At 46.8% G+C, this 115,343-nt stretch carries 104 protein-coding genes and 5 pseudogenes (2 of these 109 running past the window's edge); 37 read left to right on the top strand and 72 right to left on the bottom strand.

The features are described 5' to 3' along the window. The 8 genes from ON05_RS31855 to topA all read left to right on the top strand — a co-directional run. Positions 1 to 1,623, top strand: partial view of a M23 family metallopeptidase gene (locus ON05_RS31855; RefSeq protein WP_010474851.1) — the 3' portion only. It extends 747 nt beyond the left edge of the window; only the last 1,623 of its 2,370 coding nucleotides appear in the window; the start codon falls outside the window, past its left edge; it ends in the stop codon at positions 1,621 to 1,623. Positions 1,624 to 1,641: 18 nt separating this feature from the next. Continuing rightward, on the top strand, positions 1,642 to 2,268 hold the full coding sequence (locus ON05_RS31850; RefSeq protein ID WP_262562501.1) for a hypothetical protein: 627 nt from the start codon (positions 1,642 to 1,644) through the stop codon (positions 2,266 to 2,268). Between the two features lie 10 nt (positions 2,269 to 2,278). Next, positions 2,279 to 2,893, top strand: a complete 615-nt coding sequence (locus tag ON05_RS31845) for a hypothetical protein (RefSeq protein WP_010474847.1) — start codon at positions 2,279 to 2,281, stop codon at positions 2,891 to 2,893. Further along, complete coding sequence (locus ON05_RS31840; RefSeq protein WP_010474845.1) at positions 2,890 to 4,656, top strand: type IV secretory system conjugative DNA transfer family protein; 1,767 nt, start codon at positions 2,890 to 2,892, stop codon at positions 4,654 to 4,656. Before ON05_RS31845 ends, ON05_RS31840 begins: the two co-directional genes overlap by 4 nt. A 13-nt stretch (positions 4,657 to 4,669) precedes the next feature. After that, positions 4,670 to 5,092 (top strand): hypothetical protein, encoded by a 423-nt coding sequence (locus ON05_RS31835; protein WP_139025838.1) that lies wholly within the window; start codon positions 4,670 to 4,672, stop codon positions 5,090 to 5,092. 47 nt (positions 5,093 to 5,139) lie between these two features. After that, on the top strand, positions 5,140 to 6,324 hold the full coding sequence (locus tag ON05_RS31830) for a hypothetical protein (RefSeq protein WP_010474841.1): 1,185 nt from the start codon (positions 5,140 to 5,142) through the stop codon (positions 6,322 to 6,324). Positions 6,325 to 6,392: 68 nt separating this feature from the next. Continuing rightward, positions 6,393 to 6,725, top strand: coding sequence for a hypothetical protein (locus ON05_RS31825; protein ID WP_010474839.1), 333 nt, complete (start codon positions 6,393 to 6,395; stop codon positions 6,723 to 6,725). Between the two features lie 70 nt (positions 6,726 to 6,795). Beyond that, the gene (gene topA, locus ON05_RS31820) at positions 6,796 to 8,916 is read left to right on the top strand and encodes a type I DNA topoisomerase (RefSeq protein ID WP_010474837.1); all 2,121 of its coding nucleotides are present in this window, start codon (positions 6,796 to 6,798) and stop codon (positions 8,914 to 8,916) included. A gap of 14 nt (positions 8,917 to 8,930) precedes the next feature. Here the strand turns inward: topA and ON05_RS31815 are convergent, their stop codons facing one another. From ON05_RS31815 to ON05_RS31790, 6 genes are all read right to left on the bottom strand, one after another. Continuing rightward, the gene (locus ON05_RS31815; protein WP_029315269.1) at positions 8,931 to 9,596 is read right to left on the bottom strand and encodes a M48 family metallopeptidase; all 666 of its coding nucleotides are present in this window, start codon (positions 9,594 to 9,596) and stop codon (positions 8,931 to 8,933) included. Between the two features lie 312 nt (positions 9,597 to 9,908). Further along, on the bottom strand, positions 9,909 to 11,186 hold the full coding sequence (gene iscB, locus ON05_RS31810) for an RNA-guided endonuclease IscB (protein ID WP_010474832.1): 1,278 nt from the start codon (positions 11,184 to 11,186) through the stop codon (positions 9,909 to 9,911). Positions 11,187 to 11,462: 276 nt separating this feature from the next. After that, positions 11,463 to 12,458 carry a hypothetical protein gene (locus ON05_RS31805; protein WP_010474830.1) on the bottom strand — a complete coding sequence of 332 codons (996 nt, stop codon included), beginning with the start codon at positions 12,456 to 12,458 and terminating at the stop codon, positions 11,463 to 11,465. Further along, a complete protein-coding gene (locus ON05_RS31800; RefSeq protein ID WP_010474828.1) occupies positions 12,458 to 12,919 on the bottom strand; it encodes a hypothetical protein in 462 nt (153 codons plus the stop codon). Before ON05_RS31800 ends, ON05_RS31805 begins: the two co-directional genes overlap by 1 nt. A gap of 15 nt (positions 12,920 to 12,934) precedes the next feature. After that, positions 12,935 to 14,932: a MobF family relaxase gene (gene mobF, locus ON05_RS31795; protein WP_071826364.1), complete on the bottom strand. Its 1,998-nt coding sequence runs from the start codon at positions 14,930 to 14,932 to the stop codon at positions 12,935 to 12,937. A gap of 174 nt (positions 14,933 to 15,106) precedes the next feature. Next, positions 15,107 to 16,309, bottom strand: a complete 1,203-nt coding sequence (locus ON05_RS31790; protein ID WP_010474824.1) for an RNA-guided endonuclease TnpB family protein — start codon at positions 16,307 to 16,309, stop codon at positions 15,107 to 15,109. A gap of 61 nt (positions 16,310 to 16,370) precedes the next feature. Here ON05_RS31790 and tnpA point away from each other — a divergent pair, with 61 nt between their 5' ends. The 6 genes from tnpA (at position 16,371) to ON05_RS31760 (ending at position 21,296) form a co-directional block, all read left to right on the top strand. After that, positions 16,371 to 16,727 carry an IS200/IS605 family transposase gene (gene tnpA, locus ON05_RS31785; protein WP_050857485.1) on the top strand — a complete coding sequence of 119 codons (357 nt, stop codon included), beginning with the start codon at positions 16,371 to 16,373 and terminating at the stop codon, positions 16,725 to 16,727. A 426-nt stretch (positions 16,728 to 17,153) separates the two neighbouring features. Beyond that, positions 17,154 to 18,251 carry a ParM/StbA family protein gene (locus tag ON05_RS31780; RefSeq protein WP_029315267.1) on the top strand — a complete coding sequence of 366 codons (1,098 nt, stop codon included), beginning with the start codon at positions 17,154 to 17,156 and terminating at the stop codon, positions 18,249 to 18,251. Then, positions 18,244 to 18,621: a hypothetical protein gene (locus ON05_RS31775; protein ID WP_010474821.1), complete on the top strand. Its 378-nt coding sequence runs from the start codon at positions 18,244 to 18,246 to the stop codon at positions 18,619 to 18,621. Before ON05_RS31780 ends, ON05_RS31775 begins: the two co-directional genes overlap by 8 nt. A 44-nt stretch (positions 18,622 to 18,665) precedes the next feature. Further along, positions 18,666 to 19,406, top strand: coding sequence for a hypothetical protein (locus tag ON05_RS31770; protein WP_010474820.1), 741 nt, complete (start codon positions 18,666 to 18,668; stop codon positions 19,404 to 19,406). Between the two features lie 5 nt (positions 19,407 to 19,411). Then, on the top strand, positions 19,412 to 19,852 hold the full coding sequence (locus ON05_RS31765) for a hypothetical protein (protein WP_010474819.1): 441 nt from the start codon (positions 19,412 to 19,414) through the stop codon (positions 19,850 to 19,852). A 310-nt stretch (positions 19,853 to 20,162) separates the two neighbouring features. Beyond that, on the top strand, positions 20,163 to 21,296 hold the full coding sequence (locus ON05_RS31760) for an RRXRR domain-containing protein (RefSeq protein WP_010474818.1): 1,134 nt from the start codon (positions 20,163 to 20,165) through the stop codon (positions 21,294 to 21,296). 908 nt (positions 21,297 to 22,204) lie between these two features. On the opposite strand, the gene ON05_RS31755 is transcribed toward ON05_RS31760, so the two are convergent. The 3 genes from ON05_RS31755 to ON05_RS31745 all read right to left on the bottom strand — a co-directional run bounded on the left by ON05_RS31755 (position 22,205) and on the right by ON05_RS31745 (position 26,254). Continuing rightward, a complete protein-coding gene (locus ON05_RS31755) occupies positions 22,205 to 22,597 on the bottom strand; it encodes a hypothetical protein (protein WP_010474813.1) in 393 nt (130 codons plus the stop codon). Positions 22,598 to 22,797: 200 nt separating this feature from the next. Further along, positions 22,798 to 25,242: a M10 family metallopeptidase C-terminal domain-containing protein gene (locus tag ON05_RS31750; RefSeq protein ID WP_010474811.1), complete on the bottom strand. Its 2,445-nt coding sequence runs from the start codon at positions 25,240 to 25,242 to the stop codon at positions 22,798 to 22,800. 352 nt (positions 25,243 to 25,594) lie between these two features. Beyond that, positions 25,595 to 26,254: a hypothetical protein gene (locus tag ON05_RS31745; protein WP_010474809.1), complete on the bottom strand. Its 660-nt coding sequence runs from the start codon at positions 26,252 to 26,254 to the stop codon at positions 25,595 to 25,597. A gap of 281 nt (positions 26,255 to 26,535) precedes the next feature. On the opposite strand from ON05_RS31745, the gene ON05_RS31740 reads away from it, so the two are divergent. Then, on the top strand, positions 26,536 to 27,876 hold the full coding sequence (locus tag ON05_RS31740) for an AAA-like domain-containing protein (protein ID WP_010474808.1): 1,341 nt from the start codon (positions 26,536 to 26,538) through the stop codon (positions 27,874 to 27,876). A gap of 80 nt (positions 27,877 to 27,956) precedes the next feature. Then, entirely contained in the window at positions 27,957 to 32,012 is a 4,056-nt protein-coding gene (locus ON05_RS31735; RefSeq protein WP_262562500.1) for an AAA-like domain-containing protein, read from the top strand. Positions 32,013 to 32,050: 38 nt separating this feature from the next. On the opposite strand, the gene ON05_RS31730 is transcribed toward ON05_RS31735, so the two are convergent. The 25 genes from ON05_RS31730 to ON05_RS31610 form a co-directional block, all read right to left on the bottom strand. Further along, positions 32,051 to 33,937 carry a protelomerase family protein gene (locus ON05_RS31730; RefSeq protein ID WP_010474803.1) on the bottom strand — a complete coding sequence of 629 codons (1,887 nt, stop codon included), beginning with the start codon at positions 33,935 to 33,937 and terminating at the stop codon, positions 32,051 to 32,053. A gap of 59 nt (positions 33,938 to 33,996) precedes the next feature. Beyond that, positions 33,997 to 34,242, bottom strand: coding sequence for a hypothetical protein (locus tag ON05_RS31725; RefSeq protein WP_010474801.1), 246 nt, complete (start codon positions 34,240 to 34,242; stop codon positions 33,997 to 33,999). 12 nt (positions 34,243 to 34,254) lie between these two features. Continuing rightward, the gene (locus tag ON05_RS31720; RefSeq protein ID WP_010474799.1) at positions 34,255 to 35,571 is read right to left on the bottom strand and encodes a serine/threonine-protein kinase; all 1,317 of its coding nucleotides are present in this window, start codon (positions 35,569 to 35,571) and stop codon (positions 34,255 to 34,257) included. Positions 35,572 to 35,586: 15 nt separating this feature from the next. After that, on the bottom strand, positions 35,587 to 35,757 hold the full coding sequence (locus ON05_RS31715; protein WP_236618989.1) for a hypothetical protein: 171 nt from the start codon (positions 35,755 to 35,757) through the stop codon (positions 35,587 to 35,589). A gap of 135 nt (positions 35,758 to 35,892) precedes the next feature. Next, on the bottom strand, positions 35,893 to 36,258 hold the full coding sequence (locus ON05_RS31710; protein ID WP_010474795.1) for a type II toxin-antitoxin system VapC family toxin: 366 nt from the start codon (positions 36,256 to 36,258) through the stop codon (positions 35,893 to 35,895). Beyond that, positions 36,236 to 36,490, bottom strand: coding sequence for a hypothetical protein (locus ON05_RS31705; protein WP_010474793.1), 255 nt, complete (start codon positions 36,488 to 36,490; stop codon positions 36,236 to 36,238). Before ON05_RS31705 ends, ON05_RS31710 begins: the two co-directional genes overlap by 23 nt. Before the next feature lie 478 nt (positions 36,491 to 36,968). Further along, a complete protein-coding gene (locus ON05_RS31700; RefSeq protein WP_050857488.1) occupies positions 36,969 to 38,093 on the bottom strand; it encodes an RRXRR domain-containing protein in 1,125 nt (374 codons plus the stop codon). Between the two features lie 343 nt (positions 38,094 to 38,436). After that, positions 38,437 to 39,051, bottom strand: a complete 615-nt coding sequence (locus ON05_RS31695) for a hypothetical protein (RefSeq protein WP_010474789.1) — start codon at positions 39,049 to 39,051, stop codon at positions 38,437 to 38,439. Between the two features lie 95 nt (positions 39,052 to 39,146). After that, complete coding sequence (locus tag ON05_RS31690; protein ID WP_139025832.1) at positions 39,147 to 39,857, bottom strand: DUF5895 domain-containing protein; 711 nt, start codon at positions 39,855 to 39,857, stop codon at positions 39,147 to 39,149. A 275-nt stretch (positions 39,858 to 40,132) separates the two neighbouring features. After that, positions 40,133 to 42,166 (bottom strand): DNA sulfur modification protein DndB, encoded by a 2,034-nt coding sequence (locus ON05_RS31685; RefSeq protein ID WP_010474785.1) that lies wholly within the window; start codon positions 42,164 to 42,166, stop codon positions 40,133 to 40,135. Between the two features lie 69 nt (positions 42,167 to 42,235). Continuing rightward, positions 42,236 to 42,586, bottom strand: a complete 351-nt coding sequence (locus ON05_RS31680; RefSeq protein WP_010474783.1) for a hypothetical protein — start codon at positions 42,584 to 42,586, stop codon at positions 42,236 to 42,238. 46 nt (positions 42,587 to 42,632) lie between these two features. Then, complete coding sequence (locus ON05_RS31675) at positions 42,633 to 42,992, bottom strand: hypothetical protein (protein WP_010474782.1); 360 nt, start codon at positions 42,990 to 42,992, stop codon at positions 42,633 to 42,635. Then, positions 42,989 to 43,225: a hypothetical protein gene (locus ON05_RS31670; protein WP_010474781.1), complete on the bottom strand. Its 237-nt coding sequence runs from the start codon at positions 43,223 to 43,225 to the stop codon at positions 42,989 to 42,991. Before ON05_RS31670 ends, ON05_RS31675 begins: the two co-directional genes overlap by 4 nt. Positions 43,226 to 43,293: 68 nt before the next feature. Continuing rightward, entirely contained in the window at positions 43,294 to 44,019 is a 726-nt protein-coding gene (radC, locus tag ON05_RS31665) for a DNA repair protein RadC (protein WP_029315263.1), read from the bottom strand. Between the two features lie 185 nt (positions 44,020 to 44,204). Next, positions 44,205 to 45,482, bottom strand: coding sequence for an RNA-guided endonuclease IscB (gene iscB, locus ON05_RS31660; RefSeq protein WP_010474779.1), 1,278 nt, complete (start codon positions 45,480 to 45,482; stop codon positions 44,205 to 44,207). Between the two features lie 255 nt (positions 45,483 to 45,737). Further along, positions 45,738 to 46,037 (bottom strand): hypothetical protein, encoded by a 300-nt coding sequence (locus ON05_RS31655; protein ID WP_010474778.1) that lies wholly within the window; start codon positions 46,035 to 46,037, stop codon positions 45,738 to 45,740. Positions 46,038 to 46,268: 231 nt separating this feature from the next. Next, positions 46,269 to 46,556, bottom strand: coding sequence for a hypothetical protein (locus tag ON05_RS31650; protein ID WP_010474777.1), 288 nt, complete (start codon positions 46,554 to 46,556; stop codon positions 46,269 to 46,271). Positions 46,557 to 46,849: 293 nt separating this feature from the next. Continuing rightward, entirely contained in the window at positions 46,850 to 47,236 is a 387-nt protein-coding gene (locus ON05_RS31645; protein WP_139025830.1) for a hypothetical protein, read from the bottom strand. A 362-nt stretch (positions 47,237 to 47,598) separates the two neighbouring features. Next, positions 47,599 to 48,381, bottom strand: a complete 783-nt coding sequence (locus ON05_RS31640) for an ATP-grasp domain-containing protein (RefSeq protein WP_010474775.1) — start codon at positions 48,379 to 48,381, stop codon at positions 47,599 to 47,601. Positions 48,382 to 48,582: 201 nt separating this feature from the next. Beyond that, positions 48,583 to 48,750, bottom strand: coding sequence for a hypothetical protein (locus ON05_RS31635; protein ID WP_175307230.1), 168 nt, complete (start codon positions 48,748 to 48,750; stop codon positions 48,583 to 48,585). A gap of 164 nt (positions 48,751 to 48,914) precedes the next feature. Beyond that, positions 48,915 to 49,139 (bottom strand): hypothetical protein, encoded by a 225-nt coding sequence (locus ON05_RS31630; RefSeq protein ID WP_010474773.1) that lies wholly within the window; start codon positions 49,137 to 49,139, stop codon positions 48,915 to 48,917. A 65-nt stretch (positions 49,140 to 49,204) separates the two neighbouring features. Next, positions 49,205 to 50,242: a DUF932 domain-containing protein gene (locus tag ON05_RS31625; RefSeq protein WP_010474771.1), complete on the bottom strand. Its 1,038-nt coding sequence runs from the start codon at positions 50,240 to 50,242 to the stop codon at positions 49,205 to 49,207. A gap of 506 nt (positions 50,243 to 50,748) precedes the next feature. Beyond that, positions 50,749 to 51,138 carry a DUF6876 family protein gene (locus tag ON05_RS31620; protein WP_010474768.1) on the bottom strand — a complete coding sequence of 130 codons (390 nt, stop codon included), beginning with the start codon at positions 51,136 to 51,138 and terminating at the stop codon, positions 50,749 to 50,751. 58 nt (positions 51,139 to 51,196) lie between these two features. Continuing rightward, positions 51,197 to 51,376: a hypothetical protein gene (locus ON05_RS31615; protein ID WP_029315262.1), complete on the bottom strand. Its 180-nt coding sequence runs from the start codon at positions 51,374 to 51,376 to the stop codon at positions 51,197 to 51,199. A 746-nt stretch (positions 51,377 to 52,122) separates the two neighbouring features. Then, positions 52,123 to 53,004 carry an Rpn family recombination-promoting nuclease/putative transposase gene (locus ON05_RS31610; RefSeq protein WP_029315261.1) on the bottom strand — a complete coding sequence of 294 codons (882 nt, stop codon included), beginning with the start codon at positions 53,002 to 53,004 and terminating at the stop codon, positions 52,123 to 52,125. Between the two features lie 121 nt (positions 53,005 to 53,125). Here ON05_RS31610 and ON05_RS31605 point away from each other — a divergent pair, with 121 nt between their 5' ends. Next, complete coding sequence (locus ON05_RS31605; protein WP_010474764.1) at positions 53,126 to 53,368, top strand: DUF6429 family protein; 243 nt, start codon at positions 53,126 to 53,128, stop codon at positions 53,366 to 53,368. A gap of 285 nt (positions 53,369 to 53,653) precedes the next feature. On the opposite strand, the gene ON05_RS31600 is transcribed toward ON05_RS31605, so the two are convergent. The 5 genes and pseudogenes from ON05_RS31600 to ON05_RS38235 all read right to left on the bottom strand — a co-directional run. After that, entirely contained in the window at positions 53,654 to 54,529 is an 876-nt protein-coding gene (locus ON05_RS31600; RefSeq protein WP_010474762.1) for a metal ABC transporter permease, read from the bottom strand. Continuing rightward, on the bottom strand, positions 54,526 to 55,308 hold the full coding sequence (locus ON05_RS31595) for a metal ABC transporter ATP-binding protein (RefSeq protein WP_010474760.1): 783 nt from the start codon (positions 55,306 to 55,308) through the stop codon (positions 54,526 to 54,528). The genes ON05_RS31600 and ON05_RS31595 overlap by 4 nt, the downstream gene beginning before the upstream one ends. Positions 55,309 to 55,348: 40 nt before the next feature. Further along, positions 55,349 to 55,876, bottom strand: a pseudogene (locus ON05_RS31590) (metal ABC transporter solute-binding protein, Zn/Mn family); the annotation flags it as partial. A gap of 1 nt (position 55,877) precedes the next feature. Further along, a complete protein-coding gene (locus ON05_RS31585; protein WP_039780525.1) occupies positions 55,878 to 57,209 on the bottom strand; it encodes an IS4 family transposase in 1,332 nt (443 codons plus the stop codon). Between the two features lie 155 nt (positions 57,210 to 57,364). Beyond that, positions 57,365 to 57,829, bottom strand: a pseudogene (locus ON05_RS38235) (metal ABC transporter solute-binding protein, Zn/Mn family); the annotation flags it as partial. A gap of 281 nt (positions 57,830 to 58,110) precedes the next feature. On the opposite strand from ON05_RS38235, the gene ON05_RS31575 reads away from it, so the two are divergent. The 3 genes from ON05_RS31575 to ON05_RS31565 all read left to right on the top strand — a co-directional run bounded on the left by ON05_RS31575 (position 58,111) and on the right by ON05_RS31565 (position 60,888). Then, the gene (locus tag ON05_RS31575; protein ID WP_010474751.1) at positions 58,111 to 59,193 is read left to right on the top strand and encodes a photosystem I reaction center subunit IX; all 1,083 of its coding nucleotides are present in this window, start codon (positions 58,111 to 58,113) and stop codon (positions 59,191 to 59,193) included. A gap of 396 nt (positions 59,194 to 59,589) precedes the next feature. Continuing rightward, positions 59,590 to 60,432, top strand: coding sequence for a hypothetical protein (locus ON05_RS31570; RefSeq protein ID WP_010474748.1), 843 nt, complete (start codon positions 59,590 to 59,592; stop codon positions 60,430 to 60,432). 9 nt (positions 60,433 to 60,441) lie between these two features. Continuing rightward, positions 60,442 to 60,888, top strand: a complete 447-nt coding sequence (locus ON05_RS31565; RefSeq protein WP_010474746.1) for a carboxypeptidase-like regulatory domain-containing protein — start codon at positions 60,442 to 60,444, stop codon at positions 60,886 to 60,888. 81 nt (positions 60,889 to 60,969) lie between these two features. Here the strand turns inward: ON05_RS31565 and ON05_RS31560 are convergent, their stop codons facing one another. Next, positions 60,970 to 61,761, bottom strand: coding sequence for a tetratricopeptide repeat protein (locus tag ON05_RS31560; RefSeq protein ID WP_010474745.1), 792 nt, complete (start codon positions 61,759 to 61,761; stop codon positions 60,970 to 60,972). Between the two features lie 245 nt (positions 61,762 to 62,006). On the opposite strand from ON05_RS31560, the gene ON05_RS31555 reads away from it, so the two are divergent. The 16 genes and pseudogenes from ON05_RS31555 to ON05_RS31480 all read left to right on the top strand — a co-directional run bounded on the left by ON05_RS31555 (position 62,007) and on the right by ON05_RS31480 (position 79,004). Next, positions 62,007 to 62,807 (top strand): tetratricopeptide repeat protein, encoded by an 801-nt coding sequence (locus ON05_RS31555; protein WP_010474744.1) that lies wholly within the window; start codon positions 62,007 to 62,009, stop codon positions 62,805 to 62,807. Positions 62,808 to 63,066: 259 nt separating this feature from the next. Continuing rightward, a complete protein-coding gene (locus tag ON05_RS31550; protein WP_010474743.1) occupies positions 63,067 to 64,785 on the top strand; it encodes an efflux RND transporter periplasmic adaptor subunit in 1,719 nt (572 codons plus the stop codon). 62 nt (positions 64,786 to 64,847) lie between these two features. Continuing rightward, positions 64,848 to 67,997: an efflux RND transporter permease subunit gene (locus ON05_RS31545; RefSeq protein WP_010474742.1), complete on the top strand. Its 3,150-nt coding sequence runs from the start codon at positions 64,848 to 64,850 to the stop codon at positions 67,995 to 67,997. A gap of 34 nt (positions 67,998 to 68,031) precedes the next feature. Then, positions 68,032 to 68,358, top strand: coding sequence for a DUF190 domain-containing protein (locus tag ON05_RS31540; RefSeq protein WP_039780521.1), 327 nt, complete (start codon positions 68,032 to 68,034; stop codon positions 68,356 to 68,358). Positions 68,359 to 68,398: 40 nt separating this feature from the next. Beyond that, the gene (locus ON05_RS31535; RefSeq protein ID WP_010474740.1) at positions 68,399 to 68,950 is read left to right on the top strand and encodes a hypothetical protein; all 552 of its coding nucleotides are present in this window, start codon (positions 68,399 to 68,401) and stop codon (positions 68,948 to 68,950) included. Positions 68,951 to 69,077: 127 nt separating this feature from the next. Then, the gene (locus ON05_RS31530) at positions 69,078 to 69,278 is read left to right on the top strand and encodes a hypothetical protein (protein WP_139025826.1); all 201 of its coding nucleotides are present in this window, start codon (positions 69,078 to 69,080) and stop codon (positions 69,276 to 69,278) included. Between the two features lie 230 nt (positions 69,279 to 69,508). Further along, positions 69,509 to 69,988, top strand: coding sequence for a hypothetical protein (locus tag ON05_RS31525; protein ID WP_139025824.1), 480 nt, complete (start codon positions 69,509 to 69,511; stop codon positions 69,986 to 69,988). Positions 69,989 to 70,060: 72 nt separating this feature from the next. Beyond that, positions 70,061 to 70,765, top strand: coding sequence for a two-component system response regulator RppA (gene rppA, locus ON05_RS31520; protein ID WP_010474737.1), 705 nt, complete (start codon positions 70,061 to 70,063; stop codon positions 70,763 to 70,765). Beyond that, complete coding sequence (gene rppB, locus ON05_RS31515; protein ID WP_010474735.1) at positions 70,752 to 72,098, top strand: two-component system sensor histidine kinase RppB; 1,347 nt, start codon at positions 70,752 to 70,754, stop codon at positions 72,096 to 72,098. Before rppA (ON05_RS31520) ends, rppB (ON05_RS31515) begins: the two co-directional genes overlap by 14 nt. Before the next feature lie 101 nt (positions 72,099 to 72,199). Beyond that, positions 72,200 to 72,424 carry a hypothetical protein gene (locus ON05_RS31510; protein WP_010474732.1) on the top strand — a complete coding sequence of 75 codons (225 nt, stop codon included), beginning with the start codon at positions 72,200 to 72,202 and terminating at the stop codon, positions 72,422 to 72,424. Then, positions 72,414 to 72,860: a type II toxin-antitoxin system VapC family toxin gene (locus tag ON05_RS31505; RefSeq protein ID WP_010474731.1), complete on the top strand. Its 447-nt coding sequence runs from the start codon at positions 72,414 to 72,416 to the stop codon at positions 72,858 to 72,860. The genes ON05_RS31510 and ON05_RS31505 overlap by 11 nt, the downstream gene beginning before the upstream one ends. Before the next feature lie 172 nt (positions 72,861 to 73,032). Further along, on the top strand, positions 73,033 to 73,440 hold the full coding sequence (locus ON05_RS31500) for a helix-turn-helix transcriptional regulator (protein ID WP_010474729.1): 408 nt from the start codon (positions 73,033 to 73,035) through the stop codon (positions 73,438 to 73,440). A 149-nt stretch (positions 73,441 to 73,589) separates the two neighbouring features. Continuing rightward, complete coding sequence (locus ON05_RS31495; protein WP_010474727.1) at positions 73,590 to 75,500, top strand: heavy metal translocating P-type ATPase; 1,911 nt, start codon at positions 73,590 to 73,592, stop codon at positions 75,498 to 75,500. A 645-nt stretch (positions 75,501 to 76,145) separates the two neighbouring features. Beyond that, positions 76,146 to 76,667: a DUF411 domain-containing protein gene (locus ON05_RS31490; protein WP_010474725.1), complete on the top strand. Its 522-nt coding sequence runs from the start codon at positions 76,146 to 76,148 to the stop codon at positions 76,665 to 76,667. Between the two features lie 132 nt (positions 76,668 to 76,799). After that, positions 76,800 to 78,276: pseudogene (locus tag ON05_RS31485) on the top strand (multicopper oxidase family protein). 92 nt (positions 78,277 to 78,368) lie between these two features. Next, entirely contained in the window at positions 78,369 to 79,004 is a 636-nt protein-coding gene (locus tag ON05_RS31480) for a TVP38/TMEM64 family protein (protein ID WP_236618981.1), read from the top strand. A gap of 8 nt (positions 79,005 to 79,012) precedes the next feature. Here ON05_RS31480 and ON05_RS31475 read toward each other — a convergent pair whose 3' ends face one another. The 9 genes from ON05_RS31475 to ON05_RS31435 all read right to left on the bottom strand — a co-directional run bounded on the left by ON05_RS31475 (position 79,013) and on the right by ON05_RS31435 (position 87,373). After that, positions 79,013 to 79,297 (bottom strand): PepSY domain-containing protein, encoded by a 285-nt coding sequence (locus ON05_RS31475; RefSeq protein WP_010474389.1) that lies wholly within the window; start codon positions 79,295 to 79,297, stop codon positions 79,013 to 79,015. Between the two features lie 446 nt (positions 79,298 to 79,743). Further along, positions 79,744 to 80,910: a copper resistance protein B gene (locus ON05_RS31470; protein ID WP_262562499.1), complete on the bottom strand. Its 1,167-nt coding sequence runs from the start codon at positions 80,908 to 80,910 to the stop codon at positions 79,744 to 79,746. A gap of 120 nt (positions 80,911 to 81,030) precedes the next feature. After that, entirely contained in the window at positions 81,031 to 81,420 is a 390-nt protein-coding gene (locus ON05_RS31465; protein ID WP_010476387.1) for a hypothetical protein, read from the bottom strand. Beyond that, positions 81,417 to 83,354 carry a copper resistance system multicopper oxidase gene (locus tag ON05_RS31460; RefSeq protein ID WP_010476388.1) on the bottom strand — a complete coding sequence of 646 codons (1,938 nt, stop codon included), beginning with the start codon at positions 83,352 to 83,354 and terminating at the stop codon, positions 81,417 to 81,419. Before ON05_RS31460 ends, ON05_RS31465 begins: the two co-directional genes overlap by 4 nt. A gap of 176 nt (positions 83,355 to 83,530) precedes the next feature. Further along, positions 83,531 to 84,007, bottom strand: coding sequence for a DUF2808 domain-containing protein (locus ON05_RS31455; protein ID WP_010476389.1), 477 nt, complete (start codon positions 84,005 to 84,007; stop codon positions 83,531 to 83,533). A gap of 476 nt (positions 84,008 to 84,483) precedes the next feature. Beyond that, the gene (rppB, locus tag ON05_RS31450; RefSeq protein WP_010476390.1) at positions 84,484 to 85,845 is read right to left on the bottom strand and encodes a two-component system sensor histidine kinase RppB; all 1,362 of its coding nucleotides are present in this window, start codon (positions 85,843 to 85,845) and stop codon (positions 84,484 to 84,486) included. Continuing rightward, positions 85,838 to 86,536: a two-component system response regulator RppA gene (gene rppA, locus ON05_RS31445; RefSeq protein WP_010476391.1), complete on the bottom strand. Its 699-nt coding sequence runs from the start codon at positions 86,534 to 86,536 to the stop codon at positions 85,838 to 85,840. The genes rppB (ON05_RS31450) and rppA (ON05_RS31445) overlap by 8 nt, the downstream gene beginning before the upstream one ends. Before the next feature lie 4 nt (positions 86,537 to 86,540). Continuing rightward, complete coding sequence (locus ON05_RS31440; RefSeq protein ID WP_010476392.1) at positions 86,541 to 86,957, bottom strand: heavy metal-responsive transcriptional regulator; 417 nt, start codon at positions 86,955 to 86,957, stop codon at positions 86,541 to 86,543. Between the two features lie 146 nt (positions 86,958 to 87,103). Then, positions 87,104 to 87,373, bottom strand: a complete 270-nt coding sequence (locus ON05_RS31435) for a thioredoxin family protein (RefSeq protein ID WP_010476394.1) — start codon at positions 87,371 to 87,373, stop codon at positions 87,104 to 87,106. A gap of 144 nt (positions 87,374 to 87,517) precedes the next feature. On the opposite strand from ON05_RS31435, the gene ON05_RS31430 reads away from it, so the two are divergent. After that, positions 87,518 to 87,775, top strand: coding sequence for a type II toxin-antitoxin system HicB family antitoxin (locus tag ON05_RS31430; protein ID WP_010476396.1), 258 nt, complete (start codon positions 87,518 to 87,520; stop codon positions 87,773 to 87,775). Between the two features lie 58 nt (positions 87,776 to 87,833). Here the strand turns inward: ON05_RS31430 and ON05_RS31425 are convergent, their stop codons facing one another. The 23 genes and pseudogenes from ON05_RS31425 to ON05_RS31315 form a co-directional block, all read right to left on the bottom strand. Next, positions 87,834 to 89,273, bottom strand: a complete 1,440-nt coding sequence (locus ON05_RS31425) for a multicopper oxidase family protein (RefSeq protein WP_236619038.1) — start codon at positions 89,271 to 89,273, stop codon at positions 87,834 to 87,836. Positions 89,274 to 89,325: 52 nt separating this feature from the next. Then, a pseudogene (locus tag ON05_RS31420) lies at positions 89,326 to 89,816 on the bottom strand (phosphoketolase); the annotation flags it as partial. Between the two features lie 38 nt (positions 89,817 to 89,854). Beyond that, entirely contained in the window at positions 89,855 to 90,895 is a 1,041-nt protein-coding gene (locus tag ON05_RS31415; protein ID WP_010476400.1) for a class I fructose-bisphosphate aldolase, read from the bottom strand. Positions 90,896 to 90,924: 29 nt separating this feature from the next. Further along, entirely contained in the window at positions 90,925 to 92,133 is a 1,209-nt protein-coding gene (locus ON05_RS31410) for an acetate/propionate family kinase (protein WP_029315379.1), read from the bottom strand. Positions 92,134 to 92,139: 6 nt separating this feature from the next. After that, the gene (locus ON05_RS31405) at positions 92,140 to 92,778 is read right to left on the bottom strand and encodes a histidine phosphatase family protein (RefSeq protein ID WP_010476403.1); all 639 of its coding nucleotides are present in this window, start codon (positions 92,776 to 92,778) and stop codon (positions 92,140 to 92,142) included. Between the two features lie 76 nt (positions 92,779 to 92,854). Continuing rightward, positions 92,855 to 95,281 carry a phosphoketolase gene (locus ON05_RS31400; protein WP_039781025.1) on the bottom strand — a complete coding sequence of 809 codons (2,427 nt, stop codon included), beginning with the start codon at positions 95,279 to 95,281 and terminating at the stop codon, positions 92,855 to 92,857. A 223-nt stretch (positions 95,282 to 95,504) separates the two neighbouring features. Then, a complete protein-coding gene (locus ON05_RS31395) occupies positions 95,505 to 96,764 on the bottom strand; it encodes an MFS transporter (protein WP_010476405.1) in 1,260 nt (419 codons plus the stop codon). Beyond that, entirely contained in the window at positions 96,745 to 98,835 is a 2,091-nt protein-coding gene (gene glgX / locus ON05_RS31390) for a glycogen debranching protein GlgX (protein ID WP_010476406.1), read from the bottom strand. Before glgX ends, ON05_RS31395 begins: the two co-directional genes overlap by 20 nt. A gap of 30 nt (positions 98,836 to 98,865) precedes the next feature. After that, complete coding sequence (locus ON05_RS31385; RefSeq protein WP_010476407.1) at positions 98,866 to 99,966, bottom strand: saccharopine dehydrogenase family protein; 1,101 nt, start codon at positions 99,964 to 99,966, stop codon at positions 98,866 to 98,868. Positions 99,967 to 100,279: 313 nt separating this feature from the next. After that, positions 100,280 to 100,474 (bottom strand): heavy-metal-associated domain-containing protein, encoded by a 195-nt coding sequence (locus ON05_RS31380; RefSeq protein ID WP_010476408.1) that lies wholly within the window; start codon positions 100,472 to 100,474, stop codon positions 100,280 to 100,282. A 5-nt stretch (positions 100,475 to 100,479) separates the two neighbouring features. Beyond that, positions 100,480 to 101,339, bottom strand: a pseudogene (locus ON05_RS31375) (polyphosphate kinase 2 family protein). A gap of 60 nt (positions 101,340 to 101,399) precedes the next feature. Further along, complete coding sequence (locus tag ON05_RS31370) at positions 101,400 to 103,418, bottom strand: heavy metal translocating P-type ATPase (protein WP_029315382.1); 2,019 nt, start codon at positions 103,416 to 103,418, stop codon at positions 101,400 to 101,402. Between the two features lie 469 nt (positions 103,419 to 103,887). Then, on the bottom strand, positions 103,888 to 104,265 hold the full coding sequence (locus ON05_RS31365; RefSeq protein ID WP_010476414.1) for a DUF5676 family membrane protein: 378 nt from the start codon (positions 104,263 to 104,265) through the stop codon (positions 103,888 to 103,890). Positions 104,266 to 104,316: 51 nt separating this feature from the next. Next, complete coding sequence (glgP, locus tag ON05_RS31360; RefSeq protein WP_010476415.1) at positions 104,317 to 106,182, bottom strand: alpha-glucan family phosphorylase; 1,866 nt, start codon at positions 106,180 to 106,182, stop codon at positions 104,317 to 104,319. 9 nt (positions 106,183 to 106,191) lie between these two features. Continuing rightward, on the bottom strand, positions 106,192 to 106,878 hold the full coding sequence (locus tag ON05_RS31355) for a class I SAM-dependent methyltransferase (RefSeq protein ID WP_010476416.1): 687 nt from the start codon (positions 106,876 to 106,878) through the stop codon (positions 106,192 to 106,194). Between the two features lie 84 nt (positions 106,879 to 106,962). Next, the gene (locus ON05_RS31350; RefSeq protein WP_010476417.1) at positions 106,963 to 108,195 is read right to left on the bottom strand and encodes an FAD-dependent oxidoreductase; all 1,233 of its coding nucleotides are present in this window, start codon (positions 108,193 to 108,195) and stop codon (positions 106,963 to 106,965) included. A 48-nt stretch (positions 108,196 to 108,243) separates the two neighbouring features. Continuing rightward, positions 108,244 to 109,782 carry an NAD(P)/FAD-dependent oxidoreductase gene (locus ON05_RS31345; RefSeq protein ID WP_010476418.1) on the bottom strand — a complete coding sequence of 513 codons (1,539 nt, stop codon included), beginning with the start codon at positions 109,780 to 109,782 and terminating at the stop codon, positions 108,244 to 108,246. Between the two features lie 114 nt (positions 109,783 to 109,896). Next, positions 109,897 to 110,562, bottom strand: coding sequence for an isoprenylcysteine carboxylmethyltransferase family protein (locus ON05_RS31340; RefSeq protein WP_010476419.1), 666 nt, complete (start codon positions 110,560 to 110,562; stop codon positions 109,897 to 109,899). Further along, positions 110,559 to 110,819 carry a DUF2933 domain-containing protein gene (locus ON05_RS31335; protein ID WP_010476420.1) on the bottom strand — a complete coding sequence of 87 codons (261 nt, stop codon included), beginning with the start codon at positions 110,817 to 110,819 and terminating at the stop codon, positions 110,559 to 110,561. The genes ON05_RS31340 and ON05_RS31335 overlap by 4 nt, the downstream gene beginning before the upstream one ends. Before the next feature lie 194 nt (positions 110,820 to 111,013). Then, entirely contained in the window at positions 111,014 to 112,342 is a 1,329-nt protein-coding gene (locus ON05_RS31330) for an ISNCY family transposase (RefSeq protein WP_010476421.1), read from the bottom strand. 40 nt (positions 112,343 to 112,382) lie between these two features. Beyond that, positions 112,383 to 112,850 carry a cupredoxin domain-containing protein gene (locus ON05_RS31325; protein WP_010476423.1) on the bottom strand — a complete coding sequence of 156 codons (468 nt, stop codon included), beginning with the start codon at positions 112,848 to 112,850 and terminating at the stop codon, positions 112,383 to 112,385. Between the two features lie 131 nt (positions 112,851 to 112,981). Further along, positions 112,982 to 115,237, bottom strand: coding sequence for a heavy metal translocating P-type ATPase (locus ON05_RS31320; protein WP_010476425.1), 2,256 nt, complete (start codon positions 115,235 to 115,237; stop codon positions 112,982 to 112,984). Positions 115,238 to 115,319: 82 nt separating this feature from the next. Then, positions 115,320 to 115,343 carry the end of a heavy-metal-associated domain-containing protein gene (locus ON05_RS31315; RefSeq protein ID WP_050857505.1) on the bottom strand. Its footprint extends 195 nt past the window's final position, so the window shows 24 of its 219 coding nt (coding positions 196-219); the start codon falls outside the window, past its right edge; the stop codon is at positions 115,320 to 115,322.

Below are 115,343 nucleotides of genomic sequence, written 5' to 3'. Positions count from 1 at the left end.
GTTCCGCTAAATCAATTTCCCGGCTACCAGAGATTTACGATTGCAGAAGCAGGTTTGGGGAATGTGCCGTTAAACAAACTTCCCGTTCCCCTAGGAAATCTCAGTCTAGCCCCCATAGGCATTGTGGACGTGGTTTGGGGGCCGCAAGAGTCTCAATCAACCCATAAACCGATCACAGGTAGTAATGTGGTTGGGTTTAAAGTGCCCTGCAAACAACGAAACTGTGCCTATCTAGAGCTACGTGATCCCGCAGGTAAGAAAGGCCCGTTGCATGGTGCCCGGTGGATCAAAGGGGGTAAGCCCGAGAAAGGAGGGCAAATGGTTCCGGGGGGTTCAGGGGCTGTAGGTAAAGCACTCGGGGGCAAAGAACCTACAGGAAGGATGCCGTTTGGGGGACAGTCCAAGATAAAATTGGTGATTTCTGATACGGATGAGGCTACAGGCACCTCTGAGCTGAGTATCTATCTCGGTGGATATTGTTACGGTGCTGCGGGTTGTGCCCCCTACATTTTTGGACCCATTAAATTTGCAACCATTCATGAAGGCGACCCTTTACTGGTTGGTTTTGACCCAGCTTCTGGCAAAGCGAAAGCACCGGAACCTAATGTGAAGATCCCGGACCAGATCAAGGATCAAATTCAGCAATTGGATGAGCAGTTTGGTTCAAGCTCAGACACCGGCGAGTCTGGTGATCAGTGCTTGAAGAAAATTTCTGATAAGCTTCCCCCAGAAAAGCTCGGTAATACTTCCAGTCTTCCTCACATCCTCAAAGAAGCAGAAAAGGCTAAGCTAACACCATCACAGACTGCCTACGTAGTTGCCAGTGCATTTCAAGATGGTTCATTGGTGGAAGTGAATGAGTGGGGGAATCTGATTGCTTCTAACACCTATGGTGATTATTACCCTAGAGGCTTAGCAAGCCTAACGGGAGAACCCGCCTATCAAAAGCTATCCAAGCTTATTGGTGTTGATTTGGTTAGAGATCCAGGCAAAGCAGATGATCCTGAAGTTTCGGCCAAGGTATTAGTACTGGGGATGAAGCATGGAGCCTTTACTGGCAAACGCCTTGATAGCTACATCAATCAATCACAAGTCGATTATGTGGGTGCTCGACAGATCCTGGGTGGAAATGATGATGCACAAGATATCGCCAATCATGCCAGTCAGTACCAGGAAATTATGAAAAAATGTGCAGCTTTTGGAGGTAGTTGTGCTGGGGAAGGCACCAAAATGATCAAGCCTTCACAAGGGCCAATTACTAGCACGTTTGGTGGGAGAATCCACCCTATATCAGGGGTCTATTCTACCCATGCCGGTGTTGATATTGGTTCACCCTTTGGGAGTCCAGTTTTATCCGCTGACTGCGGAAAGGTTGTCAGGGCTCAATGGGAGGGAGGATATGGCAACAGCGTTGTTGTTGAACATAAAGGTAAGCGATTTACTCGGTATGGCCATTTATCGAAAATCAATGTTCCAGTGGGAAGCCCAGTTAATCGGGGGCAGAAAGTTGGCCAAGTTGGGAGTACTGGCAACTCAACTGGTCCTCATCTTCATTTTGAGGTGATACCAGGAAGTCCAGATAACTACCGAGATGATCCACGCAAGTACGCCGCACTCTATTAAGGAGGATGTTCGATGAATATGCATAAACGACTGCTGAAAGAGATGAGGCGGAAGTGGTTTGTTTCTTTGGGGCTGTCAGCGATTCTGTTGTCACTGATCGCTATCATCGCTCTACCCAATTTATCTTCATCACAGTTGCCCGATACTGATTTGGTTAAGGCTAAACTGACAACTCAAATCGACCCCAAGCTGCCAAAAGCAACATACCCTTGTCTTCCCGAAGAAGCAGCAAAACTCGATCTCTTAGGCGAGGTTTACTACGGAGCAAAGACCTATTACTTAGTCCGAGCAAATTTCGATAATAACAATGCTTACTGGGAGCCCTTAATTGCAGTTTCAAATCGAACTTGCAATTCCTTGAATGCCAATCCTGAGCAGCAGGCGGTTTCCCTAGAAACACTTATTGATGAAAATCTGGCGATAGAACTGTCCAAGCAACGTTACCAAAAAGTGATTTCTGAAATTGGAGGAAAGCATAAATTGGAAGCGGAGTTAGCAAGGCAATCGAGGGAAAATCCTAAACTCTTAATACCAAGAGCGTTCTACAAGGCCCTTGAACAGCTTGACATCAAAATCCCTAGAAACTTGCAACCGACCAGTAAGCTAACGCCAGATCAGTTTGCCTTGGGGCTAAATATGCATTAGGGGGCAAGTCATGCAGATCATCCGAGCTTTTAAGAGACAGAAATTATTAGCAATGGGTTTGGGTTTATTCCTCCTGGGCACCAGCTTGGTTGTCCTGAGCAGAACCTCTAATAGGCCCGTTAAAGCTGAGCTGAATCAATTTACAGGTCTCAACCAAATTGAGAAAGCGTTAAAGCAGCAAACATCGGTGCCTCCAGCCCTGCCCCGGAAGATTCCAGACGTACAACGGTCTTCTGTTTCAATACTTCTTTCTGAAGAGAAAGAATATAAGGTTTCCCTAGATGTTCATCCAGACTGCCAGGGGGCGACGGTGTGTAGCTTTGGCAGGTTAGAGGGAAAAGTCTTAACGGGTCAAACTGTTCAGGAGGAATATGGAAATCCGAAAGATCGTTCATGGCAACCTCTTGCTCAATCTCCACTACCTGAAAAAACCGTAACCCTGGCTAATGGCAATCAAGGACTATTTATTCCATGGGTCTGTGGAGCCCATTGCTCTACTTCTAAAATCGTCTGGGATCAGGACAGATACCGCTATGCGATCGGTCTCCGGGGAGGGATGATTCCTGATGATCAAGAATTGGATTTCTTGGTTGCTATGGCCAACTCTGCCATTGAGAACAAATGAAGCATTTCACCGCCCAAGCCGTCGAAAACCCTAAGTCTCCACCTAAGGTGGATGTGGATTCTTATCTATGGTCTCCCCCCGCATTAGGGATTTATGCGTGCTTGGGACTGTTAGTCGCGACAAACTTTAAAGGTCAAAAGCGCAAGGGTGTATTGGCGAGGGGGCAACTTGCAACAGATACCCACAAAGCTGCTGCCCGCAAAGAAGCTATGAAGCTGATCAAGCGGAGGCGGCATAACGAGGTGGCGTTGTATATCCAAACCCCTGAAGGACTGAGATACCGGAAGAAGGGGAAGAAGACGGTTATTAGTATTCCAGAAGATCCACAAACCTTATACTTCCCGAACATGGAAGCTGGTACAGCCGCGATCGGGGCAACGGGTTCGGGAAAGTCCTACTCGTTGATTAACCGACTGATTAAAGCAGCATTTGACCAGCATTTCCCAGTCATTTACTTCGACTTGAAGTATACGGATAAAGAGTCGCCAACCTCGCAATTAATTGGCATAGCAAAAAAACGAGGTTATAAAGTCAATGTTTTCGCTCCCAGCTTGCCTGAGTCATGCATTGTTAATCCAGTCGATTTATTGGCTAATGAGCTGGATGCTGAAATAGCACGTCAATTTGCCTTGGTCTTGCATAGGAATTTCACACCGGCAAAGTCTAGCGAAGGCAATCCATTTTTTCCCCAAGCAGCCCAAAAGCTCATTCAGGGGTTGATGATGCTGGCCAAAATGAGTCAGTATCCAGACCTAATGATGTGCAGGAGCATTCTCAAAACACCAAATCTGGCAGATCTCATTGAACAGGCTGATATTCCAGAGATGGTCAAAGTGGTATTTGATACCATGATTTCCTCAAAGGATTCTCCTGAGACATTCGCCAGTATTGTGTCTACGGTGTCCAATACCTTGGGCAACCTAATGACTCCTAATGTACTACCTGCAATATGTGGCAAAACAAACATGCCACTTGACTTAGAGGGTCGGCAGCTCTTGATATTTGGAGTTAATGGACAGTGTGTGGATGTTGTGTTGCCTATTATTGCAACGGTATTGCACTTAGTTGTCAATCGTAATGTTACTCGTCCTCGCCAGACTCCATTGATATTGGGGTTGGATGAAATACCATCTATCTTCTTACCCGCCCTGGATGATTGGTTGAACCAACGGCGCTCAGCAGGTCTTTGCACAATTTTGGGCTTTCAAAGTATGGAGATGCTAGAAAAGCTTTATACGAAGCCGGGGGCAAGCCGTATTCTTGGTGGCTGCACGACTCAAGCTATTTTCCAGCTCAATGAGTCAGAATCTGCTAAGCTATTCGCAGAACTTCCAGGTAGTGAAGACGCATTATTTCGGCAAAGATCTAGAAGTAGCGGTAGAAAAAGTCGGTCTACAACCAATGCTGAACAGCGCCAAACGACTAAGTTAGTTGAACCAAATGAAATTGCCACTTTCCCTCGTGGAAAAGCACTGATCTTCAGTCGTGGCAATAGTGATGGTAAAAATGTTCGTGTTCCCCTGGTGGAAAACATCGTCATTCCTCAGAGGGATATTGATGAGGTAAACGCAAGCGTAAAACAATGGCCAAAGATTCGGCAAGAGCTGATAGAAAGATCAGCTTTTTCAATGCCAACAAATCAAGATTTTCGGAATCGAGATCAAGAGGTATACGAGCTTCTAAAAGCTCGATTGACGCCAGAGCAGGAGGCTGCATTAGAGAAGCAGCGTCTTAAGGATGCTGAAGAGTTTAGAAACCTATAACGGAGATAAAGCAATGAATAAATTATTAGAAAGCGATCTGGATATGGCTCGTAAGATTCTTCCAACAGCCATATATAATCAATTCGCTCAAGATTACCCCGACCAAGTGATTAGTGCGGCTGAGTTTGCTTCGGTAACTCCGCTACCTGATGGATATAAAGCCGAAATCCTTGAAGTATATGGAGGACTGTCAGCGGAGCCAGCAATAGTTTTTCATGATGATGAACTGGTGGATGGTGATTTCTCCATCTTCGAGATCACCAATGATGTCATTGGTATTGATGTGGATGGCACGCCTCGATATAGCGAAATTCAAGGTGAGATTCTGTTGAATACCCTCGGTGGATTAGTTTTGCCCACTGAAATTGCGGCGGCTGAAGGTGTGCTCAACATGATGATCAAGGATCTAGTGCTCCCTGAATTGCCTGAAGAATAAGCTTCCCAAAGTATTGCCACATTTAGCTAAAGATTGAGGTTAACACCATGCCAGAACAAGGAATAGATCTGCCAGACAATGGCCAAGAAGGACAACAGACACAATTAAGCGTAGCTCAAGGTGCAGCAGAATCTGCCCAAGACGTATTACGTTCGATTGGCCAAGCTATTGCACAAATTAGAAAAGCTGCTAAAGCCAAAGGACTTCCAGACAATACTCCCGTCACAATTAAAGTAGGTAGGGTCAACGTCTACAAATCAGAAACGCTATCTGCCAAAGATGGGAAGTACAATCTCAAACCTGAACACCGAGATACTTTTCAAAAAGCCTTTTCAGACCCTCAGAAGGTTAAAGGTAGTGTCAAGGTGTATGTAGGAGATATGTCTGATCCTGCTGCCCACATAAGCAAGGGCAAAGTAAACGATGATTTAGGGGTTTTTCAATCAGAGAAGCAGAAGCAATCTACTTCTCAAGAGGCTGCATCTAGCTCAACTAAGTCGAAAAAATCACTGGATCAAGCCATTGATACCTTAACGGAAGCAACGAAAAAAGCTGCTAAGCAGTCTGAGCAAGTGAAGCAGCAAACAGGTAGCTCTTCCCAGGCAAAGCAATCTGGGGAGAAAAAGCAATCTTTATCAGCTTCTGTTGAAGAGCTGAAAGGTATGGTTGCTGCTCAACAGGCGGCTATCGCTAAATTAGAGCAACGGATAGCTGCACTAGAGCAGAATAAAGATACCCAGCAAGCGGTTGCGACGAAACGCTCAAGCTCTGTTGGTCAATGGCTGAAAACCATAAAAGATAAAGTAGTCTCAGCTTATAAGTCCGTCACTCAGAAATGGTCCCAGAGAGTCAAAGATAAAAGTCAGCAAATAAAGTCTCAGACACAAAAAGTTACTAAGGGGGCCGTGAACAAAGTAACCAATGCTGCGCTCAAGGCCGTAGATCCTGGTGTTCGATTGGCAATAAAAAATGCGGGCACTCCACAGGATGACGGTTCTAGGGTTCTTGAAACTAAAGACTACAATCTCAAGATGGCTAAAGATGGACAGGTAACGATGTCCCGTAAAGAGTCTGGTGAGCCCATTCCTTCAGAGCAATTAACGGCAAAGGAGCAGGGCCTTCTGGATAAAGTCGGACAAAAAGGCCGTGATAAGTACGCGGACAAGCAGACTCAGACTCCTCAACAGAAACCCCCAGTTGCAAAACAAAGACCAGTTGCCGTAAAAAGGTAGGTGATGTCGCTTGGATAATCTCAATGGGGTTTTTCAGTAAAACGTCAGGAATATTAGGGTCATATTCAATGATGGCCCTAATACTCTCACCCATTGGCTTGTTATCGATGGCGCTGTTTGGTATGTATATTGTTTTTACAAGTGATTTTGGTGTATCTCAGACCTGGCAAGACTATGTACTTAAAGAGTCAAATCAAGGAAACTATTTAGTTGCACTACAGGCATTAAATGTGTATGTTGCTGCTCATCCATACTGCAAAGAGGCTGTGGAGCTAAGAGCCGATATACTCATTCATTTAGGCAAAACTGATTCTATGGTTTCAGAACTACAAACAAAAATACCTGAGACATCTGAGTCTTCTGATTGTAATGATCATGAATTGATATTAGGAAAATCTTAATTTTATTCAGGTCAACAACATATCTTGCAACTTCCTTTGAAATTTACAAGTCGGTTCAAGGTTAAATACTGTGGGAAATTTACTCATTGTTGAATCTCCTGGAAAAATCAAAAAGCTCAAATCGATTCTTGGTCCTAATTGGGATGTTAAGGCATCTGTAGGGCACATTCGTCAGTTAGCGGATGATGGGGAAGGATCTTTGGGCTTTGATATTGAAGGGAATCAGATTTTATGCCGGTATGTTCCACGAGATGCGAATGCCCAAAAAACTATTTCTGGATTGAGAAAAGCGTCACGTCAGGCAGATCAAGTCTATATAGCATCCGATCCAGATCGTGAAGGAGAAACGATTGGTTGGCATATCGCTCAGGTTTTAAATTTAAAAAATCCTCAACGGGTGGTCTATCAAGAAATTACGCCTACAGCAGTAAACAATGCTATTTCAACTCCACGTCCATTGGATATGGATTTAGTTCAAGCCGGTAGGTGTCGAGACTGCTTGGATAAGCTGGTCGGGTATCGTGGTTCCCCCCTGGTCTGGCGCTTAAACAATGGTGCTAAGTCAGTGGGGCGGGTGCAATCAGCGACCCTCCACTTGGTCTGCCAACAAGAGCGCGAGATTCAAGCCTTTGTCCCCGAGGATTACTGGTCGGTGTTTGTGGATTATGCCGAAGGATTCAGGGCTTACTACCACGGAAGCACCCAGGCCAATGATCAGGACTATACCAACATCGAGGACTCCGGTTCAGAGGCCAAAACCGAAGAATCCACGCGAGTCCTTTCCCAGGCTGGCGCTGATTCACTGGTTGCGATCGCGCAGAATAACTCTCACCAAGTTACCTCGATTGAAGGCAGGGTTGCCCCCAAGAAGCCACCCGCACCGTTTACCACCTCAGCTCTGCAACAAGCCGCAGGTTCACGCCTCAAGTTCAGTCCAGAGCAGACGATGCAGGTTGCCCAAAAGCTATACGAGGCTGGATTAATCACCTACATGCGAACCGATTCTGTCGCGCTATCCCCGGACTACTGTTCAGTGGCCAGAAGATGGCTGGAGCAGAACGATGCAGACAATATTCCCAAGAAGGTAGCCAAGCAGAAGGTCAGTAAGCAAGCCCAGGAAGGGCATGAAGCTATTCGACCCACAGATATATTCAAGCCCTCCGCAGAATTGAAGCAGTCCCTACCCGATGACCAGTTCAAGTTATATGTGCTGATTTGGAAGCGGGCGCTTGCCTCCCAGTGCAAGCCCGCCCAAATTAGAAAAACGATTGTCCTTAGCCAATCTGGGGATATCCAGTGGAAGGCCAAGGGCAACCTTGTTGAATTTGCGGGTTACTCAAAATATTGGAAGGATATCAAGGCTGATAGGGAGCTGCCTGCACTGACGGAACAACAAGCACTCACTCTAGCCCAGGCCAATTCTGAGCAAAAGCAGACTCAACCGCCTCCCCGATACAGGGAACCTAAGCTAGTGGAAATTATGGAGAAGAAAGGGATTGGCAGACCCTCTACTTACGATTCCACGATCAAGACCATTAAGACCCGTGGCTATGTTGAGCTGATAAAGGGTAGGCTCCAACCCACTTCTATGGGCCTGGAGGTGGATCAGTTCATGGGTGGGGCACTGCCTGAATTGTTGGAGGCTGAATTCACGGCCCAGATGGAGAGTTCCTTGGATGCGATCGCGGGAGGGAATCAGGAATGGCAAGCTTATTTAATCGGCTGGAATCGGAGCTACTTCGCCCCGGCACTCGCCAAGGCCATGCAGGGCTTACCGGAACTTACAGGTAGAACATTAGAGAAGTCAAAAACCTCATGTCCCAAATGTAAACAACTTCTGTCTAAGGTGCTTAGTAGGAAGGTCAAAAAAGGGCATTTTCTTAAGTGTGAGAACGGTTGCGCGGCTGATGATGGCCGGGGGTTAGTTATGTTCTGGTCAGACAGAGACGGTCAGTGGCAATTGCCCAAGGCTAAATCTGATATGCCTCAAGAGCCAGCAGAATTAACTGAATATCCTTGTCCTGTGTGCCAGAAGAAGCTGGAAATATACAAGTATCAAAAAGATGGCCAGCAAAAACAAATGCTCCGATGCTCAGATCCAAAGGCAAGGTCAAAGCCAAAGCACAAAAACGCTGCCTATTTCTTTAGTAAGGGGAAATGGTGGAGTCCAAAGTATGGTGAATTAGAATAACAGATAGAGTTTAACTAGCTGCCATCTGAATAAGCCTCAATTAGCTTCTCCATTGTTTCTGCCTGCTTTGATTTCCCAATTTGCCGATAATAAGATGATGATCTTTTCAGATCTGCGATCGCGGATCTGAAATCATTAATTTCTGCATATGCAACAGACCTACGCCAATAAGCATCACCTTTGTCTGGATTACGACTAATAGACTTGGTGTGGTCACGAATGCATTCTTGGACCATTTTGAGGGCACAGTAAGCGTCACCACGTCTGGCGTAGGGCCAAAATGCATTCGGATTTAGCTTTATTGCCTCTGTTAAATGAAAAATAGCCTTCCTGTTCAATGTTTCGCTTGGTGATCCGGCGTTAAGATTTCCAGAATATTGATGAACAATAAATAGGCTTAGCCTCATTAAGCCTTTCATTCCTGGCTCAGGATTAAGCTGAAGTCCTCGCTTGAGTAGTTTAATTGCAGTATCTGAATCACCATCTGCTAGCGCTTCCTGTGCTCGGACGTAATACTGAACTGCACTTGGTTTACTTTGTGCCAACAACAGTGTCGATTGCCTGGATGTTTTGGGGTAATTTTGAGCGACACCTTTTGATGGACAGATGATATACCAACCCACTATTCCAAGGGAAAAGAGCCACCGAATATCTTTGAAAAGAGGTTTTTGGATCATCATTAACAACACCCAGTTAGCTAAGGAAATGGTAGCGCAGGGTAGTATAGATACCCAAACTACAACTTTGGTCCCTTGGATGATGGCCTTTGCTGCGGTTCTGTCTGGCCAGGGATAGATCTTTCCAACTTAGAGGGAACTCCTTTTACAATATCCATGCCTAACTTGATATCCTCCTTCACCAGAACCTCCAGGAAGTCCCTTCCTTTAGCGAGGGGCGTGAGCGATGCGGTAGGGAGGGTAGAGATAGGAACGATAATTAAAGGGGTTTTTCGTTCCGAGACGCTTCGCGAACGAGACCCCAAATCAACGAATCTAGAAAGCATAGTTGTAACCATCCTTTTTATGAATATGCGTGCAATGCTTGTGATTGATTCCTGCTACTCGTCCATCTTTTGTCGAGATATCGAAGTTGCCAGACTTCCGGCATAAAACACGCCCCATATAAGAGCCAATCTTTTTACCTTGCGTGACAAAAGCCTTGACGATATCACCAGTCTGGAAGCCGTAGTGAATCTTCTTCTTCGACCGATGACGGATTGGGAATCCGTATTTGTCTGTGCCACACATTTGACGTGTGCCATGACCAGAACATTGAATCAACAACGGCTGACAGGTGCAGAACTCAAGCTCGGGGATGTCTTTCCCCGTTGCCGCTGCATCAATCCAATGCGCCTTGGGTAAGCCCTGTTGCTTGCGGTTGAATTTGGTCTGACCACCCGTCCCAACTGAAACAGGAAGGCCCATCTCTTTCAGCGCTTTGAACAGTTTCCAGCGTGTCGCGTTGACGGCTGCGGCATCCTTAAGAGGTGCTTTCGCTTGGGCCTTGATACGCTTAAGCAGATCAGGTTTGCCCGATAGAAAGTCTTCGATAGAACGATTAGACTTCTTTTGATTGCAGGACACACAGGCAATTGTGAGATTAGAGACGCGGTTACTCCCACCTTTAGAGCGGGAAACAATATGCTCTACTTCTAAAGGAGTGTCTTCTTGACCGCAGTAGGCACATTGCCGTCCCCATTTTTCGAGGAGATATTCTCGTGTCTCGTATTGATAAAGAGTGCCTTGCTGGTACTGAGTACCTGATATCTCAGGATTTTGTATTACTTGGGTATCAAACCTTACCAGTTCTTGGGTGATGGATTGGATTGGGCAAAGCTTGATAAGCCGATTTACCCAAGTCATGGTGGTCAATACCCGGTGCATTAAGGAGGGAGCTAGCCAGCCTTTTGGTCGAGTTCGATTGAGAAATCTGGGCTGACGATATCGGGTTTTTCGTCCTCGTCGTCCTCTGCGGAGTGAGCGGCGAGAATCCAGACTGTTCTTGATAGATTGGCCTCTATGAGTTAGTTCCGCACCCCAGAGAACTCTATTGCCTTGGAGAATCGCTAACCCTGTTGCTCTAGAACCTGGGTCAATCTTGAGTTGGCAAGGTTCAACTGGTCCCGTAACTTCCTTCTTGAGAATAATAGTGAATGGATACCGTCGATAGACTGCCGCCTTCGTTGCATTCAAAAGTGAACGTGCCACCCCTGGCGTACAAGGATTGAGTTGTCTATGGTTGGTATCAATAACAAAAACATAGTTGGACATTGTTGCGTCCCTTCTACTTTCGTGTGATGTTTGCCTCGGCAATGTTTTTAAGGTTTGTCGTGCTGGAGACACTGAATTAATCCTCATACTTCTGTTTAATCTCCAACCTCAGAGCCACAAACTGGCAAGCATTTATGGGTGAGTTGGCCTTAAAAACGTAGTCAGTTAAGACTTAGCCATGGTCAGCTATAGAATTTGCAAGCCTCTTCCGTTAGAGAGGGGTCGCTAGCTCATAGAGGTTGCTGACCCTGTTGCCAGTAGTTAAGAATGCCACCATCATAATTTAAGTCTTTTTGATGGTAGCCGTTGTTGTGGTTTGTTCTGACCAGGAATCGGTCTTTGCAACTTACTATTTACTCGTTGGACAATATCCATGCCTCGCTGGATATCCTCTTTATTTAATTTATTCACCTGAATGATATTGTCTTTGACTCTCAATATTTCACCTCTGTTGGGAGCTGAAAGCGAGACAGTATTGCCCTGTTGTTGAAAGGTGAAAGATTTACTCTTAAATTCCAAAGCGTTCCCTTTTTGTACTCCCAGTTTCAAGCCAGTTAGTAACCCTCTAGCTGCATCAGCAATTATCAGAGCTGTCTTCTCGTCTTTCGTGGGCTCTGGGGGCTTAAATTGCTTCAACGTCTCCTGATCCGACAAATCAGTAACCGTCGTTTTCTTGGCTTCATTAGCAAATGCATAGATAGCCTCTAACACTGAAGCCTTGGGTGGGTACTGCTTACTGTCAAGGCATAGAACCATATGCTTATCAATTCCCAGCCGTTCACGCATCAAAGGCATATTTCGGTTGGTATTAAATTTTTTACCGGGATTAGAGTTCTTATGTTTGCCTTGGATGACGTTTAGCTTACTTGGGAGAGAATTCGGGTTAACCGTCACGTCGATCGCAATGGTCTGCTCTTGTCCTTTGAGGTCTTTGACCTTAACGAGTAAATCAGTCGCTAGACACTGATCGAGTAACACATCCTTCAAAGTCTGCTTAAACTGTGGATCTCGGGAGAGAGCTGTCTTTTGTCCTTTAATTCCGTGTAAGGTTTGATCGATAAAATTGAGTGCATCGGGGTAGGGCTTTAACTCTTTTCGCTGAGAAAAGTTGAAGGTTGCCTCCTTCAGTTTGTGGTCGTGGTATTTCCCAAATAGTTTGATAACATCTTCAACCGAAGCGGCAATACTACCTTGAATTTGATAGTCCTTTGCAACTCCCTTGATCCAGTTCTCCGCCTTCGTTCCCTGGCCAACTTTCTGATGATCGGCCATTAGTCATAAACCAAGCTAATGATCGAGCATTCTGGATGTGGGTCGTTGTTTACTCTCCAATCACACGTTTCCTCCAGCATTTCGTTGGAATCATGAAGTAAGTCTGGACCCAGTAACACAATCCAGTGATGGGTTACTCCCATCGACTGGCGAAGCTGCTGATAGGAGGGTTGCTGGTATGTCTCTAGGAGCTGCTTTGCAGTTTCTGGACTGGTCGTGGGGCTAATCGCTACCGGGCCTGGTCCCCCATCTGTCTCTGCATAGTTGCAGATCATGGCAATGCCAATTGATGCCAATATATCGTCAGCACTAGAACTGGTAGTCTCTAGCAGCCCTAATGGTTTAAGCAGTGCCTGCAAGTCCTCTGATGAGTGTTGGATAGGTTTTAAGGTCACATAGTCGCGGGTCCATTGGGCAAGATCGGGGTCGAGTTGAATATTCATGTTGGTGACTGTAGGCATAAGTTCCTCCAGATTTTAAAGTTTGATAGGGTTAATTTGACGAGTGGATTTTGGCGATGGAGGCTGTTGCTCCCCGCGTTTGCGAGATAGGGATTTCTCCACTTTTTGCTTCAGCTTTTGGAAAACCTTTAGATCCTTAGTCGTTAAATGGTTGCTTTCTACTGTCTCTCCACGTATTGACAGGATTTGTCCACGCCCATCGTTAGCTTCAACAGTGATCTGCTGCCCCTGAAGTTTGTAGATATGGGATTGCGCGTTAAGGGTGTGTCCCCCTCTAACTTGTTGACCAACACCGACCTCCAGGAACATAGTACGAATTGACTTCGCTGCTTCTAATCCCTGTTGATGAGAGAGCTGCTTGCTGCACTTTGCGATCGCAAGTTGCATCTTTCGATAAGGCCGTTTCTGGATAATCCTTTGATAAAGTTTCTGATTGAGTTGTTCCGGTAGTTTCACCTCCCGAATTTGTCTTTGGTGGGACACTTTGATGACGGCCTTAGAAATCCGCACTGCGTAGAGTTTCAGGCTTGTTCTGTAAAGAGATTGCTCCAGTTGTGACAAACCCTTGGCAACTTGGCCAGATTGAAGCTGAAGCATCTGATTCAAGGTTTTGAGCTTGCCAAGTTCAACATGTGCAATCACAGCACGATGGACTTTCCTCTTGCTTATTACCCGAGCTAATTTCCAGGATTGAAGGTGGACAGTTGTTCGGTTAAGTTGGCCATGGAGCTGATAAGCTGCGTTTCGGTACTGGCCTGATCTGTAAGTTGTCCCGATACGGTTTCTAAGGTTTTCTGTAATTGTTCTAATAGCTCTTGTAGCTCGTTGGACCCTTCTGACTCCAGCTTTTCGGTTAATTGCTTGAGAAAGTCGATCAGCAATTGTTCTAAGCTCTGCTGAAAGAGAGTTTGATTCTGCTCGAACTGGTCTAACCGCTGGTTGAGTAGTTCGTGAATATCTTGAAGAGTCAGCTCTTGGGCTTCCGTAGGCATTGATGTTCTCTCCTGATTGTTGAAGAATTTGATTGACGTGGGCCTCGATGGTGAAGTAGGAAAATTCCCCAAAATGCTGATTAATAGTGTCTTGGATTAATTGCTCTTGGGTTACTTCCTCTTGGTTGGGTAACTCTAGATTCAGATCTGAAACTTGGGCTAACCTATGTGGCTGGGGAACGAGCCGAGGTAACTCAATGAGAGCAGCCCTTTGCTCCCATTCCTGATTAAGATCTTCTTCAGGTATGATTTGCTTTCCTGTTCGAGTTCTGAGGTTGCCTACATGCCTCTGTTTCCAGCTAGGGCCTTGTGCAGTTTCCAAAATTTGCACTCTTCGCTGAGAAAAGTGGAGAATCTGCGATCGCGTGTATCCAATCACATCAAAGGTGCCATTGCCATGCGGCTTGATGGAGAACCCCAAATTTCTCAGATTCCAGGCCAGCTCATTTTGGTAAATGGTCCCCAATAGTTTCCGGTGGTGCTTGCAGAAAGCATCATTTTTGAGGGAATAGTACCGACCATTCGGAGCCTGTGTGGTGTTAGCAATTAGGCAGTGGTGGTGATACTCGGGGTCTAGGGCACGGCTGGTATGGTGCTCAAACACTGCAATGATGAGATTACCTGTGGTAACAGTTCGACTAATGCCGTTTGTCATGATTCGGCATTGGCTGTAATTACGCTCAAGTACTCCAAGCGTAGTATCAACGGCATTATTGACCGCCAACTGTACGTCAGCGCGTTTATCCAACAAGGCTAAAAAACTAACGCTTTTAGGTGCAGATAGGGTGCCATCTACAAAGGCTCGACTCATGCATCCCTTCGGAGGGGTGTACTGACGAAAGCGGATGCCATTGGGGAACTTACCATACGCTATTTTGCGAAAGTCGTTTTCAAGAACTTCTCCTTTCAATCCCAACTTGACAGCGCCCAGGCCCACCCATCGATTTTGACGAGGGGATATATCTTCGGCGTAGTAGTAACTTGCAGCCAGTTCAGGGCTGACATTAACAGCGGATAGCATCGACGAATGGTATTTATCCAGCTAATCTTATTTGCCCTCTGCAAAAAAATTACACTCGTTCCAATCGGAAACGAAAGCGCGATCGCAAAGTGTGGCAAGCAGATTCAATCAAAAAGCTGGTCTTTAGTTTAGCGCATTTTGACATCCTCCCCGGCCTAAAGGCACGAGGATTCTCTAGCTAGCAAACAGCACAAGCTGTTCATCTACTAGATGGGTGGACAGCTCATCGCAGACAGCCGATACATCGGTCTTACACCCACTCCCTGTCCATTTAGTGTCGTGGGTATGCCCTACCCCGACATTCTTTATGTTTGTGGCAGCATTGCCATCTCTGTCCTGAAGAGTTCCGCAACTAAGGCAGATAATCTCTCTAACAGATAGATCTAACTTGCCCCACTTATAGCTGCAATCTGAGCAATACTGGCTAGTTGGCTCCCAACGACTGATGACACGAACCTCACGGCTGTTCATTTGGGACTTGGCCTCACACATCGTCCGAAACTCAGACCAACCCGCTTCGCTAATCGCACGAGACAGGCGACGATTCTTGATCATCCCTTTGACGTTCAAGTCTTCTAGAGCAATCACTTGGTTTTCGTTAATTAGCCTAGAAGACAACTTATGCAAAAAGTCTTTGCGAGTGTCCCTGAGTTTTGCTTTGAGCTTAGCCACTTTCAATCGGGCCAAATCTCTTCGCTTAGACCCTTTTAATCGTTTAGATAATCGTCGTTGAAACCGTCTGATTTTACGGTTGAGTTTTTGATAGCTGGGGCTATCAATCTTTTCCCCAGTACTCAAAACAGCAAAGGTTTTGATGCCCAAGTCTACGCCAACGGCATCATTGGGAGCAGGTGAACTCTGCACCTCAGCTTCAACCACAAAGCTAAGAAAATAGCGATTCCTGCGGTCTTTGATAATTGTGACGGAGCTAGGTTCACTCGGTAGAGGTCTTGACCATTTCGTCTTTAAGTGGCCGATCTTTGTCAAATAGACCTTGCCATTTTTGATGGAGAATCCACCCTTACGGAATCGGGCAGATTGGCGGTTATCTTTTTTCTTAAACCGAGGGAAACCTATGGCTGCCCCTTTGCGTTTGCCCTTTTGGGAATCAAAATAGTTTTTGATAGCAACGCCTAAATCGGCAATAGATTGCTGCAGAGGAATGTTAGATACTTCCTTAAGCCATGACCTCTGTTCAGTACGCTTAGCCTGAGTGATGCAACTCTTTTGAAGGTCTGAGTTTTTGGGAAACTCCTGAGATTGCTTCACTAATGCCAAAGCATCATTCCAAACAACGCGACAACAACCAAATAGCTGAGCCAATTTGGTCTGCTGGTTTTGTGTTGGATAGACTCTATACCGATAGCGTAGCTTCATGACTCTATTATAGTACATTTGTACTTAGTAGCTAAGAACGGAAAGACACAGTGTTTCTGACCTGAAAATTCATCTGATTTGTGTGACTAAATTCAGGAAGAAGGTTTTTGAGGCTAAAGGACTAGATGTGATTGAGGATGCCTTTAGATCCGTCGCTCAAAAAATGAATTTTCAGGTTTTAGAGTTCAAAGGTAAGGCCGATCATGTTCATGCATTGATTGAGTATCCGCCTAAGCTATCTGTGTCTCTAATAGTGAATTCACTCAAGGAAGTTTCTAGTCGCCGATATGGCCAAGCTGGATTACAGAAGCCCCAGCAACAGAGTTTATGGAGTCCAAGCTATTTTGTCTGCTCAGTGGGTGGGGCACCTTCAGAAGTATTGAAGCAATATATCCAAAATCAAGAAAAGTCGTCTTAGAAGAACGGGGATTGTATCCCAGATCTTTGGTCAAAATAAATTTGCGTACTGTGTGGGTCATGATTTTAGATATGTAATTATGATTAAAAAAAGGTGTGACTTACATAGCCGCTTCACTGAAAATCGTTGGTTTTTCCTTTATTCATCCTCATTACAAACATATAGATTCCTTGTATTTTCCTAGTTCTATCCTGATATTTCCAATATCTAAATGTAAAGGAAAGATAAGCCTAATCAGACCTTGAGTATTCCTTGAAGTTACCTGTGTTCATACTTCAAAGGTCCATAGAATATCCTTCCCCTAGAATTATCCTGATATTTGCCAACTCAAAAAAATTCAACTATGATTTCAGTGTTGTTGGCCAACGTTTGGTTCAGCGGCTGGCAGCAAACCTTCGACTACTACAAATACAAAAGATTAGAATCGTGGCAGATATTACTATCGCCTTCGATCCTGGTTCATCACTGGGCAAAGTTTATTACACGCTCAGTGAGTTTAAACCAGGACTCCTATTGATGGAGCCAGAAGTCGCCAAAGTTTCCAAGCAACGATTGACCAGCTTAGGGCAGTTCAGTCATGCTGAACCGCAAAATTCAGCATGGGTTGAGTACCAAGATGATTGTCGAGCGGTTGGATTTCTCGCACGGCAATTTTCATTTCACACAGACCTTAGATTGTCTGAGCCTAAGTTTGTGCAATCGTTGTATAAAGTATTGGCAATTATTGGAATTCTGGCTCAGCGCAAGAAACTACCAAACGGTTCAGCAGTCCGTTTGGGACTCCTGTTGCCCTGGTCCGAGTACGAGCATCGAGCATTGTTTGAACGCTCACTGCTTGAGGCCATCCAAGACTTTAAGTTTAGGGGGCAACAACTTAGCTTTGAGCTTGAGAGTTTAGACTGCAAGCCAGAAGGGTTTGGCTTGTTTTTCCGGGGTCGGCAGTCAGGCTTCAGTCTCAAGCAACGCCAGGTTTGTGTGATTATGATTGGTTTTAGAAATGTCTCTATCTTGCTGATGGATCGGGGGGTATTGATCAAGGGGATCACTAACGACTTGGGGTTTATAAAAATTGTCCAAGCTGTAAAACCCTTCTTGCCGGGACAAGCTGACCAAGATATTGCGGCAACTATCTATGAGGCTGGGTCCAAGGTCAGTCTAAAGGCACTAAAGGAGTTGATTTCAATCCAAGACAGGGACTTGAAACAGCAAACACTCAACCAAGTTCAAAGGGCAGCATTGGATGCCAGATCTGAGTATTGGGCTGCCATGGAAGACCTATTGCAGCGGGAAATTCCATCCTCTGTTGACGAAGTTATTTTTGCTGGTGGGACTGCATTCTATTTTCAACGAGAGCTTAACTCCCTATTTAGTAAGGCTGAGACAAGCTGGTGTGAGCAAATTATTACGGATATCGAGAAACACCACGGAGATTGGGTAAAGCAGAATGCGTTTAGTATCCGATTAGCTGATCCCAAAGCCTTTTTCTATATCTTGTACAGTGCAAAGGTTCCCGTAAATGCCTAGTTATGATTTTCAGTCACGTATTCAAGTGAGCAGTGACTCGCCTTACGCCACTACGCTCAAATACCTCAAATCAAGTCAAACCGTCTGGCCTGATAGTAAGCGCATGTTGCTAGTTCCGACTTTTGCCTACTGGCATCCCTTTGCTCTACAAGCCCTTGGTAATGATCCAGCCCAGGTCCGCCAAGCAGCACTGAATTCTATCCGAGAGCTAGAGAGTCACTGTTACTATCTTCGCCAAACCTTTGGTATTGAAAACGCGGCCAATGTTACACCTTCTTCCCAAAGCACTGATACTTCCCCTCGTGATCAACCGATGTCCAGTCTAATGTCCGGTGTTGATGATGATTTGATCGGCAGCGCTCTTCTTTGATCATTCAACATCAACTACTCAACTACTATCCAAGAGGAAACACTATGGCTTGTACAAGAGATGATTTAGCAACAATTTACGGATTAGAGCCCGATCAAGTCGATGCCTTGCTCGATGTGATTGGATTCTCGGCTAAAAAAAAGAAATTAACCGATGAAGATGAGGAACAGTTCAAAAAAGTAAACTCCTACTTTACAGATGGTCGGGTGGAGACCTATGAGCAGGCTAAGGAACTCTACCAAAAGGAGAAACAGCAGGAGCAGCCGCAAGAACAGCCACCCGTTGAGCCAATCCTCATGCCTGACATGTTGAAAGAGGCTCAAGCGATCGCATCGGTCACCCTGTCCGCTGCCGTTGAGATCCTGCAAGCTTGTGGGTTGACAGAGCAACCGGCTTACAGTCCTGAAGAAGCGGCAAAATTTTATGAAGGCGTTAGACTTGTTCTGACTGAAGACAAGACTCTTGCTGATGTAGCGATTCACTTCAATACCAATCAGAATCCTTTGTATCCTGTCGCATCCAATGTAAGGCAGACTGGAGACCAGTTAGTCTTTAATCTTGTTGACCATGCAGCTCAAGGTTCTGCAAGTAACCTCGTGCCCTTGTTAACACAGCGACTGGCGACTCATCTAGGTTCTGATCAACATACTCAAGAACTTGAAGCTTTAACCGTAGAATTACAGCAACACTTGGGAAATGGGTCAGCCCCTTTGAAGGGGGCCGAACCTTTGCCACTCCAACCGCAGCAGCAGAATGCATTGCCAGAAGCCTCCGAGAATGGATAGATCGGGTGATTGAAGAGACGCTAGCACTGGAGCGTAACACGATTGACGTTCGTGTGGCGGACAAAGCCCGGTTGCAGGCAAAAAAATTACTGGATGCCAGTCAGGAATGGATCAACGTCCAGCAGGAGCGGCAACGGCTCAGGGACACTCAAATCCGTAAATTCAAAGAGTTTTTTGATTGGTGTTCCAGAGAATGCACTCGGGTAGCTGGTTCATGGGGGTTTTATGTAGTGTCTTTAGCGACTGTGTTGGGAGCGGGTTGGATTTTAGGTCTGAATACACCCCAAATTTCAGTTTGTGGAAGTTCAGGAGATCTGTGCTACCGATTACGCTTTAGATCGCCTAAGCTAACCATCAATGACTTACCCCGTTCTCAGTGTGAGGCATTTGATCAAGGTCTTTTGTGCGAGGTGCAGCCCAATAAAGAACTGGATGAAAAAGAGTAACCAGAGATAAATGATGAAATTACTTGGTATGAGCTAAGTCATGACCCCTCCCTGCCCTTGAGGGTTGAGGAAGGGGCTTGATCGGTCTCAGCCGATCACTAAAGCATGACTAGACCATGAGCTGAATACAGGTACGTAGGTCCGGGCGTTTCCCAAACTCGGACACTCTACAAGCCTTCTGAGAAAAGGCGTAGCGTAAAGGCTAGAAAATCCTGGATTCAGTGGTCGTAGGGACACACAACTCATTAGAGGATTATCTCCAACAATGATTTTAAGAATACCAGTCATATCACCAGAAGGTGAGCCGCTAATGCCCACCAAACCTAGCCGTGCTCGTCGCATGGTCAGAGATGGCAAAGCTGTCGGTAAATGGAATGATGCTGGCATCTATTACATTCAGCTCACAGCAGATCCATCAGGCACCCAAACCCAACCTATTCATTTAGGCTGTGACCCTGGCACGTCTTATTCAGGTATCGCTGTTCAATCTGCTCATTTCACCCTATATACCGCTCACCTAGTTTTACCTTTCCAGCGGATTAAAGAACGCTTGGGAGCTACCGTCATCAAAAATGGCAAAGTCATCAAAAATGTTCGAGGCAAGGCATTACAGCGTCGAGTTAGGCGAGGACGACGCATCAACCGCAAGATAGCGTTTCACCTTAGAGCACATCGACAGAAACGGTTTAGCAATCGTCGTCAATCCAAGCTCCCCCCTTCTATCAAAGCGTCCAGGCTAATGGAGATTCGGGTAATCACCGAACTCTCTAAGATTTTTCCTATCACTTCGATTATCTATGAAGTCGTTAAGGCGGATGTAGATAGAACATCAGGTCGCATGGGTGCAAGGTCAGGCAAGGGATTCTCACCAGTGATGGTTGCACAATACTGGGCAATGGAGCAATTAGAAGTCATTGCTCCTGTTATCAAGCGTCATGGTTGGCAAAAAGATGGCAACGGCACCAGCCAGATCCGTAAACACTTGAGCCTAATTAAATGCACAGACAAGAAAGCTCAGATGCCAGAGGCTCATGCCGTCGATGGTATTGCCTTGGCTGCTAGTCAGTTTGTTAGGTACAAGATTGTCCAGACTACTGACGAGCATGGTTATGAATGGCGCGGCTCTGTAGAGACTACCCCTTCAGAGTTTCGGATCATTACCCGGCCTGCCTATTTTAGAAGAGCGTTGCACTTCGATAATCCCGGCAAAGGTGGTGTTCGTAAGCGCAAGGGTGGAACTGTTACCCCTTTTGGATTTCGAGCGGGGGATAAGGTGCAGGTTGCCACTAAAGGTCAGGTTATTACAGGCTGGGTTGGAGGCTTCACTGATACCAGTAAATCTAAAAAGGTCTCGGTCTATGACGTCAATTGGAAACGTCTAGGGCAGTACGGCTTAAAACAAATATCAATGATTCGGAGATCGAACAAGCTATGCGTTATCTAAATGATTACCAGTCTTCGGGGGATCGATCCCCTCAGCCTAGCCACTCTCCCTCCCCGACCTGCAAAGTGTAGGAAGGGGATTCCCGCGTTGTCAGTTGATAAGGAATGCATTACCAGTGCAATCCTGGATGCTACAAGTACCAGCATTCAGTTCCGGTCTGATAACACGGCTGATTGTTCAAGCTATTAAGTTTTGAAGCTAGAAAGATTATTGAAAAAATTGTTGGCGGGTAAATCAATGCAAACTAATAAGTCGCCTGATGACATCCCTAAAATAAATGATGTGTTCTTGTGTAAAAGCCATTTGGATTTGTCAGTATTCCTAGCAAAACCTAGATGCGGTAAGTCAATATTAGTTGCTTCTTGGTTGAAGAATAAAATAGCTGAAACTGAAAATGGTAAAGAAGACTTCAGAAATAGATGAAGGTAAATCTTCCTTTCCATCTCTAAATCATCCCTTGAAAGGCAACTAAACCCTGCTCCAAGGGATGATTCAGAGTTGCGATCTCATTCAAGATGCCATCTGATAAGAAGAGAGAACGATTAAACCTAAAAAAACGATAATTTACCGAATCGAACATATTGAATTAGCAGCAAATTTTCCAATGATCAAAGATAGAGTTTTGCAATATATGCCTTTCACTTTTTCAACAACAATTAGCATTTTTGCTGAACGTACCATGCATGGCTAAGTCGGGTAACAACAATTTATGGATAAAGCTGCGATAGGACATTATCAGCAGGCTCCTAAGGAGGTCACTTTTTTAAGGCATATAAGCCTGAGGTACATTGCTTCTGACAATCGATAAATCACTCTCAAAGCACGAAGCCGATCAGACTATGGGTCAGATTGTTCAGAAACAATGCACCTCCATCCTCGATATTAATTTAAGTCGAAAGTGTTACTGATTAGTCTCTACACACCACATCGTGAAGCATTCCTGTCCCTTTAATAATTCTGAATGTTCTCAAATACATTTTGTGAGGTGGTTCAGTTCCTTCTTTCCATATCCAAGCATTCTGTTCTGGACGGGTATGCCAATTATATGCAGCAGCATACTTATAACCTTTAACCTCGCAAAATTTATTTGCAGCCTCTTCTGTAGCAGCATTGCTACAGCGATCTGGAAATCTTTTTGAGTTGACGCAACGGTCTACTCTGTATATGGATCCATCAGTGGACTTCAAAGTTGGTTCTTTAAATGTTTGAGTTCCTGCCAATGCTGTATCTATTGAAACTAATGATAAAAAGGTGCTAAATACTAGACTATATACATGCAATAAATTTGGTTTTGTAGTCATCACTGTTAATTCTCCTAGTATTGAACTTCAATGATTTTTTGTTGAAAATTTTCAGGAGAGACATAATATGTCTTTCGAGCGAACATCGTGAGAAGAACCAAAATATTTCAGTTATCACACTTAATGGTTCAAAATATGGATTCTCACAACATGGATTCTATAGCGATTCCCTTTCGAGGGAATCTGTTAAATCAGAAACTTTAAGCAAAGACGAAAATACTGTTGCTTGCTAATGTTGGGGCATCAGTTAATGTGGCAAGGAGTATTTTTTCAATACTGCCTGTGCCATCAGGGTCAAAGTATAGATTCCCCTCAGCAGAGTTGTAGATGAAGCGATCGCTGGATCGAGTGGCAGATGAACCTATAGAAAACATACTTTCATCAAGAAGACCGGAGGCTAGAAAATCGCTATCGAATCCTTGAGCGATAAATTGTATTTGATCGCCTTCTGATATTGAGAAATCTTGAATGGTGTCACCAATTTCGCTAAGTGAATAAAAGCGAAATTGGTCATTGCCAGTACCGCCAGTTAGTATATCTGAGCCTTTACCACCAACCAATAGATCACTGTCTATCCCTCCATTTAGGATGTCGTTGCCGTCATCGCCGTAGAGAAAATCCTGACCTGCTTCGCCGTTTACGGTATCGTTGCCAAGCTGTCCATATAAGGAGTCATTGCCTTCTCCACCCAAAAGGTGATCTTCTCCAGAGCTACCGTATAGTGAATCATTGCCACCTAGCCCTAATAAGGTATCGTTACCGCTACCGCTGGATAAAAAATTATCTATCGAATTGCCAGTAAGGCTGTTATCAAGATGATTGCCATAGCCAGAAATAGCAACTCCCTGCAGGGTCAGATTCTCAATATTCTGGCTGAGGGAGTAGTCGGTATAGGAGTAAATATGATCCTGGCCTTCCTCTGCAAGTTCTACAACCACATCATTTTCATCATGAACTATATATGTGTCATTGCCTAAATCACCATACATCCTGTCATCACCAGAGCCACCATTGAGAGTGTCATCTCCAGCCAACCCTTTCAGCGTATCTTGGCCCGCTAATCCACTCAAAAAGTTGGATTGTGAGTTACCAGTCAGGTGATTATGACTAGCATTGCCAAACCCCTTGATCGCGCTGGTTCCCTTCAAGTGAAGGTTTTCGATATGGTCAGTTAGACCAAAGCTATTCAAATATGACTCAACGGTGTCTATGCCACCATTTGCAAATTCACTGGTTTGGTCACCATAGTTATCAACCATGTACAGATCATCACCAATTCCACCAATTAAATGGTCTGCACCAGCACCCCCATCTAGTGTGTCATCACCAGACCACCCGAATAGGTCATCATTGCCAAAGCCTCCATCAAGTAAATCATTACCAGACTCACCTTGGAGAGTATCATTCCCTAGCCACCCAATCAGGGTGTCATCTCCCAGGGCTCCGCTTAACTGATTGGCGAAACTGTTGCCGTCAATGCGATTATTTAGGCTGTTTCCAAATCCATTAAGATTACCTTCAGCATAAGCAAATGATAGGTTCTCGACATTTTCACCTAACGCATAACTAATGGATGAATAAACTTTATCAATCCCTTCTATTGAAGATTCACGAACGGTATCTTTATCATTGTCAACGTAATAGGTGTCGTCTCCTGACCCTCCATTCATGAAATCTATTCCGAGACCACCGTCTAATACATCATTGCCTGATGCTCCATGAAGTCGATCGTTTCCTTTCAAGCCATTTAATAGATCATCCCCAGCACTTCCATAAAGGTAGTTGCCTGAAGTATTGCCAAAGATGGTGTCGTTGCCATATCCTCCGCTAGCATTCTCAATTTCTACACCATAAGCAATCGCAAGATTGTTAAACGCACTTACATCACTATCATTAGCTCTGGGACCAATTGAGCTAAACGTTCCTTCCGTCAAATTGATGGTGGCATCAAGGGTGTGAAAAGCAGCGCTAATCATATCAGTTCCATCGGTATCCCAAATAGTTTCAGTAAAGGCTTTTTTGGGGTCCCATGAATACACGTTCCCTTCAGAACGAGTGTCAGTATTAGTGCCATATAAGTACTGAATAGCCTGAATGTCATAGAGCATGGGTGTAGTGGGTCCGACATCAGTTCCTGGATTTTGACGATAACCTACTGCCATGATTGAGTACTGAGTACTATCTTCACTTTCAGGAAGATATGGTGGAGGACTACAAACTTTACCTGTGGATGGATCACAATCGCCGTTATAGTTCCCTGGGTGCTTTAAACCTAAAGCATGACCGATTTCATGGATTACAACATCAATGCGACCAGCATTCAATGCGTCTAAGCCTATATTGAAAAAACCTGTGTCACCATTTGTTCCACCATTACTAACACCTCCAGCTCGTGTGGCAATGGCAATTTGCCCTGTTCCTGCATGATCTTCAATGAACTCAATATTTGCTATTTCGCTCCATGCTGCAAAGCCATTACGTACTAGCTCTTGATGCTGTTCATTTATAAGAGGATTTAAGCCTACACCAACTTGATTGATAAAGCTATAAGATATTACAGCCCCTTCTCCAATATTTTCACCATATTTCAACAAATCCAGTAGACTGTCGATGAAATTAATATTGCTTTTTTCTACAACACCCATAATTTAATTCTCCACAGAAACTTGCTTAAATTTGATGTATTCCTTCAAATCCTTTATTTTTTCCATCCAATCCAATACCTTATGGTTTAGCTGCACAAAAAATTACTGAGAGTGTCAATGCTCGTCAACAAGCTGGTTAAAAAATTTGTCAGCCTATCTTCCAGCCATCTAAGACAGCAGCCCCTTTAAAGAAACTCAAGAATGTTTCTGGGTAGCAGCCTTGGTTCTACTTGGCTTGAGGGAAGTGTATTTAAGGAAGAGAAAGAAAATGCTGACTTGGACTAGTCAAACTCTGTCGCTTTAATGCTACTTGCGTTAAACCGTTTGATCTTGAGATTTTGGTATCGTCTACTTATTTGTCCTGTAATGCTGGTTGTGCCTGATGGCTGGAGACCTTTAAGGTGTTACGTAAAATCTCTCTAACCTTGTTATTGACGGTAGCTTCAATGCGAGGAGCTTGTGCTGTTAGCTGCTGTTTGAGTTGTTTTTTTACCCGCTTCGCTTTGCGGCGACAGATAAAGCCACAACGGTTAATTTTCAGACGATACCCTGTCAATCGAAAATTGAAATGGCGATCTGGTTGCAGATAAAGGGTAAGATTTGTCGATTTATCACGCAAAATTTTGGTAGGTGTCTTGACTTTGCCGTGCAAAGTCACAGCGAGCTGACGGTTTCGGAGGTTAAATTGGGTAGTTGCTTTATCCCATCTAACAGGTGCGCCTGCACTAAGTCGATGGGCTTCGCTGAGAGCATAGGTTTGCAAAAAGTCTCGATGCCGTTCGATTTGATCGAGTAGTCTGCTTAAGTTGAAAGGGATTTGTGCCCTGGTTTGATTCTTATCATGGACAGTCCTTAAGCTAGAGTTATTTTCACTAGTTCCTATCCTTGTCGAAGCATCAAAGGCTTCGGTAAGTTTTTTGGGGAGCTGTTCAGTTGCTGCGACTGGACTAAACGCACAAACTGGAATTAGAAGTCCTACAGTTAATGATGCGGCTGCAGTATACCATTTCATTTCTATTCTCCTTGAGTGACCCAATTTTTTATCACATCGATTGAATTGATAAGTCCAATCATTCAGGAGACAAACTAAATTCTCAATGGGGAAGAAATAGGATATCTAATCCTGATAGTATCTTCGCTAATAAGGCATCAACTACTATAAAAATCAGGTTTTGTCAGGATGAGTAGCAAAACTCATTGAAGCTAATCAGCAATAATCAGGAAATTTGAAAACCGATTGAACTTCTAGCGATACCATGTGATTAATTGAAGTGTTGTCAATCGGTCCTAGTGATGAGCATCAACCTGACTCAAGATATGGTTGTCAAGGTTGCTGATACACTTGTTTTTCAAAGTACAGGTATGCATCTGAGGGATGTTGAGATCAAGGTTCTTATTGGCTCTTGGGAAGGATTGACCTATGTGGAGATTGCTGAGCGCTTTGGGTATTCGGCTGACTATCTCAACAAGGATGTGGGCAATAAGCTTTGGCGCAAACTCAGAAAGGCATTGAATGAGCCAGTCTCAAAGAATAATTTTCAGGAGCCGATGAAGCGATGGCTGGAGAAGCATCAGCCCAGTGAGCCACCCCCCGATTCCCGCAGACAATCTGACTCTGTCATATCTGAAGTGTATATAGAGCGTCCTCCAATTGAGACAAGATGTTTTGAGGCGATTCAGCAGCCTGGGGCATTAGTACGGATTAAGGCTCCTCAAAAGATGGGTAAAACTTGGTTGATGAACCAGGTGTTGGGATGTGCTAGTGAGGCAGGCTATCAAACGGTAACTATTGATCTAAAACTGGCTGATTGTAATATCTTCTGTGATTTGGAAACATTCCTTCAGTGGTTTTGCGCGAATACGGCAGATAGTCTAGACCTTGAGGATCAATTTGAGAAATATTGGCGGAGCAGTTTAGGGGCCAGTCTAAGCTGTACTCGCTACTTCCAAAAATATCTTCTAGTAAAAATTGAAGAGCCACTTATTTTAGCCTTTGATAATTTTGATGTGCTCTTTGAGCGAGAGTCCATTTTCAAAGATTTTTGCTCACTATTGCGGGGGTGGCACGAACAAGCAAAGCTTAGTAACACTACTGGCCAGTGCTGGAAGCAGTTACATCTTATTGTGGTTAATTCCACGCAATCTTATCCTACGCTAGATATTAATTACTCGCCTTTTAATGTAGGGAAGCCAATCGTCCTACCCACATTTACCTTGTCTCAGGTTAAAGAGCTTGCCCAGAGCTTTCACATTAATGAGGATCAACTTGATGAGCGGGGATATTCTCCCCTAATGGAAATGGTGGGGGGACATCCTGACCTCATACAGCAGGCACTATCAAACTTACATGACTATCCTCTTACGTTGATGGAGGTATTGGCCGATTCTGCGACTGAAGGGGGAATCTATGGTAATTATCTGCGTTGTTTGCTGTCCAACTTGCAGAATGATCCAACACTGAAGACTGCTTTCTGCAGGGTGCTTGAGGCTGAAGACGGCATTCAACTGGGTACAAAACAGGCGTTTCAGCTTCACAGCATGGGGTTGGTCAGTTGGCAGGGTAATGCCTGTGTGATCAGTTGCCAGCTCTTTCGGGATTACTTTCGAAAACATTTGGATTGTACAGGGTTGTAGCGATGGTGGAGCACTTTATCTTTTCAGGGAGTTTGCCGGAGTCAGCCCAAAGTTATGTGACACGGGAAGCGGACCATAACTTGTATGAGAAGCTATCTGCTGGTCAGTTTTGCTATGTTCTCAATGCAAGGCAGTCCGGCAAATCCAGTCTGAGAGTGAGGACGATGTCAAGGCTCCAAGAAGTAGGATTTGCCTGTGTAGCAATTGATCTAACGCTTATTGGTAGTCAGTTAAACTTTGAACAGTGGTATGTCTCACTCATAGATATCATTGCTTTAGAGCTAGATTTAGATCTGGATGTTGTGGATTGGTGGGAAGCGCAACACATACTCTCTCCCTTGAACCGATTTCAGCGTTTTATTGAGACCGAGATGCTGAAAGCTGTGCAGCAGCCTACGGTGATTTTTATCGATGAAATCGACTATGTGCTGAGTCTGCCGTTTCCTACAGATGACTTCTTTGCATTTGTCCGGGCTTGCTACAACCAGCGGGCTGATAACCCTATCTACCAACATCTCACGTTCTGCTTTTTGGGGGTCGCTTCACCCAATGATTTAATTGCAGATAAGCAGCGAACTCCATTTAATATTGGGCAGTCAATTACCCTAAAGGGGTTTCAGATCCACGAGGCAGGCCCACTGGTGGCAGGGCTAAAGGGTAAGGTAAATGATCCAGAAGAGGTGGTAGCTGATGTCTTGTATTGGACGGGGGGGCAACCGTTTCTAACACAAAAGCTGTGTCATCTGGTGCTAGAACGGGAGGAACGGAAACCCGTTGTGGCGAATCTGGTGCAAACTTCTATCTTGGAGAATTGGGAAGCACAAGATGAACCTGTACATTTGCGAACCATTCGTGATCGGATGCTTCATGATGAACGCATTGCAGGCCAACTACTGGGATTGTATCAGCAGATTTTGCAGCAGAGGCAAATTTCGAGTGATGAAAATAGCCCTGGGCAGTTAGAACTGCGGCTTACTGGCTTGGTGGTGAAGGAACAGGAGTTGCTGAAGCCACTAAATCCAATCTATGCCACGATATTTGACCAAGAATGGATTGATCAGGCTGCTGCCGAGCTGAGGCCTGCTTTTTATGCTGAGGCGTTTCGAGAGTGGCGCGATGCAGATATAGACAAAAGCGATGCGTTTCTATTGCGAGGGCAGGCGCTGCGAGAAGCTGAAGCTTGGGCAAAGAGTCGGTACATCAGCGATCTTGATCGGAACTTTCTGGATGCTAGTCAAGCTTTGGAGCGTCAGGATACTGAAAGACGTTTGCAGGTCGAACAAGAAGAAAAGGCTATTCTTACGACGGCTCGCAAAAGGGCTACTAAACAACTCTTCACAACTACTGTGGTTTCAGTGGTTGTCGTACTCGGAACAGTTGTCTTGGCATGGAACCAAGGAAAACGAGCAAATCGGGCAGGGATCAGGGCAAAACAATTTGAGCAAGAGGTACAAGAGGCTCAAGATAAAATTGAAATAAAAGATCAACGATTAATAAGGATCAATAAAGACCTTACGAAGCGCAAAAATCAGATTAAGATTGCAAGGAATAAACTTGGTGAATCCCAACGTAGGGTCACTGCTGCTCGCCAAAAAGAAAGACAAGCTTTACAAAAGTTTCATCGGGCGCGACAAAGAGTTGGACAGGTTGAAGAGCGATTTAGACAGGTCAGCCAATCTAAACATGAATTAGAACAAGAAAAGTATCAAGCACAGTACTACTTAGAAGCTGCTCAAATTCAACTTTTGCGCACTCAGTCAGAGCGTCGAAAAGCAGAAGTTGACTTGGAGGATGCCCAATTAAGAACTCGTATTGCCTTACAAGGGTCTGAGCTTGAGCGTCAAAATACCGCAGTGTTAAGACAGTTCCGATTAGATGAGTCTGGAGCGTTGCTAAATGCACTACTAATGGGTCAAGAATTACAATTCTTAGTTCAGCAAAAAACAGCCTCATATGATGTCCAATTAGTCAATCACAAACTGACCCTAGAACAATATCCTGCACTGAGACCTATAGGAACCCTCTTAGAGATATTATTCAACATTCGAGAGCGTCTCTTTGATCCTCACCAAGGAAAGGTCATGAGCATGAGTTGGAGTTCTGATGGACAAATTTTGGCTACAGGAGGAGAGGATGGATCAGTTAAGTTATGGACACGAGTTGGTGAGCCAATCAAATTGATTGAGGCTCATGAAGGCAAGGTATTAAGTATAAGTTGGAGTTCTGATGGACAAATTTTGGCTACAGGAGGAGAGGACGGATCAGTTAAGTTGTGGACTCGATCAGGCATAGCAATTCGAACAATTAAGGCTTTTCAACATCATGTTGTATGTATGGATTGGAGCAATGATAATCAAATCCTCGCTACATGTGGTAGTGATGGAATGAGCGTGGATGCATTTGATACTGCTATTAAGTTGTGGACTCGATCAGGCACACTAATAAGAAAAATAAAGGCTAAACAAGGCACTATTGAAAGCATTAGCTGGAGCAGGGATGGCAAGATTTTAGCTACAGGAGGTTATCAAGGGATTATTAGTCCATTTGACGGGACGATGAATCTGTGGACTCGATCAGGTGAAATGATTACCTCAATAACTAAGCCTGGTGAAGGCAGGATAATGAGTGTGAGTTGGAGTAGAAATGGCCAGATTTTGGCCTTAGCCTCAAGTGGAAGTGAAGGTATGGTGGAGTTGCGAAACAGAAAGGGAGAGCTGATCACTTCGTTACGAGCTCATCCAATAGGAGTTTTTAATGTAAGTTGGATCGGAGACGGCCAAACTCTTGTCACTAGTGGACGTGATGGAACTGTGAAACGGTGGAATCGTGCACTCAAACCTACTACGATATTCGAAGATAAAAAGAGTATATTCAAAATTGTCAGTTGGAGTAATGATGGCAAAACATTAGCTTTGTTCACAAAAAAGTCATCTAAAAACAGTTCAAAAGAATTTTTGAGGCTTTTAATGCCAAGGAAAGAATTAGTTACTTCAGTTGGTCCTTCTGAAGGCAATAAAGGGCCTGGGCGAAGTATATTGAGTATGAGTTGGAGTAGAGATAGCAAAACATTAGCCACAACAGGAGATAGCGGAAGTGTTGATCTGTGGACTGAGGATGGCAAGTGGCTTAACGCTTTTCAGGTTAAAAGTGGGGGGAGTATCTTAAGAGTAAGTTTGAGTAAGGATGGCCAAATTCTTGCTACGTCGGGATTTGATGGGAATTTAAAGTTGTGGACTCGGGATGGTAAGCAAATCATATCAGCGAAAGCTCATAAAGGCAGAATATTAGACATTAGGTGGAGTAACAACGGCCAAACTTTAGCTTCAAGTGGTGATGATGGAATTGTTCATCTGTGGACTCGTAGTGGTGAGAAAATAATCTCATGGCAGACAGATCAAGGCCAGGTAAATAGCATATGCTGGGATAGTGATGGACAAATTCTGGCAACGGGTGGAGACGACGGAACCATAAAGCTTTGGACTAAGCATGGTAAGCTGATCGCTTCCATACAATCCCGTCAAAGTAGTGTACTGAGTATGGAATGGCGTCAGGATGGCCAAGTATTAGCGACGGGTGGAGACGATGGAAAAGTTAATCTTTGGACACGCGCGTTAGATCCGGTTGCAACAATTGTGGCTCACCAAGGAGGAATCCGGTTTGTCAGTTGGAGAAGTGATGGCGAAATATTTGCAACAGTCGGAACAGGTGAGAATTTTAAATTGTGGACTCAAGATGGTAGGCAAATTTCAGAAATCAAATCCAATATTGGCGATATAACAGGGATAAGTTGGATTAATGGTGGTAAAACCCTTATCACTGGCACAGCTTTAGGCTATATGGAGATGTTTTCTTTTGAAGATTTAGAAACATTGCTAGCTAGGGGTTGCGATTGGCTCAACAGCTATCTAATCACCACACCACGAGAACTTCAAAAGCTGAAGGTCTGTCAAACTCCTACTCGTCGCCTTGAGGCTGCACCTTTTCTAGTAGACTACAGTGAATCACTTGCTAAAGATGGTCGTATTGAAGAGGCGATACAAGGTTTTCAAGATGCCCAAACATGGGATCCTCGCCTCAACTTTGATACTAAAGCCAGAGCTAAAAAACTTGCTAAAGAAGCTAAACAGCAAAAATAACCCATTGATTTTTTCCAAAAGGTGACACGTTCCTATCCTCACTCCCAGGCAATAACATCATCGATCATAATCCCTGCATGTCCATGGGGTAGATTATGGTACTTTCCTAGATTGTGCTTCTCATGATGGGCATCAATATCTTTTTTCCTCTTCTTGCAAACCCTCTGAATGACGCTCTGAGACGAACTCGTAAGTCTTTTAAGTGAAGAAATTCCTATTCGCCACATCTCTTCTTGAGGTCGGTTGGCAGTGTCATTGAAAGCCATAATTGCATCGATAGCACGGTGAATCTTGGCATCTGCCTCTTCTGGATCTAAGCGGCCTCTCCCTCTCTTCTTCGCCGGGGCTGGAGGTTGTGAAAGAGGAATAGTCTGTCCAACAACGTTGGGTTGCTGCTGCACCGATTGCTGTTGCTGCTGAAGCATAAGCTGGCATAACTGAGTAAGCGTATCGGTGATGATATCCAGCTTTTGATCGGTGGTGGTAGCTGAAGGGGTTGGTGTGCCGTTGTTTGGTGCTACGAGTGATTCAGGTGCTTGAAGTGTCATATCTGGATTGTCTAAAAATAATAAGGCGAAGTGCTTTCGCTGTTCATAGGTGACGCCTTCCTTGACATTTTGCGATCGCAAAGCTGTCTTACCATCCACGAGTGGTAAGTTGCACGATCTCACTGCGTCTTGAATCTCGTTGCGATAAGTTCCGAAGAAATCGGGGTAATCTTCAAACTTGGCAATCTCTTTCAGTACGAGGTCACGAATCTCTTCAGGAGTCTCCAGGGCTTTGAGTGACTTGATGAACGCTTTAACACCCTTTTCAAGAAGCTGGGTTTGTTTGAGTTTCTGTTCTGCCTCGGAAATAAACGCCGACATTTGCTCAGGGCGTGTCCCCTCTATGCCATACGCTTCCAGAATTTTCATCAAGCGTTGCCGGTCTTTCTTGTATACCCGAATTGAGCTAGCAGATGGTTGACTCATGACTGGATTAGGTACAGGTGTGTCTTCTATTTTAGGTGCAAGTTCATCCTCGCCTTGGAAATTCTCTAGAAAACTCACGTCTGGGTCACTCAGACGAATACCTTGCCGTGAATCTATTTGACCTTGTTGAGTTCCGATCTGGTAATCAAAATAATGTCGCTTTTCTGCGAGGGCTTTTTTATCCTCTAGGTCATTGGTTCCCAGGATAATGGTGTGGCCTTGGATTGCTGCCATGAAGTCAATATCCAGGATTTGTGGGGGTGCGTACCAAAGAGTAGCTATCCGGGCGTAAACAGTGCGGGAAAGATGGTTGTAGATATTTCCTTCTACACGCTCGTGATCAAGAAGATCCCAGAAGGTGCGATCGCAGGCCGTAACCACATCGGCTTCATACTGAGCATTGATCTGCCGGTTATTCATTCCCGTTGTATCCACCAACTTACGGACCTTGGAGATTATGTCTAATACCTGTTGAGCGGGAGCAAGGGTGGGTAGCTCAAAAGAAAGAGGTTCCTTTTGCTTGGCTTTGGTTGCTCCAGTGAGCCAAATACTAACCGGAGATTGATAGGCAAATGTAGCTGTTTTCAGTAGCTCGGCGCAACGTCGCCCCGTAACTGCGGTCAGGCCAGCTAGGCTATCAGCCCATTGACGGCTATTTAGGAGTTGGGTCGCTCTGTGGACAATGGTGTCAGGGTCTTTAATCAACGGGTCGCCATAGACAATGGGTGTAGGAGCTGCTTGAAGGTTAATCTCAATCCACTGATTCTCAGTAAATTGCATGTAATCAAAAATGATGTGGTCTGGTGATAATTGATCCTTAAGTGCCCTCCGAACCTCTGTCATTGGGTTCTTTTGTTGATTCAAGGTGGTTAGTCCGTGACCTGACCACTGTTTCCTCATCCAAACTACCCATTGCGAGGCTGTTTCCCGGTCTTCTTCAGTATCTTTCAAGTTAGATATTGCAGGGAAAAAGGTCGATTGGTAGATTGATTTTAGCCACGCTCTCATAATTAGGAAGGAGACTGAGATTGGTCGTTCTCGTCTAAAATTTTGCTGACAACAAAGTAGGAAACAGCGCTAAGGATCAATGCAGCTATCAGCCAGCCGAAATCCCTTTGAGGGGCGGACCAGTCTGGCATTCCTAAAGCATTCAAAATTGAAAATACAACTGGGATTGATAAGCCCGTGCTGATTGCCAGGGCAAAAGGGATGGTGACGAAGATGGTTGTGAGTTTAAGCCCAGTCTGTTTAGACATATTGATCAATACCTACAACAGAGCGATTAAAAGATGTGGGCCAATGAGTACGAAAATCATCAGCAAGCCAGAAGTGACTAATCGGGAAGTGTCTAATCGCTCTCCCCTTGAGAAAGAAATATACGTGAAACCTAGTGAGAATATACCGCTTGCTAGAACAACAAATTTTACTGCACCGAGCATAAAGGGGATAGGCTCTACAATCATTGCTGGATAACCAGCAGCAATCATTTTTGACTTTACTAATTCTTCAATACTTTTAGAATCTCCTTCAAATTCAAAGGGGTTGACTTCGGGCTTTGGCTCATCGTTTTCGATGATGATGGGGGGCTGATCCTCTGTGGTGATAATAGTGGGAAGCTTTTCGATGTTAGAAGTAATCACTGGTGTTACTTGCCAGATTCCCACCCCAAGAGCGGCTACAGCGGCTACTCTCAAGGCAACTTTACGGGTAGTGCGTACCAGTTGATGGCGGCGAAGCGTTTGTATTTGATGGGCACGAGCTTCATTTTTTTCCCGTTTCCGAATGCGATCGCAAACATCAGCCACATCATTCCGCGCTTCCTTGGCAGTCGTATAGCGCTTACTGGTTGCTCGATGGATTAACTTATTTAAAACTTCAGCAAACTCGGGTGAGGTTTGATAGGTCTCTTGCCAGCACCACTGATCCTCAGCGATGCTATACAAATCCGTGGGCTCTTGGCCAGTTAGTAAGAATAAGCAGGTAGCACCGAGGGCGTATAAATCAGAGGCATAAGTAGCGTGACCGATCATCTGCTCGGGGGCACTATAGGAGACACTCCCGATTAAGGTATGGGATGTTTTAGCTAATATTGTTTCCGATACCGCCTTAGCAGCGCCAAAATCGACTAAACAAATTTTGCTGTCAATTTGTCGTCGGATCAGATTTGCTGGTTTGATATCCCGGTGAATTAAATTTTTGCTGTGGATGAAATCGAGGGTTTCGAGGCAATCAAGCAATAGGTCAATGACTTCAGTTTCAGAATACCTATCTCGGCCCCTGGCTTCTTCCAGCAAGTTTTGACCAGGAATATACTGCTGGACGATATGGTGCTGGCCACCCTCCTCAAAATACTCAATAAACGTAGGGATTCGATCATGATGTCCGACAGCTTTTAAGCGATCGCATTCCTTTATGAAGTAGGTTAGTGATGACTCTAGGTCATTTTGGGCGATTGGCCTTAGTTGTTTGATGACTAGTCGTTTCTGGTTACTGTCTTCAGCTAGGAATGTTACACCAAATCCTCCTTGTGCTAGAGATCGAATAATGGTGTAATCCTTAATAGTTTGCTGTATAGCTTCCTTCATTCCCTTTCCTTTCAGCTATTCCGTAGCTTCGGTCTCTTCTCTGTCTATATAAGTGAGCCCTAGCTTTGTAGCGGTCTGTTTCCAAAGTGCGATAGTTTCTGGATCATCGGTTGGGTGGTTGATATCGCAGGCATAACCTAAACCTCTAAGCATGTCATGCTGATGAGCCTCCCATGCGCTTTTCATGCCTATATTTTTAGGTTCCATAGAGCACCTTTCAAGGCTAGATGAAGATTCTAGTTATCTAAACAGTAGAGCACTTATATCTAAAAATCAAGAAATTTAGATACAAGTGTTAATAGATGGAATCACAGTCTTTACTCACGAATACTCAAGTCCTAGCGTGGCTACAACATTCAAATTCTTCAGTTGTTGATCATTGGTAATCAATGTTGCTTTCATTGCCATAGCACTGGCGACAATTATTGCATCAGGGGTTTTCAGTCGGTGTTGGCGGCGAAGTGTAATTGTCTTCTGAGCTATTTCAGTATCTAGAGGGATGCGCTGCAAAGCGGCTAAGTGACTGCGAATGAGCTGTTCTTCAGCTTTGTCCAGTTGGGGAAATGATAAGAGTTCTATCTCTGTAATTACTGAATATCCCAACGATCCATTTGGGATTGGTTCTGTTAAACGATTATTGAAAAGCAAGATGAAGATATTCGTATCAATCAGGTACTCGATTTTCATCCCATTCGTCTCTAATTTGTTTCTGCCAACCGACAGCATCTAGATGAGCAAAGGATTTGATCTTGCCCGCAAGCTGATTCAGTTGATGGTTAGTTCCTTCTGGCTCGTCCATATGCTGCTGAGGGTTTAAGACCACAGTCACTTGATGCTTGCCTAACTCGATATCGTCAGGGAGTTGAATCGTTAGCTGGCGATCTTCATCGATATCAACTTCGATTTGGAGGGTCTTCATAACATAGCCTTTGAATAGCCTTTGCAACTATTTCCATTCTATATAAGTGGAGGGATAGGTTTGAGAACTCATGTCTCTAGCTGATTCCCTCTATTAGCAGCAAAGCTGTAGTCGAATATCTCGACTTAGATCAGTGATCTGGGTGGACATAAATTTCTTGCTTAGCTTCCCTGATGATTTTTTTTGAATCATCAGGATATGATTTCTAGAAATGGTTGAATACGCTTCGACTATCTTCCCATCAGGTAACCTGACAGTTCCAATGAAGCGTTCAAGGTGCTTGTGCGGCGAATAGGTAGACGCTTTCATACTTCAATCTTGCTAAGAGTTAATTGTGGATTGGCAGCAGGTATTTGGCTGCATGGATCACCTACAGCTATTTCAACTGAATCGCGGGAATCCCCGGCCTCCGCGTAGCAGGACGGGGAGGGTTAGCGGCCAACATAAAGGGTTCGATGCTCTTTATGTTGGCAATCTTCTAGGATACGCATAGTTTGTTAGACCTCCGAATCATTGATATTTGTTTGAGTCCGTATTGCCCTAGACGCTTCCAGTTCACGTCATAAACAGAGACTTTCTTCGACTTTTCGGTATCTGTGAAACCACCAACCCAGCCCGTTAAAATCTGGCCTTTAGTGGCAACCTGTACCTTGTCGCCAGCTCGGTAGCCAAATGGGGTAACCGTTCCACCCTTACGCTTCCGAATGCCTCCTGTGCTTGGATTGTCGAAGTGCAGTGCCCGTCTGAAATACCCAGGTCGAGTGATGACCTTGAACGGTGCTGGGGTTACTTCTACAGCCCCCGTCCAGTCCATCGCATCAATGTGAGTCGCTTGATATCGCGTGAACTGGCTGGCTGCTAGCGCAATGCCATCGACAGCATGGGCCTCTGGCGTCTGCGCTTTCTTGTCTTTAATCTTAATCAGGCCCAAATGTTTCCGAACCTGAGAGGTGCCATTACCGTCAGACTGCCAGCCGTAGCGCCTAACAACTGGAGCGATAGACTCTAGCTGTTTCATAGCCCAGTATTGAGCTGCCATGACCGGAGAGAAACCTTTACCAGAACGCGCACCCTTGCGGCCACTGGTCAAATCTACATCAGCTTTGACCACTTCGTAGGCAATGCTAGTGAGCGGGAAGATTTTAGCCAGCTCTGAAATGACTCTAATTTCCATGTGCCGGGATGCTTTGATGGATGGCGCTAGTTTTGGCTGGCGGCGATTGTTGAACCGCTTTTGACGGTGTGCCCTGAACTGAAACAAAACACTGCGGTTGATGCGCCTGCCTCGCCTAACCCGACGTTGCAGCGCTCTACCCCTGACGTTTTTGATGGCTTTGCCACCTTTGATGACGGCTGCACCTAAGCGCTCTTTGACCCGCTGAAACGGTAAAACAAGGTGGGCGGTATAGAGCGTGAACTTAGCTGACTGCACAGCAATCCCTGTATAGGATTTGCCAGGGTCACAGCCTAAATGAATCGGCTGCCTCTGTTTGTCAGACGGCGGTTTGGTGAGCTGAATGTAATAAAGTCCAGCATCGTTCCACTTGCCCACAGCTACACCATCACGCACCATGCGCCTAGCACGACTAGGCTTAGTCGGCATGAGTGGTTTACCTTCTGCTGATATAACGGGTACTCTTAATTGCAATTTGAGATAATCCTCTTGCGAGTTGTATGTCCCTAAGACCACTAAATTCAGCATCTCTGGGCTTTACCCCACGCCTTTTCTCAGAAGGCTTGTAGAGGTTCGAGTTAGGGAAACGCCCGAACGTACGTGACTGCATTTAGCTCATGGTCTAGTCATGACTTAGTGCTCGGCTGAGACCGATCAAGCCCCTTCCTCAGTCCCGAAGGGCAGGGAGGGGTTCATGACTCACTGGTTGAAATAGCTGTTGAGACTGTCACTCGCTGGCCACCTCTAGGATTTATGGTGACCAGCTCGCTAATTAACGAGAGTGTGTTGTTAATGCCTCAATGAGTTCCGGTTTGCGGCATTGGCTCACCGGCAAATTTAGGTGGACTTTCCGCTTAGTTGCCAGCTTTCTCAGAGCATTCGTATCAAGGTCTTCAAGCAAGTCAGTGGCCGCTACTATAGGGGCTTGCTCTTCCTGCGGCTCTTCAGTGTCTTCCAGAGGTGGATCATACTCCTCTACTTGATTGTCCGTTTCTTGAGTTAAAGACTCTTGAGTCTCTGACTCTTTACTTTCTGAAGGCTTTTCCTTAAACACTGGGAACTGGGGAATGTCAGCTTTGGTGAATAAGGCTTTTGTTGCACCAGCCAACCAGACCGCTCGTTCTGAAGTTTGAGGGTGGTTGTGCTGAAAGCTCCTAAAGCCTGCTTGCCCGAGTAAACTCACGAGATGCCATAGGGCTTTAATAATCTCGACCAGGACCATGAGGGCAAAAGTACCTAGTTTGTCAGTTAGCCCAAGGAAGACTTGGCGATAGAACAAGAAAGCTTTCTCCGATCTGATTTCAAGCCGTGCTGTTGAAAGTGGATTGTAGTTGTCTAGGTCGGTTGCTTGTTCGTTCTCTAGAGATGGTTTTGGAAGGTTAATCATGGGTTATGTCCTTAAAAGCGTGGATGCTCCTTGAAGTGGTCGGAGCGTGGTCAGAGGACTCGTCCAGAAGCTATAGCTGGACGAGTCTCAATGGTTCAATCTACGTTTACGAAATCAGCATAGGTGTCGAAGTCTTGGAGTAATTTATCCTTGACTTCTGAATAGCCCAGGAAAAATCCTTTCCAATTTTCAGCGGTGGGTTTTCCGAATTTCTCTACGGTACAAACGTAGGACTGCTGTTCTCTGCCTTTCAGCACCGGCTGTAGTTGAACCGGAAAGACGCATAGAGCAAAGAAGCGATCGCCTCGTTTTCGACCATAGGCTGATTCCATGGCTTGTCTGAATTCGGAATAGGATTGACCAAAGGAACCAGACAATGAGCCTTTAGTCGTAAATTGCAGTGGCTCGGTATGAAGAAGTTTTTTGTCCTTTGAGATGAGGTAGATGAGGTATCTACTTTTTAACAGGATGGAGGCTTTTTGAGCGTTATAGGTATTTGTGTCAAATACACCTAAGAATGTTTTCTCACTCCGACTGAACATCAATAATGGGGTGCGTCGGACAACCACGATTCGGGCGCTTAGTGATCGGTATCCTGGTATGGTATCCGCGCCTAGACTAGCTGTGTAGGGCAACCAATCTGGATTAGGCTTAAAGTTGACGGCCTGGGCGTTGTCTTCGGCCAGAAAGAAGCCTGAATCGTTCGCCTCTTTATGGTGAATGACTTGAAGATACGGAGTAAAGGTTTTACCAGCTCCAAATTCCTCTCCGCTGAATTCATCAGTGGGGTTTGGTTGGGTCATCATTGGCGTTCCTCTAATTGGGAGAGTAAAAAATTAGAACGTTTCCCGGCCTGTTGAAGGGTTGACCGGGAAAACCCTGAACCCTCTACTAGTCTTTCGAGGTGCGGTGCAATCCCTATGGACGCGGCATAAAGCGGCATTTCATAAGCCTGCTGCATTCGTCGCAGTTCTATTCAGTTGTGGCAGTAATGGGGATGAGCAGGGATGGCCTGCCCATCAACCTGTACCTAATATAGTAAGACTTGTATCTAAGGTCAAGTATTTTAGATATGAATTACTTACTTACCACCTTTCTGTATTGATTCGAGTAGAAAGATCCCTCGCACTTTCAGGAACTGTGTTCGAGCGTTGAACCAGGCAGATTTAAGTGTTGGATCGTCGGCCTGGATGGGCTTTTCCTCAAGGAAGGTCTCCAGCACGCTCAGAATATCTGCTTTTGCACCTAGCTGATTTTCAATATCAGCTTTGGTATATCCATGGAAGTGCTGTGAAAGCCAATCTTTCATGGAGGCTTGGATCACTTCCTCGCAAGGAACACCACGTTGGAGCAAGTATTGAGCGAATTCGCCAGCAGTAGTTTGATTCTTATGAATCCTGCCTCCGAAGATAATTAGGTTCTCCCAATCGGGATTAGTTTTTGTCCAGTTCACCTGGCCAAGGGCTAGAGACTGAATTGATTCTCTCCAGTTTTTAAGGTGAATGCAAGTAGCTCCTGCCCGTGCGATCGCGATCAGGGCAATCGCATGGCAACAGATGAAGTCCTGGCGGATTTCAGACGATGTAGTCGATTTTTTGATTAGGCTTGACCATTCAGTGATTTCTTCAGTAATGAGTTTGAAGAAGGCACAAATGAGCTTAGCCTTTTGTTTCGGTGTGCCAGTTAGTCTTTCAGAGAGAATGTGCGAGGCTTCCTCAATGGCATTGAAGGTAAAGACTTTGAGGGATTTCTTTGAGCAACTAGTTTTTTCCGTGTCTGTGTACTGCCTGAAGATAGGAACACCGACCATGACTAACCGGGCAATCTCAGCAGATTCGGATTTATGGTTGTAAAGGCTGGTGATCGACTTGTTGGGCTTACTCGCGTAAAAATTTAGATCGTGGAAAATTTGCTGGGCTCGGTCTAAATCCGAGTGGAGAAAAACAACACAGCTTATCGATTCTTCACCGATCTCTGGGTTCTCTTCTAGTGCAAGTTTTAGTCCGTGGATGCGATGCTGGCCATCTGCAATCAGAAACCTAGATGACATCGGCACATTCAACATGCCGAGTTCGCCCTGTACCGGGTCAAATTGGAAGGCTTTAGCATCCTTTTTTTCAAGCTCGACCGTAACAACAACGCTGGATAGGGTGTAATCACCAGCCAGAACGTAGGCAGATAGTTTTCTAGCTCGGGATGAATTGAGTTGGCGTTGAGCCCTCATTTCGGCGGGCATTGTCTCCGTCTCCAAGACGAAAAACTTGGGAAGCAGCTTGATCGGAATCATTGTTGTGTAATAGGGCTGGCCACTTTGAATTCCAGATACAGCGGGGAATTGGTAACAGGGGGTTGTTTCTTTTTTTGAGGAGGCTTTTTCCTTTGCGGATGGAGTCGTTTTGGTTTGAGATGATGTAGCCATATTTTGGGGCTCCTCTGCTTGAGTAAAATTAGCGATTGCTTGAATATTTGAAATGCAGCGGTCTTGCCGATCCATGCTTTGAGATTCAGGCAAGGCTTTTGCTGGCGCTTGAGAAAGATGGCCTGTTCGAGAATTTGTAAAAATTAGATGACCATAACGTGCGCCATCCAGCCACTTAGAGCTATCTCCGCTAAAAACTAGGCTATTGAGACTTTCAATGGCCCAAAGCCAGTTCATGCCGAAGATATGAAACCGAGCAGGATACTGAAGGCACATCTGTTTTAGCTCCGCCAGCATCTGATCCTTGATTTTTCGCTCTGACCCGGAATTCTTCATTCGCATCACCGGCACCAGGCCGCCGATACCGACAACTGGGGCATGATCTAAGTAGTGATGGAGATAGGACTGATCACTACCCCATTCCCAAGCAGGCAGGATATTTAAGGACAGATCCTTAACTTTCAGCCAATTCTGATAGCTCTGCTCTGGGTTTCCGATCACGTCGGGTGCTACAACAAAATCAAAGGGGCGGCTGAACGCGGCTGCTAAGTACTGCTCGATATTGATCAGTGACTTAGACTTAAACGCTCGATATGCGCCTGAATCTAGAGCTATGGGACCAGGCCAATTAGCAACGTGCTTCAAGTCTACGGGATCGACTAAGAGTGGGAGTTGCGTACCTGCGGCCTCAACCATGGACAACTCCTTTTTCCCGGAGATGCCTGATGTGTAGAATTTCATGGGTTAGTTTTGATGAAAGCTTTATTAGCGCTTGCGTCTGTTGTGATCGATGAGAGCGCTAAGAACGCGGGTGTTATCTGCGATCTCTTGAGAGTGGGTTAGATCAATTGCTCCGTCCTTTGGATGGCGAAAGAATGCTTCAACCATCTGGCCAATTGCCCGATCATCTGTTCGATCACCATTGCCAGTATTGGGTTCTAGGATCATTGTATGGATCCAGTACCGGCAATCTGATGTTCGAGTTATTTCAACGCATCCACCTGGGAAGAAAACTAGGAAGGTTGCATGTTCGCGCTGTTGGGGATTTCCTTTGAGTTCAATACCTTGAGCGTTTGTACCGAAGTTTTTAATTTTTAAATGAGATCCAGTTCTCATTCAATTCCTCCTGTTCAGTGTTGTAGTTGGTGAACGGATAGAAAACTCAAAATTCAGCCTCAGTTCGGTTTTCTATATGCTGGCTTTTTTTGATTGGTGCAATAGGTAGGCTTCCAATTTCTGCATGGGTACAGTCTGGGTGAAGTAGCAGGTAGGTAGCACCTATGCTTGCTGCCCATCGCACGATTTGCTGAAGGCGAGGGGAATACAGCTTGAAATCTTCTACCCAAGTTTCTGGATCTTCACCGATAAAGACGAAAAAACCAGCATCCACCAGACCAGTGCGGAACACTTGGGGATTGCCAACCTCCGGTTTTGTAGCCTTGAGGAGTTTACAGAAATCTTCTGAGGGAATTTGATCGGTATTGACTAGGGCAAAACTCCCTAGTGATGGATGAGTATTCATTGACGTTCTTCCTTGCTTATTTCAGGAATCTCAAATCCTTGACTAATCCGATCAAGGATTTGCTGAGTGCTTCTTATTCCCAGTCCGTTGGGGATTTGAAGGCTAGGGTTCTTTGAGAGCGGTTGGAGAATATAGGCCACACCTTCAAATCGTTTGCCGCAAGCGACTGCGGCATCTACGCGGATGGTGGTGAATTGTTCGTCTGGCCAAACGTAGCTGAGTTGAAAGTCCATTTTGCAGTTCCAAGAGGTTGATTATCTTATGTAAAAATCGAATATTTTACATAAGAAAACGATTGAGATTATTCGGTGACATCCTCCCAAAGGGATGTGGTTTGGCGAAGGCTGGTAAACGAACCGTTCCCAATGACTAAATGATCGAGGATTGGAATACCCATAATTTTGGCTGCATCTAGGAGCTGCCGAGTTAGGGTAATATCGTCTTGACTGGGGTCTGCCATGCCACTGGGGTGATTGTGAGCAATGATGGCTCGTGAAGCACCTCTGCGAATGATTTCCCCAAATATTTCACGGGGATGCGCTAGGGTTTCGGTTGCTGTGCCAACGGAAACGATGTGTGTTCCAAGCAGACGATGTTTTACGTCGAGCAGGAGTACTGCAAATTTTTCCTTGATCTGCCCCATGAGGTGTTCTGATAAGGCTTCAACAGCTACCGATGGATCATCGATGATGGTTCCTAGGTTAGGGCTCGGATGATGAACTCTTCTCCCTAATTCGATGGCAGCTAGTATTGTGGCAGCTTTAGCTTGGCCAATGCCATGAATTTGAGTTAGCTCTTCCGGGGTGATTTGTCTGAGACGTTTTAGGGGGTCTTGATCTTGATTTAATTCTTTGAGTAACGACTGACCTAGACCCATCGCCGAAAGTTTCCCTGGTCCCTGTCCCGTTCCCAACAAGATGGTGAGGAGTTCAGCACTGCTGAGCTGATTAGCACCATTATTCATCAGCCGTTCTCTTGGCCTATCTTCAACGGGGAGATCACGGATGTGAAGGATTGCGTTAGCCATCGTTGCGTACCCTCCGCTTGTAGGCTTGTCTTTCGCGCTTCCAGGACCGTCTTGATTGCCTTTTGTTTCTATGTTTACGCCATTCACCAGAACCTCCGAGAAGCCCCTTCATATAGTGAGTGATGCGATCGAGAGGGTAGGTATAGATTTGTTGATTTGGGGTCTCGAACCCCAAATCAACAAATCTAGAAAGCATAATTGTAACCATCCTTTTTATGAATATGAGTGCAATACTTGTGACTGATTCCGGTTACTCGTCCATCTTTTGTCGAGATATCGAAGTTGCCAGACTTTCGGCATAAAACACGCCCCATATAAGAGCCAATCTTTTTACCTTGCGTAACAACAGCCTTGACGATATCACCAGTCTGGAAGCCGTAGTGAATCCTCTTCTTCGACCGATAACGGATTGGGAACCCGTATTTGTCTGTGCCACACATTTGACGTGTGCCATGACCAGAACATTGAATCAACAACGGCTGACTAGTGCAGAACTCAAGCTCGGGTATATCTTTCCCTGTTGCCGCTGCATCAATCCAATGCGCCTTGGGTAAGTCCTGTTGCTTGCGGTTAAACTTGGTCTGACCACCTGTCCCAACTGAAACAGGAAGGCCCATCTCTTTCAGCGCATTGAATAGTTTCCATCGTGTCGCGTTAACGGCTGCGGCATCCTTAAGCGGTGCTTTCGCCTGGGCCTTGATCCGCTTAAGCAGATCAGGTTTGCCCGATAGAAAGTCTTCGATAGAACGATTAGACTTCTTTTGATTGCAGGGCACACAGGCAATTGTGAGATTAGAGACGCGGTTACTCCCACCTTTGGAGCGGGAAACAATATGCTCTACTTCTAAAGGAGTGTCTTCTTGACCGCAGTAGACACATTGCCGTCCCCATTTTTCGAGGAGATATTCTCGTGTCTCGTATTGATAAAGAGTGCCTTGCTGGTACTGAGTACCTGATATCTCAGGATTTTGTATTACTTGGGTATCAAACCTTACTAGTTCTTGGGCGATGGATTGGATTGGGCAAAGCTTGATTAGCCGATTTACCCAAGTCATGGTGGTCAATATCCGGTGCATTAAGGAGGGAGCTAGCCAGCCTTTTGGTCGAGTTCGATTGAGAAATCTGGGCTGACGATATCGGGTTTTTCGTCCTCGTCGGCCCCTACGAAGTGAGCGGCGAGACTCCAAACTGTTCTTGATAGATTGGCCTCTATGGGTTAGTTCCGCACCCCAGAGAACTCTATTGCCTTGGAGAATCGCTAACCCTGTTGCTCTAGAACCTGGGTCAATCTTGAGTTGGCAAGGCTCAACTAGTCCCGTAACTTCCTTCTTTAGAATAATAGTGAATGGATACCGTCGATAGATTGCCGCCTTCCTTGCATTCAAGAGTGAACGTGCCACACCTGGCGTAGAAGGATTGAGTTGTCTATGGTTGGTATCAATGACAAAAACATAGTTGGACATTGTTGCGTCCCTTCTACTTTCGTGTGATGTTTGCCTCGGCAATGTTTTTGAGGTTTGTCGTGCTGGAGACACTGAATTAATCCTCATACTTCTGTTTAATCTCCAACCTCAGAGCCACAAACTGGCAAGCATTCATGGGTGAGTTGGCCTTAAAAACGTAGTCAGTTAAGACTTAGCCATGGTCAGCTATAGAATTTGTAAGTCCCTACCTAAAAGAAGGGGTCGCTAGTTCATAGAGGTTGCTGACCATCGCCTTTAATAGACATGCTGGATTTCTTGCTCATGGGGTTCTTGCTCCAGCGAGACAATACCGACAGCAGGATATTCCAATGCATCTCGGCAGAGTGGAATAGGACTGTTGCAATATCCTGGATGGATATTGCCGGATTGATCAACGATCCAGCAATCGCCAATTTCACATTGAGATGAACAATAATGGCTAGGGATAGCATAGAAGTAGCGATCTTCACGATCCCAATGTATGGATTCAGGTTTGACCTTGAATACGAACCCAGGTTGGAGACCATGCTGTAATCGCTGGAGGTTAAATTTCATGATGCCTCCAATGCTTTCTTGAACTGTTGTCGTCGTTTTTTGAGCTGCCTTAGTCTGGCGGTAGCTTTTTTGGACTTATTGTTTCGGGTTTTCCCTCTGCGTGGAGATTCCCAAGATTTCATTCTCATCGCAACTCCCCAATAAATTGCCTTGACTCTGCATTTCCGGCTTGTCACGGGCTGCTGTAGGGTGCAGGCTGCATTAAGACTGGGGCATATGCCCCAAAAATCCCTAGAACAAGTTAAGCTGCACTGGCTCACCTGGCAACGGTTGTAGTGCTTCATCTAAGCTGGTAACTCGAACCCGATTGGGTATGCTGAACACAGCAGATAAAACTTCATATGCTAGGTCGGCATCACCACCGCAGTAGTGATCTAGAGTCCAACCGTAGCAATCCACTATTGCCATCTCATTCAAATGCTGGTCACCCAATGTAGCGATCAGGTATTGTCGCTGAGCAGCCACAAGCTGCACTTCAGGAATACTGGCAATTGCTAGGGATAAAGAAATAGTAGTCATATAAATGACTCCTTAGAAACAACAGCCCCAACGGGACTTTCCTTGATGTCAAAAGCTGTTGTTTTTGGTGTGGGTGAACCCCTTACTGATCCTTCGGGGAGCTGTGCAATCCCTATAGAAGCGGCTGGGAGCGGCAATCTATAAGCGTTCTGCATTCGTCGCTGTTCTATTCAGTTTTTTAAGTGGTGGGTGGAACAGGAGAACCTGTCTCTTAACCTGTACCTAATATAGCAATACTCACACCTAAAGTCAAGTATTTTAGGTGTGAGTTGTGGACAATTTAAGTCAAATGCTCAGGCCATTAGCTTGCAGACTGTTGCTGGTCTTTGCTTTACAGATTGATAACCTCTTTGCTTGAGAAAGCTTTGATACCAATCAGTCTCGAATCGTGGATCACGATTATAGGTATAGATATGCCGTACACCTTGATGAGCAAGAAAGCTCTCGCAATTTTGCCAGAGCTGATTCAAAAGCATGTCACTGTCGAGTGGAATATCGAATTTTTCATCAAAAAACGCTTCCCAAAGGACTGCAACTTTCTCTCCCCACCATAATTGGGCAGAACCGAAATTTTTAAGGATTACTGGAATTTCTTGAATCTCAATGACTTCTCCAGGATGACCTTCATTCATCCCGATTGAAATATTTGGTTGGGGCCAAGGCTTTACAGCATTTAGCATTCTGTACTTTGTGATTTGCAGGTTCTCGGTCTCTTCCAGCAGCTTGAAGTGATCTGGTTTTAGTGAGACTTCTGAAATTTCATACCCGAGGACAAACCCAATGAAGTTATCAGTTCTCAGGTTGCCAATATAGCAGGCATTCTCTATGTCATTGCATTCTAAGATGCAAGGGTGATTGTTGAGGTACTTGAACCGCTGGTGTAAAAGAAACAAGATGTTGAGGTTGTCTTTAATCGGTTCTTCCATGTCGGTATGGATTGAGGTGAATGTGCAATCTCGTGGGATTCGGTTATTAAGGAAGCCTTTTAATTGTCAATCTGGTTCTGCGATCTCAAATAGTATTTTTGATGTTTTTGCGAGAGCTAACCAATTTGAGCCAGTATATTGATAAAACGCTCAAGAGTCCAAGTTTTGCGCTCTGAGACCTGACCATCTCCTAGCTCAATTATGCGCTCCTTTCCTTCAACGGTTTTGGCGACATCAACTGAGTAAAATGGAGCATCAATCCGTTGAGTGACGGTTTCAACAATGGCAGGTACTTCAGGGATGGGCGAATAAGCTGTGCCATTGACCACAAAAAATCTCAATTCTGATTGGGGTTGAAAACACTCTACTTTGCGAACAGAAACACCTCCTTCTATCTCTCCCCGATACTGTTCGATCAGTCCGATAATTTTAACCGCTTGTTCTGGGGTATTGGCTATTGACCCTTGACCATCAGTGTTGGATTTCACAAAGTCTTTGATGAAATAAGCGTCCCATTTCAAGTTTGATATTTGCTCCAGATAGTTTGAGTCCCTTTCAAGAAATACTGTTTCAGGGGTGAGATCAGCACAGGCTGAATACCACTGATTGAGATGATGGCAATGAGCATAATCTGCGGCTGAAGTAAGTGGAATCCCCCCTTTTTTGCGGATAAAGTCGGTAAATTCTTGATAAGCGATGATATTAAACATCCAGCCGCGATACAAAACCATTTCACCTGACTCAATGCGTGGTAAAGGTTTGAAATCACCAAAGCTCAAATTATCATAGGCAAATAGAGAAACAGGTATTCCTAATTGTTGGATGGCAATGCATTCGTCTGTATAAGGCTGATCCGGTTCTTTCGGTTCAAGCGGGTTGCAAGGGTACAGTATTCTCATAGTTATGTATGGTGTTTCTAAAACTTTCCAGCAAGAAATTTAGACTAGATATTACCTATAGTGTTAAGTGGATTAGATTCGTACCTATTCAAGATTGACAGTCTACTCACTTAACTCACTTTTCTCGCTCAAAATTTTGGGAGTGCGATCGCGAGTCCAGATCCCCCCAATTGCATCCCCGAATTGCAATTTCATCCTCCCTTATTCATCGATAACTTCATAGACTTCAATATCGCGGGAGTGAATAAAGATTTGGTGTTGACCATTGGCAATGAACAGTTCACTAGACTTATGGTCACCATCAATAGAGACCTCCAGATTAGAGAGACGAAGCGCGTCATAGATAGCATCTAAGAGGGTTTCAGGCATTTTTCCATCAATCCTTGTAGAGAATTATCAGCTTAGACAAAGAACGGCAGAATCGAATTGTTTGGGTCAAAACGAACATCGGGCGGTGTTTGCGAGTAAACGATTGCGTGAGACAAGACACTAGCCAGGTGTCCACTGACGTAACTAGGTCAAAACATTCATTTCTATCCTGGTCTCCACTCCAACTTTTTGAAGTCCTCGACAACGCTGTGAATTTCCGCTTGTACCTGATCAATAGGGGTACTGGGTCGAATGCCAACAGCATTACCACCGTTGGCATTGAAGAACACGCAAGTCTTACACATCCAAACCGAAACAACAGGCATACTCTTGACCGTGAAATCCATTCCCCTGAGTTCATCAGGAGTGAAATCATTAACCGTCTGCATAGAATTCTCCTTAGTGAAAACCAGCTCACCCCAGCTTGTCTGGCCAGGGTGATTGCAATGAGCGCTTACTGAGCGGTAGCGAGTTCTCTCCAATTATGGGGAGAGAGGTTAAGGATTTTAGAGCCCATCGCTTCGAGTTCAGAGGCTCTAGCGTAGGAGTGAACCTGCTTCGCCGTCGCCGTGAACGCATTCATCAGGCCATACTGGGTCAAATCCTCCTCCATGAGGATATTTTCAAGGGCATTTTTTTGCTCATCGAGGGTCAGTCCAAAGTGCTGCCGCGCATTCTCCAAGAGCACATCCGCCGAGACCTCCACGGACTGCTGCGTAGCGCGTCTCATTTGCTCCAGCGTCGTTTGAAACGCCGCCTCATCCCTGGCCTCATTGAAGTGTTCCAAAAAGCGCTCAACCTTCTCAGCCGCGACATCAGGATCGAGGATTTCCCCCAGCTCATGACGCTGACCCGAATGGCGGATCGAGAAGCGCATTCCCCGCTCCATTCGCGTCATCCCATTCGTACAGACTAGGCGGAAATTCGCTTGAAACGTATTGAGTCCCCCCAATCCCGTCTCAGAATTGCAAATCGTCACCCCTGAGCGAATCACGTCTCCTTTTCGGATCTCACCTTCCAGCTTCGGGAACGCCAGCTTCAGGAACAGCCGATTCTCCGTCAGCCCTGTACTCAAGACCTCCAGGTCATCGTCTAACTCTCGTAGCTTCAGTAGCAACGGCAACAGCAAATGCTCATGATCCACGATGCCATAGCCACCCCCCAAGAACGCCCGAGCCGTCCCCTCCATTGTTCGGAGGACATGAGTGCGTTGTCCTTGACGTTGTAGCCAGTAATTGACATTGGTCGCCAGCAAATCAGGTGCATTGTGCAACATCTGTAGATAGTACTTACGATGAATCTTCATCGAAGCCCCCATCTGCCGGTGAGCCATATCATTCACCAATAGATCCAGGCCCAATTTAGGAACGAGCAAGCGATCGCCCTGTGGAGTCATCTGAATCTGTTGAGACTCCACCGCAAAATCCTGCTTCAACTGAGCCTGTTCCTGAATCTCATTCGCCAACGCATCCAAAGATAAACCTTGAAGCATAATCAAAACTCCCATTCAAGAAAAGAGCGACCCCGGACTGGATAACTCGCCGGGGCCATAGAAAAAAGAACATCAACAATAAAAGAAACAAGATCAGGCATATCCCGGAGAAACAGACCTCCATAGACCGAAGTGGCGAGGTATGAGGTTCACCGGGACATCAGCCCGATCTCAGCCCCTGGCCAATCCTCGTGAATAACTCCCAGATAGAAGTGGCGGAGTATGAAGCCAGCGAGAATTAACCAGCGGCAAAAAGATTTGAATAACCGATCATCATTCAGGTCAGATCGGTAAGACCTTGAACCCTCTACTAATCCTTCGAGGAGCGGTGCAATCCTTATCGGTACGGCTGGAAGCGGTAACTCATAAGCGGTCTGCATTCGTCGCTTGTTCTATTCAGTTTTAGAAGTAATGGGTGGAGCAGGAACGGCTTGCCTCTCAACCTGTACTTAATATAGCAAGACTTGCACCTAAAGTCAAGTATTTTAGGTATGAATTACAGGTATTTAAAGACAGTTCAGCTCAATGTTCAGAAGGTAAGAGTAACACCCCACCTTATAAAGCTTGATTTCTGGCAGAACGAAATTGGTATTAGGGATGTTCTGTGTAATCACAGGTTCACAAGTTTCGGGGCTATCTTCGTAGCAAGCCAAAGCTGCGCTGTGGTCTTCTTTTACCGTCAACATCCATAACTGGAACTCTAGGAGCATAGGATTAGCGCGGATGACTTTTCCTGGTTGGTAGCTAGCGATCGCATCGATGAGCCAGTAGCATTCCCCACCCATAGCCAGTGCTTTAACGCCATCGGTATAGAGAAGGCCAAAGGGGTGTTTGTAATGTTGTGTAGTGCAATAGTAATGATCAAGATCAGCAAGCAGTTCAGAAGCAGTTAGCATAAATTTTCCTCTGAAATTTGTAGCGAGAGGGTTGAAGCAGTTAAGTAAGGTGCTTCGTTTAAAGTTTCTGGAACTTGTTGAGAGCGTTTTGGGCGAGATGATGGATGTGTAGTTGTCGTTTATTGAGGTTAGTGATCGCGTTTTCGGCATCGTCAAGAGCTTGGTTTGCATCCTGGATCGCGAGATTGATCGCGCTGATTAAATTGCCCTTGGCCAGTTCATAATCGAAAGGAGTCATGGTGAGCCCTCCAAGGTGTAATTATTGGCCTGGTCTTGAATGATCAAGCTGGATGTTTTCTTGAGGGATGAGTTGATCAAGAAAAGGAGTCGTCCTTGGTGCGGCGAGACGTTGAGCCTGGAGCGCACGATCCGCAATTTCATGCATAAGCTGAATCAGATTAGGGGTTTTGTGGAGGAACCCCCAAAAGTGACGATTCTGCAATGAATTGGGTTGTTGATCCGGTCCTAAAGCTTATCAAGGTATAAAATCCCAAGCATGAAAACCCACGCTCGTGCAGTTTTCGCCTCTAATGATGTCTCCTAAATCGATTAATAGACAGTAGTGTCTACTAACTCGGATTTAACGATTTAATAGACAGTGTTTTTGGGGTGATTTTAGCTGTCTCCTAACTCTTGAGTTAGGAGACAATTGAATAATATGAAGAAGCTTTAAGCCTAGTATTTGCAACGGTTCTACTGAACTTGATATCCCTTGCTCGAAAACGCTTGATGTATGTTTTCTGGACATACCGACTTCAGAATCGTCACTTTTGGGGGTTCTTCCACAAACCCCCAGATTAGGCAGGGAGAGCTGTTTACGTTGAGATCGCAAGATAGTGCCGCAGTAGAGGAGATCGGCCAGCTCCCGTTCAATGTTCATATCCTCCGTGAATCATTCCGTTAACCAATCGCGGGAGCGATACGGGGTAATGTCCGTCCCTCAGTTAGTATTCACCCAAGTTTGCTTTGAGAAGCAGTCCCTTGTTACTCAGATCGATGGTCCTGCAACCAGTTCACCAAATCAGAGGATTCTGTAAAGTCGAGCAAGGCTTCACCTAATGCTTCGAGTTGGTCGAGAGGTAGGGATTGGATTTGCGATCGCAACTCTGGAGAAACGTCACCAATGCGTCGGTTAAGAAGGCGGAGGACAAGTGACTGTTCACCTTCAAGTTTCCCTTTGAGGATGCCAGTCTGTTCCCCTTCCTGGCGACCTTCATCCAAGGCTTCCTGGTACACCTTCGTTTGCTTGAGTTCACTTAAGCCCAACATGTTCTCTATCTCTTCCCGACTTAGTTGAGGAAACTTATAGACCACAATCGTTTCAATCATCTCTATTATCGCCGCAAACCTAGGATTTGTCTGTGTCTGGGCTTGAGCCTTTGAAAGCAAAGCTTGAGCCTGGGTGACGGTATCTACTGAATCAACCACAATCAACCGCATCAGACCTACCCCCAGAGAGTCAATTGATTCATCCAGGTCTGTTAGATAAATTCGATGTACCTGATCACTGTTTAAATTGGCTCGCAAGGTATAGGGATGAGCAGGCTCGATGCTGTGCTTGGGATAGATAACGACAGCTTGCCAGTCCACTGTCTCGGGATAAAGTTTCAGATACAGATAAATTTCAGAAAAGAACCGTTGATAGAAGAGAGAGTCACGTTGAAACTGAAATTCCACAAACCAGACTGTCTGATCTGAAGCGTCTGGGGTAGGCAACAGAACGCCATCGATGCGAAAGGAGACTTGTTTGATTTCAACCGACTTAAATTCATAGCCTTGAGCGACTTCAGGGGATTGACCTAACAGCTCAAATAAGATGCCAGGGTCTGTCTGAAAGATGCGGTAGAAAATGGAGTCTGTTTTCAAAGGGTTCAAACGCTCTGCTTAGTTCCAAACATTCTACTGGGTGGAAGTGATGCCAGAAGACCGACAGTTTTGAGGGTATAGAATAACACCATTGATAGCTAACGATGTTAGTCAAATAGTTATGCAGCCCGACTATGACAAAATTGATGATGCCGTTCTCGCTTTGCTAGCCCTGAACATCCATGATGAAACTGAACAGGGGGCTCGCAGTTGGAAAGGGCACGATTGGGAGGCTCTTAATCGGTTGCACCACAAAGGGTGGATCAGTGACCCTGTCACCAAGGCCAAATCTGTAATTCTGACACCTGAAGGACTAGCGAGAAGCCGAGAGCTATTCAAACAGCTATTTACAAAAGAGACCTGATCATAAAGCCCATCCTTGAACTGACTTTCCCGTTATCTCCTACAACCCTTTATAATCAGTACTTCTGGGCGATGAGACGGGAATTGTTTTCAAGGTATTTTAGCAATGGTAGATTACAAATGAGAATGCTGTATAGAACAATAAGGGTGTCAAAAAGTGTTGGTTAAGTGAGAACTCGATTTTAGCCTATGCTTACCCCACTATGTATTCTAAGCCCTTACCACATAAGCTTTTGAAGATTTGCTGGGAAAATTCAGGTATTATATCAGCGATTTATCGAGAATTTTAAGGCTGATATTTTCTCTTTAAATGCTGTGCTAGAACGCCATATTTGGGGGAGAGAAACATTGTCACTATAAATACCAGTGTTAAGAGCGTGACAATACTACCCCCCGTAGAAATATCCAAGTGATAACTGAGATAGGTGCCCATTACACAAGAGAAAATGCTACTGATCACTGAAATTATCAGCATATGGTCAAAGCGATCGCTCAACAAATAAGCTATTGAGCCCGGTGTCACTAACATTGAGATGACTAAGATAATGCCTGCCGTCTGCAGAGCGGTGACAATCGTTAGGGCTAGCACAGAAAGTAGGGTGTAGTATATGGCCTGGGTATTCAGACCAATGGCTTTAGCGTGGTTCGGATCGAAACAAAACAGCATCAGATCTTTACGCCGCAGGAGAATGACTACCAGCGTAATGGTCCCTGCAATCAAGGTTTGGATAATATCCTGTTGAGAAATTCCCAAGACATTGCCAAACAGGATATGAAATAGATCAATATTGCTGGGAATTTTGGTGACTAGTACGAGGCCGAAGGCAAAAAATCCAGTGAAGATCACCCCAATTACCGCATCTTCTTTCAGCCGGGTATTGGACTTGACATAACCGATGGCAACCGTAGCCCCAAACCCGAATACAAACGCACCAATGGCAAAGGGGATATTCAGGGCGTAAGCTACGACAACTCCAGGTACAACTGCATGAGAAATAGCGTCTCCCATCAGTGACCACCCTTTCAGGGTGATGTAGCAAGAGAGTACCGCACAAACTAGTCCCACAAAGGCACTCACCCAGATCGCTTGCACCAAAAATCCATATTGCAAGGGTTCTACGATCCAATCCCACAGAGGAATAGATGCAATCAAAGCATTCATGCTTCTACCTCAGATTGCAGAGGCATTGGGTTAAGGCTTCTGATGGGTAAACCGCCAAAGGTTAGGGCTAGATTTTCTTCGGTGAAGGTTTCGGCTGTCGTCCCTGACGCGAGAATCGTCTGATTGAGAAGGATGGTGCGATCGCAAAAGGTGGAGACAGAGGCCAGATCGTGGGTAGAAATCAAAATAGTATGGTTTTCTTGACGCAACTGGAGCATCAGATCAATGATGCGCTTTTCCGTCTTGACATCTACTCCTGTAAATGGCTCATCTAATAACATGACCTTGCTTTCTTGGGCCAATGCCCGTGCCAGAAATGCCCGCTTTTTCTGGCCACCCGATAGTTCTCCAATCTGACGATGGCGAAAATCAACCATACCAACTCGCTCTAGACTGGACATCACTAGCCGTCGATCCTTGGCAGAGGGAATTCGCAGCAAATTCATATAGCCGTAGCGTCCCATCATCACTACATCAAAAACGCTCACTGGAAAATTCCAGTCCACCTCATCGGCTTGCGGGACATAGGCCATTAACTGCCGCTTTTGGGCTTTTTGGACAGGCAAACCTTGTACCCGAATTTGGCCCTGAGTAGGACGCAAAAAACCCATAATTGATTTGAACAGGGTTGATTTACCGCAGCCGTTGGGTCCGACCAAGCCCGTAATTGTTCCAGGTTCTACGTTGCACGTCGCATTATACAGAGCTAAGCGGGCATTATTGTAGGTCACGCTCAGATTATCCACTGTAATGCCGAAGGATTGAGTTGTAGAATTCATCGTTTTGAATATTGATAGTTAGCAAATGTCTAGGGAACGTTTAATTTTTGCGACCCGCAAGCAAGCCATTCGAAATCGTTCGGGCGTCATATTCCAATAAATCTAAGAAAGTGGGGACTGGTCCCTCTTCCGTCGATAGAGAATCGACGTAGAGGTTACCCCCAAAGCGCGCTCCAGTAGTTTTTGCGACTTGCTTTTGCCCTTCATCGCTCACGGTACTTTCGCAAAAAATCGTGGGTACATCATTCGCTTTGACCTGTTTAATCACACTCTGGACCTGCTTGGGTGTGAACTGTTGCTCAGCATTAATCGGCCACATATAAATTTCTTTCATGTTGTAGTCTCGGGCCAGATAGGAAAATGCCCCTTCACAACTCACCAAATAGCGTTGGTTGGTAGAGACTTGCTCTAGATCCGCTTTCAGTTCTTTATCAATCGTCTTGAGCTTCTCGCTATAGGCTTCAGCATTGGCGTTGTAAGTCTCCGCATTCTCTGGATCAAGTTCCACAAAGGCTTTGCGAATATTCTCGACATACACCAGGGCATTGCGGGGTGACATCCAAGCATGGCTACGGTGTACACATAAGTCGATTTTGAGCTATTTCCCATGCAAAGAACATCATCTCAAACCGTTTCAGGCCATGGGTTAGCGTTGCTGTACCTGGAGGTCTTTGAGACTGATACCCCTTCCATCCACCCAGGCGGGCAACAATCCAAGTTGCCCAGGCCAAGGAGTTAATCGGATAAGGATTTTGTAGCTTTGTAGTTTTACCTTGGACTGTGGGGGCAATTTGTTTCAGGTATTGCTGCTGTTCATCGGTAAAAGTGATAGATGCAGGCCATTGTGGCTCGTCTCGTCCTTCCACCATTTGCAATGTCGCAACCGCAACAGATAAGGCTAAGACGGTGAGGCGCTGAATTGCTTCACCCGATTCGAGTTGCGTCGATTCAAGATCTAAACCAGTCTTTTTTAGTTGGGCAAAAAGCCGCTCAATTCTCCACCTGAATTTGTACCATTCCAGGATTTGTAGCGCTTGCTCAAGGGATTCCACCGTGTGAGTGGTCAATAAGCGCCAATGAATCGGTTTCTGACCTTTGGGCGTTGTCTGTTCTACCGCTTCGATGGCATACAGTTGAATACTCGGTGGATAGTCCCATTCCTTTAAATGCTCAGGTCGTTGAATTTTGACTGGAGCACAGCGGATCAGTAGCTTTGCATCTCTCGCCATCCGCTGAGTACGGGATTCGTACTCAATCGTAATCGTGGTAAATCCAATCCCCCACTGTGATTTGAGATATCCATAGAGTGATTTGGATTGACCTAGCAGACGACGGTCTTGACGAACCCTGACTAGGAGATGATTGAATGCATCAGGCACCGTTGCCCACTCTTCATACAAGTCCGATTCTCGGTCACCGATATGAGTGACCAGGCTAGCCCCTCCTGTCTTCAGACAGTGTTGACTTCGCTCAGCAGATGCTAACCATTTGAAGGATTCTTTCTCCTCAATCGGCAGGTTTTGATATCCTCCTCTATCTTTGACTGTTGGACGATTCGGGTCCCGAGTCCACAGTTGAAGTGCACTCAATCCTAACGGGAAACCAGTCCCTGCATCTAAGGCGAGGGTCGGGTGAATAAAAAAGCCCACATCGCGATCATTGCCGACGACACCCAATTCTTCGAGCTTTAAGCGTCCTGAATGAGATTGTAAGTTGACCTCACTTGTATCACTGACGGCTAAAACGTGTCGTCCTTTGACCTGTTGCTGGCAGTGGTCACAGAGGCTTTTGACCAACTCAGACATGGACACGTTTTCATTCTCTAAGAAGCGATAGAAGCCCACTTGCTCTGCGCGACCTTGGCTGATTTGACGGATGCTTACGCTCTGATGGTGATGAATGGCATCGAATAATGAAGCCCCCTTTTGAGTAAACGAAGGTCTCCAAAGGTAGTTCCATTAATCAGTTCTTCGTGCACCAGAATAGGATTTTCCATATCTTTGAGGATGCTCTATACGGCTTCACTACAGTCTAATTCAGACTTGTGTGTACACCGTAGCCAAGCATGGGGATTGGGTTTATCGGTATAGGGACCTTCCGCAATCGGAATTGGTTCAATCCCCTCTGTCAGCAGCACAGAGGGGACATCTTGAACATTACCCAGAAACTTCTCAAACCAGCGTTCCAGATTCATACCGTTGTAGAGAATCAAGTCCGCATTTTGGGCTTTGGTCAAGTCGCTAGGCGTGGGTTCATAGCCGTGAATCTCAGCACCAATGCGGGTGATGGATTCCACGTTCAACTTATCTCCTGCGACGTTGCGGGCCATATCAGCCAGAATCGTGAATGTGGTGAGTACCGTCTTTTTCCCCTCAGCATTTGCAGGCCGATTCTCATTGTCTGCCGTCTGCTCTTGAGGATTGGTTGGAGGTCCGTCAACGGTTGTGCAGCCAGCAAATGCAACCCCAATCGCCAGAATAGAGGCAAACACAATACTTCTTCGGAGAGGAATCTCGGTCATACAGAGGAAGGCTTTTTCATAATCATTTCATATTTACTTTTATCTCAGTTAGAAGCGAATTCCAGTTTGCTTTATATATCTATACATTCTGGAAGCAGTATTTCGGGGATTTTTCAATCTCTAGAGCCCCAAATTTGGTCATGCAGGACACCTTAATGGGTGACAAAGTATTGCTTTTTGCAACGATTGATTTAAATATGAAAGCAATGTGAATTAAAAATGAAAGCAATATGAAATAACTTTGCCCGCTTTATCACATTGCAGGTTTGATTATGAGCAACATGACTCAAGTTTCTTTCTCCTCCTCAGAGGGTTCTCAATGGCTCAACTTCTCGAATTGGATTACGAGTTCTAAGAACCGCATTTATATTGGCTGGTTTGGCATCTTGATGATTCCCTCAGCTTTAGTCGCACTAACCTGTTTTTTGCTGGCTATTGTGGCTGCTCCTTCAGTGGATATGGATGGCATTCGAGCGCCAATTGAAGGGGCACTACTCAGTGGCAATAATGTCGTCACTGCCGCAGTAGTTCCTACCTCTGCTGCGATTGGATTGCATCTCTATCCTTTATGGGAAGCTAGTTCTGTAGATGAGTGGCTGTATAACGGGGGACCCTATCAATTGATCGTTCTCCACACCTTGATTGCAATTTGGTGTTATCTAGGACGAATGTGGGAGTTCAGCTATAGGCTGGGTATGCGTTCCTGGAATCAAGTGGCTTTCTCCGCTCCTGCTGCTGCGGCAACGGCTGTTCTACTGGTCTATCCCGTTGGTCAAGGGAGCTTTTCAGAAGGATTACCCCTAGGAATCGCCGGAACGTTTCATTTCATGATCACGTTCCAAGCAGATCACAATATATTGATGCATCCTTTTCATATGCTGGGCGTTGCAGGCGTCTTCGGAGGAGCTGTGCTCAGTAGTTTGCATGGTTCTCTGGTCACATCGAGCTTAATTCGCGAAACGAGTGAAAACGAATCCCCTAATGCCGGATATCGATTTGGACAAGCAAAGGACACCTATAATCTATTCGCTGGGCATGGTGGGTTTTGGGGGCGATTGACCATTCCAAGCTTTGCTTTCCGAAGTAAGCGATCAATACACTTATGGCTGGCTATTTTCCCAACAGTCTGTATTTGGTTCTCTGCGCTGGGAGTGAGTAGCATGGCGTTTAACCTGAATGGCTTTAACTTTAATCATTCCGTGGTAGACAGATCTGGGGCAGCCATTCCGACCTATGCAGATATTGTCAATCAAGCCAATTTAGGCTTTCAAGCCATGCATTCACCTAATGCCCATCATTTTCCACTGCTGCTAGCAACATCAGAATCTCCTGCAATGACCACTACTGTGATTCGTTCAAGCTGAATTCCACCGCTAAGCGGTTCATCAGCAAGACGATTTAGATTTTTGATCAGGTGTGTGAGGAGTGTTATGAAAAATCTTCGATTACTGGCAAGCAGCGTTGGTTTAACGAGTTCGCTAATGGTGACACTTGGGGGAACTGCGTGGTGTGTCACCATTAGCGAACCCCCAGTGGAATCAAAGTCAGCACCCAAGATAGAGACGTTATTCGGAGTCCTGCAGAGAGATACCCAATGGCTTGCCCTCGCCGCTGGATTGCATTCTTTGAAAAGGGGTGATAGATTGTGAAACGCTGCCACAGGTCTATCTAACACAAGTCTGATTTTGCCAGTACTTTGCATAAAAACTCCATCGAGCTTTTTCATTCGCTGAAGGCTTTCTGAGTGCTAAAGGAAAGGAATGCTGAAACAATCTCTCTTTGCAGTTGCGCTGTGCTCTGGTTTGCTAGTTGCCTGTCAACCATCGGGGGATTCCCCCTCTCCAGACACCGCCACTTCTCCAGATGCTAACGCTTCAGGGTCCGGGACGCTGCAGGTAGCAGCTAATGGTGAAGACTTTGTGCGCCAAGGCTTCACCTCTAAGGATGGTTGGCAGATCAGCTTTGATCATGTCTACGCCCATTTGTCCGAAATTAAAGCCTATCAAACCAATCCCCCCTTTGACCCCGATACAGAAGCACCGCTGCAGTCCACCTCTGAAGTAACACTGCCTGCTGAAACAGTGGATCTTGCTGCAGGGGATGAAAACGCTGCTCCTGTGTCGGTGAGCGAAACAGAAGCACCTGCAGGGCACTACAATGCCCTAGCCTGGAAGATGACTCCGGCTGAAAATGGGCCTGCGGCGGGGCAGGTGCTGATGCTGGTGGGGCAGGCAATCAAGGATGGCAAGACTGTTGACTTTACGCTCAGCTTTGATCGCGAGTTGGCCTACACCTGTGGCGAGTTTGTCGGTGACGAGCGCAAAGGCGTCGTTGAACCCGGACAAACGGCAAATCTAGAAGCCACCTTCCACTTTGATCACATCTTTGGGGATGGGGAACTCCCGGCTGATGATGACCTCAACGCCTCCGCTTTGGGGTTTGCGTCCTTGGCCGCTTTAGCTGAGGAGCAGACGCTCAAAGCAGATTGGTCCACGCTGAAGCAAAAGCTGTCTCCCGATGCGTTCCAGACCCTAGAGAAGGCATTGGTCGGGCTTGGGCATGTCGGTGAGGGCCACTGTCGATCTGAGGTTGTCACGTCATAGAGGTCTGGGATGAACAGACGGTGGGCACCGATATTAGGATTGTGGGTAAATCTCTGGGTGGCTCCGGCGATCCTTGCACACGGCATCGTTGTGGATTATCGCGTCACCCCTGACACTGTTGAAATTGAAGCGGCCTTTGAATCGGGGGAGCCAATGGCGAATGCCCAAGTGACGATCTATGCGCCCGATCAGGCGGCTGAACCCTGGCTAACGGCAACGGCGGATGAGGAGGGCCACTTTACCTTCTCGCCTCCGGCTGACCAGAAAGGCACTTGGCAGATTAAGGTCCAGCAGGCGGGTCACGGCAAGATTCTTAATATCCCTGTCAACGAAACTAGCAGTGGGACAGCAGGAGCTGAGTTGTTCAGTCCTCTAGTGCGGAACGTAATAAGCGTTGTCGTGATTGGGGGCTCCGTCTTGACGGCCATTTTGTTGTTCTCTAAAAGGAAGCAGTAATGCACATCTTAGGTGGTTTACTGCCCGCTCAAGCCTGTATTGTCTTAGCGCCACCTTAGGACATGACGGTTCAACTGAAATCTATTGCTGTTCTACTTGATGAATCATGAGTAATGTTTGCTGATAATTTCCCTGATTTCCCTGTTCCTTAAAAAGATTTGCTGCATGTCGCAAATCTACTATTGCACCTTGCTTGTCTCCAGTTTGGGCTTTAATCATGCCTCGATTGCCATATGCTTCAGCTAATTCAGCATTTAATTCTATAGCTTTTGTATAGTTAGCAATTGCATTAGTAGCATCGCGCATTGCAGCATAGGTTCTACCCCGGTTATAGTAGGCATCTGCAAAGTCTGGCCGAAAGAGAATGGCTTGATTTAAATCCTTCAATGCTTTTTCCCATTGCCCTTGAACTGCACCAAAGATAATCGCTCGAATATTGTAAGCCTCTGCATAATTTGGCTTCAATCGGATTGCTTGGGTTAAATCGATGATAGCGCCTTCAAAATCGCCGATATCAGAACGAGATTCTCCTCGGTTGTATAGCGCGATTGCATGATCTGGTTCAATTTCTAAAGCTCGATTAAAGTCGGCAATTGCACCTTGATAGTCACCTAGATCATGGTAGGCTAACCCCCGATAAATATATGCGGATGTATTTCGGGGATTCGATTGAATAGCCTGATTATAAATAGAAATTGCTTCTTGATAATTTCCCCTCTTTGCTTTTTCTCGACCGCTTTGCAATAACGTCTGAGCAGGTTCTGAAGGTGCTGAGATCGCAACTAACGGAGACTGAGTTTGAGCAGAAGAACTAATTCCTGGTATTGCGAGAAGAATACCGAGGATCAGTGTGGTTTTTGCACTTGAGTTCATATGCATCCCCGCTCATTGCAGCTATAAAACCCTACCGTGGGATTTCCTTCAATGTTAGCTGAAATTTTTAAAGGGCTCCTGTACTGGCACCTAGGGTGCACACTGTTTGAAGCAATTGACTAACGACTAACTCATCTGCACACCTTGCTGAAAGTGATTCAGTGAAACTATTGAGGTATTACCTAGGCGGCACAAGTTAGCATTAGCTAGCATTGAGTTGTTGCATTGGGTTGAGGAGCAGCGGTATGAAATTGGGTTGGCAAGTCACGGCTTTGAGTGCTGCAATCGTGCTGATGCCAATCTTGCCTGCAGTTCAGGCAAGGCCAGCGTTTCAGGTAGCAGCAGTGTCAACAGCGGTGCGTTTACTGGAAAAAGGGCAGGCCCAAGCCAAACAGGGAAATTACCAAGGGGCAATCGCCACCTACAATCAAGCTCTGCAAGCCAACCCTCGATTTACAGAAGTCTACCTAGCACGGGGGCTAGCCTATCACGATCTGCAAAACTATCAGCAAGCGATCGCTGATTTTAACCAAGCCTTGAACATTGAACCCCAAAATGCAGTAGTGCTCTACAACCGAGGCGAAACCCGCAGTGACGTCGGCGATCTAGACGGGGCTATGTCCGATCTCAATCAAGCCATAGAGGTTGACCCCAACTATGCAGAGGCGTTTAACTTGCGCGCCATCCTGTATAGCACTCGGCTAGGCAATTTGAAACTGGCCCTGGATGATTTGCAGCACGCGATTAAGCTTCAACCTAACTATGCCAATGCCTACTACAATCGCGGCAATATTCTCACGGCAATGGGCGATATCGATGGGGCGATCACAGATTACACTCAGGCGATTAACATTGATGCTAAGCTCGCGGAAGCTTACGGCCACCGAGGTCTACTCCTTGCTCGCAAAGGAGATACCCAAGCGGGTTTGAAGGATTTGCAGAAGGCAGCAGACTTGTTTCAAGAACTGGGTGACCCGGAAAACTATCAAAAGACACTGATGTTTATTGAACAGGTTGAACAGCAGAATCGCGCCCCTCTGTCTTGATAGAGGGGCAGAATGGGGGGCAGCAATGATAATCAGTTGATTGAGGAGAGCAGGTAGCGAAAATCAAATATATTCCTAAACAGACATAAGACTGCGCCAGCTTTTTTGCAACGTCAGAGTATATTTCACTTTGATTTTATTTTTGGATGCAACGCTGTTCAAAGTCAGCTATGTCATGTGAGGCGAGAGAGTACTGATGGTTTGTTGCCCCTTTGGCTAGCCAGGAACTGTTTCCATCCATCACTTTGGTGAATCATTAATGCCTCTTGTTCTCCGTAACCCGCTTGCAGCCGTAGTTGCTTCAGGAATACTCATTGGTTGTCTTACGACTCTAGGAGTCGCGCCCACCCTGGCGGGAGCAGGTCACAACCATGGGAATGAGTTTGAAACAGGCGGGAATACAGGTGGGCCTAAAAGCGTTGAGGTCAACGCTGACATTGCCAAACGCATCGGCATCAAAATTGAGCCTGTTGATCGTCGTCGGATTGGTGTTGGCATCAAAGCCACAGGACAGATTGAAACTCAGCCCAATCGTCAAGCGAATGTGACAATTCCGACCCCAGGCACCGTTGTTGAACTTTTAGTTAAACCGGGAGATCGCGTCAAAAAGGGACAGCCTGTGGCGGTGATATCTAGCCTAGAGCTACTGCAACTGCGAGTTGAATCCCTTGATAGACGTACAGATGCAGAAGTTGGTTTGAGAGAAGCACAGGCAAACTTGCGCCTCGCCCAGGAGAACTTAGCCCGTGAGCGTCAAATCGCCGCGACTGAAATTGCTCAGGCCCAAACGCAACTGGCAGAGGCTCAAGAGCGCTACAACGGAGATACACGGTTAGCCTCTGCTGGTGCACTGCCCCGTCGCGAGATGTTAACATCTAAGACTCAGCTTGCCGAAGCGAAGGCAGCAGTAGACAAAAGCAAGAGTCGCCAAGCCGTCCTCAGAGCCGAAGCAGAACTCAGACGCGCCTTAGCAGCAGTCGATGGAGCTAAACAGCGGGTTGGGCAAAGTGACACAACCTATCAAACCCGGTTGAGACAACTACGGACCCCCTCCAATCGGCAAGGTTTAGTGGTCGTACAGGCCCCTATCGCGGGCACGATCTCCAAGCGGGAGGTCACCCCAGGGGCGTCCTTTGAAGATGCAGGGGGCCAACTGATGACCATTGTGAACGATGCTGAAGTCTGGGCAACGGCCAATGTTTACGAGAAAGACCTCGATCAGTTGAGTCGAGGCCAACCCATTCGGCTGCAGGTTGCGAGCCTACCTGGAGAAATCTTTAATGGGCAGATTGTTCAAATTGATCCTGTCGTTGCGGGTGAAACTCGGGTAGTTCCAGTCCGAGCCAGCGTGAGCAATCCCCGCAATAAACTCAAGCCCGGTATGTTTGCAGAGCTAGAGATTATGACGGGTCGTGCTTCCACTGCAACGACAGCCATTCCTTCGGGAGGATTGGTAGAGGTGAATAATCAATCCTTCGTGTATGTGGAAAATGGCAAAGGTCGCTTTGAGCCAGTGGAAGTTGAGCTGGGCGAGACCTTTGGAGGCTGGGTTGAAATCAAACGGGGCCTTTTTGATGGTGACCGAATCGTGACGCAAGGGGCCATGATGCTCCACGCTCAATCGCTCCAAGGTGGGAGTCAAGCCTCTGAACAAGATGAGCATGATCATGGCAGTGAAACAGCCGAAACGTCCTCTGGTTTCTCATTGTTGAGTGCTGGTCGCTTACCTTGGTGGATTGTGTTTCCCACTGGGGGGGCGATCGCGGCTGGGGCGTATCTGGCAGGACGTCGGGGTCGCGTTGGTTTGAGTGAGCCTGTTTCAGAATTAACTCAGGCTACTGAGGAGAACAACCAGACTCTGAGAGACGGGGTTTCTGAGGCTACTCTTGCTCCCGATAAGGTCGAGTTCCATGAAGCAGCGGAACAGTCATCCACTCCTGAAGAAACCGCTATCAGCCAGCATCGGGAGTCAGCCTAAGTGTTAAGAGATCTCCCTTTGTCTGAGTATTTGGTCGGTAGCGAAGTATTTCTGGAACCATCATGTTGAATGCCATTCTGAAATGGTCCATCGCCCAGCGCTGGTTGATTGTCATCGGCGCAATCATCGTGACGGTTTGGGGGGTATTGACCGTTTTAAGAATGCCGTTAGACGTGTTCCCCAACTTTGCGCCCCCACAGGTGGATGTGCAAACAGAGGCACCAGGGCTAGCGCCAGAAGAAGTGGAGTCTTTAGTCACCTTTCCCATTGAGAGCGCCGTCAACGGGACGCCAGGGGTAGATATTGTCCGGTCCTCTTCCGGCGTGGGGATTTCCGTAGTTCAGATCACGTTTAATTGGGGAACGGACGTTTACCTGGCTCGACAATTGGTTTCCGAACGGCTGCAGCAGGTGACCAGCAAGCTTCCTACTGGGGTCGAAATTCCTCAAATCTCGCCGCTGTCTTCCCCGATTGGTACGGTTTTAACCTATGCCTTCACGATTGCGGATGGGGGCAAAACCACTCTGATGGATGTCCGTAACCTCGTTGATCTGGAGATTACCAATCAACTGCTGGCCGTCCCTGGCGTCACCCAGGTGCTCTCCTACGGGGGCGAAACCCGTCAGTATCAGGTATTAGTCGATCCGGCCCAATTGAGAGCCTATGATGTCACCTTGGCGGAAGTGACACAGGCGGTCCAGGAGGCCAATACCAATGCCGGGGGCGGCTTTTTGATTACCCCCGACCGAGAGTATTTAATTCGTGGCCTCGGTCGCATCCAATCGGTGGAGGCATTGCGGGAATCGGTGGTGGTCGCCCGTGATGGGGTGCCAGTCCTGCTGGGTAACGTAGCTGATATTCAGATTGGAGCCGCCCTCAAGCGAGGGGATGCCAGCGCCAATGGCAAAGCAGCCATTGTGATGATGGTGAACAAGCAACCGCTCTCTGATACGCCCACGGTCACCCGAGCGGTGGAAGCCCAGATGGAGACGATTAAAGCTGGGTTGCCGGAAGATGTGGAAGTGACGGCCACGTTTCGCCAATCTGATTTTATTGATGCTTCGATTGAGAACGTCACCAGCGCCCTGCGTGATGGCATCATCATCGTGGCGGTTGTGCTGCTGCTGTTTTTGATGAACTGGCGCACGGCAGTTATGGCTTTGAGCGCCATCCCCCTATCGCTCTTGATTGGCCTCAGTATCCTCAATCTGTTCGGTCTGGGAATCAACACCATGACGCTGGGAGGACTAGCCGTGGCGATTGGTTCCGTCGTCGATGATGCCATTGTCGATATGGAAAATTCCTATCGGCGTCTCCGAGAAAATCAACTGGCGGGCACTCCTGTTCCTCCGCTGCAGGTAGTGTATAACGCCTCCAGAGAAGTTCGGGTAAGCGTTCTATTTTCCACCATCATCATCGCGGTCATTTTTGCCCCCATCTTTACCCTAACGGGGATTGAAGGCAAAATCTTCGCCCCAATGGGGTTTGCCTATCTGCTGTCCATTTTCTCTTCCACCTTTGTGGCCCTGACGCTCTCCCCCGCACTCTCTGCCTTGCTGCTCTCGAATCAAACCCTGCCCGCAGTGGAAACCTGGGTTGCCCGAACTGCCAAGCGACTTTATCAGCCCCTACTGCGATTCTCCCTCAGCCGCGCCAAGGTGGTTCTCATGATCGCGGTGGCCCTATTTGTGGCTTCAATGCTGGTGTTGCCGACGCTGGGGCGGGTGTTTCTACCGGAGTTTCAAGAGCGTTCCTTAGTGAATACGATGACGCTCTATCCCGGTAGCTCGTTAGAACTCACCAGTCGGGCCGGACTTGCGATCCAAGATTTACTGATAGATGATCCTCGGTTTGATTCAGTGCAGCTTCGAGCGGGTCGAGTGTCGGGAGATGCTGATGCCGCCAGCGTTTCATTTGGTCACGTTGATGTGGAAATCAGTGAGGCTGGGATGAAAGACCGCGAGGCCACGATCGAGACGCTGCGCGAGACGTTTGCCCAAATTCCGGGAGTGGTGCCGGGGATTGGTGGCTTTATTTCCCACCGCATTGACGAAATTCTGTCCGGGGTGAGAAGCGCGATCGCCATCAAGATCTTCGGACCCGATTTAGATGGGCTGCGCTCCCTTGGTGCGCAAATTCAGACCGCCATCAGCGAAGTCCCTGGCCTGGTGGATTTACAGCTCGAACCCCAAGTGGACATCAAGCAGCTTCAGATCGAGTTCGATCGCCAAGCTGCCGCCCGTTATGGTCTGACCGTTGGCCAGCTTTCAGAAACCGTTGAAACGGCTTTCAACGGACGAGCCGTATCTCAGGTGCTAGAGGGACAACAGCTCTTTGATCTACTGGTCTGGCTACAGGAAGACGATCGCAGCAACCTAAATACCATTCGCAACCTGCTGGTTGATACCCCCAACGGGACGAAGATACCCCTGGCGCAGGTGGCCGATATCAGCTTTGGCACTGGCCCCAACACGATTAACCGTGAAAATGTGCTGCGCCGCTTCATTGTGTCCACCAACGTCACCGATCGAGACTTAGGCAGTGCCGTTGAGGAAATTAAGACCACTGTGGCCCAAGAGGTGGAGCTGCCAGAAGGCTACTTCATCCAGTATGGCGGTCAGTTTGAGTCAGAGCAGCGAGCCTCCCAAAACCTCATCACTTTTGGTTTGCTAGCGCTGGTGGTGGTGGCCGTGATGATGTACTTTGCGGTCAAATCCGTCCCCGCCACGGTGATGATTATGCTCAACCTACCCCTGGCCTTATCAGGCGGCATCTTTTCCGTGGCCTTGGGTGGGGGCATTCTCTCGGTGGCGTCGATGGTGGGTTTTATCACCCTGTTCGGTGTGGCCACCCGCAATGGCTTACTCCTGGTGGACAACTACAACAATAAATTTGCTGAGGGCAAGTCGATCCAGGTAGGTGTGATCGAGGGATCGACAGAACGCCTGGAAGCAATCTTGATGACGGCCCTAACGTCTGCCCTTGGAATGTTGCCACTGGTGATTGGCTCAGGTGCAGGTAAAGAAATCTTGCAGCCGTTGGCAGTTGTGGTTTTAGGGGGGCTGTTCACCTCCACTGCCCTAACCCTACTTCTCTTACCCGCGCTCTATGCCCAGTTCGGTCGATTCCTACGCCCCAAATCTGATCCAACAGCTAGTCAGCCTGAACCTGAAGCTGACTTACTTAAGCATGATTTGACCTTGAAGCATTGAATATCAGTGATTCCATCCCCTAACGAGAGACCCAATGCAGACAATAACCGCCTGGAGACAGCTAACTATTCACACTAGTGAGTACAGCCTTTGGCAGCACCAACCCCTCTACCAAGAAATATTGGGGATGGCCCGCCAGCAGGATTTGATGGGAGTCACTGTCATGCAGGCGATCGCAGGCTATGGCAAGCATGGTGTGTTCCGCACGCTCAACGTGTTGGATGCAGCCTCTGAGTCCTCGGACTTACCGCTGGTCATCACTGTCATTGATCGGGAGGATATCATTTCAAATTTCTACACCTCGCTGCAACCTCTGCTCAAGGATGCGTTTGTCACCTGCCACCCGATTGAAGTTTGGTAACGACCATCTGCCGTTTTCATTGAATCAAGGAGTACATCCTATGCGCCATTTTCTAACCGTCCCCATCTTGCTGGGTCTGATATTGTTGCCGTTGACGGCCTGCAGCAGCACCTCAGATAGTACGGCTGCTGATGCTGAAACTGAGCACTCTGCCGATGATGGGCATGATCACTCAAAAGATGAAGAAACGCACTCCGCCAATGACGGCCACGACCATTCAAAAGGCGAAGAAACGCACTCTGCAGATGATGGGCATGAGCACAGTGAACATGAGCTGCATTCCAAAGGGGGGCAGGTAGTCGAGTCCGACCCCTACCACATTGAACTGGTCACGAAACCCAAGGACGATGGAACCCAGCTTAATCTATATCTTCTCCATGAAGCTGAAGAACGGGTGATTACCGATGCCCAAGTGACGGCTAACGTACAGCAACCAGACGGAGAGCAACAAACGGTGAAGCTGGTTTATGAGCCTGCCGAAGAAGGCTATACCGGCCTATTAACAGCCCAAGCCACAGGTCAATACGATTTAGTTGTGCAAACTGACATTGGCGGTGAAAAGATCAATAGTCGATTTAGCATTGAGAAATGAGGGAAGTTACTTCGATTGATACCTTCAGTTAGAGTTAGTTAACTAATTTGTATCAGAGGCTTCAATTTCATTCGTATTTTATTTTCATGACATACGTTGAATGATGTTATTGATTTCATTGAAAGTCATGAAAAACAGTAAAGCCTTTATGGGTGTTTTATTAACAACGTTAATGGCAGGGCTACTGTTGCCAAGCCGAGCCTCTGCTAAGTCGATTGTTGTTTGTGGACCCAATGGGGCGGCTCGAATTGTCGAAAAGGTACCGATCGGTTGTTCTGTACTTAAGGCAAATACACCGCCTAAGAGTAGCTCTAACTCTAGCTCATAGTTTGCTTTTCCTAAATCGAAAATCACTCCCACAAGACGTTCATGTCAATGAACTTTGGTGTGGCAGCTTCCCTAAATATCTTCCTTCGCCTTGCCAAATGAAGTAGACGTTTATGGAAGTTTGCTCCACAAATTTCTGATGGCTGAATCAACAGATTTTAATGTTTCCATTTCTACTCATATTTCAGAACGTCAGCATTATTGCAGTCAAAATCTTTCACCGAAAGAATTATGGTTAAACTATCGTCACTAGCAATTGCAGGGATATTTTATCTGGCATCATCGACCGTACCCGTCTGGGCGGCCTCTACTGTGCCAGATGCTTCCGCACCCTACCTGACCACCAGCAGATCACTACCCCGCAATACTCGCGCTCCCTTTGCAAAATTCCAGTTTGGAATAAACGTTGCTGGGTATTCAGTTTCTCAGATCTCCATCGATCTCCCTGATCGAATATCGGTCGGGAGTGTTTCTGTTCGTGGGGCGGACAATCAGGTGATTGAGGCATCCACAACAGTTAAAAATGGCTCTGCCATCATTTCATTCACCCAACAGGTCTCACCGGGTACCGCGCTGAGAATCCAACTCTCTTCTGTTCGCACCTTGTCAATGTTAAACCGGGTATGGCTGATGCCCGTCTCTGTAAAAAGGGCTGAGACTGCAACAGATACTCCGATCGGGATAGCCCGCATTCACACCTATAGCAACTGAATTGGATCGTTCTCTCTATGTGGCTCGTCAGATCGATAATGGTCCCAGGACGCTAGAGAGGTTCCTATCGCAATGCGGATTCTTCTCGTTGAGGATGAGGTAGATCTGGGGGAGGCAATTAAGCGTAGCCTGTCGCGAGACAAATACGTGGTTGACTGGGCGCAGGATGGCACCCAAGCCTGGGACTATCTAGAGAATCCGCACGTCCATTATTCTCTAGCAATTTTTGACTGGTTGCTGCCGGGTCTGTCGGGGATGGAACTCTGCCAGCGTCTGCGGCAGTCAAAATCCTGCCTACCTGTGCTGATGCTGACGGCCATGGAGCGCATGGAAGATAAGGTGGCTGGCCTGGATGCAGGGGCTGATGATTATCTTGTCAAACCTTTTGAGATGGGCGAACTCAAGGCGAGATTGCGGGCGCTGCAGCGGCGATCGCCCCAACTTCAAGCGCAGCAACTCCAAGTGGGGCAGCTCATCCTAGACTACGGCACCGCAACCGTCTCTGTACAGGATGAGCCGGGGACAGCCTCGGTCATACCACTGACAGCAAAGGAGTTCCAGTTGCTAGAGTACTTTATGAAACATCCCAATCAGATTATTCCTCGGGAGCAGTTGATGAACCAGGTTTGGGAAATCGAAGCCGATCCCACCAGTAATGTTGTCCCAGCACAGATGCGCCTGTTGAGACGGAAGCTGACGGACTATGGTTTGGGGGATTCCCTCGACACCATCTATGGTCTGGGATATCGTCTCAATCTTCCCCATGCCTCAGCGTGATCCCTTTAACCGCACCCGCTGGCGCTTGACTGGCTACTATGCAGGGGTCATGGGTCTCATTTTGGCCCTCTGCGGAATGGGCTACTATCAAATCACTGAGCGTCAGCGCCTACAGGCGTTGACGCAAAAAATTGAATCATCGTCAGGCATACTGCACGACAGCTTAGGTGCGGTGTTGCTCCAACCTGGACGTCTCAATGCCTCTGCAGAAAAGTTACTCCCTGGCCTGTGCAAGGCAAAGGTCCAATGCCCAGAGCCAGACCGTTTTACCAAAAGACACGTCCTGGGACTGGTCAAGCAGGATGTCTACTATGCCCAATTAAAAGATCTGTCGGGTCAGACGGTCGCCACGTTGGGGCCATCGGTGGACCATATCCCAGACAACATAGTTCTGGAGGGCTGGCAGGTCTTCACGAATAGGGACGGAGAGCGCTTTCTGCAGTATTCATTGCTGCTGGAGACGGTCAATCACAGGAACTGGGGCTATCTTCAGGTGGGGCGATCGCTCAGGGAACTGGATCAGGAGTTAGTCGCGACCCAGCAGTTTCTACTGTGGGGGTGGCCCCTAGCGATGCTGCTTGTCTCAGGGGCGGGTTGGTGGTTAGCCGGACTCTCCCTGAAGCCCGTCCAAAACGCATACCAAGATATCCAACGATTCACCGCTAATGCAGCCCATGAGTTACGCACGCCGTTATCAGCGGCTAAGGCAACGGTGGAGTCTGTTCTAGAGACGGACAATATCTCAGAGGATGAGGCTCGAAAAACACTAGGGACAATCAATCGACAGGTCAATCGCCTGACGCAATTGGTCCAGGATTTGCTGCTGCTGACTCTGATTGATACGCAACAAAACCGAAAGGACGACCATAAAACCTGCCAGTTAGGGCTGATCATCAACGACGTGATGGATGAATTTCTGGCTCTAGCCCACAATACAGGCTTATCTCTCTCTGCGGAACTGGACACGACGCAACCGCTGATTGTCCAGGGGGATGAAGAACAGCTCTACCGAATGATCGCAAATCTGGTAATGAACGCGATTCAATACACCCTTCGGGGTGGTGATGTGGTCATTCGACTCAATCGGGATAAAAAATATGCCTTGGTTGAGGTTCGAGATACAGGCATTGGCATCCCTGCCGAGCAACAGGCCCATGTGTTTACCCGCTTCTATCGGGTGAATCGGGATCGCAACCGCAAGACAGGCGGCTCAGGCTTAGGCTTAGCGATTGCCCAAGCGATCGCACTGAAACACAAAGGCACAGTTCATATCCGAAGCCAAGTGGGTCAAGGTAGCACTTTTATCGTGTCTCTTCCTATAGCAACGGTATGACGCTGAGGAACGTAGGGAACAGGCTCAAGGCTCTTGAGATCAGTCGAAATTAGACTGGCAAGATAGGATAGAAGCGACTTCATGGAAGAAATCTAAAGACAATGACGACTAACCCATCCGTTAAGCAGCGCCTTCTGACTGAGATTGAGCAGTTGCCCGAAAGCCAACTAACTGAGGTTCTTAGGTTTGTGGGGACGTTGCAAGCAAATCCTCAACACGGCATATCGACAATGGAGCCGACGCCAGATCCCCTTTCCTCCTTCATCGGAGCGGTTTCCCACGGTTCGCTGGCGCAAGAGGTGGATGCTGACCTCTATGGTGACTAAGCTATTTGTAGACACCTGGGGTTGGTTGACTCTCCATGATCGCCGGGAAGACCAGCACGCTACTGTTGTTAAGCAGTATCAAACCATTCGGGCTGCAGGAGGGCAGGTCTACACCACAGACTATGTGCTGGATGAAACTTTTACGCTGTTTTTCAAACGTCTACGGGCTGAGCAGGCAAAAGCATCGATGGAGCTATTGCTGGATGCTTTTGAGCAAGACAGCTTTTATCTAGAGCGAATCACGATTGAGCGATTTGCCGCAACGCGGACACTACGACTGAAGTACTTGGACAAGCCCAGAATCTCTTTTACGGATCTCACGTCAATGGTGGTTATGCAGGAGCTGGGTATTGTTACCGTTCTGACGGGTGATGCTCATTTTCTGCAAGTGGGCATGAATTTTCAGGTTGTTCCTACGAATACGTTGCTGAGTTAATCAATTCGTAACCAAGATGAAGATCGCAACCGCAAAACAGGCGGCTCTAACCCGGCAATGCCTAAGCTTTACTCGTAAGACTGACCGAGGAATTAACGGAAAATCTGAATAGGTATTCAGACAGTAATGATTCTCAGTATCATGGAAGTACAGATACCTTCATCATCCTGCGATGGCTGCCACAGAAGCATCGAACTCTCAATCCGTCCCTGTATCACTTGACGCTCCGAGTTGTGAGGACGCCCTAGTCCATCTAGACAATGTTCGCCAAGTGCAACCCGACATTATAGAAACAGAGAAGGCGCAGCGAATGGCAGACTTTTTTAGTGCCCTCTCTGACCCCCATCGCCTCAAGCTACTGTCGGCCCTCGCTCAGCAGGAGCTGTGTGTCTGTGATTTGGCTGCCGCTGTCAAAATGGGCGAATCAGCCGTGTCCCATCAATTGCGCGTGTTGAGATCGCAACGGCTGGTCAAGTACCGCCGCCAAGGTCGCAACGTTTGCTACAGTCTTGCCGACGACCACATCATGACCCTCTATAGAGAAGTCGCTGATCACCTTGACGAGCAGAGTGCCTTCTAAACCAACCTTCTCTTCATTCCAGCGAGGATTAACAAAACACCGAGGACGCCACCAATCCCTCTCATCGCAACCAGTGGCTAAAGCAATCAATTTGCTGTATCATCTGAATAATCTTTCAGATATTCATATTCAATAGAGTAAGTGTTCCTATGTCAGCGTCTCACACCCACGGCGACTGCTGCGACCATCAGGATCGCCATCAGTTTAGCCTTCGTAAGGCATTGATTCCCATTGCGGTCTCAGCATTGCTCTTCGTTATTGGTCTGTTATTTAACAAGGCTCTAAACAACACCCCCTATTCCGTTGGCGAATACGCGGTTTTGATTCCGGCCTATCTAATTAGTGGTTGGAGCGTATTGATAACGGCGGGACGCAACATCCTGAGAGGGCGAATCTTTGACGAGAATTTTCTGATGGCCATTGCCACGCTGGGCGCGATCGCCATTCATGAACTTCCCGAGGCCGTGGCGGTCATGCTGTTTTTCCAGATCGGAGAGCTGTTTCAGGATTATTCAGTAGGGAGATCGCGCCGCTCTATCAAAGCCCTACTAGAGGTGCGACCCGATACTGCCAATCTCAAACTGGGCGATCAGGTTCGTGAGGTGGATCCTAAATCCATCAACATTGGTGATCTCATTCTGATTCGACCGGGAGAGAAGGTGCCTTTGGATGGGGAGATCCTATCGGGCCAATCCCAAGTCGATACCTCTGCCCTCACGGGAGAGTCGGTCCCCCGCACTGTCGTGACTGGTGAAACTGTCCTTTCTGGCATGATTAACCAGTCGGGAGTGCTGACGGTGCGCGTTACCAAACCCTTTGCAGAATCCTCAATCTCCAGAATTTTAGAACTGGTGGAAAACGCCAGTAGTAAGAAGGCCAACACCGAAAAGTTCATCACCCGCTTTGCCCGCTACTACACTCCTGTCGTTGTGGTCCTATCGCTGGCGGTGGCAATTTTGCCGCCGCTGCTCATTGCTGGTGCAACCCAGGCTGAATGGACCTATCGCGCGTTGGTGCTGCTCGTCATTTCCTGTCCCTGCGGTCTAGTAATTAGTATTCCGCTGGGCTATTTTGGGGGCGTGGGAGGAGCTGCTAAACGCGGCATTCTTGTCAAAGGTTCCGTCTTCTTGGATGCGCTGGCCCAGGTGAAAACCGTCGTCTTTGATAAAACGGGTACCTTAACCCAAGGCAACTTCCGCGTCACAGACGTTATCTCCGAGAATGGGTTCACCCAGTCCCAACTGTTGGCGCTGGCAGCTCAAGTTGAGTCTCAGTCTAATCATCCCGTTGCGCAGTCTATTCGACAGGCGCATGGTAAATCAGTCCATAAATCTGGCGTTCAGGAGTACGAAGAGATTGCAGGTCACGGCATTATTGCCCGCATAGAGGAGCGTACCGTTCTAGCAGGAAATGACCGACTGCTGCATCGAGAAAGCATTCCCCATGACGTTTGCATCGTAGAAGGAACCGTCACTCACCTAGCTGTGGATGGTGAATATACTGGGCGTATCGTCATTGAGGATGAACTGAAAGAAGACGCAATAGCAGCGATTCAAGCCCTACATTTGCAGGGCATTCAAACCGTCATGCTGACAGGTGATAACCAAGCGGTGGCCGATCGTATTGCTCACACCCTTGGTCTCGACCAGTATCGTGCTGAACTGTTGCCCGAGGGTAAAGTTGCGGCTTTAGAGGAAATATTAGATCGGGCCAGTCATACTCAAGGCAAAGTGGCCTTTGTCGGGGATGGCATTAACGATGCCCCCGTAATTGCCAGAGCAGATGTGGGGATGGCGATGGGAGGACTCGGCTCAGATGCGGCGATTGAAACCGCTGATGTGGTGATTATGACTGATGCACCGTCCAAAGTAGCTGAGGCGATTGCAATTGCCCAGCGCACCCTACAGATTGTCTGGCAGAATATCATCCTTGCGATGACGGTGAAAGCAATTTTCATTGGTCTAGGAGCTGTTGGCGTTGCAACACTCTGGGAGGCTGTCTTTGCTGATGTCGGTGTAGCATTGTTGGCTATTTTCAATGCTGGGCGCATTTTAAGATGATCATCGAATACAATTTGTAACCCCACCGCCATCCCCCTCAACAATTCGCGATTGGCAGGTCTGCCGTAGCCCCGACGCCGCAATCTCCAGCGTCCCCCTTTCAAACCTATCATTCACCTCATCCATGATGTCCCCAAACAACCGTGTAGGACAAATGAGTTTGTGGCAAAAATCCGTTCCTGAATTTTTGGCAAGGTCTTTCCATCCATAGAACTTCTTCTGAACTGGACAGTTCAGTAAGGAACAAAACTAAGCTGATACCTAAACCTTGAGCGTCTGGCCGAGACCAGAAATCGTTTTAGCGATGCCTACTCCCATATACCCTATGCACAATCCACATGACTGTAGAAGAACCTCCTCTATGAACTCTTTGCAGGATTGTCGAAAAGGCATACTGCGGTTCAGGTGCTATGAGTCAGTCATAGGGAGGTTCCCTCTAAAATCCTGGCAAAGCATTATGAGATCAGGATGAGATCAGAGAAATCGATACCTTTAGGGGTACTAAATCTCTTAAAAACCATAGCAGGACTACATTCTGATTAAGGCCCCTTGACACTCTAGTGGGTGGGTATGGCTATACTGGAGCCAACAGACATCGCAATCGATTCAAGCGTGATGTCAATCCAATATTCAACAAATTGAACAATGATAAAAAATCTTTTCCAACACCCTTGGCTTCGTATCGGAGCTGCAATCCTAGTGACGGGTGGCGTCGGTATAGGCATCTATGCTGTGGTTGCCCCCAAACAGATGCATCACCCTGCAATCGCAGAAAACCTTCCCCCCGAAGCATTGAAAATTACAGCTTTCCGTAGCCCCACTTGTGGCTGCTGCGGTGTTTGGATAGAGCATATGAAGGCTCAAGGATTCCAGGTTCAAGATAATATCACTGAGAATCTCGAAGGTGTAAAGCGGGAACATAATGTACCTGACGATCTAGCGTCTTGCCATACTGCGATCGCAAATGGTTACGTGATTGAAGGCCATATTCCCGCTGCTGATGTTAAACGGTTACTAGCTGAGAAACCTGATGTTGCAGGTATAGCCGTCCCTGGCATGCCAATTGGATCACCGGGGATGGAATCGGGGAACATCAAAGAACCCTATTCTGTATTCACGTTTGATGAGGCAGGGCAGACTACCGTATTTGCAGAACATCATTCCTAAGGCTAATATCCACCCTGGCTTGGCACAAAGCGCTTACCGCACGAAGAGATATCATCCTAATCTCATAATCTTGTGCCCTAATTGAGAGTAAGGGGGCTGCTAGGACAGCCCCAACATTAGGAGGGGACAGGGATGCAACGTAGGCAATTTCTAGCCTTGTGCGCCAGTAGTGCGGGTTCTGTACTGCTTTCAAGATGCGGTCGTGGTCAAACCCAAACAGCCCCTGAGCCTCAGGTCAAGCGTCCAAAGCTGCACACCAGCCGCAATGGGGTATTGGAACTTGACCTCGAAGCCAGCGCTCGGGAGATTAATTTAGGGGACGAAACCGTGGATTTACTGGCCTATAACGGTCAGATTCCTGGCCCACGGCTGGAAGCAAACTCGGTGATACCGTGCGGATCCGGTTTCAGAATAATCTGCCAGACCCGACCAACCTGCATTACCATGGCCTGCATATTCCACCCACAGGCAATGCAGACAACGTTTTTCTCAGCGTTGGCAGTGGGGAACAGGTCACCTACGAGTTCTCAATTCCTCAGACGCATTCCGGGGGATTAGCCTACTACCATCCCCATTTACATGGCTATGTTGCGGACCAAATTCTAGGAGGGTTAGGCGGTATTTTCGTCGTCCGAGGCCCGCTGGATGAGATACCTGAAATTCAGGCAGCAGAAGAGATTTTTCTGTTTTTAAAAGACTTTGTGGTTGAACAAGATCGACCCATGATGGGTCGCATGGCGGGTCGGGAGGGGATCTTGTGACGGTCAATGGTCAGGTCAATCCTTCATTTTCAATTCCCGCAGGTGGGTTGGCGCGGCTGAGGTTGGTCAACGCGTCCAATGCCCGATTTTATCGTTTAGCGCTGGAAAAGCATCCGTTTTATCTGATTGCGACCGATGGTCATCCCTTATCAGTTCCTGTTGAGATGTCGGAACTCCTTTTATCGCCGGGTGAACGAGCTGAAGTCCTTGTGCGTGGGGAGCAAGAACCCGGCGAGTATCGATTATTGGATCTGCCCTACAGCCGAGGGCAGATGGGGATGATGGGCGGCATGATGGGTCAAAACCGCAGAGGACCCGGCATGATGGGTCGGGAACATATGGGGCCAGGAATGATGCACCAAAATGATCAAGACTCCCCTCAGACCTTGGCAACATTGTCCTACTCAGGCCAGGTTGAACCGCAATCTTTACCCCAAAAACTGCTTCCCGTAGATGACCTGGCAAGCCCAACGACTGAACGCAAATTTGCCCTCAATCATGGCATGGTGCCGGGACAGGGAATGGTGTTTTTAATCAATGGCAAGTCTTTTGATCCGCAGCGCATTGATACGGAAGTAGCACTGGACACCATAGAAGATTGGGACATCTCAAATACTGGGGTCATGGATCATCCCTTCCATCTCCACACTAATCCCTTTCAGGTGATTGCCCGAAATGGTAAACCTGAGCCGTATCAAACTTGGAAGGATACGGTCTTAATCCCAACTGGTGAGACGGTGCGGATTCGGATTCCATTCAAAGACTATCCAGGCAAAACTGTTTACCACTGTCATATTCTCGATCATGAGGAACTAGGAATGATGGGCACGATTGAGATGCAAGCTTAGGGATCTGGGAATTAGGCGTGGGTAGATTGAGAAGGAGAAGCCAAATCAGACGATTGCGGGCTCTATTCACCCGCCCAAATGCGATTGCATTTTTGCTGCTCATCGGGTGCTTGCTAGCCTGCTGGTGGATTTATTCTCCGCCCGATCTATCTAGCCCTGAAACCTTCAGGCAAACGGTCATCAACGCAGGCTGGCTAGGTCCATTCGTCTACATAGGCATCGTGGCTCTATCCGTGGTGATTAGTCCGATTCCAGGTGCCCCCATTGCAGTTGCTGCCGGAGCAATATGGGGGTCTCTAGTGGCGGGAATCTACAGCGTCATGGGTGGATTTATTGGTAGCTTGGTTGCTTACTACATTGGCTGTACCTTAGGGCGTTCCACTGTTTACGCTCTCACTGGGAAACTCATCTACTTCTCAAAGGAGCGAGGAGAGCTATATCTTGGCTGGTTGATATTCCTGACTCGTTTACTTCCGGTCTTGTCGTTTGACTTAATGAGCTATGGCGCAGGTATTACCGGACTTTCGCTCCCCATCTACGCCAGCGCTACCTTGTTGGGCATGATTCCTTCAACCCTTCTCCTAACCTACATGGGGTCAGCATTTACAATAGGTCTACCTGCCGGAATTGCCCTGTCTGCTATTTTTCTGATTCTGTTGGTTGGCCTGCCCTGGGGCATTCGGCGCTACAACTGGTTTGGGATGCAAAACATCATCAGAGTTGAATGAGTTGGGAGTTACCGTCTTACCCGAGGTTGACGCTGCTTCAACCACATCAACGTTCCCGTAATGATCAGTACCAGTAGGCCAAGCGCGTTGAGGAATGGGTAGACCAGCTCTAGATTAAATCGACCAAACTTTCCTCGATGAAGGTCCAGCAGCCAGAGAAACTGATCTCCCTTGCCGCTGACAGCCGCCATTTGAAACCCAACGCCAGTGAGTAACGTTAGCAGCAGGGGAACACACATCAATGGGGCAGTTGCTTTGTGTAGGCGGCGGAGGTTCAAGCGAGCGGAACTCATGACTGCAGCCACCGTCTTACAGCAGACAAGCAGACTGGGCCAACTAGAATCAAACCTAAGGAGAGTTCACCCAAACCGAAGGGAAAGCCCATTATGGAACTTGCAAGCGTTGTCTGATCACTTACCACTGACGCTGTAGAAGGTTCTACAGGGATAGGCGACGGCTTGGCAATCTCGGCAGGCTCAGTATGCTGAGACTTTGGCACAGTCTCCGATCCATGAGATGTTGAAGTTTCAGTTTTCTGGCTTTTACTTGAGCGAACGTGACTTTCGCCACTGTGAGCCAAAGAAAAGCTGCAGTATTTGGCTCTGCCTTTGTGAAACGGTGAAGAGTCATCGATATTCCCTCGTGACGTATTAGTGTTCAAATTAGCTAACGTAAATTTAGGATCGCAGAATAAAGTTCCTATCTCAGAATGATATCCAATCTCCAATCGTACTCAACTCTAGAATAAAAGCCTTACGCCCGCTAGGGCCGAGAAGTCCCCGACGCTTTCTCCTTCTTCTCTAGCCAAGTCAGCGGTTTCAAAGAACTTGCGCTGCCAGTTGATGCCAACGTAAGGAGCAAACTTACGGCTAATCTCATAGCGGAGTCGCAGCCCCAGCTCAATATCATTAAGACCTGAGCCAACACCAAAGTTTTCAACCCTCTGGGCGGCAAGATTGATCTCAGCCTTGGGCTGTAAGATCAAGCGCTGGGTCAGCAACATCTCATATTCTCCCGTGAGTCTGGCTGAAACATCGCCATCCTCGCTAATGAATAGGGAAGCATCCACCTCAAGTAGGTAGGGCGCTAATCCCTGGATGCCGACCACTGCAAAGGCCCGCCCTCGGTCTGGGCCAGGACCATACAAGCGGTCATACCTTAGGCCCGCCTGAAAGTCCCAAAAAGGTGCAACCAGTTGACCGTATAGAGCCTGTACCTCTGCCTCACCGCCAGTGTCCGCCGAGAGGCCCACATCACCTTCTGTTTTGAACCAGAAGCGTCTGATGTCGCCCCCCACCCAGCCAATCGCATCCCAGTTCAGCGTCGTTGGGCCATCAACGGTGCGAACCTCCAACTGATCGATTAAGACAAAGGAGAAGGTTTGATTGTCTTTAACGGGTGATGGCCAGTCTTCCTTATCAGTTGTCTGTGGAGTCTCAGATGAGGACTGCGGAGTTTCAGGTGGTTTCTGCGTCAGAGTCTGTGCCAGAGGGCCGTTTGTAAAAGAGGGCTGGGGGGCCTGCCTGCTGGTCTCAAGGAAAAGTGTGGGCGGCTGTACTTTGCTTTCCTCTGTCCTCTCAAATTCTTGGGCGTGAGTGGGCAGCAACGCTCCTGAATTGGAGGTTTCTGCAATTGTCGGTTTTAGGGCGTCTGCGGTAGCGCTAGGCTTCGATGTAAGGGGTGCCAGTTGATCGCCTTCCTCTGCAGAGAGTTCTGCTTCACTAGGGACTTCCAACAGATCGGCTAGAGGCAGGTCAGGATTTGCTGAGATTTCAACCTCCTGATGCATTGGCTGTGTTTTAGTCCCCGTTTGCGTCTCCTCAGCCTGTGCTGGTAGAAGACCACTCCCTAGCGTCATCGAGACCAACGTTCCAGAAAGCGCAGTGGCCCAATAACGATGTTGCATCCTCACTCACAATTACCTCTGCAAATTTTCCAACGATAAAGACAGCACGAATCTGCAAGACTGCATCATTCGCTGTCAAAAAGCACATTGTTTTGTGCGAGTTACAGGTACATAGCCAACCTAATTCGCGGGACTCTGCTCAGTGGGGTTATCCGATGTTGTCGAATTCGTTCCCGACTTGTCATGCTGCATATCGCCCATATTGTGCTGCATGTTGTTCATGTCGCCAGAATCCATTCCCGGCATGTTGTGCTGCATATCGCCCATGTCATGCTGCATGTCGCCAGACTTCATACCCGGCATATCGTGGGGCATATTATGCTGCATCCCATTTCCCATTGGTTGGTGTGGGGCTGAAGATTCTGAACCCGTGGATGCAGGTGCTTCAGTGCCTGTTTGGGTATTGCCGAGCTGCTGCTGTTCTTGTGCCTGTACCCGAGGGGTAAACACGGCTAGGGCTGCAACCAACAACAATCCAGCAGTTGCATAACTTACTTTTTGAACGGTCATGAATTTACCTCTGCAATTTGATTAGTGACAGAAACGACTCGAAACATTCCCACTTCCATGTGGTAGAGCAGATGGCAGTGGAAGGCCCAATTACCAGGAGCATCCACCGTGACATCCACCGATACTTTCTCGGCGGGTTTGACATTGAGGGTGTGCTTCCGGGGTTGATGAGACCCAGCCCCATTGACCAGCTCCATCCACATGCCATGTAGATGGATGGGGTGCTCCATCATGGTGTCGTTGATAAAGGTGAGCCGGAGCCGTTCCCCATTACGAAACTGAATTGGCTCCTTCGCTTGCGAATACTTTTTCCCATCAAAGGACCACATGTAACGCTCCATGTTGCCCGTGAGATGGAGTTCAATTTCCCGCTCAGGCTGTCGCTGGTCCTCTCTGGGGGTAAGACTGCGTAGATCAGTGTAGAGAAGGACACGGGTTCCCGTATTCTCCAAGCCAATGCCAGGATCATCGAGGCGACTTTGAAGCATCATCGGCACTCCTGCATTGCCGGGACCGTGACCATCAGGACCGTGTGGGGTCATATCGCCAGAGTTCATACCCGACATATTGTGCTGCATGTGGTTCATGCCGCCGTTATCCTTCCCAGGCATGTTGTGTTGCATATTATTCATGTCGCCTGAACTCATACCCGACATGTCATGCTGCATGTTGCCCATATCACCGGATTTCATGCCTGACATGTCGTGCTGCATATGGTTCATACCGCCGGAACCGTTCCTTGACATGTTGTGCTGCATATTTTGCATGTCGCTGGAACCGTTCCCTGACATGTTGTGCTGCATGGTATCCGTGCCACCAGAGTCCATACCCGACATATCGTGCATCATGCCCATGTCCGCCATCGAGCGCATGACGCGGGGACGTTGCTCAGGAATAGGAGCCGTCATGCCTTGACGGGGAGCCAAGGTACCACGGGCATACCCACTGCGGTCCATCGTTTCGGCAAAAATGGTGTAGGCTTGCTCGTCCTGCGGCTCTACAATTACGTCGTAGGTTTCAGCCACAGCGATGCGAAATTCATCGACAGGGACTGGCTGGATATTCTGACCATCAGCCTGCACAACGGTCATCTTTAGGCCAGGAATCCGCACATCAAAAAAGGTCATAGCGGAAGCGTTGATGAACCGCAAGCGCACTTTTTCTCCAGGCTGAAATAGTCCCGTCCAGTTCGAGTCAGGAGCCATGCCGTTCATCAGATAGGTGTAGGTGGCTCCCGTCACATCCGCAAGATCTGTCGGATCCATTCGCATCCGTTTCCAGGGCAAATCTTTGAATAGCGTTGCCACTGTGCGCCGGTTGTAGTTGTAGTAGGCGCTCATCTTTTTGAGATTAGCTAGAACGCTATGGGGATCCTCAAAGGTCCAGTCGGAGAGCGTCACCACATAGTCCTGCTGATAGTCAAACGGTTCTGGCTCTAGAGGATCCACAATTAGCGCACCAAAATGCCCCATCTGTTCCTGCACACCGCTGTGACTGTGATACCAGTAGGTGCCGCTTTGCTGGACAGGGAAGCTATAAGTAAACGTCTCTCCTGGCTTGATTCCGGCAAAACTCACGCCGGGTACGCCATCCATCTCTGGCGGCAGCAGGATGCCGTGCCAGTGAATTGACGTGTCTTCCTTGAGCTGGTTGGTCACTTTGATGGTGGCGGTTTGACCTTCCCGTAGCCGCACTAGGGGACCAGGGATAGAGCCATTTGAGGTGATAGCGGGTGTCTCCTTCCCGGCGATCGCCAATCTCGTTTTCTGGACTTGAAGATTAATAATGTCGGGATAGGTCTGGCTCCCCCCTGCCACGCGGGCCGTTGCAGCCCGCAGCTTAGGCACCAGACTGTCAAACCCCAATGCAAGGCCCATTCCGGCTGAAAACCGAATAAAGTTGCGTCGGGTAATGGTTTTGGCGGTGTAACCCATAGCGTTTCGTGACGAATGATAGCCAGATGAACAGCAGTTGAAGAAGGAGTAAGCATCAAAAAGCATTTGAGTATCTCTCTGATGCTTACGGCAATTTATGGTGTGAGGTATGAGGGAATACCCTCTCTACTACTTGTGGAACATAAAAATGAAATCAGAATGAGATGCCAGCTACGTTAGTCATAGGTGGCAATTCGAGCCATCCCCAAGGGAATATCTGTTGTCATCTCTGCGCCTCGCCCCGTAACGGGGAACAGCCACACCCGACTACTAAACGTTGACGTGCGAACCCCATTTAAGGTGACCTTCAGTGTCGTGTCTGGCGCAACGGGTTGAGCAAAGGTGACAATTGCTGTGTTCCCCTCGAAGGTTGTGCTTGACTCAATTTCTTGACCTGATTGATCCGTGACGGTGATACCATCGCTGACCCGAACCCGTTCAGGGATGCCGATGGTCAGTTGAGACAAAGGATAGCCAGAGACGTGGAGACCAAAGCGATATTTTGCAAAGGGAACCCGAGGATTTCGAGGGATGGCAGCAGTGGTTGTTAGATGAGGAACCTTGGCATCTTTAAGGACGCCTGCTGCTCGGGCTGCTGTGATGGAACCAGCTAAAGAGAGGCTAATTATAGTAGTGTAGATCAGAAATTTCATGCTTATTCTCCTAGCTTTAAATCAGACAGATGATTTACATTGCAGCAGCAAGTTTCCTCAAGATTTAATGAGAATTATTCTTGAGCTAGTTAGGGGGGATCTGAGAGGCCAAGCGTCTCCCAGATCCTGATAAAGAGTCTTCAGATTCACATAGGATTAAACGCTATGATGCTCTTGCTGGCGGGGTGTTTGCCTTGAGGACATGGCACCCTACAGGAACTTTTTCTACAACTCTAGCTGCCCCATTTGGACCACAAACAACTAGCGTTTTCGCAGAGGCGCGACTGATCAACCCAATGCTTAAAAGAGGTACAGAAACCAAGACTGCACCGATGAAAACCTTAATAGACTTCATGGATTTTAAAGCTGAATAACAATCTATCTTTAATGTAGATTGCAAAAATGAGATCAGAATGATATTTGATTCTAATTCTGGTGTTTTAACAATACTTAAATCATGAAAACTTTATTCTTTACTAGAGAGTCGGTGTAGGTTGCCGAACTGAACCAATCGGTAGAGAAAGAATAAAAGTACTACCCTGCCCAGGCTGGCTCTGCACCGAGATTTTGCCGCCATGTGTTTGAGAGATCGCACTTGCAATGGCCAACCCCAACCCTGACCCGCCAGTCTGTCGGTTGCGATCGCTATCCACCCGATAAAACCGATCAAAGATCTTGGCTTGATACTCCGGCACAATTCCCACCCCCGTATCCTGCACCTGAATCACCGCCTGCTGGTCCTGCTGATCGAGTGCGAGGGTGACTTTACCTCCTTCAGGGGTGTACTGAATTGCATTGATCACGAGGTTAAACACGAGTCGGTAAAGCTGTGCTTCATCTCCGTTGACCCATAGGGGCTGATCCACTTGAACATCAGTTAGAAGCTGGATCTTTTTGCTTAGGGCCAGAGCCGCTAACTCTTCAGCGATGTCGCTAACTAAATCCTGGAGGCAGCAAGCATCATTCTGCTTCAGTTGTATTTGGCGATCTAATCGAGTCAGCAACAGCAAGTCCTGAATCAGTTGGGACAAGCGCTGATTCTGGCGATCCAAAGTCTGCAACGTTTCGCGGGCCTCAGCTTCCGATAACTGAGGCAAATCCAAAACTGATTCCACCGTGGCTTGGGCAGCAGCGATCGGGGTGCGTAACTCGTGAGCGGCATCTGCCGTGAACTGCTGCATCTGCTGGTAAGACTGACGAATCGGTCGCATCGCTCGGCCAGCTAACCACCAGCCTGCAACGCCGACAAACCCCAGAGCTAAAGGCAATCCGGCAAATAGAGCCAATCTGACTGAGGAAAGATAGCGATCTGAGTCTTTGAGAGAACTGCCGACCTGCAGATATCCCCACAGTTGCTCATTGGGGTTTTGCAAAGGCAACGTAACTTGGCGATAGCGAGTCTTATCTCTGTCTTTGAGAAACTGCCACTCGGACGCAGATGAAGAGGATATTAATCCGGGTGGTTTAAGCCCAGCAAGGGCAACAAGGTCTTGCGAGGGGTCAAGGAGTCGAATGTAGTAGTTGCCCTGAAACATTTCTCCAGGGGCATGTTCAGCAGCTCTAACGGTTTCCGTACATTGACTCGGGCTATTACAGGGATCAGGTAGGAAACGCTGAGCGCTAGCTGGAATTTCTCCGGGTTGTTGTAGGGTTGGCTCTATGTTGTCGTGGAGTCGGCCTGCGATCGCCTGTAGTTCTCGATCTGCCGCCGTCCGGTGAGCATGGTCAATCGCTTCATAGACCCCAAGGCCGCTGACCGCCAGAATAATACCCATGACCCCGGCATACCAACTTGCCAACCGCCAGCGAGTCTGACGAAACAGCGTTTGCTCATTCATGGTCTAAGTTAAGACGATAGCCAATCCCGTAGATCGTCTCTATGGTACCGTCACAGCCCTGTTCAGAGAGCTTGCGACGCAGTTGACGCATCAGCGCAGCCACCACATTACTGACAGCATCAGCGTCAGCTCCCCAAAGCTGATTGAGAATCTGATCGCGGCTGATGATTTGCCTCGGATGCTGCATGAAATATTCCAAAAGCTGAAATTCTTTATGGGTTAACAATACATTTTGTGGGGCTTGTCCCTCATTGGTAATCGAGACGTTGTGAGTGCCGTAGTCTAGGGTGAGCTGACCGACCTGAAGCTGCTGGGGTTGGAAATGGGGCGATCTCCGCTGCAGTGCCCGCAGTCGAGCCAGTAACTCAATTTTACGAAAGGGTTTGACGAGATAGTCGTCAGCACCAGCATCTAGTCCTGCTGCGGTATCCTCCGGGCGGTCCTTCGCCGTCAGCATCAACACTGGCAGGGGGCTATTCTGGGTGCGTAGACGCTGGCATAGCTCAACCCCAGAGAGTCCAGGCAAGAGCCAATCGAAAATAGCTAGCGTGTATTGGGTCCACTGGCTTTCTAGATAATCCCAAGCTTCCAGGCCATCCTGTGCCCAGTCCACGATGTAGGCTTCTTGAGTGAGGGTGCGCTGAATGGCAGCTCCCAGATCGGGTTCATCTTCAACTAATAAGACTCGCATACGGTTACAGCGGAACGGTTGAAATCAAAGGGCAGATATCACCCGGTTGAGGAGGCGGTTGGCTAGTAGACCAGCGATCGCGATAGTCTTCCAGCTCTGCTTTGAAGGCCATCATCTTCTGAATCTGAGCCTCAAGCTGCTCGATCTTGTCCTGCAGCAGTGACTGGACAAACTCACAGGGCACATCTCCCTGCTGGTGGACGTTCAAAACCTCATGGATATCCTCTAGGGAAAAACCTAGAGCTTGCGCCTTCTTGATAAACAACACCTGCTGCACCGCTTCCTGGGGATAATAGCGGTAGCCATTTTCACCTCGATCTGATGCCAGCAAGCCCAGGCTTTCGTAGTAGCGCAACGCCCCTACAGATGTGTTGGTCTGCTTGGAAACCTCACCGATTTTTAAGCGTGTTGCAACCACCATTGAACAGTCCTCCCAGGGCAGCTAACTCAACCTTAAACCCTCTAGTGAGCTACAGGGTCAAGGCAACTCGCATTCCTGTGCGAATATCCCACTATTTCTAGGTTGGCAGGACATGATGAGATCAGGATGAGATGACCGTTTCAGTCCTATCCAATGCCAGAAGCAATGAGCGATTCACGGGAGATGGGCCTTTGGTTTTGGCAACATTCTGCCAGTTGACCGTCAACGACAACTGCAGGGAGGCGATGGATTCCGTACTGCGCTGCTCTGTCTTGACATTCATTGGTTTCGCAGCCTTCATGTAAATCCCAAACTTTTACCTGGCAGTCAGGAGCGGCTAGCTCTCTAACTAGCTCAACGGTAGAATCGCAGAGTGGGCATCCAGCGGTAAAAACTTCAATAGAGCGCTTGGCCATTTCAATGTCCTCCTGAGTTCTATGTGCAGCCTAAACGCTCTATCTGACTTCAAGGTCAAGTCCTATCCAGAAGGATAGAACTATGGGCGATATTGTGATGGAGAAGGTTGACTAGGATCGTCCGAAGCTAGCGGAGCTACAGTTATGTTAATCAGAGCGGTTTTGGAATGGGATGCTGAAGCTGAGTCCTACTCAGCAACCTGTCCAGAGCTAAACTTTGTGTCTTCCTATGGCGAGAGTCGAGAAGCCGCGATGGTCTCCGACCGGCCTGCCTCCAAAGGAGGAGCTACGCTAACGGCCATCGCAAATCTCAAAAATGCGATTCAGCTCATGCTCGAACCGCTCCCAGACCATTTACTTGAGATGCAGTCTACCGCTGATGTCGTGGAGCTAGCGCTGTAGCAGCATGGCCTTCGTTATTTACATCAAGGGTTCTCTTCTCCTACGCAGCAAGATATGTCTAAACAATCTCTACGATTCCCATCATGCCTTGATCTTCGTGGTCAAGAATATGGCAGTGGTAGACAGTGCGACCTGTATAGTCTTCGAATCTTACTCTAATTTTGACGGATTCATATCCTCCTACGCTCACGGTGTCTTTCCAGGCCAGCAGCGGTTCGGGTTTGCCATTGCGCTCGATGACCTGAAAGCGGTTGGTGTGTAGATGGAAAGGATGATCTACGCTGGCTTTGTTGATGATATGCCAATCTTCTACCTGATTGAGCTGTACCTGAGTATTGACTCGATCCATTACAAAGGACTGACCATTGATGATGAAGCTGTTGGAGCCTGCAGTGGTGTCGATGCCATGATTAAGTAAGAATTCTCGGGTTGTTGAGGGGTTGGGTAAGCGGTCAACTGGGATGAGCGCTTTTGGAAGCGGAAGGGGACTGGTGCGGTTCCCTTCCACATACCGTAATGTAGCGATGGTTGTTTCTGCCGGTAGCGCGACTCCGGGTACTTGTTTAGCGTGATTGCCTATCCCCTGAATCATCTCTGCAAGCCCCCGGTCGTATGGCAGACTCAGCAGCCCATAGTCACCAGGTTCTATTTGTCCTGGAATAAGCAAGTCTGCGCGTTCCCCAGGTGAAAGAAGAAGCGTTTCTATTTCTTGGGGTTCAGCGATCGCGCCTCGATCAGTTGCAATCAAGAACCACGGATGCTCAAGTAACTTAAGCTGGTAAATGCGAGAAGCCGAAGCATTGATGAGTCGCAGCCGCAGCAATCCATTTTGCGGCAAGTCAATGATTGGATTTTGCTGTCCATTTACTAGCTGTATACTGCCTTCTCGTCCCCATCGTTTAGCTAAGGTAGAGAGTGCTTCATCATCTGGGAAATTAGGTTCAAAGTCTTGAAGTACTAAGACTTCTTCTTTAGCCTGCTGAACCTCAGGAATTTCGTCCAGCTTGCCCCGCACAATCAGTGGCCCAGCTAAGCCGTTGAAAATCTGTGAGGCGACCTTGAGATGATAATGGGGGTGGTACCAACCTGTGACTGCAGGATGGTTACTGGGAATCTGAAATTCGTAGGTGTAAGCCTCTCCGCTAGAAACTTCTCGAAAAACGTTGTCTATCTCAGGAGAGATATGTAGACCGTGGTAGTGCAAGTTGGTTGGCTCACCCAGTTCATTCGCCATCGTAAGACGAATCGTATCCCCTGCCTGTACTTCTAGAATTGGCCCCGGAGAATGACCGTTGTAGGTCATTCGTTTTGCAAACTGCTTGCCGATTTTAATGTCGGTAGAGTGCTGCGCAGTTAGAGAAAGATCAAGTAGCCCTGACGTGCTAGAGAAGCGCGGAAACGACTTAAGGGGAAGCGAGCTTCGGCGGCGATTGCACTGAGCTAGAAGCGGTGTGATAGAGGCTGCGGCTGCAAGATACAAGAATTTTCGGCGTTTCACAATATCGTTAAATATTCGGTAGAAGAAATGAAGCCTGCGTAAGTCCTGACATTCAAGGATAAGGCCAAGCCCAGTTCATAATCTCATCTTGGTCCTTGCCAAGCTCATGGGAGTAAGCCAAACTTTCTATAATTTTGTTCTTCATTCGCTCGTTGACATGACCTGCGGAAGATCCCAATTTAAGAACTCGATTAATCGCATCAATCACTAGGTTAAAACGATCCACGTAAACAGCGAGTCAAAATCCCGGTCCGAGAGACTATGGGGATGCTCTCCTTCTGAGAGCAATCGGAACAGATCCACCACATTCACAAAGCGCACCTTAAGATAGGGAAACTCTTATCGCAAAATGGCTGTTGCCGCTAGCGACTCCATCGTCGGAATGTCGCCACAGCAGGCCATCACCACGTCCGGTTCATCTAACTCCGTACCACAGTCATCGTTGCTGGCCCAGTCCCAAATGCTGATGCCCTTGGTGCAGTGAACAATACCCTCATCCACTGACAGATATCGCAGGTGCTTCTGCTTAGAAGCCATAACGATATAAAGTAAACGGGCAGTGACTGTATGTATTGATTGACTCAGGGGCGATCTCGTTCCCGGTCCATAGTGGAACTATATTTACCCAAGCTAGCTAGGCTGTTGCATTTTGCCCTGTGTAGTAATCGTTGTTGAGCTTCGGACACTTGATGGCTATCACCGCGCCAATGGTCAAGAGCAGGTTGCTGGATAGCGCGGCCATAGGAGAAGGTTAGTGGCCATGGGCATTGATCACCAAATCGTTCATTCATAAGACTCAAATGAGCTGAAGCTTTTTCACTGCTTTGTCCACCGGATAGAAAAGCCACACCGCTGACGGCTGCAGGCACGTTTTTCAGTAAACACTTGACTGTAGTTTCAGCAACTGCATCAGGAGTTGATTGCTGGCTACATTCTTGACCCGCAAGAACCATATTAGGCTTAAGCACCATTTGCTCAAACTCAACCCCTTGACTGTATAGCTGACAAAAAACCGAATGCAGTGTCTTGTCTGTAACCTGATAGCAACGCTCCAGAGTATGTTCCCCATCGATGAGCACCTCAGGCTCAACTATCGGGACCAGACCTCCCTCCTGACATAAAGCAGCGTATCGGGCTAGGGCATGGGCATTGGCTTCTATACAAGCATCACTCGGAGCTTTATCACCGATAGTAAGAACAGCACGCCACTTGGCAAACCGAGCACCCATCTCATAATATTCAGCGATACGATCCCGTAGGAGATCTAACCCCTCCGTCACCTTCTCTCCTTGATGGCCTGCTAAATCCTTAGCTCCTGTATCAAGCTTAATGCCAGGGATCATACCTGCATTTTTAATGATCTGGACAAAGGGAGTTCCCTCTTTAGTCATTTGACGAATTGTCTCATCGTAAAGAATAAGACCATTGATGTAATCTGCCAGATGAGGTGTGGTTAGAATCAGTTCACGATAGGCCCTGCGATTCTCCTCAGTGGCAGGAATATCCAATTTCTTAAAGCGTTTATTGCAAGTACCATTACTTTCATCAATCGCCAGCAACCCCTTACCACGGGCAACCATCGCTAGCGCTGTAGATCTTAGTTCTTGACCGTAGCTAGTCATTGAATATCTCCTAATCTTCAAGTTATCTTCTATGTCATGAGGCAGTTCCAGGACTCTTTGGCGATCATCCAATCCTCCTGGGTATGTATCACTAAGACTCGGATGGTAGATTCAGCAGCAGCAATATCCTGATCAACCGGAGCACAGTCATTCTTAGTCGGGTCAATCTTCACTCCCAAAAACGCTAAAGCGTCACAGATCTCTGCGCGTACCCCTGCTGAATGTTCTCCAATTCCAGCAGTGAAGACAATTACATCGGCACCACCTAGGCTCATTAGCATTGCACCCAGACAGGATTTTAAGCGATGGAGATAAAGATCCCGAGCTAGTTTGGCTTGCTTATGTCCCTGTGAGATCGCAATCTCAACGTCCCGTAAATCATGTGATATTCCCGATATCCCTTTCAGACCAGATTCTTGGTTCAGAAGGTGATCAAGGCGATCTGCTGAATAACCTTGGTGCATCAGATGAATCAAGATGCCAGGGTCAACTGATCCAGACCGAGTCCCCATCATCAAACCATCTAAAGGCGTGAAGCCCATTGTGGTATCAATGCATTGCCCCTTCTTAACAGCTGCAAGAGAGGCCCCATTTCCCAAATGACAGATAATCAGACGCAGATCGGCCAGCTCCAGATTTAAAAGTTGAGCGGCTCGCTGAGCACAGTACTGATGGCTAATACCGTGAAACCCGTAGCGGCGGATTCCCTGTTCAATCCAATCATAGGGACCAGGATAGGTGGTTGAAACATCTGGGATATGGCTGTGAAAGGCAGTATCGAAAACAGCAACCTGAGGAATATTGCCCAGCAGTTGCTCCATCAGCACAATACCTTCTAGGTTGGCTGGGTTATGGGCAGGGGCCAAGGGAATTAAGGTTGAGATCGCATCCTTCACTTCTGCGGTCACCACCACACTAGATTGATAATCATGCCCTCCGTGGACCACACGATGGCTCACAACATCAATCTCTTTCAGACCTTGGAGGACAGGCGTTGCCCCCTGCCAAAGCGTACCCAACAGATATAAGAGGGCTTCGGACCTAGAGAGAGAAGACAATTCCTCTGTAAGTTTGTTGTCTTGTTTTGTTTTGACGATTAGCGCAGCATTGTTTTGATCATGCCAATCAAGCTCAGCTTCCCAGAGGGGAGTAGGGGGGGGCTCTGGGAGTATTCCATCAATGGTGTACAAACAACATTTATGACTGCTAGACCCTGCGTTAAGAACTAAAATCTTCATCGCGATTCATGTTCCCGCTCGATTTCGCAGTTGCTCAGGCAGATGAGCGCGATCGCCCAGCCGCTGTAGCATCGGCCCATGGCGATCAAACTTCACTAAACTCACAGACGCCACTGGCATCTCAATCCGATCACGATAGCGGCCCACATCAATTCCTAAAAGGTTACAAAGAATAATCCGAATGGTGGCTTTGTGAGAAACGACTAGTATATTTCCTGTTGAATAGGTCTTTTCGATTTCAGCAATCACCAACGATGCACGGCTGGCGACTTGGACGGCGGTTTCTCCTCCCGTAGGAGGATTCCAGGCCGGTTCTGTCAACCAACGAACATAATTGTCAGCGTAGTTTGTTTTTACATACTCAGGGGTTCGATCCTCCCACTCCCCGTAGAAAATCTCTTTGAGGCCATCCCGTAGTTGGGGTTTGACCCCCAATGCCGTACATATGGGCTGAGCTGTCGCAACAGTCCGTTTCATTGGACTGGTAAAAACAGCAGCCCAATGTAATGCCTGGTAGGCATCGGCAAAACCCTGTGCCATTTGTAAACCCGATAGTGTGAGTTCAGGATCCAACTCTCCACAGTAACCACCAGTAAGGCTGTGAGTGGTTTCCCCATGCCGTAAAAAGTAGAGACTCAAGCTCATGGATTACTCCAATTTATTGCTAACAGCATATGGTCAGAACAGCCTGCAGCAGGAGTGTGCAACAGGCCGGTTTGAACTATTTCTGCTCACCTTGTGAGTAGGGCCACGTCCAATTCACGATCTCATCGTGATCCTTGCCGTTCTCGTGAGCATAGGCCAAAGACTCAAGGATCTTGTTCTTCATTCGTTCCTTTACATGGGCTGCTGCAGACCCTAGTTTTGGCACACGATCAATAACATCGATGACTAAGTTAAAACGGTCAACCTGGTTATTGATTGCCAGCTCCAGCGGGGTGTTGATATTTCCCTGTTCCTTGTAGCCCCGGACATGAATGCGCTCTTGATTGGTGCGGCGATACACCAGCTTGTGAATCAGCCAGGGATAACCATGGAAGTTAAAAATAATCGGCCTATCCTTCGTAAACAGGGAGTTAAAATCCCAATCCGATAAACCGTGGGGATGCTCCCCTTGCGATACCAGTTTGAACAGATCCACCACGTTGACAAAGCGTACCTTTAGTTCAGGGAACTCTTCTCGCAAAATGGCCGTTGCTGCAAGGGATTCCATCGTAGGAATATCACCACAACTGGCCATTACAACATCAGGACTATCCGGTTCTACACCACAGTCATCGTTGCTGGCCCAGCCCCAAATACCGACCCCTTTAGCACAATGTTGAATCGCCTCATTGATTGGCAAATATTGTAGGTGCTGCTGCTTATCAGAGATTATGATGTTGACGTAATCGACACTGCGGAAGCAATGGTCCGCCACTGAAAGCACGCAGTTTGCATCTGGGGGGAAGTAGACCCGAACCACATCAGGACTTTTGTTCGTCACCAAATCTACATACCCTGGATCTTGGTGACTAAAACCGTTATGGTCTTGCCGCCAGACTAACGAAGATAGCAGGATATTCAGTGAAGATACAGATCGACGCCAAGGTACATGATTCCGACAAATATCGAGCCACTTTGCATGCTGATTAAACATGGAATCAACGATATGGGCAAATGCCTCATAGGTATGGAATAGGCCGTGGCGTCCGGTGAGCAGGTAGGCTTCAAGCCATCCCTGCAGTGTATGTTCACTCAGCATCTCCATCACCCGACCATCGCGGGATAGCTCTGTACCACCTTCATCTTCAGGATAGAAATCGGCCATCCAGACCTTTTTGGTCACTTGGTATACGTCCTGCAGTCGATTTGATGCAGTTTCATCCGGTCCCATGAGGCGAAAGTTATTGGGATTATCCCGAAAGATGTCTCGCATAAAGAGACCGAGTACCTTTGTATTTTCGAACTTTTCACAGCCGTGCTGGTCCATCTCAATGGCGTAATCATGGAACCTAGGTAGCTTTAATGCCCGACGCAGCAAACCACCATTGGCGTGAGGATTTGAACCCATACGACGATCCCCCACAGGAGCCAAGGCTTTTAGTTCCGAGATCAGTGCGCCATTCTCGTCAAATAACTCTTCCGGTTTGTAGCCACGCATCCACTCCTCTAGCCGACGCAGGTGATCTGGGTTCTCATGCATCCCACCCATCGGAACTTGATGCGCTCGCCAAAAGCCCTCCACCTTCTTACCATCTACTTCTTGTGGCCCGGTCCACCCCTTTGGCGTCCGCAACACAATCATTGGCCAGCGAGGCCGCTGAATTTTTCCAGTCTTTCGAGCTTCCTGCTGAATTTCCTTAATCTTGAGAATACACATTTCCATCACCGAAGCCATTCTCTGATGCATTTCAGCCGGGTCATCGCCCTCTACAAAGTAAGGCGTATAGCCATAGCCCCGGATGAGATGATCGAGCTCTTCATGAGAAATTCGAGCTAGAATCGTGGGATTAGCGATCTTGTACCCGTTTAAATTCAGAACTGGTAAAACCGCACCATCTCGGTCTGGATTAATAAACTTATTGGAGTGCCACGCTGTCGCCAACGGCCCTGTTTCAGCTTCACCATCCCCGACCACGCAAGTCACAATTAGATCAGGGTTGTCTAAAACTGCTCCGTAGGCGTGAGATACGCTATAGCCCAATTCACCCCCTTCATGAATCGATCCAGGTGTTTCAGGGGTGACGTGACTCCCGATAAAGCCTGGAAATGAAAATTGCTTGAAAAAACGCTGCAGCCCTTCAATATCCTCGCTCTTATCAGGATATATTTCGGAGTAGCTACCCTCTAAATAGACTGGACCCAGTACGCCCGGTGCACCATGCCCAGGACCTGCCACAAACACCATATTCAGGTCATACTTCTTAATCAGTCGGTTGCAATGGATATAGGTAAAGCTCAAGGCAGGTGAGGCTCCCCAATGTCCAAGTAACCGATGCTTAATATGCTCAACTTTGAGCGGCTCCCTTAATAGGGGATTATCTCGTAAATAAATCATCCCTACAGCGAGATAGTGACATGCTCGCCAGTAAGCATCGATATTATTCAACTCACTTTCTGTGAGGGAATCCGGCATTGAAACTGTTGATTGGACTGATGAAGTCATCTTTCATTTCTCCCAAAAAAATCACTGACAAATTCTATGTATGTAGGATTGAATATGAAACCTATGGCTTTGGAATATAGCCTTTACTATCTAAATTCGACTTTATTCACTTACCCATTACCTTGGTTAAGAAGGCAAACCCGTTGAGCAAAATTCTTCGGAAATTTAAATTATTGCTGGATCCAAAGGGAATATAGGCAATGACTTTATTGAGGACAAAACATTAGCTGACATGGCCTGCTTTGTTCTTCCAGCCGAGCAATAGACCCATTCCGAACAGAATGACGCCAGCAAACAAGTAAGGAGCACTACTCTGCCAAGCGAATAGGATTCCTCCCACCACCGGACCTCCAACCTGGGCCAGACTATAGGCCGAGTTCTGCATTCCCAGCACGGTTCCCGAGTGTTGTCCACCTCGCTTTGAAATCAATGCTGAGAGGTTAGGAGCAATTAAGGACATTCCCAGTGCAAATACCCCAACTGTACTAACGACATAGAATAAGGTCCGGGCAAATAACAGCAGGGTAATACCAACACCCATCAAGCAAAACCCTGAAGCAATTTGCTTCATTACACTGAGTCTTCCTGAAAGATAGTTCACAGCTATTATCTGGAATACTGCCATCACCAGTCCACACACCATAAACACAATTCCGATTTTCATCGGGGTATAACTCAATTTATCTTGGGCATACAGCGCAAAAGTTCCTTCAAATATTGCTAATCCCAACTGTCCTAGAGTCGTTAAACTCAGCAGAATAAATAGTTGATTGCCTATGAGTTGCCATTGAAGCGGTGTTTGAGTGACCTGTATGGTAGTCCGTTGGCGAACTAAAGACTCAGGCAGCCAGAGATTAGCTATCAAGAACATAAGAAGCATGAGCGTTGCCGCTATAAAAAACGGAAGCGAAAAGCTACTGATCACAAAATGCCCGAAACTGAAATCAAAATGGAGATCTCTGCGGGATGTCAGTCCTCCCACAGCCGGTCCAGCCACAACACCCAGACTGACAGCAGTCCCAAGCCATGCCATGCCTTGACTACGTTCGTGCTCGGTTGTTATATCAGACACGTACGCTTTTGCTGCAGGGAGTGCTGCTGATGAGAGCAGGCCATCAATTCCCCTAACGATGTAAAGCATTTCCAAAGAAGACGCCATGCCAAAGAGAATCTGAGAGATCGCAGAACCTCCAATACCCAGTAACAGCAAAGGCTTCCGCCCAAAGCGATCTGACCACTTGCCCCATAGCGGTGCGCAGATAAACTGCATTAGGGCATAAATACTGGTCAAAAGACTAACGTGGAGGACCATTGTTTCCCTAGAAATCTGGCCAGATGTATCAAGCCGCTCTGCGTAATAAGGTAGTACAGGTAAGGTAATACCAAAACCAATCATAAGAACAAATAAACAAATAAATAGGAGAAAAATGTGTTTCTTCACAAAAAGCCTTCGGACAAATATTTTATTTTGAAATAAAGACACAAATGCTACGCCCTGTGACTGGATAAACACTATCTTTTATCAAGCTTTCTTGACCAATTTCTGGAAAATCTAAGGGAGCCTCTAGAGCAGTGTCAACAGCTTTGTACCACTGTCTATCATGCAGAGATGGAATTTCAAAGCCCAATGTTTCGTGGTACATATTAGCCATGACATGAAGGTCTAATGCCCCATTAAATCCTCCCAGGGTAAAAGCAAGCACACGAGATTGAGGATTATCCCAGCCAGGGCTATTTAGCTGACAGCCATGCCAAGAGATATCAGCTAAACCACGTTCATTCATTTCATTTCCAGAAAAGTAATGCGGGCTTTGTAAAGTTGAGTGATATTTACGGAACTGAATCATCTGTCGCCAGAACCTCAAAAGATGATGGTTTTTCTGAAGCAAAGTCCAATCAAACCAGCTAATTTCATTATCTTGACAGTAGGCATTGTTGTTGCCTTTCTGAGTACGCCGAATTTCGTCCCCCGCCAGAATCATCGGCACACCCCGAGAAAGCAACAGAATCGTAGCAAAATTCTTAATCTGACGTTCTCGCAATAATTCAATCTCAGAATTATCTGTTTCGCCTTCAATCCCGTGATTCCAACTCAGATTCTCATCAGCACCATCTCGATTCTGCTCGCCGTTGGCTTGATTATGCTTATGGTCATAAGACACTAAGTCATTGAGGGTAAAACCATCATGACAAGTAATAAAATTAATGCTGTTGATGGGGGAATGTCCCCGCCATTGATAGAGATCGGCACTACCCGTAATCCGCGATGCAACGGCACCGACAAGTCCCGACTCTCCTTTAACAAAGCGGCGAATATCGTCCCGATATCGTCCATTCCACTCGGCCCAACGATATCCAGGAAAGTAGCCGACCTGATAGAGTCCAGCAGCATCCCAAGCCTCTGCAATCATCTTTGTATCCGCTAGAGTTTCATCCAGCTCGACTTGCCAAACAACTGGTGGATATTTCATCGGTGAGCCGTCTTCACCTCTTGACAATACAGAAGCCTCATCGAAACGAAAGCCATCCACATGCATTTCTTTTACCCAATAGTGCAAACATTCCACAATCATTTTTTGAGTTACGGGATGATTGCAGTTCAAAGTATTTCCACAGCCTGTATAGTCGGCATAATGTTCCTTGTCATCAGGAGTGAGATAGTAATACACGCTATTATCGATACCTTTAAATGAAAAGGTTGGCCCTTGGTGATTACCTTCATCTGTGTGATTGAATACAACATCTAAGATCACCTCAATTCCAGCTCTATGTAAGGCTTTAACCATGTCCCTAAACTCGCGGACATGACACCCTATTTCAGGTTCATTACAGCAATGAGAGTGAGGAGAAAAGAAGCACATGGGACTGTAGCCCCAGTAATTCTTCAGTGGTTTGTCATCTATGTACCCAATTTCTGTATCATCAAACTCAAATATAGGTAGGAGTTCAACCGCTGTAATGCCTAATTTTTGGAGAAAAGGAATCTTCTCGATCAAGCCAGCAAACGTACCTGGACGTTCAACGCCAGACGTGGGGGATAGAGTAAATCCACGGACATGAACCTCATAAATGATTGTTTCGCTCATCGCTCTGTTTAAGGGGAGATCGCCTTCCCAATCATAATCAGAGGTATCGATAACAACACTCCGTAAAGAGGTTGCTAGATTATTACCTGGCTGGCAAGCATCCGCTCGATTCCAAAGTGTTTTGATGGTACCCCTAGCGTAGGGATCAATTAAGATCTTTTGCCGGTCAAAGCGATATCCTGCCTTTAGATCCATCGGTCCATCGATTCGATAGGCATAAAATACACCTGGCTTTAAACCTTGAACATAAACATGCCAGAAGTGAAACGTTTTATTCGAATTTGGATCTAGTGGAATAATTTGGATGGGTTCTAGCCCGTCATGTTGCTTAAACAGCAACAGTTCGACCGATGTGGCATGTTCAGAAAATATTGAGAAATTGACCCCATCGCGTTCAACAATTGCACCTAAGGGATGGGATCGTCCCTTCTTTATTGGATAAGTGGGCATGGGAGCAGCTACTATCATTACTTTCTCACCTATTCAACACAACAAGACTTACAGTGCCACAACAAGATCTGGCAGTTCACGCCTGAGTGAAGCGATGACCGGATCGAGATAGATTACCTGTTCGCTATGGTGTACTCCCGGTGGAGGAGGGGCAAACAAAGTCTGGCGGGCGATTTCGGCTGTAATCACTGCAGTCATCAGTGCTTCCCTCTGACCAATGATGCCAAGCGTAAGTGTGTTGGCACCATCCTTAGCTTTTCCCTTGGCCTGCACAGCTACACCGCAGATATTCGTACCGATATGTGTATTCATAAGTAGCCAAATCGCAACTGCCCGCCCCCAACCTTGTTTCAACAGCCCCCCAAAACCAGCCTGGGATAACTTTGCGATCAGCCAGGTCGAAATAGGGTCATCAAAGCGAACCCAAGTAGAGACAGTAGGTACATTAAGCGTATGTCTAATTACATGTTGATCTGAAAAGTTGAATCGATAGGCGGGACGCTCTATATCTTGCCCAGGAAGGCCAATATCAATACTTTCACTGAAACTCCGCACGGATATCGGCTGACCATTCTCTTGCACGGTGTAGGCTACATCGAGGTTATCGAACATCCACTCCACTGCCGCCTGTCCATGATGATCACCCAGGCCAAATTCTAGAACGATGTCGATTTGGTCGATACTCTCCATTTGTTCACTCACCCGCCTTGCCAACATATTGGTGAGACCCGGTGCAACACCGACACTAAGTATGACAGTTGCATTGTTTGTCAAAGCGAGATCGTCGAGCCTGTCGATTTGAGAGAGAAAATCGTAATTTGCACTGATGTCTACATAGTGAATGCCATGCATTAGGCACTGCTCTACAAACCTTGTATCAGTCTGATCAAGGCAGACGATGACCAGCGCTATATCAAGAAGTGCGTCTTTACTGTAAGTTGCGAAGAGATCTATCGCCTGTGCTTCAGCTCCATATCCAATCTCGCTGGCGGCAGTATTTGCTTTTTCGAGATTACGGCCTGCGACCACGACGGAACTAGGGAAAAGAGGTGCCAACTGAGCAGCTACGATCTGACCCACCTGTCCGTAACCACCAATAATCAGGAGCCGATTGTTATTATTCGACCGAGTTTTAGGTTCAAAAGACATTTATTTCTTTCTCGCTATGCTGAAAGTGTTGTAGTTGCCTTTAACTGGCCATAAATCATAGGAGGTGATTAGGGATTAAGTTCTCCTGTTAATACTTTAAAAATCACACTCTTAAAGCGTTTACCACAATTGAAATATAGATAAAGTTGATAGTGTGCTAAGTAAATTCGCCAACGGTCTAAAATGACATCACTCCATCCAAATGTATGGGATATTAACTGTTTGCTAAAGTTAAGTCATTCAGAACAAGCGTCAGCGCGTGATGGATGATTCAGACATCCTTGAATATTTTGGACAATTTAAAGATTTTGATTCAATCAGCAGGGTAACCAGCAGCAGCGATCGCATTTCTTATAGATGTAAGAGATGCTTGGGTTTCTACCGTTACTTGTTTGGTTTTAGGATCGGTTTGTACTTCGGCATTCGGATCGATTGACTGAATCGCTTTGGCAATGGCTTTTCCACAACCGCCACAAACTATATTGGGGACTTTTAGTTGCATAGTCATAATTTTTAATTGCCTAGTTTATTTAGTTCTGCAAAAAGCTGTTTTTGATGCGCTTCACTTACCTTAGGATAGGATAGTTTTAGCGATGCTAATCTGTTGCAAATAATGTCAGCAACTACAAAACGCGTAAACCATTTGCGGTCGGCTGGGATGATATACCAAGGAGCCCAGATAGTACTGGTGTGGTTAAAAAGCTCTTCATAAGCATGCATGTATTTATCCCAATAAGCCCGTTCCTTAAAGTCTCTGACAGAAAACTTCCAATTTTTTTTGGTCTATTGATACGGTCTAAAAATCGGCTTTTTTGCTCCTCCTTAGAAACATTCAGGAAGAATTTAAGAATAATAATGCCATTTTGTGAAAGATATTTTTCAAAATTATTAATTTCCTCAAAGCGAGATTCCCAGATCCGATTAGTTTTCACCTCTGGCGGTAACTGTTGTCTATTCAGTAATTCTGGATGAACGCGCACGACAAGAACTTCCTCGTAATACGAACGATTGAATATCCCAATTCTCCCTCGTTCTGGTAATGCCTTCATATAGCGCCAAAAACAGTCATGATCCAGTTCTTCAGCAGAGGGGACTCCAAAGCTAAATACCTGGCATCCTTGTGAATTGACCCCTGAAATCACATATTTGATCGTACTGTCTTTGCCAGCAGCATCCATGGCTTGAAAAACGATCAACAATGCAAATGTATTTTGAGCATAAAGAACCTCTTGATGCTTTGTCAGATGCTCAATGTGTTCTTGTAGTTCATGTTTAGCTTTAGACTTGTGTTTAAAGTGTCCTATATACTTTGAGTTATATTGCTTCAGTGCGATCTTAGTACCAGGAGCAACGATAAAGTCTTCGTGTTTCATTGCAATTACCAAGTGATGGTTTTATGGTTCACAATTTCTTGAAATAGTCGAATCTGTGACCTAATTCAACCGCACTCGACGCAAGGTCACTGCGTTGAGTGAGACAATCACAGTAGAAAGGCTCATAAATACAGCTCCTACTGCGGGGGAAAGCACAAAGCCCAAAGGATAAGCAACACCAGCTGCTAAGGGAATAGCAATAACGTTATAGCCCGTTGCCCAGAACAAATTCTGTATCATTTTGTTATTGGTTGCCTTGCCAAGTTTTAAGGCTCGCCCTACATCCATCGGATTATCCTTGACTAAAACCAAATCGGCAGATTCAATGGCTACATTGGTTCCCGCGCCAATGGCAACTCCCAGATCGGCTTCTAATAATGCAGGAGCATCATTAATCCCATCCCCTGTAAAGACGGTGGCTCCTTCAGCCTTTAATTCTTTGACAATTCGGACTTTATCCTGGGGCAAAACTCGGGCGTAAAACCGTTTAATACCCAAGTCAGTGGCAACAGCCTGGGCCACTGCTTTAGCATCCCCTGTGATCATTGCTACCTGGACGCCAATCGAGTCCAAACTGTGAACTAATTCTCTGGCACTGTCACGTACCCGATCTGCCAAAGCGAACAAAGCTAGGGTTTGATTTTCATCCATCAAGGCAATGACGCTTTCACCCCTGGATTCTGCTTTTGCCAAACCCCGTTCAAGCTCAGAAGAAAAATAGAAACCTAGATCTTTGGGCCACTCTGGTCGTCCAACTCGGTAGGTTTTGCCGTTGATAACCCCCTCTACCCCCATACCAGGGACTGCCTTAAAATCATTGACGGTAGGTGATTGTACTCTTAGCTGGTGGGCTGCTTCCACAACTGCTTGAGCTAGAGGATGCTCTGATAGAGACTCTAATGCTGTAGCAATTGCCAAAGCTTGCTCATCGCTTAAGCCTTCGGTATAAATTCGCTGTACGCCAAACCGTCCTTCTGTCAAAGTACCAGTTTTATCGAAAGCAGCATACTTAATCGTTTTAGCTCGCTCGAAAGCTTCGCGGTTACGGACGAGAATCCCATTTTTAGCAGCGATTGCAGTTCCATTGACAATCACCAGAGGAATCGCCAATCCAAGGGCATGGGGACAGGCAATAACCAATACGGTAACCGTTCGATTAATCGCAAACACCAGTCCTTCTTCAGTTGATAGCCAAACTACAAAGGTCAACGTTCCTACAGCAATGGCAATCAAGGTTAACCAATAAGCAGCTTTGTCGGCCAGAACCTGATACTTACTTCTCGAATTCTGGGCTTCTTCAACCAAACGCATAATCTGACTGAGGGCAGTCTGGTCTCCCGTCCGAATCACTTCCGCTTTTAAGGCTCCCTCACCGTTGACTGCCCCAGTCACAACCTCATCTCCTTCCCGTTTATTCACCGGGCGAGATTCCCCAGTGAGGAAAGCTTCGTTAGCACTTGATGCACCTTCAACAACAACCCCATCAATGGGAACTTGCTCCCCAGGACGAATCAAGATCAGATCTCCTTCTCGAAGTTCCTCTAAAGGGACATCTTCAATCTCACTGCCTATCAGTCGATGCGCTGTCGAAGGCATTAGCTTGGCTAATTGTTCTAAAGCACGGCTGGCTCCCTGAACTGATGCCATTTCAATCCAGTGACCCAGTAACATGATGTCGATTAAGGTGACCAATTCCCAGAAAAATGGCTCCCCTTCCAAACCGATGGTTACTGCCAAACTATAGACAAAAGCAACGGTAATGGCTAGAGAAATCAAGGTCATCATGCCGATTTTTCCTTTTATTTCCCGCCACGAACCTCGAATAAAGACCCAACCTCCATAAAAGTAAATAACGGTCGCCAAGATGGGGTTGATCCAGTTCGAGCCTGGAAGCTGAATAGCTTGATAGTTAAACCAAGCCTGAAAGGCAGGAGAAAAGTAAAGTACGGGGATGGTGAGGACTAGACAGATAAAAAAGCGATTTTTGAACATTTCGGGACTGTGTCCCGCATGCTTATCGTGTCCTCCGTGACTACCGTGAGAATGTTGATTGTGTCCGTGATGATGTTGATGCTGCATAACTCCAACCTTATTCTTAGAATGATCTTTCAGTATCTTATGTAAAAGAGTAATAGAGACAAGAAAAGACTTTCAAAAAAGTGGCGAGAAAATGATACTCATGGAAAACAAAAATACTACGGAGGGTATTTCAAAAACAGATTATTAGACTTGTTACAGCATTATTTTATTTAAATCAGTAGCATGATTCAGAAATTCCTATAGAGACTAGAGACATCGATTTGAGGATCTGAAGACTCTGTAACTGACAAAACTTGATTATCCCTTAAATCTCTCAATAGCCAGGATGAATTTGTATATATTCGTCTACTTTTGTGGTCTTATGACATATCAAGCACTCTAAATATTCATGTATTTTTGGTCATGTATTTGGAAATTTTCAGGATAGTTCCTTGCTTTATTGGACTATATTATTACAGATTAACCATAGTAAAAGTATTGAAAAAATAATGTTGGTATAGGGCAGCCCCTACTTTTTAGTGATTCTAGGCCCTGAAACTTTTCTAAATGTTAGCATTCTTGACTTAGATAGAAGTCTATTATATAATCCGGCTATTAATGATACATAAAAAGCTGTTCCAAAAGTCCAAAAGAGTAACCCTACGCAAAAACTCAACCAATTTATAACTTGATCAAATCTAGTTAAGTCTAGATGAAAAATATAGCTAAAAAACTGCATGGTTGTCTGAGGTTTCAGCACAATAAATAAGTAGCAAACTGCATAAACCATTCCTGTAATCAAAGCAGTTGCAATAAAGAGGGCTTGTGTATTCAACAGCAAGGGTAACTGCTGATGTATTCTATGATGATTTTTTTGATGCAAATTAGTTTTCTTACTATTTATCATGGTCTTACTGCTCCGATGTATTTAAATTGCATTCCAAATCAGGAGAACTGCTCACAAACGAGATAGATACGCATTCGTCACATACTGCTGCACCATCCGATGGGTATTAAAAAAAGAAGCGTTTAGAGCAATGGACTGCCGCATTACATCTATCCACCGCTCTCGCTCGCGATAATACATGGGTGCAATGAGGTTCTCTATGTTCTGGTATAAGTCATCCGCATCCGACAAATTGAGCAATTCCGAATTTGAGGTATCCGGTTCTCGTGAACCTACTGACCAACCCGTCACGCCCTCAATACACCCTTCAATCCACCAACCATCCAGAACACTAAGGCTGGGGACACCGTTATGGGCTGCTTTCATCCCAGAGGTGCCAGAGGCTTCTAATGGTCGCTGTGGCGTATTGAGCCAGAGGTCAACGCCAGAGACCAATGCCCTAGCTAGATCTAGATCATAGTTCTGTATAAAAACAACAGAGATTTCACCCTTTAGTTGATCGGCTACCTTGAAAATTCGGCGAATCAGTTCTTTGCCAGAACTATCCTTTGGATGGGCTTTGCCAGCAAACACAAATTGCAGCCGCCCTATTTTCCCAACCATCTCTTTAAGACGATTTATATCTGAGAATACTAAATCAACTCGTTTATAGGAGGTCGCTCTACGAGCAAACCCAATCGTCAAAGTGTTGGTTGTCAGTATATGGTTAGTTCGCGTCTGAATTAATTCAAGTAGCTCAGTTTTAGCCGTGATGTGGGCCTGCCAAATATCAGTCTTAGGAATATTGATCGCGTGCCTGAGCATGGCAGGGTCGTTGCTCCAGCCCGGAATATAGCGATCAAAAAGAATTCTGAAACTATCGCAAGTCCAAGTCCATGAATGAACTCCGTTGGTTATGTGATGGATAGGTTGAGCTGGAAACATTTTTTGAGAGACTTCTTCGTGACGCTTGGCCACACCGTTGACGTAATGGCTTTGATTGAGTCCTAATACCGTCATATTTAAGGAGTCGCCACCAGCCAACATCTTCAGTACGTTCAAAGGCACAATTTTTTCTCCAACAGATTGGACTAAATCGTATCCAAATTGATCGTGTCCTGCAGGTACAGGGGTATGTGTTGTGAAAACGCACTGACTTCTGACGCTGTTATAGTCCCAGTCTGAAGTTTCTTCTCGATGCTGTTTATTTAACAGCTCCAGAACCAGCAAACTGGCATGTCCTTCATTCATATGAAATCGCTCGATACCCTGATAGCCAAGAGCCTCCAGCATTCTAATTCCACCGATGCCCAAAAGATATTCCTGAGCAAATCGGTATTTCTCATCTCCGCCGTAAAGGAAGTCAGTTAGCGTGCAGTCATATTCCGCATTTCCTTCAATCCTTGTGTCCAGAAATAGTAAGGGGACAACAAATCCACCAACGCCAACGATATCGTATTGCCAGGCTTGAACTTGAACCCGTCGCTGTTCAATTGTGATTTCGATACTTGCTTCTAAAGGGCGTAAAAACCGATCTGGATCCCAATGCACAGGGTTTTCCTCCTGATTCCCCCAGTCATCGAGCACCTGCTCGAAATAGCCCTGGTGATAGAGTAAACTCACTCCAACGATAGGGACGCGCAAATCAGCACAGGACTTTAAGGTGTCCCCTGCAAGAACGCCGAGGCCGCCACTATAGTTTGGGATAGCAGAACCTACCGAAACTTCCATTGAGAAATAGGCAATCTGTCGATTCTCCTTTAGTTCTTCAAAGCCTTTTGTAATCAGTGCCTTACTATAGACCTCTGGATTTTCAAAAAACTTGTAGCGACAAAGTTCTGAGCAGAAGGAAACTTCCTGTTCTTGGTAGAAAGCAGATAGTGCCCTATCAACTTGAACAGTCATTCCACATACTGGATCTTTTCGAGTACTACTCATTATTTCCTTCTACTTTTTCTCACCCTCAGCGAAATATGCAAAGCCCATCATTAAATCAACGAAGATAGTCTTCGTCAGGTATTTTTGTATCGTTTCCCAAGGGTGACGTTCAGCCATTTTCAAATTTCCCCCAAAGGGTCGAATAAAAAGATAGGACAAAAATGGAGCAAAAAGTGATAAACCACTGTCTGGCTTCTTGAAATCCAAAATGCACAACTTTTTCCCAGGGGAGAGTGCCTCACAACCCTTCAGAATAACCTGTTCATATTCAGGCACTAGGGTAATAGCCCATGTTGATAGAATCCCATCGACCTTATCAGGAAATGAATAGTCTGCTACATCACTTTGAATAAGGTTTATATTTTGCCAATGATTTGTTTCTACTCTCTGGCGTGCTTGAGCAAGCATACCGGCGGTGAGATCTACGCCAATAATCTTACCCTCGGGACCAATTAATTCTTCAAGTAAAGGAAAATTTAAACCCGTACCACAGCATAGATCGATCACAGTATCACCAGGATGAAGCTGTAGGGAGGCGATCGCTAGCTTGCGACAATTAAAGAAGCCAAAGGGGCTAAATATCCAACCCAATAGTCTTTCCCCAAGAAAATCATAATATTTAGCTAATTTCTGATAGGTCTTAGCTATATTATCTTTCTCTGGAGTATTTTGTTGATGGTGTAGAGAATCAGTCATTTATATGTTCTCCATAATGCCTCTTAATTTTTGAGAATATTGAGTCTTCAAAAATTATGAAAAAATTTATCACTGCACCGATAATCATCCAATCATGTTGGCAACTTTCATGGCGGAAGTTATTGCGCCTTCATGAAGACCATCCCCGAGATAGGCTCCTACATGATAGGTACTGTTTTCTCCATTCGTGTCTACAATTTCATCTCGATATCGGAAGGATTCCGTTGTATACAATGGAGTGTGGTGTTTCTGAACATGAACAATCTTATCCTTAGCAATGAGTTCTTCTAATTGAAAGGATAAGAAATAATGCTTTGCTGAAGCAGGAAGGCCACAAAGTTGATTTAGACACCCGTTATAGCCCCATCTCGTATCTGTCTGGAAAAAATCAAATTCTGATGGTTGACGGATGCCATATTTATCATACATTGTTATATCTGTATGAACTGTGGAAGTTACATGATTAGCTTGCCAAGCTGAAAATCGTCTGCGTTCAGCATCTGTGGGATCAGATAGAAGTGCCATTACCTGGTCAGGTGGAGTAGCAAAAACGACTTTATCAAATTCTTGAATTTCATCTCTGGAATGCTCAACACTAATTCCATCTGAGCATCTGGTAATATTAACGATTTCCACACTGAGTAAGATCTCGCCTTTAAAGCGATCCAATATTTTTTCGATGTAGGTATAGACACCACCTTCTACCCTGAGCCAGTTAACGGCAAGGTAATCACGTAACATCGGTATTGCCAATTCTGCGGGGAAATCATCGATGAGTTCAAATGGGATCGAGTAGCTATACATGGTCAGCAACTTGAGCCAAAGGCTGCTTGTACTATCATCTTTTAGAAATTTGGACAGTGGCTGATCGTAAAAATCTTCCATCTCAGCAAATTTTGTTTGTAGCCATAATCCAGCGGAACGGATATGGAGGCTACTATATCGGAGATATTCAATGAGTCGTTTAATGCCTTTGAAGTTCTTCTTTATCGCAACATCAGATAAAAAGTTGTTGCCATTTTGGGGAAATAGCTCTGACCCGATATTGACGGGTACCAGTTCTACCCCTAGCTCCTGCATGAGATCGACAAAGTTGTGAAATGTGCTCGGAAATTCAAGCGGTCCACTTTCCAAAATTTCGTGACATAAAACTTCATTACACTCAAATTGGCTAGGCTTCACATTTTTGTTGAGCGTTCGTATATGTCCACCTAATATGGGTTGATGCTCAAGTACGGTAATGTGGTGACCTTGTTTATCGAGTAGATAGGCTGTGGCCATGCCAGCAGCACCACCGCCAACAACTGCAATTTTCATCACTAACTCCTAGTTTTTTTTAGAAAGGAATAATAAAGAAGCGACTGTTTAAGCGCTACCTAGAAGTACGTCACCAGATAAGCGTTGATAGAGCAATGCTCCCGTCCAAAAGGTAGGTGCAAATCCTGGATAACCAGATGAGGCATTGCAGAAGGAAAAATGATTCAGAGATGTTTTATGATTCAGCCGTCCCAAACCCATATTTTTTGGAGTCAAACTAGAACCATAGGAGTTGCCTGCAGGACTCCAGCAGAAGCGTTCGTTGGTTGTAGGACTACCTGTGATGTGGAAAACCATGTGCTGTCTAAAAGTTGGGATATAGTGTTCTTCCACAACATCCAAAATGGCATTTAATATTTCTTCCTTTTTTCGGCCATAAGCTTTGTGATCGCTTTGCCGTAGTTGTTTGAAGTAGTCGTAATTAGCAACGGTAAGAAATTCAACAATCTGACAGTCCTCAGGGCAATCCTTCCCGACTTCTGTCAACAATGACGGTGTGGTAATCGCAAAGCTAGGATTGGAATAGTCATTACGCTCATACATCTGTGTAAAAGCTTCATTGAGATTCTCATGCCCCGTATGAGACAGATTCCATTTGCCAAACCCGTAGTCTCTGAGATCCAGATCTTTGACGACACAATAGGCCATGTAATTCGATGCCGAATAGTCGTACTTCAGTTTTTGACGAACAGACGGGGAAAACTGAGATTCTCCGATCATCTTTGCGGCGGTTTGGGGATCTATATTACAAATCACATGATTGCCTGAAAATTCATGAGTTTGATGGGTACTTAGATTCATGGCCTCAACACCTGTGACAGTTCTATCTGTGACTCTAAAATTCATAACTTCATGGTTGAGGAGTATCTGACCTCCGTGTGATTCAATCACCTTGACTAACGAATTGATGACATGCTCAAAATGCTGGGTGGGGTAAAATGCTCCCGCTTGGTAACCTCTGAATAATGCTACCCATGCATAGAATGAAAGTTGATTTGGAGGAAGTAAAAAATCAGGCCATTGCAAAGCCAATAATGTTTGGGCGGCTTGGGGCAATCTAAACTTATTGAATACGTCCTGAAGTGTGCTGTTGAGATATTGGACAGCACAAAACACTTCTCCTGAATGATTGAGCAGTTCTCTTAGGTGAAAGGGAGGTGACAGTTTTTTTAATCCTGCACCAGTCTTCTCAACTTCGTAGACAAACTGGCGAATACGATCGCTATGGGAAGGAAATAATTCAGATAACCGCTTGATCAGCTCCTCCGGTTCCGAAGGAATATCCAACGAATATCCCGGCATTCGCATATGATCAAACCCATTTGGGTCGTATCGTTCAAAGGTTACGTCCTGGTCCAACTCTAACTTTTTGAGCACTCGATTGACCGTTTGCCCTTCACCGCAGTCCCATACATAGTGAAGTTGGGCATTAAATCGATACTTTTTTGCCATCGTAAACGTATGGCCATACCCCCCTGGATACTCATGGGCCTCTAATATTCGAACCGTTCTTCCAGCTTTTGCCATCAGTGAGCCAAACACCAATGCTGATAAGCCACTCCCTACAATTAGATAATCCGTTTTCATTTTTGGCTCCTTAATGAATAGTGGACTTTAAGGAATGAATAAAGGGAAAATTCACATCTTTTTGTTTCTTCCATCGCTGGATGAGCGAGTTCATCTCCTCAATGAGAATTTTCACTACAATTCATCAGGCTTGTTTTGACGATGTGGAGCTCTTTTACCAAAACGAGGAAAAAATGCGGGGGTTTGGGATGCATACTGAAGATATGCATCCCCAAACTCTTTACGCATTTCGCGCTCTTCTACTAAGGCTAATCGGGTATACATCCACACCAATACTGGGAACATCAACAAGGTTAAGATCGTGGGCCACTGAAAGAGGAAACCCAACATGATCAATACAAAACCGTCATACTGTGGGTGGCGTACGCGAGCATAAAGACCATTGACAGCCAGTTGGTGACGTTGCTGAGCTGTATAGAGAATTCTCCAGGCAGAGGATATAAGAATAAAGCCTACGATAATGAGAACATTACTGAGGATATGAAGGGGGTCAAAATGTGGATTCCCCTTCCAGCCCAGCAGCGTATGCCACAGATGTCCTGATTCATGAGACAAAATATCGAGTTGGGGATAACGGCTTTGCAACCAACCCGAAAGCAGATAAATAGTAAGGGGAAATCCATACATTTCAGTGAATAACGCCACGATGAAGGCCGAGAACGCACCAAAAGATCGCCAATCACGGGGACTATTGGGTTTAGTAAAGCTAAACGCAAAAATAATAAAAACGAGAGAGTTGATAATGACCAGGGCCCAGAGGCCGTAGGCGGGATAATTCATCTTGGACCTCCTTCTAAAGGATCTCTGCCGCCCTTATCAGGTGAACCATGTCCGTCATGACCACTATGCCCACCATGTCCGCCATGCATAAATAAGTGTATGAACGGACAAGCGAGAAGAAAAAGCCAGGGTAGGACAGGAATCACATGCGCCAGATGTTCAGTCACCAGAAAAAAGGTGATAATTCCTAGAAATACCAATAGGGCGATTCCCTCGGGTGATCGCCATCGCACCAGAGAGTGTTTGTGTTTAATCATGGCAGTCTCCTGAGTATCTATGGGCTTTTAGGATCAGATGCTGAATTTATCTGTGAATGCTGTTGGGGGGTGGCCTATTCACGGTCTTGCACATCAAGGGTGCCTCGAAACATATTCATACCGCAGTGAAAGATATAAGTTCCTGGTTGTTGAGGGGTAAACTCTACAGCAGCAGCAATTGTAAATTCAAAATTTTAAGAGGTATCCGCTGCTATTCGAGGCTCTGGATCATCCAACATAAACTGCAGCAAATGCTCCCAACTGTCAAAGAGCAAGTATTTGGTCAAAGTCTGAATATCGTGAAAGAAGCCTTGTCGGGTTCCCCGTTGCTTTCGCATGCGTTGATAAGTGGAGTCCACCAAGTGCAAAACGGTATGAAATAAGAATGCAAACAGATTGAGTACCAGCAGCACAGCAGCAAGGTTCTTCTGACCATGACCAAAATTATGTTCTAAGTGATACCCCTTGGTTTTGAGGACATTGTGTCCTTCATTCTCCGCTTTCCATCGGGCACGTCCAGCACTGACAATCTCGGCCACACTTTGGTCATTGATGGAATGGTGAGTAATGAACGCGTTGTGATACATAGGCTTTCCATCAGCAGCACGGGTAACAGAGACTTCGCACCAGTTGACCATCACCGCTGGCAGCTCCTCACGCAGGGGGATGCGATTGTAATAGCGATACTGACAAATTTCGTGATAGCGACCGTTCCAGCCCCGAGTCTCTAGATGCTCAACGTCTCCAATACCTTCTAAATACTCCACCCATTCATATAGCTCTGGATGGGAGGAGGGCAAACAGACAAAAATGAAGTTCAACTCATCCTCCAAACAAGTCTCAACCATCGGTTGACGGCTATAGAGGTCATCGCCAAGAACCGTAATCTTGGCTCCGTCAAACCCTTGAGCATGACCCTTGATCCATCGTTTGGCCGCAGCGGTTTCACTATCCTGTTTCTGTGCACCATCTTGAGGACGAATGAACTCTGGGGCCAGAGAGATGACATGTTCAATCCCCGGACAAACGAGGACGGGCAATACAGCGGTGTGCGTATAGGTGACACTCCCATCCCGATGGGTCTTAGTAGAACACTGATCGCAACAAATCCGTTTCGAGGAAAAATACTCGCTGCCGTCTAGCCCTACCAACAGATGCCCACCTAGAACCTTGTATTGCTCTAGATAACCTCGTCGTAGGAGAACGCTATAAATTCGATGGAAAATGGGAAACAGAAGACGAAACGCGATCAAGTCCAAAACATTCTTGATTTGGTTGCTCGTGGGGAGTTCTGCTAACTCAAAGAGGGCTTGGGCGTTGTCACGACCATGACGACTATGAACTTGGCGTTGGTGCTCCAAAAACGAAGGACATTGCATAAAGAAGACAGCAAATGCGCCTAATACAATATCTTTGAGGCTAAATTTGGTGCCATTACTGGGTTGACGTGGATCATCGAGTTGCTCAATGAGCTGATGTAGCCAGTGCAGTAAGAGGGGGAAATTTAGAACACCTTCATTCATCGTCTGGGGCTCTGCAAGTGGATGAATACATCCTCAACGATTACAACCTAGCTTGCCAAGATTTTGAATTTATAATTGCTGCTACAGCAGTGGTGTGGTTCAAAAGCAGATCGACGGACTGATGAAAATCTGGGAGTAAAACTTTCTCAAGGCAACTGCTGGGATCTTTGCGCAAAAAGTTCAGCCGCACCAGCTGGCCCGCCTGCACCACAATCCGGCTGGGCTCGTAGCCCCCATCGACGGTCACGTCAATCTCCTGAACCCCCTGGTGGACCTCTGCTTGCTGGGCCTTCGTTTTACTAAATTGAAACCACCATAGCTCTAGGCCAATCAATGCCATTCCTCCCAGTGTGACACCGACTTTTAGCGGAAGAGGCAGCTCCACGCGCCGAAACTGGTTTGGCTCTGAGGTTGTTTCTGAGGGCTGGGCAACGGCGTCACCTGTGGCGATGCCCAGTAAGAGTCCTAGACTCAACAGACCATTCCAACACTTGTGTTTCAGCGACATAATCAACTTTCCTCAATTCTGGTTGGGAAGCATGGGATGAGTTCACCGATGAGGCTGAGTGCCAGACCGACTGTTAGCGCTCTGCGATACTGATCCGTCGTAGTATGGTTCATTGTTTTTCACCCTTTCTTTCAGTGAACAGTAGGCTGGAAATTCCGTAAACGGAGGGCGTTGGTCACGACCGAAACCGAACTAAAGGCCATCGCGGCTCCAGCAATCATGGGACTGAGCAGCCATCCAAAGAAAGGATAGAGAATCCCCGCCGCAACGGGAATCCCAGATACGTTGTAGATGTAGGCGAAGAAGAGATTTTGGCGGATGTTGCGCATGGTGGCGTGGCTGAGTTGAATGGCGGTGACAATGCCACCCAGATCACCCGAAATCAGGGTAATATCGCTGGCTGCGATCGCAACATCAGTCCCCGTCCCAATCGCAATCCCCACGTCAGCCTGGGCTAGGGCCGGGGCATCATTAATCCCATCTCCGACCATGGCCACCCGTTTTCCCTCGGCCTGGAGTGATTTCACCTGCGCGGCCTTTTGGTCGGGGCGAACTTCGGCAAAGACTCGTTTGATGCCGACTTCACGGGCGATCGCTTCCGCTGTTTGTCGGTTATCCCCTGTTAACATCACCACTTCTAACTTCATCCGCTGTAGGGCTCTGACCACCTCCACAGAGGTCGGCTTCAGGGCATCTGCAATTCCCATCAGCCCCTCGACCTGACCGTCAACAATGATCCAAGCCGTGGTTTTGGCCGCGGCTTCCAGAGTTTGGCGCTGGGGCTCAAGTGGTGTCGTATCAATCCCAAGCGTGTCCATCCAACGCTGCGTCCCGATTTGGATCAATCGATGGGACACCATTCCTTGAACCCCCATGCCCGCAACTGCTTCAAATTGCTGCACGTCTGGGAGTGGGCCAATCTCCTGCGCATGAGCATAGTGAACTACAGCCTCGGCCAGGGGATGTTCCGATTGCCGTTCCACGGTTGCAGCGAGCTGCAGCAGGACCAGTTCCTGATGGTTGGCCGTTCCCTTGACCGTGACGTAGTCGGTCACTGTGGGTTTGCCCTGGGTGAGTGTCCCCGTCTTATCCAGAATGATGGCCTGTAGTTGATGCGCTAGCTCTAGGCTTTCGGCATCCTTAATCAAAATACCGTTTTCAGCCCCTTTGCCCGTACCCACCATGATGGACGTGGGCGTGGCCAACCCCAAGGCACAGGGACAAGCAATAATCAGGACGCCGACCGTGGTTAACAGGGCCAGTGTCAGGTTGCCCATCGTATTGAACCAAACCAAAAAGGTTGCGATCGCGATCGCAATAACCACCGGCACAAACCAACCCGTCACCTGATCGGCCAATTGTTGGATGGGAGCTTTGGAGCCTTGGGCATCCTGGACTAACTGAACAATCTGGGCCAGCACTGTATCCTTACCCACCCGTTGAGCCCGAAACTTGAAGCTACCCGTCTTATTGATTGTGGCTCCAATCACTTCATCTCCAACTCTTTTGGTGACAGGGATAGGCTCTCCGGTCACCATGGCTTCATCCACTGCTGAAGATCCATCAATCACTTGACCATCCACCGGAATTTTTTCACCGGGACGGACGACGATCACATCATCAACCATCACCTCTGCTAGGGGCAGATCCATTTCTTCTCCGGCACGAATGACGCGGGCTGTTTTGGCCTGCAGACCCATCAGCTTGCGAATGGCCTCTGAGGTTTGGCCCTTAGCCCGATTTTCCAGCAATCGCCCCAGCAAGATTAACGTGACGACCACGGCGGCAACCTCGTAATAGACTGCCGGTTGAATCCCCTCAGCCAGCAAGACTTGAGGAAAAGCCGTGACAAACAACGAGTACAGGTACGCCACGCCTGTACCCAATGCAACCAACGTATCCATATTGGCAACATGATGCTTGAAGGCTTTCCAAGCCCCCACAAAGAAAGTGCTACCGACCCAGATCTGTACAGGGGTTGCCAGCACCAATTGCATCCAGGGGTCACTCAACCATAATGGAATCCAGGACAGGCTTAGCCCAGTCATGTTGGGCAAGACAGCTATCACCAGCAGCACACTAAGGACAGTGCCCACCACTAACTTGCGGGTGAGTTCCCGCTGCTCCGCCTCACGGGTAGCTTTCTCAGCATCTTCTGTTTCGGGAGTGTTATCCGCGATAGTCTGAGCAGCATAACCAGCATCGGCCACAGCTTGCTGAATTACTTCTGGGGTTGTGAACTGTGGATTGTACTGAACAGTGGCCTGCTCTGTGGCAAAGTTAACCCTGCATTCTCCAACACCGGGTACAGTCCGAATCGCCTGTTCAATGGTGTTGGCGCAGGACGCACAACTCATGCCTTTCAACTGCAGATGTTTGGTTTCCATAGCTTTCTGACATTAAGGGGCAATCAGGCTTTGTTCAATTCAGATAGTCAGATAGACAGAATCACATTTGAGTAGCAACCGCTTACTTATCGAGGCATTCAACCTC

It is taken from the genome of Acaryochloris sp. CCMEE 5410 (assembly GCF_000238775.2).
GTDB lineage: Bacteria > Cyanobacteriota > Cyanobacteriia > Thermosynechococcales > Thermosynechococcaceae > Acaryochloris.
Note: the sequence above shows the minus strand (reverse complement) of the source record. Positions and strands in the feature narration are given on the sequence as shown.

What these genes read in the sequence shown, in the direction of transcription:
- ON05_RS31770 (WP_010474820.1), top strand. Translation starts at nt 18,666, where the DNA reads ATGGCTTGTACAAGAGATGATTTAGCAACAATTTACGGATTAGAGCCC.
- ON05_RS31320 (WP_010476425.1), bottom strand. Translation starts at nt 115,237, where the DNA reads ATGGAAACCAAACATCTGCAGTTGAAAGGCATGAGTTGTGCGTCCTGC.
- ON05_RS31335 (WP_010476420.1), bottom strand. Translation starts at nt 110,819, where the DNA reads ATGATTAAACACAAACACTCTCTGGTGCGATGGCGATCACCCGAGGGA.
- ON05_RS31405 (WP_010476403.1), bottom strand. Translation starts at nt 92,778, where the DNA reads ATGAGCTTGAGTCTCTACTTTTTACGGCATGGGGAAACCACTCACAGC.
- glgX (WP_010476406.1), bottom strand. Translation starts at nt 98,835, where the DNA reads ATGATAGTAGCTGCTCCCATGCCCACTTATCCAATAAAGAAGGGACGA.
- ON05_RS31345 (WP_010476418.1), bottom strand. Translation starts at nt 109,782, where the DNA reads ATGAAAACGGATTATCTAATTGTAGGGAGTGGCTTATCAGCATTGGTG.
- ON05_RS31705 (WP_010474793.1), bottom strand. Translation starts at nt 36,490, where the DNA reads ATGAAGACCCTCCAAATCGAAGTTGATATCGATGAAGATCGCCAGCTA.
- ON05_RS31755 (WP_010474813.1), bottom strand. Translation starts at nt 22,597, where the DNA reads ATGACTACAAAACCAAATTTATTGCATGTATATAGTCTAGTATTTAGC.
- ON05_RS31350 (WP_010476417.1), bottom strand. Translation starts at nt 108,195, where the DNA reads ATGAAAATTGCAGTTGTTGGCGGTGGTGCTGCTGGCATGGCCACAGCC.
- ON05_RS31850 (WP_262562501.1), top strand. Translation starts at nt 1,642, where the DNA reads ATGCATAAACGACTGCTGAAAGAGATGAGGCGGAAGTGGTTTGTTTCT.
- ON05_RS31615 (WP_029315262.1), bottom strand. Translation starts at nt 51,376, where the DNA reads ATGACTCCTTTCGATTATGAACTGGCCAAGGGCAATTTAATCAGCGCG.
- ON05_RS31845 (WP_010474847.1), top strand. Translation starts at nt 2,279, where the DNA reads ATGCAGATCATCCGAGCTTTTAAGAGACAGAAATTATTAGCAATGGGT.
- ON05_RS31775 (WP_010474821.1), top strand. Translation starts at nt 18,244, where the DNA reads ATGCCTAGTTATGATTTTCAGTCACGTATTCAAGTGAGCAGTGACTCG.
- ON05_RS31675 (WP_010474782.1), bottom strand. Translation starts at nt 42,992, where the DNA reads ATGAATACTCATCCATCACTAGGGAGTTTTGCCCTAGTCAATACCGAT.
- ON05_RS31530 (WP_139025826.1), top strand. Translation starts at nt 69,078, where the DNA reads ATGAAAAACAGTAAAGCCTTTATGGGTGTTTTATTAACAACGTTAATG.
- glgP (WP_010476415.1), bottom strand. Translation starts at nt 106,182, where the DNA reads ATGAGTAGTACTCGAAAAGATCCAGTATGTGGAATGACTGTTCAAGTT.
- ON05_RS31430 (WP_010476396.1), top strand. Translation starts at nt 87,518, where the DNA reads ATGTTAATCAGAGCGGTTTTGGAATGGGATGCTGAAGCTGAGTCCTAC.
- ON05_RS31365 (WP_010476414.1), bottom strand. Translation starts at nt 104,265, where the DNA reads ATGATAAATAGTAAGAAAACTAATTTGCATCAAAAAAATCATCATAGA.
- rppA (WP_010476391.1), bottom strand. Translation starts at nt 86,536, where the DNA reads ATGCGAGTCTTATTAGTTGAAGATGAACCCGATCTGGGAGCTGCCATT.
- ON05_RS31330 (WP_010476421.1), bottom strand. Translation starts at nt 112,342, where the DNA reads ATGAATGAAGGTGTTCTAAATTTCCCCCTCTTACTGCACTGGCTACAT.
- ON05_RS31340 (WP_010476419.1), bottom strand. Translation starts at nt 110,562, where the DNA reads ATGAATTATCCCGCCTACGGCCTCTGGGCCCTGGTCATTATCAACTCT.
- ON05_RS31825 (WP_010474839.1), top strand. Translation starts at nt 6,393, where the DNA reads ATGATGGCCCTAATACTCTCACCCATTGGCTTGTTATCGATGGCGCTG.
- ON05_RS31830 (WP_010474841.1), top strand. Translation starts at nt 5,140, where the DNA reads ATGCCAGAACAAGGAATAGATCTGCCAGACAATGGCCAAGAAGGACAA.
- ON05_RS31560 (WP_010474745.1), bottom strand. Translation starts at nt 61,761, where the DNA reads ATGAACTCAAGTGCAAAAACCACACTGATCCTCGGTATTCTTCTCGCA.
- ON05_RS31355 (WP_010476416.1), bottom strand. Translation starts at nt 106,878, where the DNA reads ATGACTGATTCTCTACACCATCAACAAAATACTCCAGAGAAAGATAAT.
- ON05_RS31620 (WP_010474768.1), bottom strand. Translation starts at nt 51,138, where the DNA reads ATGCTAACTGCTTCTGAACTGCTTGCTGATCTTGATCATTACTATTGC.
- ON05_RS31550 (WP_010474743.1), top strand. Translation starts at nt 63,067, where the DNA reads ATGCCTCTTGTTCTCCGTAACCCGCTTGCAGCCGTAGTTGCTTCAGGA.
- ON05_RS31465 (WP_010476387.1), bottom strand. Translation starts at nt 81,420, where the DNA reads ATGACCGTTCAAAAAGTAAGTTATGCAACTGCTGGATTGTTGTTGGTT.
- ON05_RS31715 (WP_236618989.1), bottom strand. Translation starts at nt 35,757, where the DNA reads ATGAAAAGCGCATGGGAGGCTCATCAGCATGACATGCTTAGAGGTTTA.
- iscB (WP_010474832.1), bottom strand. Translation starts at nt 11,186, where the DNA reads ATGTCCAACTATGTTTTTGTTATTGATACCAACCATAGACAACTCAAT.
- ON05_RS31740 (WP_010474808.1), top strand. Translation starts at nt 26,536, where the DNA reads ATGAGCATCAACCTGACTCAAGATATGGTTGTCAAGGTTGCTGATACA.
- ON05_RS31600 (WP_010474762.1), bottom strand. Translation starts at nt 54,529, where the DNA reads ATGAATGCTTTGATTGCATCTATTCCTCTGTGGGATTGGATCGTAGAA.
- ON05_RS31790 (WP_010474824.1), bottom strand. Translation starts at nt 16,309, where the DNA reads ATGAAGCTACGCTATCGGTATAGAGTCTATCCAACACAAAACCAGCAG.
- ON05_RS31475 (WP_010474389.1), bottom strand. Translation starts at nt 79,297, where the DNA reads ATGAGTTCCGCTCGCTTGAACCTCCGCCGCCTACACAAAGCAACTGCC.
- ON05_RS31725 (WP_010474801.1), bottom strand. Translation starts at nt 34,242, where the DNA reads ATGTCTAAACAGACTGGGCTTAAACTCACAACCATCTTCGTCACCATC.
- ON05_RS31805 (WP_010474830.1), bottom strand. Translation starts at nt 12,458, where the DNA reads ATGGCCGATCATCAGAAAGTTGGCCAGGGAACGAAGGCGGAGAACTGG.
- iscB (WP_010474779.1), bottom strand. Translation starts at nt 45,482, where the DNA reads ATGTCCAACTATGTTTTTGTCATTGATACCAACCATAGACAACTCAAT.
- ON05_RS31720 (WP_010474799.1), bottom strand. Translation starts at nt 35,571, where the DNA reads ATGAAGGAAGCTATACAGCAAACTATTAAGGATTACACCATTATTCGA.
- ON05_RS31695 (WP_010474789.1), bottom strand. Translation starts at nt 39,051, where the DNA reads ATGATTAACCTTCCAAAACCATCTCTAGAGAACGAACAAGCAACCGAC.
- ON05_RS31625 (WP_010474771.1), bottom strand. Translation starts at nt 50,242, where the DNA reads ATGCTTCAAGGTTTATCTTTGGATGCGTTGGCGAATGAGATTCAGGAA.
- ON05_RS31490 (WP_010474725.1), top strand. Translation starts at nt 76,146, where the DNA reads ATGATAAAAAATCTTTTCCAACACCCTTGGCTTCGTATCGGAGCTGCA.
- ON05_RS31700 (WP_050857488.1), bottom strand. Translation starts at nt 38,093, where the DNA reads ATGCCGACTAAGCCTAGTCGTGCTAGGCGCATGGTGCGTGATGGTGTA.
- ON05_RS31325 (WP_010476423.1), bottom strand. Translation starts at nt 112,850, where the DNA reads ATGTCGCTGAAACACAAGTGTTGGAATGGTCTGTTGAGTCTAGGACTC.
- rppA (WP_010474737.1), top strand. Translation starts at nt 70,061, where the DNA reads ATGCGGATTCTTCTCGTTGAGGATGAGGTAGATCTGGGGGAGGCAATT.
- ON05_RS31540 (WP_039780521.1), top strand. Translation starts at nt 68,032, where the DNA reads ATGCAGACAATAACCGCCTGGAGACAGCTAACTATTCACACTAGTGAG.
- ON05_RS31370 (WP_029315382.1), bottom strand. Translation starts at nt 103,418, where the DNA reads ATGCAGCATCAACATCATCACGGACACAATCAACATTCTCACGGTAGT.
- ON05_RS31680 (WP_010474783.1), bottom strand. Translation starts at nt 42,586, where the DNA reads ATGAGAACTGGATCTCATTTAAAAATTAAAAACTTCGGTACAAACGCT.
- ON05_RS31655 (WP_010474778.1), bottom strand. Translation starts at nt 46,037, where the DNA reads ATGAAATTTAACCTCCAGCGATTACAGCATGGTCTCCAACCTGGGTTC.
- ON05_RS31505 (WP_010474731.1), top strand. Translation starts at nt 72,414, where the DNA reads ATGGTGACTAAGCTATTTGTAGACACCTGGGGTTGGTTGACTCTCCAT.
- ON05_RS31510 (WP_010474732.1), top strand. Translation starts at nt 72,200, where the DNA reads ATGACGACTAACCCATCCGTTAAGCAGCGCCTTCTGACTGAGATTGAG.
- ON05_RS31385 (WP_010476407.1), bottom strand. Translation starts at nt 99,966, where the DNA reads ATGTCTTTTGAACCTAAAACTCGGTCGAATAATAACAATCGGCTCCTG.
- ON05_RS31595 (WP_010474760.1), bottom strand. Translation starts at nt 55,308, where the DNA reads ATGAATTCTACAACTCAATCCTTCGGCATTACAGTGGATAATCTGAGC.
- ON05_RS31575 (WP_010474751.1), top strand. Translation starts at nt 58,111, where the DNA reads ATGACTCAAGTTTCTTTCTCCTCCTCAGAGGGTTCTCAATGGCTCAAC.
- ON05_RS31470 (WP_262562499.1), bottom strand. Translation starts at nt 80,910, where the DNA reads ATGCAACATCGTTATTGGGCCACTGCGCTTTCTGGAACGTTGGTCTCG.
- ON05_RS31840 (WP_010474845.1), top strand. Translation starts at nt 2,890, where the DNA reads ATGAAGCATTTCACCGCCCAAGCCGTCGAAAACCCTAAGTCTCCACCT.
- ON05_RS31760 (WP_010474818.1), top strand. Translation starts at nt 20,163, where the DNA reads ATGCCCACCAAACCTAGCCGTGCTCGTCGCATGGTCAGAGATGGCAAA.
- ON05_RS31435 (WP_010476394.1), bottom strand. Translation starts at nt 87,373, where the DNA reads ATGGCCAAGCGCTCTATTGAAGTTTTTACCGCTGGATGCCCACTCTGC.
- ON05_RS31380 (WP_010476408.1), bottom strand. Translation starts at nt 100,474, where the DNA reads ATGACTATGCAACTAAAAGTCCCCAATATAGTTTGTGGCGGTTGTGGA.
- ON05_RS31500 (WP_010474729.1), top strand. Translation starts at nt 73,033, where the DNA reads ATGGCTGCCACAGAAGCATCGAACTCTCAATCCGTCCCTGTATCACTT.
- ON05_RS31635 (WP_175307230.1), bottom strand. Translation starts at nt 48,750, where the DNA reads ATGCCTGAAACCCTCTTAGATGCTATCTATGACGCGCTTCGTCTCTCT.
- mobF (WP_071826364.1), bottom strand. Translation starts at nt 14,932, where the DNA reads ATGCTATCCGCTGTTAATGTCAGCCCTGAACTGGCTGCAAGTTACTAC.
- radC (WP_029315263.1), bottom strand. Translation starts at nt 44,019, where the DNA reads ATGGCTAACGCAATCCTTCACATCCGTGATCTCCCCGTTGAAGATAGG.
- ON05_RS31495 (WP_010474727.1), top strand. Translation starts at nt 73,590, where the DNA reads ATGTCAGCGTCTCACACCCACGGCGACTGCTGCGACCATCAGGATCGC.
- ON05_RS31545 (WP_010474742.1), top strand. Translation starts at nt 64,848, where the DNA reads ATGTTGAATGCCATTCTGAAATGGTCCATCGCCCAGCGCTGGTTGATT.
- ON05_RS31690 (WP_139025832.1), bottom strand. Translation starts at nt 39,857, where the DNA reads ATGATGACCCAACCAAACCCCACTGATGAATTCAGCGGAGAGGAATTT.
- ON05_RS31555 (WP_010474744.1), top strand. Translation starts at nt 62,007, where the DNA reads ATGAAATTGGGTTGGCAAGTCACGGCTTTGAGTGCTGCAATCGTGCTG.
- ON05_RS31605 (WP_010474764.1), top strand. Translation starts at nt 53,126, where the DNA reads ATGCAGCCCGACTATGACAAAATTGATGATGCCGTTCTCGCTTTGCTA.
- ON05_RS31400 (WP_039781025.1), bottom strand. Translation starts at nt 95,281, where the DNA reads ATGACTTCATCAGTCCAATCAACAGTTTCAATGCCGGATTCCCTCACA.
- rppB (WP_010476390.1), bottom strand. Translation starts at nt 85,845, where the DNA reads ATGAATGAGCAAACGCTGTTTCGTCAGACTCGCTGGCGGTTGGCAAGT.
- ON05_RS31685 (WP_010474785.1), bottom strand. Translation starts at nt 42,166, where the DNA reads ATGGTTGAGGCCGCAGGTACGCAACTCCCACTCTTAGTCGATCCCGTA.
- ON05_RS31750 (WP_010474811.1), bottom strand. Translation starts at nt 25,242, where the DNA reads ATGGGTGTTGTAGAAAAAAGCAATATTAATTTCATCGACAGTCTACTG.
- ON05_RS31415 (WP_010476400.1), bottom strand. Translation starts at nt 90,895, where the DNA reads ATGACTAGCTACGGTCAAGAACTAAGATCTACAGCGCTAGCGATGGTT.
- ON05_RS31800 (WP_010474828.1), bottom strand. Translation starts at nt 12,919, where the DNA reads ATGCCTACAGTCACCAACATGAATATTCAACTCGACCCCGATCTTGCC.
- ON05_RS31460 (WP_010476388.1), bottom strand. Translation starts at nt 83,354, where the DNA reads ATGGGTTACACCGCCAAAACCATTACCCGACGCAACTTTATTCGGTTT.
- ON05_RS31645 (WP_139025830.1), bottom strand. Translation starts at nt 47,236, where the DNA reads ATGCTAAATGCTGTAAAGCCTTGGCCCCAACCAAATATTTCAATCGGG.
- ON05_RS31440 (WP_010476392.1), bottom strand. Translation starts at nt 86,957, where the DNA reads ATGGTGGTTGCAACACGCTTAAAAATCGGTGAGGTTTCCAAGCAGACC.
- ON05_RS31565 (WP_010474746.1), top strand. Translation starts at nt 60,442, where the DNA reads ATGAACAGACGGTGGGCACCGATATTAGGATTGTGGGTAAATCTCTGG.
- ON05_RS31630 (WP_010474773.1), bottom strand. Translation starts at nt 49,139, where the DNA reads ATGCAGACGGTTAATGATTTCACTCCTGATGAACTCAGGGGAATGGAT.
- ON05_RS31455 (WP_010476389.1), bottom strand. Translation starts at nt 84,007, where the DNA reads ATGAAATTTCTGATCTACACTACTATAATTAGCCTCTCTTTAGCTGGT.
- ON05_RS31815 (WP_029315269.1), bottom strand. Translation starts at nt 9,596, where the DNA reads ATGATGATCCAAAAACCTCTTTTCAAAGATATTCGGTGGCTCTTTTCC.
- ON05_RS31525 (WP_139025824.1), top strand. Translation starts at nt 69,509, where the DNA reads ATGGTTAAACTATCGTCACTAGCAATTGCAGGGATATTTTATCTGGCA.
- ON05_RS31650 (WP_010474777.1), bottom strand. Translation starts at nt 46,556, where the DNA reads ATGACTACTATTTCTTTATCCCTAGCAATTGCCAGTATTCCTGAAGTG.
- ON05_RS31410 (WP_029315379.1), bottom strand. Translation starts at nt 92,133, where the DNA reads ATGAAGATTTTAGTTCTTAACGCAGGGTCTAGCAGTCATAAATGTTGT.
- rppB (WP_010474735.1), top strand. Translation starts at nt 70,752, where the DNA reads ATGCCTCAGCGTGATCCCTTTAACCGCACCCGCTGGCGCTTGACTGGC.
- ON05_RS31835 (WP_139025838.1), top strand. Translation starts at nt 4,670, where the DNA reads ATGAATAAATTATTAGAAAGCGATCTGGATATGGCTCGTAAGATTCTT.
- ON05_RS31640 (WP_010474775.1), bottom strand. Translation starts at nt 48,381, where the DNA reads ATGAGAATACTGTACCCTTGCAACCCGCTTGAACCGAAAGAACCGGAT.
- ON05_RS31570 (WP_010474748.1), top strand. Translation starts at nt 59,590, where the DNA reads ATGCTGAAACAATCTCTCTTTGCAGTTGCGCTGTGCTCTGGTTTGCTA.
- ON05_RS31745 (WP_010474809.1), bottom strand. Translation starts at nt 26,254, where the DNA reads ATGAAATGGTATACTGCAGCCGCATCATTAACTGTAGGACTTCTAATT.
- ON05_RS31670 (WP_010474781.1), bottom strand. Translation starts at nt 43,225, where the DNA reads ATGGACTTTCAACTCAGCTACGTTTGGCCAGACGAACAATTCACCACC.
- ON05_RS31535 (WP_010474740.1), top strand. Translation starts at nt 68,399, where the DNA reads ATGCGCCATTTTCTAACCGTCCCCATCTTGCTGGGTCTGATATTGTTG.
- ON05_RS31710 (WP_010474795.1), bottom strand. Translation starts at nt 36,258, where the DNA reads ATGAAAATCGAGTACCTGATTGATACGAATATCTTCATCTTGCTTTTC.